This is a genomic window from Tessaracoccus pujii (assembly GCF_055326215.1).
Genome location: NZ_JBUZNP010000004.1, coordinates 110661 through 226003, shown reverse-complemented (window position 1 = coordinate 226003; position 115343 = coordinate 110661). Strand labels below are relative to the sequence as shown.

The 115343-nt window shown below is 69.5% G+C and carries 94 protein-coding genes, 4 tRNA genes, 3 pseudogenes, 1 CRISPR repeat array and 3 riboswitches (2 of these 105 cut by a window edge); of the genes and pseudogenes, 66 read left to right on the top strand and 35 right to left on the bottom strand.

Annotated features, from left to right (window positions below):
- A protein-coding gene (locus tag ACZK5N_RS07415) for a sugar ABC transporter permease (RefSeq protein WP_459017478.1) crosses the window boundary here: on the top strand, positions 1–100 show its end. It extends 788 nt beyond the left edge of the window; 100 of the gene's 888 nt are visible here — the last part of the coding sequence; its start codon lies off the left edge, out of view; the stop codon is at positions 98–100.
- Positions 101–147: 47 nt separating this feature from the next.
- Here ACZK5N_RS07415 and ACZK5N_RS07410 read toward each other — a convergent pair whose 3' ends face one another.
- Positions 148–801: a helix-turn-helix transcriptional regulator gene (locus ACZK5N_RS07410; RefSeq protein WP_459017477.1), complete on the bottom strand. Its 654-nt coding sequence runs from the start codon at positions 799–801 to the stop codon at positions 148–150.
- A 55-nt stretch (positions 802–856) separates the two neighbouring features.
- Here ACZK5N_RS07410 and moaA point away from each other — a divergent pair, with 55 nt between their 5' ends.
- From moaA to ACZK5N_RS07360, 10 genes are all read left to right on the top strand, one after another.
- Entirely contained in the window at positions 857–1876 is a 1020-nt protein-coding gene (gene moaA, locus ACZK5N_RS07405; protein ID WP_459017476.1) for a GTP 3',8-cyclase MoaA, read from the top strand.
- A gap of 86 nt (positions 1877–1962) precedes the next feature.
- Positions 1963–2547, top strand: a complete 585-nt coding sequence (gene mobA / locus ACZK5N_RS07400; protein ID WP_459017475.1) for a molybdenum cofactor guanylyltransferase — start codon at positions 1963–1965, stop codon at positions 2545–2547.
- A 53-nt stretch (positions 2548–2600) separates the two neighbouring features.
- Positions 2601–6314 carry a nitrate reductase subunit alpha gene (locus ACZK5N_RS07395; RefSeq protein WP_463624754.1) on the top strand — a complete coding sequence of 1238 codons (3714 nt, stop codon included), beginning with the start codon at positions 2601–2603 and terminating at the stop codon, positions 6312–6314.
- Entirely contained in the window at positions 6314–7894 is a 1581-nt protein-coding gene (gene narH / locus ACZK5N_RS07390) for a nitrate reductase subunit beta (protein ID WP_463624753.1), read from the top strand. The genes ACZK5N_RS07395 and narH overlap by 1 nt, the downstream gene beginning before the upstream one ends.
- A complete protein-coding gene (gene narJ / locus ACZK5N_RS07385) occupies positions 7891–8505 on the top strand; it encodes a nitrate reductase molybdenum cofactor assembly chaperone (protein WP_459017472.1) in 615 nt (204 codons plus the stop codon). The genes narH and narJ overlap by 4 nt, the downstream gene beginning before the upstream one ends.
- Complete coding sequence (gene narI, locus ACZK5N_RS07380) at positions 8502–9260, top strand: respiratory nitrate reductase subunit gamma (protein ID WP_463624752.1); 759 nt, start codon at positions 8502–8504, stop codon at positions 9258–9260. The genes narJ and narI overlap by 4 nt, the downstream gene beginning before the upstream one ends.
- 39 nt (positions 9261–9299) lie before the next feature.
- Positions 9300–10643: an MFS transporter gene (locus tag ACZK5N_RS07375; RefSeq protein WP_463624751.1), complete on the top strand. Its 1344-nt coding sequence runs from the start codon at positions 9300–9302 to the stop codon at positions 10641–10643.
- Positions 10640–12028, top strand: a complete 1389-nt coding sequence (locus tag ACZK5N_RS07370) for an MFS transporter (RefSeq protein ID WP_463624750.1) — start codon at positions 10640–10642, stop codon at positions 12026–12028. The genes ACZK5N_RS07375 and ACZK5N_RS07370 overlap by 4 nt, the downstream gene beginning before the upstream one ends.
- 22 nt (positions 12029–12050) lie before the next feature.
- Positions 12051–12467, top strand: a complete 417-nt coding sequence (locus tag ACZK5N_RS07365; RefSeq protein ID WP_463624749.1) for a molybdenum cofactor biosynthesis protein MoaE — start codon at positions 12051–12053, stop codon at positions 12465–12467.
- Positions 12436–13689, top strand: coding sequence for a molybdopterin molybdotransferase MoeA (locus tag ACZK5N_RS07360; protein ID WP_459017467.1), 1254 nt, complete (start codon positions 12436–12438; stop codon positions 13687–13689). The genes ACZK5N_RS07365 and ACZK5N_RS07360 overlap by 32 nt, the downstream gene beginning before the upstream one ends.
- A gap of 63 nt (positions 13690–13752) precedes the next feature.
- Here the strand turns inward: ACZK5N_RS07360 and ACZK5N_RS07355 are convergent, their stop codons facing one another.
- Positions 13753–14235 (bottom strand): SRPBCC domain-containing protein, encoded by a 483-nt coding sequence (locus ACZK5N_RS07355; RefSeq protein ID WP_459017466.1) that lies wholly within the window; start codon positions 14233–14235, stop codon positions 13753–13755.
- Between the two features lie 2 nt (positions 14236–14237).
- Complete coding sequence (locus tag ACZK5N_RS07350; protein ID WP_459017465.1) at positions 14238–14582, bottom strand: ArsR/SmtB family transcription factor; 345 nt, start codon at positions 14580–14582, stop codon at positions 14238–14240.
- A 79-nt stretch (positions 14583–14661) separates the two neighbouring features.
- Between ACZK5N_RS07350 and moaC the strand changes: the two genes are divergently transcribed.
- Positions 14662–15138, top strand: coding sequence for a cyclic pyranopterin monophosphate synthase MoaC (gene moaC / locus ACZK5N_RS07345; protein WP_459017464.1), 477 nt, complete (start codon positions 14662–14664; stop codon positions 15136–15138).
- 9 nt (positions 15139–15147) lie between these two features.
- Here the strand turns inward: moaC and ACZK5N_RS07340 are convergent, their stop codons facing one another.
- Positions 15148–15696: a MogA/MoaB family molybdenum cofactor biosynthesis protein gene (locus ACZK5N_RS07340; RefSeq protein WP_463624748.1), complete on the bottom strand. Its 549-nt coding sequence runs from the start codon at positions 15694–15696 to the stop codon at positions 15148–15150.
- A gap of 82 nt (positions 15697–15778) precedes the next feature.
- Here ACZK5N_RS07340 and modA point away from each other — a divergent pair, with 82 nt between their 5' ends.
- From modA to purM, 6 genes and pseudogenes are all read left to right on the top strand, one after another.
- A complete protein-coding gene (modA, locus tag ACZK5N_RS07335) occupies positions 15779–16495 on the top strand; it encodes a molybdate ABC transporter substrate-binding protein (RefSeq protein ID WP_463624747.1) in 717 nt (238 codons plus the stop codon).
- A gap of 29 nt (positions 16496–16524) precedes the next feature.
- Positions 16525–17274, top strand: a complete 750-nt coding sequence (locus ACZK5N_RS07330; protein WP_463624746.1) for an ABC transporter permease — start codon at positions 16525–16527, stop codon at positions 17272–17274.
- Between the two features lie 79 nt (positions 17275–17353).
- Positions 17354–17692: pseudogene (locus ACZK5N_RS07325) on the top strand (ATP-binding cassette domain-containing protein); the annotation flags it as partial.
- 54 nt (positions 17693–17746) lie between these two features.
- Positions 17747–18337, top strand: a complete 591-nt coding sequence (locus ACZK5N_RS07320; RefSeq protein WP_463624803.1) for a TOBE domain-containing protein — start codon at positions 17747–17749, stop codon at positions 18335–18337.
- A 23-nt stretch (positions 18338–18360) separates the two neighbouring features.
- The gene (purF, locus tag ACZK5N_RS07315; RefSeq protein ID WP_463624802.1) at positions 18361–19818 is read left to right on the top strand and encodes an amidophosphoribosyltransferase; all 1458 of its coding nucleotides are present in this window, start codon (positions 18361–18363) and stop codon (positions 19816–19818) included.
- Positions 19815–20858, top strand: a complete 1044-nt coding sequence (gene purM / locus ACZK5N_RS07310) for a phosphoribosylformylglycinamidine cyclo-ligase (RefSeq protein ID WP_463624745.1) — start codon at positions 19815–19817, stop codon at positions 20856–20858. Before purF ends, purM begins: the two co-directional genes overlap by 4 nt.
- 31 nt (positions 20859–20889) lie before the next feature.
- Here the strand turns inward: purM and ACZK5N_RS07305 are convergent, their stop codons facing one another.
- Positions 20890–23319: a glycogen/starch/alpha-glucan phosphorylase gene (locus tag ACZK5N_RS07305; protein ID WP_463624801.1), complete on the bottom strand. Its 2430-nt coding sequence runs from the start codon at positions 23317–23319 to the stop codon at positions 20890–20892.
- Positions 23320–23482: 163 nt separating this feature from the next.
- On the opposite strand from ACZK5N_RS07305, the pseudogene ACZK5N_RS07300 reads away from it, so the two are divergent.
- The 9 genes and pseudogenes from ACZK5N_RS07300 (at position 23483) to ACZK5N_RS07260 (ending at position 32442) form a co-directional block, all read left to right on the top strand.
- Positions 23483–24717, top strand: a pseudogene (locus ACZK5N_RS07300) (IS256 family transposase).
- 357 nt (positions 24718–25074) lie between these two features.
- Positions 25075–25488 carry an RbsD/FucU family protein gene (locus ACZK5N_RS07295; RefSeq protein WP_078920151.1) on the top strand — a complete coding sequence of 138 codons (414 nt, stop codon included), beginning with the start codon at positions 25075–25077 and terminating at the stop codon, positions 25486–25488.
- Positions 25489–25508: 20 nt separating this feature from the next.
- Positions 25509–26756, top strand: coding sequence for a cupin domain-containing protein (locus tag ACZK5N_RS07290; protein ID WP_197971751.1), 1248 nt, complete (start codon positions 25509–25511; stop codon positions 26754–26756).
- Positions 26753–28288 (top strand): sugar ABC transporter ATP-binding protein, encoded by a 1536-nt coding sequence (locus ACZK5N_RS07285; protein WP_197971752.1) that lies wholly within the window; start codon positions 26753–26755, stop codon positions 28286–28288. The genes ACZK5N_RS07290 and ACZK5N_RS07285 overlap by 4 nt, the downstream gene beginning before the upstream one ends.
- A 14-nt stretch (positions 28289–28302) precedes the next feature.
- Positions 28303–29313: an ABC transporter permease gene (locus ACZK5N_RS07280; RefSeq protein WP_463624744.1), complete on the top strand. Its 1011-nt coding sequence runs from the start codon at positions 28303–28305 to the stop codon at positions 29311–29313.
- A gap of 49 nt (positions 29314–29362) precedes the next feature.
- Entirely contained in the window at positions 29363–30361 is a 999-nt protein-coding gene (locus ACZK5N_RS07275; protein WP_078920153.1) for a substrate-binding domain-containing protein, read from the top strand.
- 67 nt (positions 30362–30428) lie between these two features.
- A complete protein-coding gene (locus tag ACZK5N_RS07270) occupies positions 30429–31367 on the top strand; it encodes a sugar phosphate isomerase/epimerase family protein (protein ID WP_078920154.1) in 939 nt (312 codons plus the stop codon).
- Between the two features lie 79 nt (positions 31368–31446).
- Positions 31447–31602, top strand: a pseudogene (locus ACZK5N_RS07265) (LacI family DNA-binding transcriptional regulator); the annotation flags it as partial.
- Positions 31603–31686: 84 nt separating this feature from the next.
- A complete protein-coding gene (locus ACZK5N_RS07260; protein ID WP_463624800.1) occupies positions 31687–32442 on the top strand; it encodes a substrate-binding domain-containing protein in 756 nt (251 codons plus the stop codon).
- Positions 32443–32449: 7 nt separating this feature from the next.
- Here ACZK5N_RS07260 and ACZK5N_RS07255 read toward each other — a convergent pair whose 3' ends face one another.
- On the bottom strand, positions 32450–34663 hold the full coding sequence (locus ACZK5N_RS07255; RefSeq protein ID WP_463624743.1) for an NADP-dependent isocitrate dehydrogenase: 2214 nt from the start codon (positions 34661–34663) through the stop codon (positions 32450–32452).
- A gap of 196 nt (positions 34664–34859) precedes the next feature.
- Here ACZK5N_RS07255 and ACZK5N_RS07250 point away from each other — a divergent pair, with 196 nt between their 5' ends.
- The 8 genes from ACZK5N_RS07250 to ACZK5N_RS07215 all read left to right on the top strand — a co-directional run bounded on the left by ACZK5N_RS07250 (position 34860) and on the right by ACZK5N_RS07215 (position 41716).
- Positions 34860–35072, top strand: a complete 213-nt coding sequence (locus tag ACZK5N_RS07250) for a DUF3073 domain-containing protein (RefSeq protein WP_463624742.1) — start codon at positions 34860–34862, stop codon at positions 35070–35072.
- A gap of 16 nt (positions 35073–35088) precedes the next feature.
- Positions 35089–36036 carry an alpha/beta hydrolase gene (locus ACZK5N_RS07245; RefSeq protein WP_463624741.1) on the top strand — a complete coding sequence of 316 codons (948 nt, stop codon included), beginning with the start codon at positions 35089–35091 and terminating at the stop codon, positions 36034–36036.
- Between the two features lie 74 nt (positions 36037–36110).
- Positions 36111–36596, top strand: a complete 486-nt coding sequence (nrfH, locus tag ACZK5N_RS07240; RefSeq protein WP_463624740.1) for a cytochrome c nitrite reductase small subunit — start codon at positions 36111–36113, stop codon at positions 36594–36596.
- A 5-nt stretch (positions 36597–36601) separates the two neighbouring features.
- Positions 36602–38077, top strand: a complete 1476-nt coding sequence (locus ACZK5N_RS07235; RefSeq protein ID WP_463624739.1) for an ammonia-forming cytochrome c nitrite reductase subunit c552 — start codon at positions 36602–36604, stop codon at positions 38075–38077.
- Positions 38067–38873 carry a tetratricopeptide repeat protein gene (locus tag ACZK5N_RS07230; RefSeq protein WP_463624738.1) on the top strand — a complete coding sequence of 269 codons (807 nt, stop codon included), beginning with the start codon at positions 38067–38069 and terminating at the stop codon, positions 38871–38873. Before ACZK5N_RS07235 ends, ACZK5N_RS07230 begins: the two co-directional genes overlap by 11 nt.
- Positions 38874–38879: 6 nt before the next feature.
- Positions 38880–40274 carry a cytochrome c biogenesis ResB family protein gene (locus tag ACZK5N_RS07225; protein ID WP_463624737.1) on the top strand — a complete coding sequence of 465 codons (1395 nt, stop codon included), beginning with the start codon at positions 38880–38882 and terminating at the stop codon, positions 40272–40274.
- Complete coding sequence (gene ccsB, locus ACZK5N_RS07220) at positions 40267–41169, top strand: c-type cytochrome biogenesis protein CcsB (protein WP_463624736.1); 903 nt, start codon at positions 40267–40269, stop codon at positions 41167–41169. The genes ACZK5N_RS07225 and ccsB overlap by 8 nt, the downstream gene beginning before the upstream one ends.
- 43 nt (positions 41170–41212) lie before the next feature.
- Positions 41213–41716 carry a TlpA family protein disulfide reductase gene (locus ACZK5N_RS07215; protein ID WP_463624735.1) on the top strand — a complete coding sequence of 168 codons (504 nt, stop codon included), beginning with the start codon at positions 41213–41215 and terminating at the stop codon, positions 41714–41716.
- Positions 41717–41750: 34 nt separating this feature from the next.
- On the opposite strand, the gene ACZK5N_RS07210 is transcribed toward ACZK5N_RS07215, so the two are convergent.
- From ACZK5N_RS07210 to ACZK5N_RS07190, 5 genes are all read right to left on the bottom strand, one after another.
- Positions 41751–41824 (bottom strand) — tRNA-Phe (locus ACZK5N_RS07210).
- 28 nt (positions 41825–41852) lie between these two features.
- Positions 41853–41926: transfer RNA gene (locus ACZK5N_RS07205), tRNA-Asp, on the bottom strand.
- A gap of 121 nt (positions 41927–42047) precedes the next feature.
- Positions 42048–42120, bottom strand: a tRNA-Glu gene (locus ACZK5N_RS07200).
- Positions 42121–42209: 89 nt separating this feature from the next.
- Positions 42210–43595: an SH3 domain-containing protein gene (locus tag ACZK5N_RS07195; protein WP_463624734.1), complete on the bottom strand. Its 1386-nt coding sequence runs from the start codon at positions 43593–43595 to the stop codon at positions 42210–42212.
- A gap of 349 nt (positions 43596–43944) precedes the next feature.
- Positions 43945–44592: a hypothetical protein gene (locus tag ACZK5N_RS07190; protein WP_463624733.1), complete on the bottom strand. Its 648-nt coding sequence runs from the start codon at positions 44590–44592 to the stop codon at positions 43945–43947.
- Between the two features lie 41 nt (positions 44593–44633).
- Here ACZK5N_RS07190 and ACZK5N_RS07185 point away from each other — a divergent pair.
- Positions 44634–44706, top strand: a tRNA-Lys gene (locus tag ACZK5N_RS07185).
- 21 nt (positions 44707–44727) lie between these two features.
- Here the strand turns inward: ACZK5N_RS07185 and ACZK5N_RS07180 are convergent.
- Positions 44728–46587: an amylosucrase gene (locus ACZK5N_RS07180; protein WP_463624732.1), complete on the bottom strand. Its 1860-nt coding sequence runs from the start codon at positions 46585–46587 to the stop codon at positions 44728–44730.
- 16 nt (positions 46588–46603) lie between these two features.
- Entirely contained in the window at positions 46604–48088 is a 1485-nt protein-coding gene (locus ACZK5N_RS07175; RefSeq protein ID WP_463624731.1) for a patatin-like phospholipase family protein, read from the bottom strand.
- A gap of 84 nt (positions 48089–48172) precedes the next feature.
- A riboswitch (cobalamin riboswitch) is annotated at positions 48173–48281 on the top strand.
- Between the two features lie 38 nt (positions 48282–48319).
- Between ACZK5N_RS07175 and cobN the strand changes: the two genes are divergently transcribed.
- The 3 genes from cobN to ACZK5N_RS07160 are packed head-to-tail and all read left to right on the top strand — an operon-like array spanning position 48320 to position 53417.
- The gene (cobN, locus tag ACZK5N_RS07170; RefSeq protein ID WP_463624730.1) at positions 48320–51931 is read left to right on the top strand and encodes a cobaltochelatase subunit CobN; all 3612 of its coding nucleotides are present in this window, start codon (positions 48320–48322) and stop codon (positions 51929–51931) included.
- On the top strand, positions 51928–52692 hold the full coding sequence (cobF, locus tag ACZK5N_RS07165; protein WP_463624729.1) for a precorrin-6A synthase (deacetylating): 765 nt from the start codon (positions 51928–51930) through the stop codon (positions 52690–52692). Before cobN ends, cobF begins: the two co-directional genes overlap by 4 nt.
- Positions 52689–53417, top strand: a complete 729-nt coding sequence (locus ACZK5N_RS07160; protein WP_463624728.1) for a cobalt-precorrin-6A reductase — start codon at positions 52689–52691, stop codon at positions 53415–53417. Before cobF ends, ACZK5N_RS07160 begins: the two co-directional genes overlap by 4 nt.
- 18 nt (positions 53418–53435) lie before the next feature.
- Here the strand turns inward: ACZK5N_RS07160 and cobO are convergent, their stop codons facing one another.
- Both cobO and ACZK5N_RS07150 read right to left on the bottom strand, forming a co-directional pair.
- Positions 53436–54050, bottom strand: a complete 615-nt coding sequence (gene cobO, locus ACZK5N_RS07155; protein WP_463624727.1) for a cob(I)yrinic acid a,c-diamide adenosyltransferase — start codon at positions 54048–54050, stop codon at positions 53436–53438.
- Positions 54050–56089, bottom strand: coding sequence for a VWA domain-containing protein (locus tag ACZK5N_RS07150; RefSeq protein ID WP_463624726.1), 2040 nt, complete (start codon positions 56087–56089; stop codon positions 54050–54052). The genes cobO and ACZK5N_RS07150 overlap by 1 nt, the downstream gene beginning before the upstream one ends.
- 26 nt (positions 56090–56115) lie before the next feature.
- Positions 56116–56262: riboswitch (cobalamin riboswitch) on the bottom strand.
- Between the two features lie 48 nt (positions 56263–56310).
- On the opposite strand from ACZK5N_RS07150, the gene cbiE reads away from it, so the two are divergent.
- Positions 56311–57525: a precorrin-6y C5,15-methyltransferase (decarboxylating) subunit CbiE gene (cbiE, locus tag ACZK5N_RS07145; protein ID WP_463624725.1), complete on the top strand. Its 1215-nt coding sequence runs from the start codon at positions 56311–56313 to the stop codon at positions 57523–57525.
- Here the strand turns inward: cbiE and ACZK5N_RS07140 are convergent.
- Genes ACZK5N_RS07140 through ACZK5N_RS07125 form a run of 4 tightly spaced genes read right to left on the bottom strand, consistent with a single transcriptional unit; the run spans position 57497 to position 61288 of the window.
- On the bottom strand, positions 57497–58279 hold the full coding sequence (locus ACZK5N_RS07140) for a cobalt-precorrin-4/precorrin-4 C(11)-methyltransferase (protein ID WP_463624724.1): 783 nt from the start codon (positions 58277–58279) through the stop codon (positions 57497–57499). The two genes, cbiE and ACZK5N_RS07140, sit on opposite strands and share 29 nt — an antisense overlap.
- On the bottom strand, positions 58276–59781 hold the full coding sequence (locus ACZK5N_RS07135; protein ID WP_463624723.1) for a precorrin-2 C(20)-methyltransferase: 1506 nt from the start codon (positions 59779–59781) through the stop codon (positions 58276–58278). Before ACZK5N_RS07135 ends, ACZK5N_RS07140 begins: the two co-directional genes overlap by 4 nt.
- Positions 59778–60443 (bottom strand): precorrin-8X methylmutase, encoded by a 666-nt coding sequence (locus ACZK5N_RS07130; RefSeq protein WP_463624722.1) that lies wholly within the window; start codon positions 60441–60443, stop codon positions 59778–59780. The genes ACZK5N_RS07135 and ACZK5N_RS07130 overlap by 4 nt, the downstream gene beginning before the upstream one ends.
- Entirely contained in the window at positions 60440–61288 is an 849-nt protein-coding gene (locus ACZK5N_RS07125) for a ferredoxin-like domain-containing protein (RefSeq protein ID WP_463624721.1), read from the bottom strand. Before ACZK5N_RS07125 ends, ACZK5N_RS07130 begins: the two co-directional genes overlap by 4 nt.
- 71 nt (positions 61289–61359) lie before the next feature.
- Positions 61360–61524: riboswitch (cobalamin riboswitch) on the bottom strand.
- An 82-nt stretch (positions 61525–61606) separates the two neighbouring features.
- On the opposite strand from ACZK5N_RS07125, the gene ACZK5N_RS07120 reads away from it, so the two are divergent.
- Positions 61607–62986: a 13E12 repeat family protein gene (locus ACZK5N_RS07120; protein ID WP_463624720.1), complete on the top strand. Its 1380-nt coding sequence runs from the start codon at positions 61607–61609 to the stop codon at positions 62984–62986.
- Between the two features lie 78 nt (positions 62987–63064).
- Positions 63065–70291: direct repeats of the CRISPR family, unit length 29 nt; unit sequence CGGATGACCCCCGCTCGCGCGGGGACGAC.
- A gap of 9 nt (positions 70292–70300) precedes the next feature.
- Here ACZK5N_RS07120 and cas2e read toward each other — a convergent pair.
- The 9 genes from cas2e to ACZK5N_RS07075 form a co-directional block, all read right to left on the bottom strand.
- Complete coding sequence (gene cas2e / locus ACZK5N_RS07115) at positions 70301–70576, bottom strand: type I-E CRISPR-associated endoribonuclease Cas2e (RefSeq protein WP_459020422.1); 276 nt, start codon at positions 70574–70576, stop codon at positions 70301–70303.
- A gap of 11 nt (positions 70577–70587) precedes the next feature.
- Positions 70588–71619, bottom strand: coding sequence for a type I-E CRISPR-associated endonuclease Cas1e (gene cas1e / locus ACZK5N_RS07110; RefSeq protein WP_463624719.1), 1032 nt, complete (start codon positions 71617–71619; stop codon positions 70588–70590).
- Complete coding sequence (gene cas6e / locus ACZK5N_RS07105) at positions 71583–72290, bottom strand: type I-E CRISPR-associated protein Cas6/Cse3/CasE (RefSeq protein ID WP_459017426.1); 708 nt, start codon at positions 72288–72290, stop codon at positions 71583–71585. Before cas6e ends, cas1e begins: the two co-directional genes overlap by 37 nt.
- A 10-nt stretch (positions 72291–72300) precedes the next feature.
- Positions 72301–73068, bottom strand: a complete 768-nt coding sequence (cas5e, locus tag ACZK5N_RS07100) for a type I-E CRISPR-associated protein Cas5/CasD (RefSeq protein WP_459017425.1) — start codon at positions 73066–73068, stop codon at positions 72301–72303.
- Positions 73065–74186 carry a type I-E CRISPR-associated protein Cas7/Cse4/CasC gene (cas7e, locus tag ACZK5N_RS07095; protein WP_459017424.1) on the bottom strand — a complete coding sequence of 374 codons (1122 nt, stop codon included), beginning with the start codon at positions 74184–74186 and terminating at the stop codon, positions 73065–73067. The genes cas5e and cas7e overlap by 4 nt, the downstream gene beginning before the upstream one ends.
- A complete protein-coding gene (gene casB, locus ACZK5N_RS07090; RefSeq protein WP_459017423.1) occupies positions 74183–74722 on the bottom strand; it encodes a type I-E CRISPR-associated protein Cse2/CasB in 540 nt (179 codons plus the stop codon). Before casB ends, cas7e begins: the two co-directional genes overlap by 4 nt.
- Positions 74719–76272, bottom strand: coding sequence for a type I-E CRISPR-associated protein Cse1/CasA (gene casA, locus ACZK5N_RS07085; RefSeq protein WP_459017422.1), 1554 nt, complete (start codon positions 76270–76272; stop codon positions 74719–74721). The genes casB and casA overlap by 4 nt, the downstream gene beginning before the upstream one ends.
- A gap of 96 nt (positions 76273–76368) precedes the next feature.
- Entirely contained in the window at positions 76369–79173 is a 2805-nt protein-coding gene (cas3, locus tag ACZK5N_RS07080) for a CRISPR-associated helicase Cas3' (protein WP_459017421.1), read from the bottom strand.
- Positions 79174–79355: 182 nt separating this feature from the next.
- Entirely contained in the window at positions 79356–82406 is a 3051-nt protein-coding gene (locus ACZK5N_RS07075) for a glycine--tRNA ligase (RefSeq protein ID WP_463624799.1), read from the bottom strand.
- Positions 82407–82496: 90 nt separating this feature from the next.
- Between ACZK5N_RS07075 and ACZK5N_RS07070 the strand changes: the two genes are divergently transcribed.
- Together ACZK5N_RS07070 and ACZK5N_RS07065 are read left to right on the top strand one after the other, a co-directional pair.
- Positions 82497–83441, top strand: a complete 945-nt coding sequence (locus ACZK5N_RS07070; RefSeq protein WP_463624718.1) for an NAD(P)-dependent oxidoreductase — start codon at positions 82497–82499, stop codon at positions 83439–83441.
- Between the two features lie 43 nt (positions 83442–83484).
- On the top strand, positions 83485–84387 hold the full coding sequence (locus ACZK5N_RS07065; RefSeq protein WP_459017419.1) for a cation diffusion facilitator family transporter: 903 nt from the start codon (positions 83485–83487) through the stop codon (positions 84385–84387).
- A 22-nt stretch (positions 84388–84409) separates the two neighbouring features.
- On the opposite strand, the gene ACZK5N_RS07060 is transcribed toward ACZK5N_RS07065, so the two are convergent.
- The 4 genes from ACZK5N_RS07060 to ACZK5N_RS07045 all read right to left on the bottom strand — a co-directional run bounded on the left by ACZK5N_RS07060 (position 84410) and on the right by ACZK5N_RS07045 (position 86946).
- Positions 84410–85144: an esterase/lipase family protein gene (locus ACZK5N_RS07060; protein WP_463624717.1), complete on the bottom strand. Its 735-nt coding sequence runs from the start codon at positions 85142–85144 to the stop codon at positions 84410–84412.
- Positions 85141–85914, bottom strand: coding sequence for an alpha/beta fold hydrolase (locus tag ACZK5N_RS07055; RefSeq protein WP_463624716.1), 774 nt, complete (start codon positions 85912–85914; stop codon positions 85141–85143). Before ACZK5N_RS07055 ends, ACZK5N_RS07060 begins: the two co-directional genes overlap by 4 nt.
- 83 nt (positions 85915–85997) lie before the next feature.
- Positions 85998–86618, bottom strand: a complete 621-nt coding sequence (dhaL, locus tag ACZK5N_RS07050) for a dihydroxyacetone kinase subunit DhaL (RefSeq protein ID WP_459017416.1) — start codon at positions 86616–86618, stop codon at positions 85998–86000.
- A gap of 76 nt (positions 86619–86694) precedes the next feature.
- Positions 86695–86946, bottom strand: a complete 252-nt coding sequence (locus ACZK5N_RS07045; protein WP_459017415.1) for a PLD nuclease N-terminal domain-containing protein — start codon at positions 86944–86946, stop codon at positions 86695–86697.
- Between the two features lie 33 nt (positions 86947–86979).
- Here ACZK5N_RS07045 and ACZK5N_RS07040 point away from each other — a divergent pair, with 33 nt between their 5' ends.
- The 4 genes from ACZK5N_RS07040 to menD are packed head-to-tail and all read left to right on the top strand — an operon-like array spanning position 86980 to position 91338.
- On the top strand, positions 86980–87987 hold the full coding sequence (locus tag ACZK5N_RS07040) for an AMP-binding protein (protein ID WP_463624715.1): 1008 nt from the start codon (positions 86980–86982) through the stop codon (positions 87985–87987).
- Positions 87984–88862, top strand: coding sequence for a 1,4-dihydroxy-2-naphthoate polyprenyltransferase (locus tag ACZK5N_RS07035; protein ID WP_459017413.1), 879 nt, complete (start codon positions 87984–87986; stop codon positions 88860–88862). The genes ACZK5N_RS07040 and ACZK5N_RS07035 overlap by 4 nt, the downstream gene beginning before the upstream one ends.
- Positions 88859–89806 carry an o-succinylbenzoate synthase gene (locus ACZK5N_RS07030; protein ID WP_459017412.1) on the top strand — a complete coding sequence of 316 codons (948 nt, stop codon included), beginning with the start codon at positions 88859–88861 and terminating at the stop codon, positions 89804–89806. The genes ACZK5N_RS07035 and ACZK5N_RS07030 overlap by 4 nt, the downstream gene beginning before the upstream one ends.
- The gene (menD, locus tag ACZK5N_RS07025; RefSeq protein WP_459017411.1) at positions 89803–91338 is read left to right on the top strand and encodes a 2-succinyl-5-enolpyruvyl-6-hydroxy-3-cyclohexene-1-carboxylic-acid synthase; all 1536 of its coding nucleotides are present in this window, start codon (positions 89803–89805) and stop codon (positions 91336–91338) included. The genes ACZK5N_RS07030 and menD overlap by 4 nt, the downstream gene beginning before the upstream one ends.
- Here the strand turns inward: menD and ACZK5N_RS07020 are convergent.
- Positions 91324–93048 carry a TM0106 family RecB-like putative nuclease gene (locus ACZK5N_RS07020; RefSeq protein WP_459017410.1) on the bottom strand — a complete coding sequence of 575 codons (1725 nt, stop codon included), beginning with the start codon at positions 93046–93048 and terminating at the stop codon, positions 91324–91326. The two genes, menD and ACZK5N_RS07020, sit on opposite strands and share 15 nt — an antisense overlap.
- A gap of 1 nt (position 93049) precedes the next feature.
- Positions 93050–93745, bottom strand: a complete 696-nt coding sequence (locus ACZK5N_RS07015; protein WP_459017409.1) for a demethylmenaquinone methyltransferase — start codon at positions 93743–93745, stop codon at positions 93050–93052.
- A 54-nt stretch (positions 93746–93799) separates the two neighbouring features.
- On the opposite strand from ACZK5N_RS07015, the gene ACZK5N_RS07010 reads away from it, so the two are divergent.
- Genes ACZK5N_RS07010 through ACZK5N_RS07000 form a run of 3 tightly spaced genes read left to right on the top strand, consistent with a single transcriptional unit; the run spans position 93800 to position 96837 of the window.
- Positions 93800–94555 carry an alpha/beta fold hydrolase gene (locus ACZK5N_RS07010; RefSeq protein WP_459017408.1) on the top strand — a complete coding sequence of 252 codons (756 nt, stop codon included), beginning with the start codon at positions 93800–93802 and terminating at the stop codon, positions 94553–94555.
- A gap of 15 nt (positions 94556–94570) precedes the next feature.
- A complete protein-coding gene (gene ccmA / locus ACZK5N_RS07005) occupies positions 94571–95212 on the top strand; it encodes a heme ABC exporter ATP-binding protein CcmA (protein ID WP_459017407.1) in 642 nt (213 codons plus the stop codon).
- Positions 95209–96837 carry a DUF6297 family protein gene (locus tag ACZK5N_RS07000; protein ID WP_459017406.1) on the top strand — a complete coding sequence of 543 codons (1629 nt, stop codon included), beginning with the start codon at positions 95209–95211 and terminating at the stop codon, positions 96835–96837. Before ccmA ends, ACZK5N_RS07000 begins: the two co-directional genes overlap by 4 nt.
- Here ACZK5N_RS07000 and ACZK5N_RS06995 read toward each other — a convergent pair whose 3' ends face one another.
- The gene (locus ACZK5N_RS06995) at positions 96838–98091 is read right to left on the bottom strand and encodes an isochorismate synthase (protein ID WP_459017405.1); all 1254 of its coding nucleotides are present in this window, start codon (positions 98089–98091) and stop codon (positions 96838–96840) included.
- Between the two features lie 225 nt (positions 98092–98316).
- Between ACZK5N_RS06995 and ACZK5N_RS06990 the strand changes: the two genes are divergently transcribed.
- The 16 genes in view from ACZK5N_RS06990 to ACZK5N_RS06915 are tightly spaced (at most 58 nt apart) and all read left to right on the top strand, a layout consistent with a single transcriptional unit that may run on beyond the window.
- On the top strand, positions 98317–99615 hold the full coding sequence (locus tag ACZK5N_RS06990) for a geranylgeranyl reductase family protein (RefSeq protein WP_459020348.1): 1299 nt from the start codon (positions 98317–98319) through the stop codon (positions 99613–99615).
- Between the two features lie 19 nt (positions 99616–99634).
- Positions 99635–99994, top strand: coding sequence for an NADH-quinone oxidoreductase subunit A (locus tag ACZK5N_RS06985; RefSeq protein WP_459020347.1), 360 nt, complete (start codon positions 99635–99637; stop codon positions 99992–99994).
- A 14-nt stretch (positions 99995–100008) separates the two neighbouring features.
- Positions 100009–100563, top strand: a complete 555-nt coding sequence (locus ACZK5N_RS06980) for a NuoB/complex I 20 kDa subunit family protein (protein WP_459020346.1) — start codon at positions 100009–100011, stop codon at positions 100561–100563.
- Positions 100560–101255: an NADH-quinone oxidoreductase subunit C gene (locus tag ACZK5N_RS06975; RefSeq protein WP_459020345.1), complete on the top strand. Its 696-nt coding sequence runs from the start codon at positions 100560–100562 to the stop codon at positions 101253–101255. Before ACZK5N_RS06980 ends, ACZK5N_RS06975 begins: the two co-directional genes overlap by 4 nt.
- Complete coding sequence (locus tag ACZK5N_RS06970) at positions 101255–102604, top strand: NADH-quinone oxidoreductase subunit D (protein ID WP_459020344.1); 1350 nt, start codon at positions 101255–101257, stop codon at positions 102602–102604. The genes ACZK5N_RS06975 and ACZK5N_RS06970 overlap by 1 nt, the downstream gene beginning before the upstream one ends.
- Positions 102601–103344: an NADH-quinone oxidoreductase subunit NuoE gene (gene nuoE, locus ACZK5N_RS06965; protein ID WP_459020343.1), complete on the top strand. Its 744-nt coding sequence runs from the start codon at positions 102601–102603 to the stop codon at positions 103342–103344. Before ACZK5N_RS06970 ends, nuoE begins: the two co-directional genes overlap by 4 nt.
- Positions 103341–104654 carry an NADH-quinone oxidoreductase subunit NuoF gene (gene nuoF, locus ACZK5N_RS06960; protein ID WP_459020342.1) on the top strand — a complete coding sequence of 438 codons (1314 nt, stop codon included), beginning with the start codon at positions 103341–103343 and terminating at the stop codon, positions 104652–104654. Before nuoE ends, nuoF begins: the two co-directional genes overlap by 4 nt.
- Positions 104651–107059, top strand: coding sequence for an NADH-quinone oxidoreductase subunit G (locus ACZK5N_RS06955; protein WP_459020341.1), 2409 nt, complete (start codon positions 104651–104653; stop codon positions 107057–107059). Before nuoF ends, ACZK5N_RS06955 begins: the two co-directional genes overlap by 4 nt.
- 1 nt (position 107060) lies before the next feature.
- On the top strand, positions 107061–108377 hold the full coding sequence (nuoH, locus tag ACZK5N_RS06950) for an NADH-quinone oxidoreductase subunit NuoH (protein WP_459020340.1): 1317 nt from the start codon (positions 107061–107063) through the stop codon (positions 108375–108377).
- Positions 108377–108934 carry an NADH-quinone oxidoreductase subunit NuoI gene (gene nuoI / locus ACZK5N_RS06945; protein ID WP_459020339.1) on the top strand — a complete coding sequence of 186 codons (558 nt, stop codon included), beginning with the start codon at positions 108377–108379 and terminating at the stop codon, positions 108932–108934. The genes nuoH and nuoI overlap by 1 nt, the downstream gene beginning before the upstream one ends.
- Entirely contained in the window at positions 108931–109752 is an 822-nt protein-coding gene (locus ACZK5N_RS06940; protein WP_459020338.1) for an NADH-quinone oxidoreductase subunit J, read from the top strand. Before nuoI ends, ACZK5N_RS06940 begins: the two co-directional genes overlap by 4 nt.
- Positions 109749–110048 carry an NADH-quinone oxidoreductase subunit NuoK gene (nuoK, locus tag ACZK5N_RS06935; RefSeq protein WP_459020337.1) on the top strand — a complete coding sequence of 100 codons (300 nt, stop codon included), beginning with the start codon at positions 109749–109751 and terminating at the stop codon, positions 110046–110048. The genes ACZK5N_RS06940 and nuoK overlap by 4 nt, the downstream gene beginning before the upstream one ends.
- Positions 110049–110106: 58 nt before the next feature.
- Complete coding sequence (nuoL, locus tag ACZK5N_RS06930; protein WP_459020420.1) at positions 110107–111963, top strand: NADH-quinone oxidoreductase subunit L; 1857 nt, start codon at positions 110107–110109, stop codon at positions 111961–111963.
- A gap of 16 nt (positions 111964–111979) precedes the next feature.
- Positions 111980–113494 carry an NADH-quinone oxidoreductase subunit M gene (locus tag ACZK5N_RS06925; RefSeq protein ID WP_459020336.1) on the top strand — a complete coding sequence of 505 codons (1515 nt, stop codon included), beginning with the start codon at positions 111980–111982 and terminating at the stop codon, positions 113492–113494.
- Positions 113491–115065: an NADH-quinone oxidoreductase subunit NuoN gene (gene nuoN, locus ACZK5N_RS06920; RefSeq protein ID WP_459020335.1), complete on the top strand. Its 1575-nt coding sequence runs from the start codon at positions 113491–113493 to the stop codon at positions 115063–115065. The genes ACZK5N_RS06925 and nuoN overlap by 4 nt, the downstream gene beginning before the upstream one ends.
- 18 nt (positions 115066–115083) lie before the next feature.
- Positions 115084–115343: the beginning of a polyprenyl synthetase family protein gene (locus tag ACZK5N_RS06915; protein ID WP_459020334.1), read on the top strand. 706 nt of this gene lie beyond the right edge of the window; 260 of the gene's 966 nt are visible here — the first part of the coding sequence; it begins with the start codon at positions 115084–115086; its stop codon lies beyond the right edge, outside the window.

The window sequence follows — 115343 nt, the reverse complement described above, 5'->3', positions numbered from 1 at the left end:
GGCGGGCGCGGTGCTGGCGGCCATCCCGATCATCGTGCTGTTCATGTACCTGCAGCGCTACATCGTGGCCGGCCTCACCGCCGGCGGCGTCAAGGGCTGACGAGACCCCAGACCGATCCACGCCGGTCGGCGGGCTCCGAGAGGGGCTCAGCCCTCCGGCGTGGTCCCGTGTGCGGGGGGTCCGTGCAGCGCGAGGTGACACACGCGGGGGCCCACCTCGATCCGATCCGCCACCAGGTCGCTCCCGGTGGCGCCGAGGTAGCCGTCGACGAAGCCCTGATGGATGGCGCAGACGACGGGCAGCTCGCGCAGGCCCACCTCCGCGCGGAACGGGCACCGGGTGAAGGTGAGGTGGCCCCCCGTCGCGGAGGTGCTGAAGCCGCGCTCGGCCAGGTGCAGGACGAGTCCGGCGATGGGATCCTGCGGGACTCCCTCCGGCCCGGTCATCGACCGTCCCCAGCCCCGTCCGGCCTCCTCCGCCAACCGGGAACCGTCCGGCAGCGTGGTGACGAAGTTCTGGATGAGGACCTCCGCCAGCTCCATCAGGTGGGAGTTGGTCACGTTGGGGGAATCGCTGGTGGCGGCGAACAGCAGCGGCGGGCGCCCGGTGTGGCCGAGTGGGGCCGCGGCGCTGACGGCGTAGCCGGCGTCCCGGAGCCCCTCAAGATGGAAGCGCGCCGAGTTGCGGTGCAGCCCGAGCTCGTCGGCCACCTCCGCCACCGCCATGGGGCCCGGCGCGGACTGCAGCAGGGCGAGGACCCGGGTCCGGGTCGGCCCAAGTCCGTGCGGGTCTCTGCTCATCGATCCAGTTTCGCATGCGCGCCGAGGGCTAGCCCTCTCGGGGTAGCATGCGCCCATGCAGGAGGCACGGTTGTCGGACAGCCACGGGAGGATCGCGCGCGATCTGCGCGTGTCCCTCACCGACCGCTGCAACCTGCGCTGCACCTACTGCATGCCGGCCGAGGGGCTTGCGTGGCTGCCGGCCGAGGAGACCCTGACAGACGACGAGGTGATCCGCGTGCTCCGGGTCGCGGTGGAACGGTTGGGCGTGGCTCGCCTCCGATTCACCGGCGGTGAGCCCCTGCTGCGCCCGGGGCTCGAGCGGATCGTCGCCGGCGCCGCGGACCTGCGGGGTCCCAATGGTCGCCCCGAGCTGGCGCTCACGACCAACGGGCTGGGCCTGGACAAGCGGATCGGCGGGTTGGTCGCGGCGGGACTGGACCGGGTCAACATCTCCCTGGACTCCCTCGACGCCGCCCGGTACGCGCGGCTCGCCCGGCGTGACCGTCTGGATGACGTGCTGGCCAGCATCGCTGCCGTCGACGCCGCCGGACTGCGCCCGGTGAAGGTGAACTCGGTCATCATGCGCGGCGAGAACGAGGCAGACATCGTGCCCCTGGCCGAGTTCTGCCTGGCCCGCGGCTATCAGTTGCGCTTCATCGAGCAGATGCCGCTGGGTCCGCAGCACGAGTGGGACCGGTCCCGCATGGTCACCTCGGACGAGATCCTGGCGCAGCTGAGGACCCGCTTCGGGCTGACCCCGCTCGATGAGCCGCGCGGCGCGGCGCCCGCCGAGTTGTGGCGCGTCGCACCCGACGACCGACAGCCGGGCGGGACGATCGGCGTGATCGCCTCGGTCACCAACCCCTTCTGCGGGGCCTGTGACCGGACGCGCCTCACCTCTGACGGGCAGGTGCGCACCTGCCTGTTCTCCCGCACCGAGACCGATCTGCGCGCCATCGTCCGCGGAGGCGGCTCAGATGAGGACCTCGTGGCAGCCTGGACCGGCGCGCACGCCGCCAAGCCCAGGGCGCACGGCATCGACGACGCCGGATTCGTTCAACCCGCCCGCACGATGAGCGCCATCGGCGGATGACGAGAGGAACCTCATGGAGATCCGCTTCTTCGCCGGAGCCGCCGAGGCGGCCGGCGTGGACTCGCGCTTCGCCGGCCACTAGGCCGATGCGCCTCGCCGTGGTCCTCGGCGGCGGCCGGTCCTCGCGCATGGGTACGGACAAGCTCGAGCTCACCGTCGGGGACCGTTCCCTGCTCCAGCGCACCTGCGACGCGGCCCTCGGCTGGGCCGATCGCGTGGTCGTCGCCTCCCCCCGGCGCGCCGGGTTCGGGGACCCGCGGGTGTCGTTCGTGCTGGAGGAACCGCCGTTCGGGGGACCGGTGGCGGGGATCGCGGCGGCCGTGGACGCGTTGCCTGGGGAGGCGGAGGAGGTGATGCTCCTCGCTGGGGACCTGGCGAACCCGGACGCGGTCGTCGCCGCCCTCGCGGCGGCCGTGATGGCTCCCGACGGCGTGGTGCTGGAGGACGCCGAGTCCTGGCCGCAGTACCTCGCCGGCCGGTACCCGGCAGCCGCGCTGCGGCGGGCCGTGGGGGAGGTACCGGCGCTGCGCGACGTGTCTGTCCGGCGGCTCTTGGGAGGGCTGCAGGTGGCGCGGGTGCGGGCGCCCGCCGACGTCACGCGGGATGTCGACACGCCTAGTCAGGCCGTCGTCGCGGGAGTCGATGCGGTGATCTACGACGACACGTCATAGTTTTTTCCCAGAAGTTTGGACGTTTGTCCCCATGGCATGGAAAGCTGACGCCCATGAGCACCGATTCCGCGCGCATTGACGGCCCCGCCTCTGATGCCCTGCTGAAGCTTGGCCGGTTCTTCACCCGCTGGGACGGCACCGACGACGGCCGCGCCGTTTTCCGGCAGGGGGGCCGCGCGGGCGATGTCTTCTACCGCGACCGCTGGAGCCACGACAAGGTGGTCCGCTCAACCCACGGCGTCAACTGCACCGGCTCCTGCTCGTGGAAGGTCTACGTCAAGGACGGGATCATCACGTGGGAGGCGCAGCAGACGGACTACCCCACCACCGGCCCGGACCGGCCGGAGTACGAGCCCCGCGGATGCCCCCGTGGGGCCGCGTTTTCGTGGTACACCTACTCGCCCACCAGGGTGCGCTACCCCTACGGTCGCGGCGTCCTCATCGAGATGTACCGCGAGGCGAAGAAGCGCCTGGGTGACCCGGTGGCCGCGTTCCGCGAGATCTCGACGGACCCGGTCAAGCGTCGCAGGTACCAGCAGGCACGCGGCAAGGGCGGCCTGGTGCGCATCTCGTGGGAGGAGGCTCTCGAGATCTCGGCCGCCAGCTACGTCAACACCATCAAGTTCTACGGCCCGGACCGCTGCGTCTCGTTCTCGCCGATCCCGGCGATGAGCATGGTCTCGCACGCCATCGGCACCCGATTCACGCACCTCATCGGCGGCGCGATGACCAGTTTCTACGACTGGTACGCGGACCTCCCCGTCGCCTCACCGCAGGTGTTCGGCGACCAGACGGATGTGCCGGAGTCCGGCGACTGGTGGGACTCCACGTACCTCATGATGTGGGGCTCCAACGTGCCGGTCACGCGCACGCCCGACGCGCACTGGATGGCGGAGGTGCGCTACCGCGGCACCAAGGTGGTCACCGTCAGCCCGGACTACGCGGACAATGTGAAGTTCGCCGACGAGTGGCTGCCCGCGCAGGCCGGCACGGACGCCGCGCTGGCCATGGCCATGGGCCACGTCATCCTCAAGGAGAACTTCGTCGACAAGAAGGTGGAGTACTTCGACGGTTACGTGAAGCAGTACACCGATCTCGGCATGCTGATCACGCTGGTGGACCACCCGGACGGCCACGGCCTGGTGCCGGGCAAGTTCCTCACCGCCGCGGACCTCCCCCTCCACTCGTCGGTCTCCGACGCCGCCTTCAAGACCGTGGTGTGGGACGACGCGACCAGCGGCCCGGCCGTACCCAACGGTTCCATGGGCTACCGCTACTCGGAGGACGGCGCCGGCCTCTGGAACCTGGACCTCGGCGATATCCGTCCCGCGCTCACCCTGCTTGAGCAGGCGGAGGCGGACAAGGTCGAGATCTCCCTGCCCTGCTTCGAGGACCCGAAGGGGGAGGGCAGCATCATCCACCGGGGCGTCCCCGCCCGGATGGTGGAGGGCAAGCTCGTCACCACCGTCTTCGACCTCATGCTCGCCCAGTACGGCGTGGCCCGCGACGGGCTGCCCGGCGTGTGGCCCTCCGGGTACGACGACGCCACCGTTCCCTACACCCCGGCCTGGCAGGCGGAGATCACCTCCGTGCCGGCCGAGGCGTGCCTGCGCATCGCCCGCGAGTTCGCGGCGAACTCGGAGGAGTCGAAGGGCCGCACGATGATCATCATCGGCGCGGGCATCTGCCACTGGTTCCACGCGGACGTCACGTACCGCGCCATCATCGCCCTGCTCATGATGACCGGCTGCATCGGCAAGAACGGCGGCGGCTGGGCCCACTACGTGGGCCAGGAGAAGTGCCGCCCCATGACGGGCTGGTTCAACATGGCCAACGCCACGGACTGGTCACGGCCACCGCGCACCATGATCGGCACGGCCTACTGGTACATGCACACGGACCAGTGGCGCACCGACGGCTTCTCCGCGGACCGGATCAAGTCTCCGCTGTCGACGGGCAGCCTCGACGGGACCCACTCGGCCGACGCGATCGCGCTGTCGCACCGCCTCGGCTGGATGCCCTTCTACCCGCAGTTCGACGCGAACCCGCTGGACCTGGCCGACGAGGCCATCGCCGCCGTCGGCCGCGGGGAGTACGAGACACCGCAGGCCTACGTGGCCGCCAAGCTCAACTCGGGCGAGCTGAAGAGCTCCGTCGAGGACATCGACGCGCCGCAGAACTGGCCGCGCACCATGATCCTGTGGCGCTCCAACCTGTTCGGCTCCTCCGCCAAGGGCAACGAGTACTTCCTCAAGCACCTGCTGGGCACCCACAACAACGTGATGGCCAACGGTCACGGCGCTGAGCTGCGCCCGGACGTGGTGACCTGGCACGACGAGGCGCCCGAGGGGAAGCTGGACCTGCTGATCACCGCGGACTTCCGCATGACCAGTTCGACGCTGCTCAGCGACATCGTGCTGCCGGCCGCCACCTGGTACGAGAAGTACGACCTCAGCTCCACCGACATGCACCCCTTCGTGCACGCCTTCACCCCCGCCATCGACCCGCCATGGGAGACGAAGAGCGACTTCGACGTCTTCGCCGAACTCGCGATCAAGCTCTCCGAACTGGCGAAGGGTCGCCTGGACACCCGCAAGGATCTGGTGGCCGTCGCGCTGCAGCACGACACTCCGGGGCAGATCGCCCAGCCGGGCGGCCACGTGCCGGACTGGCGGGGGACGGACCTGGAGGGGGTGCCCGGGAAGAACATGCCGGTGCTGGCCGTCGTGGAACGCGACTACACGGCCATCGCGGACAAGTTGCTCACCGTCGGCCCCTTGGCGGAGAAACTGGGCTTCACGGTCAAGAACATCACCTACGACGTGGGCCACCAGGTGACCAAGCTGGGCAAGCTGCACGGCGTGTACCCGTCCGGCCCGGCCGAAGGTCGCCCGGCGATCAACACGGACCAGCGGATGGCCGAGGCCATCCTGATGTTCTCCGGCACCACCAACGGCGAGCTCGCGACGCAGGGTTTCCGGGACCTGGAGCGCAAGACCGGACGCAAGCTCGCCGACCTGTCGGAGGGGTCGGAGGAGAAGCAGATCACCTTCATCCAGACCCAGCAGTCGCCGCAGCCCGTGATCACCTCACCGGAGTGGTCGGGCTCGGAGACCGGCGGGCGCCGCTACGCCGCGTTCACCATCAACACCGAGCGGCTCAAGCCGTGGCACACGCTTTCGGGCCGCATGCACTTCTTCCTCGACCACGACTGGATGGCGGACGCGGGGGAGCAGCTGCCGATCTTCCGGCCACCCCTGGACATGGGGCGGGACTACGGCGAGCCGGAACTCGGGCCCAACGGCGAGAAGGCCATCACGCTGCGCTACCTCACGGTGCACAACAAGTGGTCCATCCACTCGGAGTACCAGGACAACCTGTTCATGCTCAGCCTCGGCAGGGGCGGGCCCCAGGCGTGGCTCAGCGTGGCGGACGCCACGAGCATCGGGGTCAAGGACAACGACTGGATCGAGCTGACCAACGCCAACGGAGTGTTCGTGGCCCGCGCCGTCGTCACCCCGAAGCTGCCGGACGGCATCTGCTACGTCCAGCACGCGCAGGAGCGCACCATCGACGTGCCGAAGTCCGAGGCCACCGGCCGACGGGGCGGCATCCACAACTCGGTGACCCGGATCCTGCTGAAACCCACCCACCTCATCGGCGGCTACGCGCACCAGGCGTACGCCTTCAACTACATCGGCCCCACCGGCGTTCAACGCGACATCGTGTCGACGGTGCGCCGCCGCTCCCAGGAGGTCCAGTACTGATGGCCAAGCAGCGTCGCGTGATGGCCCAGGTGGCCATGGTGATGAACCTCGACAAGTGCATCGGCTGCCACACCTGCTCGGTCACCTGCAAGCAGGCGTGGACCAACCGGGCCGGCACCGAATACGTGTGGTTCAACAACGTCGAGACCCGCCCGGGTCAGGGCTATCCCCGCACGTACGAGGACCAGGAGAAGTGGCAGGGCGGCTGGGTCCGCACCAAGTCGGGGCGGCTGAAGCTGCGCTCCGGCGGCCGGTTCAAGAAGCTGCTCAGCATCTTCGCCTCCCCGGTGCAGCCGGAGATGAGCGACTACTACGAGCCCTGGACCTACGACTACGAGAACCTGGTCCAGGCCCCACTCGGGGACGACTTCCCGGTCGCCCGGCCGAAATCGCTCATCACGGGCGAGAACATGGCGATCAAGGCCTCAGCCAACTGGGACGACGCGCTGGGGGGCATCCACGAGTCCGGCCACGATGACCCGATCGTCAAGAAGCTCCTCGAGGACGCCAACCTGCAGATCAAGTTCGAGTACGAGAAGACGTTCATGTTCTTCGTGCCCCGGATCTGCGAGCACTGCCTCAACCCCTCGTGCATGGCCGCCTGCCCCTCCGGCGCCATCTACAAGCGTTCCGAGGATGGCATCGTCCTAGTGGACCAGGACAAGTGCCGTGGTTGGCGGCAGTGCATCACCGGCTGTCCCTACAAGAAGATCTACTTCAACCACCGCTCCGGCAAGGCCGAGAAGTGCACCATGTGCTACCCGCGCCTTGAGGTGGGGCTGCCGACGGTGTGCTCCGAAACCTGCGTGGGGCGGCTGCGCTACATCGGCATCATCCTCTACGACGCGGACCAGGTCACGAAGGCCGCGCTCGCCGATGAGAAGGACCTCTACCAGGCCCAGCTGGACCTGATGCTGGATCCGCACGACCCTCAGGTGATCGCCGACGCCAGGGCCAACGGCATTCCGTCGGACTGGCTGACCGCCGCGCAGAAGTCGCCGGTGTATGCGCTGATCAAGCACTTCAAGGTGGCGCTGCCGCTGCACCCTGAGTACCGCACCATGCCCATGGTCTGGTACGTGCCTCCGCTCTCCCCGGTGGTGGACCTCCTCAAGGAGCAGGGCCATGACTCGGAGGCCGGCGGCAACCTGTTCGGCGCCATCGACGCGCTCCGCATCCCGGTCGAGTACCTGGCGGAGCTGTTCACCGCCGGGGACGCCGACGTGGTGACCGGCGTCCTGCAGAAGCTCGCCGCGATGCGCTCCTACATGCGCGACGTGACGCTCGGCCGCGAGCGGCAGCCGGAATTGGCGCACGCCGTCGGGATGGACCCCTCGGCCATGGAGCAGATGTACCGGCTGTTGGCCATCGCGAAGTACGACGAGCGCTACGTCATCCCGAAGGCGCACGCCGAGCAGGCGCACAACCTTGAGGAGATGGGCTGCTCCCTGGACTTCGAGGGTGGGCCGGGGGCCGGGGGCGAAGGGGTGTTCGGCACGTCATCGGGCCGCGTCGTGCCGGTGGCGATCGAGAGCTTCGCCGACGCCAAGGCGCGCCAGCGCGACGCGAGCGGGGCATGATGTCGGCGGTGGTGTTCCAGGCCGCCGGGCTGCTGCTCAGCTACCCGGACGAGGCGCTGCTGGCCCGGCTGCCGATGATCGAGGACGCGGTGGCCGAGACCGGTGCCGGTGCGCTGTTCGCGCCCACCGTCGCGCACCTGCGCAGCATGCCGATCATGGAGCTGCAGTCGTGGTACGTGCAGGAGTTCGACCTGTCCCGCCGCCACGCGCTGCACCTCACGTACTGGACCGACGGCGACACCCGTCGCCGCGGCGAGGTGCTGGCCGCCATCAAGCAGACCTACCGCGATTCCGGCCTCGTCGTCGACCTCGCGGGCGAACTACCGGACTACCTGCCGATGGTGCTGGAGTTCGCCGCCGTCGGGCATCCCGAACTCGGGCTCAGCCTGCTCAACACCTACCGCGCCAGCCTGGAATTGCTGCGCATCGGGTTGCAGGAGGACAAGCTGCCGCAGGCCGGCGTCGTCGCGGCCGTCTGCGACGCCCTCGGCGGCCCGTCCCCCAAGACCCGTTCCGAGGTGCGTGACCTGCTGGGCGGCCCGCCCAGCGAGACCGTCGGCCTGGAACCCACGTTCCTGCCCTATCCGCAACTGCAAGGGAGCATGCGATGACCACTCTGCTCTGGGGCGTCCTGCCCTACGTCGTGCTGCTGGTGCTCATCGGCGGGCTGATCTGGCGCTACCGGTTCGACCAGTTCGGCTGGACCACCAGGTCCTCCCAGCTCTACGAGTCGAGGCTGCTCAAGATCGGCTCCCCGATCTTCCACTTCGCGCTGATCGCGGTGCTCATGGGGCACCTCGTCGGGCTCCTCATCCCCAAGGCGTTCACGGACTGGATCGGCATCGACCAGCACACCTACCATGCCGGGGCGCTGTACGGCGGCGGCCTCGCGGGGTTTGCGCTCGTCGTGGGCCTGGTGTTGCTGATCTGGCGCCGGCGCTCCACGACGGCGGTGTTCAAGGCCACCACGTGGAACGACAAGATCATGTATCTCGTGCTGGCCACCGTCATCGGCCTGGGCTTGCTGGCCACACTGACAGGCGACACCACGCCCACGGGTGAGGAGCACAACTACCGCGAGACCGTCTCGGTGTGGTTCCGGTCGCTCTTCGTGCTTCAGCCCGACGTCGAGGCCATGGGCAACGCCACCTGGCAGTTCCAGACGCACGTCGTCATCGGCATGCTCCTGTTCGCCATCATTCCGTTCACGCGGCTGGTGCACGCCTTCTCGGCGCCGTTCCACTACCTCTTCAGGCCCTACATCGTCTACCGCTCCCGCGACGACTCCGCCCGTCGATCCGCGACCGTGAAGGGCCGCGGCTGGGACCCCGTCGGCACCCAGGACAACAAGCGCGCGCGGCGCTGACCACCTCCCTGCAGACCCTTCCCCAGAGAGAGCAACCAAGTGAGCAAACACCTCATCGAGGTGGCGCCGGTCCACGACACCGGCAAGGGCGCCGGCCGGGTCATGGTCATGTCCACCCTCGCATTCACGCTGATGTTCGCGGTGTGGCTGATGTTCGGCATCCTCGGCGTCCCCATCCAGAAGGAACTCGGCCTCACGGACGTCGAGTTGTCCTGGATCTCGGCGCTCGCCGTCCTCAACGGCTCCATGTGGCGGCTCCCGGCCGGAATCCTGGCGGACCGCATCGGTGGCCGGAAGGTCACCCTGTTCCTGCTGTTCGCCACCGCGCTTCCGGCCTTCCTGGTGGCCAAGGCGGACAGCTACGGGCTGTTGCTGGTTCTCGCCTTCCTCGTCGGCTTCGCCGGCAACCTGTTCTCCGTGGGCACCACCTGGAACGCCAGCTGGTACTCGCGCAAGCGGCAGGGCCTCGCGCTCGGCGTGTTCGGCGCCGGCAACGTGGGCGCCTCCGTCACCAAGTTCATCGGGCCGCCCCTCATCGCGGGGACGGCCGGGGCCACCTTCGCGTTCGGTATCGAGGGCGGCTGGCGGCTGGTGCCCGTGATCTACGCGGTGCTGCTGGTCATCGTCGGTGTGGCGGTGTGGATCGTCGTGCCGCACGTGGACCGGGCACCGGGCACCAGCAGGAGCGTCCGGGAGATGCTGGTACCGCTCCGGCACATGCGCGTGTGGCGGTTCAGCCTCTACTACGTGGCCGTCTTCGGGGCCTACGTCGCGCTGTCGGCGTGGCTGCCCAAGTACTACGTCGACAACTTCGACGTGAACCTCACCACGGCGGGCCTGCTCACCGCGACCTTCATCTTCCCCGCCTCCCTGCTGCGCCCCGTCGGCGGGTGGCTGAGCGACCACATGGGCGCGCGCAGGGTCATGTACTGGACCTTCGCCCTGATGCTGGTCACCACCGGCATCCTCATGATGCCCAACGGTCACATCGTCATCGACCACGCCGACGGCACCCAGACCCAGCACCTCGCGTACTCGCTGAACCTGTGGATGTTCGCGGTGCTGGTGTTCCTCCTGGGCTGCGCGATGGGACTGGGGAAGGCGGCCGTCTTCAAGCACATCCCCGAGTACTTCCCGGAGAACGTCGGCTCCGTCGGCGGCCTCGTCGGCACCCTGGGTGGCCTCGGCGGGTTCGTCCTCCCGCCCCTGTTCGCCTACACGAAGGTGTGGTCGGGGTTCCCGACCTCCACCTTCTTCGTCCTGTTCATCCTCACCGTCATCTGCGCGGCCTGGATGCACCTCACCATCGTCAAGATGCTGCACGACAAGTCCCCTGAGCTCGCCGGCACCATCGAACTTCCTCTGGAGGAGGCCACAGTATGAGCACCAAGTTCGAGACCAAGGGTGACTGGCTGCAAGCATGGGATCCGGAAGATCCCGAGAAGTGGGACAGCAGGCTCGCCTGGAACACGCTGACCATCACGACGTTCACGCTGACGTTGGCCTTCGTCGCCTGGTTCCTGCCGAGCGCCATCGTGCCGAAGCTCAACGCGCTCGGGTTCACCTTCACGAAGGAGCAGCTGTACTGGATGGCCGCCATGCCCGGCCTGTCCGGCGGCCTGCTGAGGCTGGTGTGGATGGTGCTCCCACCCAAGATCGGCACCCGCAAGATGGTCACGTTGACCACCCTGCTGCTCATCCTGCCGGTCCTCGGATGGGGCTTCGAGGTCACCAACCCCGACGTGCCGTACTGGCGCCTCATGGGCCTGGCGTTCCTCTCCGGCATCGGTGGCGGCGCCTTCTCCGGCTTCATGCCGTCGACGTCCTACTTCTTCCCCAGGCGCATGCAGGGCACGGCGCTCGGCCTCCAGGCCGGCATCGGGAACTTCGGCGTGTCACTTGTCCAGCTCATGACGCCCTGGCTGATCACCTTCGGCATGTTCGGGTTCCTCGGCTCGCAGCAGATGGCGTTCGCGGGCAAGGACCCCGTCACCGTCTGGTACCAGAACTCGGCGTTGGTCTACATCCCGTTCATCATCGTCGGCGCCATCTGGGCCTACATCGCGCTGCGGTCCGTGCCGATCAAGGCCAACATCAAGCAGCAGTTCGACATCTTCTCCAACCAGGACACCTGGTGGATGACGGTCCTCTACATCATGACCTTCGGCACGTTCTCCGGCCTGGCGGCCCAGTTCGGCCTCCTGATGCTCAACCTGTACGGGGCGGGCAACACCGCCATCGTCGAGGGCGCGGGGGCCACCGCCACCATGCTCGTCGACGGCTACACCCTGCCGGACCCGGTGAAGTTCGTGTTCCTCGGCCCGCTCGTCGGTGCCGGGGCCCGCATCGTGTTCTCGCCGTTGACGGACCGGATGGGCGGCGCCATCTGGACGCTCATCTCCGGCATCGGCATCCTGGGCTCGATCCTCTTCACGATTCCGGCGCTCACCCCGGACACCTCCAGCGCCGCCGCGCTGCAGGGCGGTTTCAACCAGTTCCTGTGGGGCATGCTGCTGATCTTCCTGTTCTCCGGGATCGGCAACGCGTCGACGTTCAAGCAGATGCCGATGATCTTCGAGAAGCGGCAGGCTGGCGGCGTGATCGGCTGGACCGCGGCCATCGCGGCCTTCGGACCGTTCCTGTTCGGCGTCGGACTCACCATCATGAGCCCGACGATGTTCTACGCGATCGGCGCTGTCTGGGCCGTGATGTGCATCGCGATCACCTGGTTCCGCTACGCCCGCCCAGGCGCGCCGAAGCCCAGCTGACCCCTCGGGCTAGGGTGTGTGTGTGAAGCAACTCGCAGGGGTGACGGCCGACGACGTCGACGTCGACGCGCTGACGGGGTTCGTCACCGATGACCGCGCGGGCGCCGTCGTCACGTTCGGCGGCATCGTGCGCAACCACGACCACGGGGTGGCGGTCACGGGCATCGAGTACGTCGGGCATCCGACGGCGCAGGCCGTGATGCGGGAGATCGTGGCCGAGTTCGAGGGGCGCGACGGCGTCCACGCGATCGCCGCGCAGCACCGCGTCGGCACGCTGGGCATCGGGGGAGTTGCCCTGTTCGTGGCGGTCGCGGCCTCGCACCGGGCGCAGGCGTTCGGCTGCGCGTCTGACCTGGTGGAGCGGGTCAAGGAGATGTTGCCGATCTGGAAGAAGCAGTTCCTCGCCGATGGCACCCACGAGTGGTCGCAGTGCCCGTGAGCCGTGGCTGCGAATGCTGAGCGTCGAGGGGTACCTGGAGCGGGTGCTGGCGATGGCCGCGCTCCTGCCATCCGAGGTGACGCCCGTGGGTGAGGGTCGCGGACGGGTCCTGACTGAGGACCTGGTGGCGCGGCTGGCGGTCCCCCCCTTCGACAACTCGGCCATGGACGGGTTCGCGGTGCGCGCCGCCGACGCGACGCCCGGCGCCGCGCTGCGCGTGGTCGGCGACGTCCCTGCCGGCGTCACCTCCACCCCGACGGTGGGGCCCGGGGAGGCGGCCCGGATCATGACTGGCGCACCGATGCCGCCGGGGGCCGACGCCGTCGTCCCGGTGGAGGCGACCGACCAGCCGATGGGCGCCGCGCCGCTGCCCGATCGTGTCGTCGTCCACGAGGTGGCGGTGCCGGGCAGGCACGTGCGACGGGTCGGTGAGGACGTGCGCGCGGGTGACGTCGTCCTGCCCTCCGGCGCCATCTGGGGGCCGGAGGCCGCGTCCGCGGCGGCGTCGATCGGCTTCGGGACCGTGCCGCTGCGGCGGAGGCCGCGGGTCGCGGTGCTGTCGACAGGCTCCGAGCTGGCGCCCGCCGGTGAACCGCTCGGCTTCGGCCAGATCCCGGACTCCAACTCGATCCTGCTCGCCGGCCTCGTGGAGAGGTTCGGCGGCCAGGTGGTGCTGCGGCGATCGGTGCCCGACGACGGAGCCCAATTCGCGCGGGTGCTCGACGAGGCCTCCGGCGCAGCAGACGTGGTGGTCACCTCCGGCGGGGTGTCGGTGGGGGCGTTCGAGGTGGTTCGTCAGGTGGTCGAGGGCGAGATCGAGTTCGTCACGGTGGCGATGCAGCCGGGCAAGCCGCAGGCCTGCGGCGCACTGCGCGCCCGGGACGGGCGGGCCGTGGCGTTCCTGGGTCTGCCCGGCAACCCGGTCAGCGTGTTCGTCTCAGCGTGGGCGTACCTGCGCCCGCTGCTGGCCGCTTTCCAGGGCCTGCCCACCCGGTGGCCGTCCGTCGAGCTCCCCGTCGCCGAGGGGTGGCGCAGCCCGCCGGGCCGTCGGCAGTACACGCCGGTGCGCATCGTCGACGGCGCGGTGCTGCCCTCGCACCGGCTCGGCTCAGGCTCCCACCTGGTGGCCTCGCTCCACCTGGCCGACGGCCTCGCCGTCGTTCCAGAGGTGGAGGAAGCCGTCAGTCCGGGCGACGTCGTGGCGGTCCACGTCACCAAATGACCTGAGGAGTGACGTCGGGTGCCGGGTGCGACACCCGACGTCACTGCCTGCGGCGCTCGACAATCAGGCGGCGGGTTCGTCCATGGATCGGCCGGTCTCCAGCAGGGTCTTGAGCCCCGACAGTGCCCACGGCCATCCACCGCCACCGGAGCTCGGATCCGCGCCGCCGGTCACCTCGGCGAGGAGCTGCGGGTTCTTCGTCACGTCGTGGGTGAGGACGAGCTGTGTCAGGCCGCTCGGATACTCGGTGAGCTCCCATGTGACGCGGGTTGCCTCTGCGCCGGGGTACCAGGCCGGCGCCCAGTCAAGGACCAGGCGTCGCGGCTCCTCGATCTCGACCACCGTGCCGCTCACGGCGACGTCTCCCATGCCCATCTGCTTCATCTCGTCGGTGGCCAGATTGCGGTAGTTGCCGCCGGGGCGGGGGTCGATCTCGACGTCGCCGCCGTAGCCCCACCGCGTGGTGTATTCGGATGTGGTGATGGCGTCCCAGACCTTCTGCGCCGGGGCGTCGATGTAGATGCTGTAGATGACGGTGTTGTTCATGATCAGCCTTTCGGAGTGTCGCTCTCGACGACGTGTCTGAGCTGAAGCAGCACGGACGCGATGCCGGCCCGCTCGGTGTACTTGCCGATCCACCGGTCGTGGATCTGCTGGATCGGGACCGGGTTGAGGTGGTGGAGCTTCTCCCGGCCTTGCCTTCGTGTGGTGACGACGCCGGCCTCCTCCAGGATGCGGAGGTGCTTGGCGACGCCGAACCGGGTCATGTCCGCCCGGGTCCGGACCAGGTCCGTCAGTTCCGCGAGCGGGCGGCCGTCCCGCTCGAAGAGCGCATCCATGAGCAACCGACGGATGGGATCCGCCAGCGCCTTGAACACGAGGTCCTCGTCCATGTCCCGAGCATAGGTGACCGAAGGGTCACATATGAAGGGTCGGCTGGCCGGATGTCCGCCGACCTGCCAGGCTTGCGTCATGGAGTTCACCCATCTGGATGCCCGCGGCGAGGCCCGCATGGTCGACGTCACCGGGAAGCAGCCCACGGTGCGCTCGGCCACCGCCGTCGCCTCCGTCCGATGCTCGGCGGAGGTGGTCGCGGCCCTCCGGGGCGGCACGGTTCCGAAGGGCGACGTCCTGGCGGTCGCGCGGGTCGCGGGGATCGCGGCGACGAAGAAGGTGCCGGACCTCCTGCCGTTGGCGCACGTCATCGGCGTCCACGGGGCCGTTGTGGACCTGCAGATCGTGGATTCAGGGGTGTTCATCGAGGCCACCGTCCGCACGGCGGACCGCACGGGTGTCGAAATGGAGGCGCTGACCGCCGTGACCGTCGCGGCGCTGGCCGTCGTCGACATGGTCAAGGGCGTGGACCGCTCGGCCGAGATCGCCTCGGCGAGGATCACGGCCAAGAGCGGGGGGCGCTCCGGTGACTGGACCCGCCCCGTCGGTTCCTGAGCGGTCGGCTCAACTCCACTCCGACGCGGGGGCGACGGTGGGTCGGGCGGTGCTGGAGGGACGGTTGAGGTCGTGGTCCGCGCCGTCGAGCTGGTCCACGATGTGCACCAGCAGTGGGGCCAGGACCGAGAGCGCGTCGCGGGCGCCGCCGCGGGAGCCGGGGGCGTTGTAGACGAACGCCCGGTTGTCGTCGTGGTCGATGACGCCCGCCAGCCCGCGCGACAGCCACGAGAGGGGCGTGTTGGCCGAGCCCAGGCTGCGGACCGCCTCCGCGACTCCGGGGACTTCGTAGCTGATCAGCGACCGGGTTGCCTCGACCGTGACGTCGCGGGGCCCCACGCCGGTTCCACCGGTGGTGATCACCACACGGGCGCCGTCGGCCACGGCGAGCCGGATCTCGGTGGCGATCACCTCCGCCTCGTCCGGCACGATGACGGGTTCCGCCACGTCGAAGCCGAGCTGGGTCAGTGCGTCGCGGATCAACGGACCCGACCGATCCTCATAGACGTCTGTCGACGCCCGATCCGAGCAGGTGATGACGGCGGCACGATAACTCATGGCTCCAGCGTACGGAACCCCTTGACGGTCAGCCAGAGGCCAGGAAACTGCGCGGTCACGACGCAGGTGTAACGTGCCCCCCATGGCGCAGGTGAAGGGGTCCGTCTGGACCGTGCTCCTCGCGTGCGCTGCGCTGGCGTCGTGCGGTGCGGAGCCGGATGAGGCGCCGGTGGTGTTCGCCGCCTCGTCGTTGAGCACGGTGCTCGCAGACGTCAGCCCGGACGCACGGTTCAGCTTCGACGGCTCGGCCGGTTTGGTGGACCAGCTCAGCTCGGGCGCACCCGCCGATGTCTTCCTGTCCGCAGACGGTCCGACGATGGACCGCGCGGTGGACGCGGGGCTGATCGAGGGGGAGCCGCGACCCTTCGCGTCCAACCGCCTCGTGGTCGTCGTCCCCGCCGGCAACCCGGCCGGCGTGACCGGTTTCGACGCGTCGCTCAGTCGCGGCAAGCTCGTGACGTGCGCCCCGGAGGTGCCGTGCGGGGCATCCGCCGTCGCGCTGGCGGCCGCGGCTGGTCTCGAGTTGGCTCCCGTCTCGGAGGAGACCAGGGTGGCCGACGTCCTCGGAAAGGTGGCGTCCGGGGAGGCCGACGCAGGCCTGGCCTACGCCACTGATGCCGCGTCCAGCGACGGCGTCGAGTCCATCGAGATCCCCGGCGCCGACAAGCACGCCAACACCTACTGGATCGCCGTGCTGAGGGATGCGCCGCATCCCAGGGCGGCGCGGGAGTTCGTCGCCTCGGTGCTCGGACCCTGGCAGGACGAGCTGCGGGCCGCCGGATTCGGCCCCCCAGCGTGAGGTCGACGCTCCTCCCCAGGTGGGCCTGGGTGCCGTTCCTGATGGGGATGACGGTGCTGGTGATCCCGATGCTCGGGCTGCTCGTCCGTGCTCCCTGGGGCCGCATGGCCGAGCTGCTCGCCTCGGACAGGGCCCGCGACGCGCTCCTGCTCAGCCTGGGCACCTGCGCTGCCTCGACGGTTATCTGCCTGATCCTGGGCGTTCCGATGGCGCTGGTGCTGGCCAGGTCGTCGGGCGGCTGGGTGGCCGCGGCCCGCACGGTGGTGACGGTGCCGATGGTGCTGCCGCCCGTCGTCGCCGGCCTCGCCCTCCTCGCGACGCTCGGCAGACGCGGCCTGGTCGGCGCTCCGCTGGCCGTCATCGGGATCGAGATCGGCTTCACCACCGCCGCCGTCGTGGTGGCCCAGACCTTCGTGGCCCTCCCCTTCCTGGTGGTCTCGCTAGAGGGGGCGCTGCGGTCCACGGGCACGCACTACGAGCGCGCCGCCGCGCACCTCGGGGCCTCGCCGTCGCACGTGTTCAGGCGGGTCACCCTGCCACTGGCGGCGCCCGCCGTGCTGACCGGGGCGGCGTTGGCCTTCGCCCGCGCGTTGGGGGAGTTCGGCGCCACGCTCACCTTCGCCGGGTCACTGCAGGGCGTGACCCGGACGCTGCCGCTGGAGATCTACCTGCTGCGTGAGTCCGACACCGACCTGGCCGTCGCGCTCGCCGTCGTGCTGCTGACCGTGGCGGCCCTGATCGTCTTCGTCGCCCTGCGCACCGGGAGTCGGGATGTCTGAGGCGATCCGGATCCAGGCCACCCACGCGTCCCGCGGACTCCACCTCGACGTCGTCATCCCGGAGGGCTCGACGGTGGCGGTGATCGGCCCCAACGGCGCCGGCAAATCCAGCCTCCTGCAGCTGATCTCTGGCGAGCTGGCCCCCGACGCCGGGGTGGTGACAGTGCACGGCCGCGACCTCTCCGGCCCGGGCGGGCACGTCCCGCCGCACCTGAGGCGCTTCGGCTACGTGGAACAACGCTCGCTGCTCTTCCCCCATCTCAGCGTGGTGGACAACGTGGCCTTCGGGCTGCGCGCGCGCGGGATCGGTCGCGCGGTCTCAAGGCGGCGGGCGCTCGACGAGTTGGCCGCCGTGGGGTGCCGGGACCTCGCCGACCGGCGCCCTGCGGAGCTGTCCGGGGGGCAGGCGCAGCGGGTCTCGGTGGCCAGGTCGCTCGCCGCCGACCCCGAGGTGGTCCTCCTCGACGAGCCCATGGCCGCGCTGGACGCCACCGTGGCGCCCGAGCTCCGGCGTCTGCTGCGCGAACGGCTGCAGGGCGTGACCACCCTCCTCGTCACCCACGACTTCCTCGACGTCGTGACGCTGGCGGACCGCATGATCGAGCTGGCCGACGGTGCGGTGGTGGCAGAGGGCGCCGTCGACGATCTCGGGGAGCGACCCTCGTCGGCGTTTCTCGCCGGGTTCGTCGGGGTGAACCTGCTCCACGGGCAGTCGCGGGGCGACTCAGCCGTGTGGCTCGACGCGTCGACGGCGATCGCCGGCCTCTCCCGCGACGACCTACCCGCCGGCCCGACCCGCGCGGTGTTCTCGCCGGCGGCAGTCAGCATCTTCCGGGCGGCGCCCCACGGCAGCCCACGCAATGAGCTGCCCGCAACCGTGGTGGGCATCGAGGATCGCTGGCCCGTGCAGCGGGTCACGCTGGAGGTTGCCGGTCAGCGCATCGCCGCAGACCTCACCCCGGCCGCGGTCCGGGACCTGTCGCTGACCCCGGACCTGACCGTGACGGCAGTGGTCAAGGCGACGCAGGTCTCACTCCACCCGGGAGGCGCCACCGGCCCGTGACCGATGGGCGCGCGTCACCCGTCATGCCCCCAGCGGGTAGAGTCTGGCGCGTGCCAGGCTATGAGGGTCCCAAGGAAGAGTGTGGCGTCTTCGGCGTCTGGGCGCCCGAGGAGGACGTCGCCCAGCTGACTTTCTTCGGGCTGTTCGCTCTGCAGCACCGTGGCCAGGAGTCCGCCGGCATCGCGGTGAGCAACCTCCAGCGGATCATGGTCTACAAGGACATGGGGCTGGTCAGCCAGGTGTTCAACGAGGCCACCCTGAAGTCGCTCCCGGGCCGGCTCGCCATCGGCCACACCCGCTACTCGACGACCGGCGCCAGCGTGTGGCACAACGCCCAGCCCACGTTCCGCGCCACGCATGCCGGGGGACTGGCGCTGGCGCACAACGGCAACCTCACCAACACCCACGAACTCGAGGCGTGGCTGGCGGAGCTGGACCCCACGGAGCGGGTGCCCGAGAAGAAGACCATGGACTCCACCAACGACACGTCGCTGGTGACCGCGCTGATGGCGAGCTTCGGCGAGGAGCCCGTCGAGTCGGTGGCCATGAAGGTGTTGCCCCGCCTGCGGGGGGCCTTCTGTCTCACCTTCATGACGGAGCGCACCCTGTTCGCCGCGCGCGACCCCCAGGGGTTCCGCCCGCTCGTCATCGGGCGCCTGGCCAACGGTTGGGTCGTCGCCTCGGAGACCGCCGCGCTGGACATCGTCGGCGCCAGCTTCGTCCGCGAGGTCGAGCCCGGCGAGTTCCTCGCCATCGACGAGCGCGGCCTGCGCTCCGTGCGGTTCGCCGAGGCCGAACCCAAGGGCTGCATCTTCGAATACGTCTACCTCGCCCGGCCGGACACCACCATCGCCGGGCGCGGCGTGCACACGGTACGGGTCCGGATCGGGCAGAAGCTCGCCGAGGAGCATCCCGTGGAGGCGGACCTCGTCATCCCGGTGCCCGAGTCGGGGACGCCGTCGGCCATCGGCTACGCGCAGGCCTCGGGCATCCCCTACGGCCAGGGCCTGGTGAAGAACGCCTACGTGGGTCGTACCTTCATTCAGCCCAGCCAGACCATCCGCCAGCTCGGCATCCGGCTCAAGCTCAACCCGCTCCGCGAGGTCATCGAGGGCAAGCGGCTGGTCGTCGTCGACGATTCCATCGTCCGCGGCAACACGCAGCGCGCCCTGGTGCGCATGCTGCGCGAGGCCGGCGCCCGCGAGGTGCACGTGCGGATCTCGTCGCCGCCGGTGCAGTGGCCGTGCTTCTACGGCATCGACTTCGCCACCCGCGCCGAGCTCATCGCCCCCGGGCTCACCGTGGAGGAGATCCGCCGCTCGCTCGGCGCCGACTCGCTGGGCTACATCTCGCTCGACGGGCTGACCGCCGCCACCCAGGTGCCGGCCGACCAGCTCTGCCGGGCCTGCTTCGACGGGCAGTATCCCGTCGCCATCCCGCCGGCCCAGGCCGAGCTGCTGAAACTGGAGGAGAGGTCATGAGCGACACGAGCGCCTACGCCGCCGCGGGCGTCGACATCGAGGCCGGCGACCGCGCCGTCGACCTCATGAAGGCCCACGTCGCCGCCACCCGGCGCCCCGAGGTGCTCGGCGGGCTCGGCGGGTTCGCCGGCTTCTTCGACGCGTCGGCGCTCAAGGGCTACCAGCACCCGGTGCTCGCCACCTCCACCGACGGCGTCGGCACCAAGGTGGCCGTGGCGCAGGCCATGGACAAGCACGACACCATCGGCATCGACCTCATCGGCATGCTGGTCGACGACCTCGTGGTCTGCGGCGCCGAGCCGCTGTTCGTCACCGACTACATCGCCTGCGGCAAGGTCGTGCCGGAGCGCATCGCGGACATCGTCAAGGGCATCGCCGACGGCTGCCTCGCGGCCGGCTGCTCGCTCGTCGGCGGCGAAACCGCCGAGCACCCGGGCCTCCTGCAGCCGCACGAGTACGACATCGCCGGCGCGACCACGGGCGTCGTGGAGCGCTCGAAGATCCTCGGCCCCGAGCGGGTCCGCGTCGGTGACGCCGTCGTCGCCATGGCCGCGTCGGGCCTGCACTCCAACGGCTACTCCCTGGTGCGGCACGTCCTGCTGTCGGGCGCCGGCTGGGCGCTGGACCGGCACGTCGACGAGCTCGGCCGCACGCTCGGCGAGGAGCTGCTCGAGCCCACCCGCATCTACGCGCTCGACGTCCTGGACCTCATCGGACAGGTCGAGGTGCACGCCATGAGCCACATCACCGGCGGCGGCCTCGCCAACAACCTCGCCCGGGTCATCCCCGGCGACATGGTCGCGGTGCTGCAGCGCTCCAGCTGGACCCCGCCCGCGATCTTCCAGCTCGTGCAGCGGGTCGGGCGGATCTCGCAGGCCGACATCGACGCCACCCTCAACATGGGCGTCGGCATGGTCGCCATCCTGCCCGCTGACCAGGCCGACGGGGCGCAGTCCGTCCTCGGCGCCCGTGGGGTCCAGAGCTGGGTGCTCGGCGAGATCGTGGAACACGACGGCGGGGGCGCCGCCCAGTTGGTCTGAGCAACACCCCCGCCGCTGGCCCGAGATTGCCTCAGGCGTAGCTGTGGCCGGTCGGCACCGGATGCGCGTGCCAAATCCGGTCCAGGTAGTCCCGCATGGAGCGGTCGGAGGAGAAGAAGCCCGTGCGGGCGACGTTGAGGATGGCCGAACGCGTCCAAGCCTCCTGGTCGGCGTACTTGGCCTCGACGGCCTCCTGCGCGGTCACGTAGCTGTCGAAGTCCGCCAGCGCCATGTAGCGGTCCTCGTCGAGCAGGGCACCGGTCACGCCGGCGAACCGGTCACCGTCACCGTCGGCGAACGCGCCGGAGTTGATGAGGTCGATCGTGGCGCGCAGCCGCTCGTCGGACTCGTAGAAGTCCCGGGCACGGTAGCCCTGCTCCTTCGCCGCCGCGACGGCGGGCTCGTCCATGCCGAAGAGGAAGAAGTTGTCGTCGCCCACCAGCTTGCGGATCTCGACGTTCGCGCCGTCGTCCGTGCCGATGGTCAGCGCGCCGTTGAGGGCGAACTTCATGTTGCCGGTACCGGAAGCTTCCATGCCCGCGAGCGAGATCTGCTCCGACAGGTCGGCGGCCGGGATCAGCCGCTCCGCCAGCGTCACGTTGTAGTTGGCGGGGAACGCCACCTTCAGGCGGCCCTCGAGCCGTGCGTCGGCGTTGACCACCTCCGCGACGGAGTTGATGAGGTGGATGATCTCCTTGGCCATTCGGTAGCCCGGGGCGGCCTTGGCGCCGAAGAGCACGGTCCGCGGGGTGAGCGCCGAGGCCGGAACCTTCCCGGAGACCACCTGCTCGTACAGCGAGACGACGTGGAGCAGCTTGAGGGTCTGGCGCTTGTACTCGTGCAGGCGCTTGACCATGACGTCGAACAGGTGGCCCTCGGGGAGGTCCAGCCCGTCGCGACGCTTGAGGACCGCCCGGAGGACGTCCTGGTTGCGGCTCTTGACCTCGCGGAACCGGCGACGGAACTCGGCGTCGTCGGCGAAGGCCTCCAGCTTGCGCAGCTCGTCGAGGTCGGTGACCCAGTCCTCGCCGATCGCCTCGGTGATGAGCCGCGACAGGCGCGGGTTGGCCAGCTTCATGAACCGGCGCGGGGTGACGCCGTTGGTCACGTTGGTGAACTTCTCGGGCCACAGGGACGAGAAGTCCGGCAGGACCTTGTCGCGCAGCAGCTCGCTGTGGAGCTCGGCCACGCCGTTGACCTTGGAGCCCGCGACGGTGGCCAGGTGCGCCATGCGGACGGCGGGGGAGGGGAGCTCGGTGACGATGGACATGCGGCGGGCGCGGTCCTCGTCGCCGGGGTAGGCCGAGCGGACCTCCGCCATGAACTTCTCGTTGATGGCGAAGATGATCTCCAGGTGCCGCGGCAGCAGCCTGCCCAGCAGGTCGGTGGACCAGACCTCGAGTGCCTCCGGCAGGAGCGTGTGGCAGGTGTAGGCAAAGCAGGCCTGGGTGGTCTCCCACGCCTCGTCGAACTCCAGACCGTACTCGTCGAGCAGGATGCGCATCAGTTCCGGGACGGCGATGACGGGGTGGGTGTCGTTGAGCTGGAAGATCACACGCTCGCCGAGCCGACGGATGTCGAAGTCGTCCTCGAGCTGGTTGTCGATGAAGTCGCCCAGTGAACAGGCGACGAAGAAGTACTGCTGCTGCAGGCGCAGCTCCTTGCCCTGCGGCGTGGAGTCCTCGGGGTAGAGGACCTTGGAGATGTTGCCGGCGAAGGTCTGGGCCCGGACGGCCTCGATGTAGTCGCCGGAGTTGAAGATCTGCAGGTCGAAGTCGCGGACCGCCTGGGAACGCCAGAGGCGCAGGGTGTTGACGCGCCCGTTGCGGTAGCCGGGGACGAGGTAGTTGTAGGGCACGCCCATGAAGCGCCAGCCGGGCACCCAGCGGCGACGCACGGTGCCGTCGGTCTCCGTCACGTCCTCGACGTGCCCGGCGAAGCCGACCTCCACGGCCTCCTCGGGGTGCGGGAACTCCCACGGCGAGCTGAGCTCGAGCCATGTGTCGGGTTCCTCGACCTGGCGGCCGTCGACGAACGTCTGGCGGAAGATGCCGTACTCGTAGCGGATGCCGTACCCGATGCAGGGGACGTCCATGGTGGCCAGGGAATCGATGAAGCAGGCGGCGAGGCGCCCGAGACCGCCGTTGCCGAGGCCGGGCTCCACCTCCTGGGGGAGCAGGCTGCGCAGATCGATGCCGCACTGGCGCAGCGCCTCCGTCGCGATCTCCTCCAGGTCAGCCGCCAGCAGCGCGTTCTCCAGCTGCGGGCCGAGGAGGTATTCGGCCGAGAGGTAGCCCACGGTGCGGCTGGCGCCCTGCTTGTTGCGCTGGTTGGTCTCCAGCCACTCGTCCATGAGGTAGTGGCGCACCGCGCTGCCGAGCGCCTGGTACTGGTCGTGGGGGCTGGCGTCGGCGAGGTTGACGCCCTGCCGGTTGTGCAGTTCGTGCAGGAACTCGGCCAGGAACCCCTCGACGGTGTGCTTGGGGTTGGCGGGGGTGGCCAGAGCGAGTTAAGTCCCTCATAGTGGTGTAGCCCCGGTGGCCGAGTCGGAAGATGATGGCGCGGTCACCGTGGGATCCTTCGAGTTCACCTCTCACAGCTCTCTCGAAAGGGACATCACCACGATGACCGCTCCACACATTGTCGACCCCGCCCACGTGCTGGGCAACCTGCTCACCCAGGCCTCGCCCGACATGATGCGCACCCTCCTGCAGACCCTGATCAACGCCCTCCTATCCGCTGACGCCGACCAGGTCTGCGGAGCCGAATGGGGCCAGCCCTCGGCCGACCGGCTCGCGCAACGCAACGGCTACCGCCACCGACCCCTCGACACCCGCGTCGGCACCGTCGACGTCGCCGTCCCGAAACTGCGAACCGGCTCCTACTTCCCCGAATGGCTCCTGGAGCGCCGCAAACGAGCCGAGACCGCCCTGATCACCGTGGTCGCGGACTGCTACCTCGCCGGGGTGTCCACCCGCCGAATGGACAAGCTCGTCAAAACCCTGGGCATTACGGACTCTCGAAGTCCCAGGTCTCCCGGATGGCCGCCGAGCTCGACCAGCACGTCAACGAGTTCCGACACCGTCCCCTCGCAGACGCCGGCCCGTTCACGTTCGTCGCCGCCGACGCGCTCACCATGAAGGTCTGCGAAGGCGGCCGGGTGATCAACGCCGTCGTGCTGGTGGCCACCGGCGTCAACGGCGACGGCCACCGCGAGGTCCTCGGCCTCCAGGTCGCCACCTCCGAGACCAAGACCGCCTGGAACACGTTCTTCGCCGACCTGGTCGCCCGCGGACTGGCCGGCGTCCGGCTCGTCACCAGCGACGCCCACCCTGGTTTGATCGAAGCGATCGCGGCCAACCTGCCCGGCGCCATCTGGCAACGCTGCCGCACCCACTACTCCGCCAACCTCATGTCAATGACCCCCAAGACGATGTGGCCCGCGGTCAAAGCGATGCTGCACTCGGTCTACGACCAACCCGACGCATCCTCCGTCGAGGCCCAGTTCGACCGGCTCCTGGACTACACGAGCGACAAGCTCCCCGCCGTCGCGGAACACCTCGACGCCGCTCGCGCCGATGTGTTGGCGTTCACCGGCTTCCCGAAGGACGTCTGGACCCAGATCTGGTCCAACAACCCCGCCGAACGCCTCAACAAGGAGATCCGACGGCGCACCGACGCCGTCGGGATCTTCCCCAACCGCGCCGCAATCATCCGCCTCGTCGGAGCCGTCCTGGCCGAGCAAACCGACGAATGGGCCGAAGGCCGCCGCTACCTCGGACTCGACATCCTCACCCGCTGCCGCCTCACACCCGTCCCCACCGAGGAGGTGACCGAGCCCCTAGCCCTCACCGCCTAACGAAGGAACCCCGCTACACCACTAGCCGGGACTTGACCCCAGAGCGAGCGCCTCGCTGGGATCCAGCGGGGAGCTGCTCCAGATCGGCTGCGTGTTCTCGTCGGAAAGCATGGAGCCAGACTAGATCACATTGACCCAATTAATGACACTGCCCCTGCAAGTTTCAGTAAACGGACATCTGTTCAGCCCAGAGTCTGCCAGAGGCGTCGATCGGATGGCGGCCGCCGACCGGTCCGATGGCACCGGTGCCATCGGACGGAGGCCCCCCTGTGAATCCGCCCTCCTCGGTGTCTTGACACATGCGAATGGCACCGGTAACATCACGTCTATCAATCGCGCAACGAAGGGCGAATAGAAGTGTTGATAGGTATCGATCCCGTCCTGACGGGGAGCATGCTCAAGGCTCTGGATGACATGGGGCACTCGGACGGTGTTCTCATCGTCGACGCCAACTTCCCCGCGCACCGAACCAACGTCAGGGTCTTTGAGGCCCCGGGTGTCGACATCGTTCGCATGACGCACGCAGTGGCCTCCGTCCTGTCGCTCGACGAGGACCATCCCCCGGTTCTGATGGAGTCCAATCTCTCGCCCCGTCCGAGCGTGCAGGACGAGATCGTGGCCGCAACCGGTGTTGTGGAGCACGAGATGGTCGACCGTTGGGCCTACTACGACCTCGCACGGGAGGCCTACTGCGTCATCGCCACAGGCGAGTTGAGGCTGTGGGCCAACGTCCTGCTGCGCAAGGGCCTGCCTTTCTCGCAGGCCTCCTGACTCACGAAGGAGCTCCTCAGATGAATGAATCGGCAACCACCTTCAACCTGCCCGTCGACCACGGTCGCGGTGCCATCGACGCTGTCATGGAGGCCGGCAACGGCGTCCTGCGCCTCGCTCCCGCTTGGGTTCCCCGTGCCTTCTGCACGCCCGGCCGACGGCTGAGGCTGCACCCGCACGACTACTACCCCTTCGCCAAGGGGCGGGGCGGGATCGACGAGCGCTGGCTTGGCTCGGCGATCCGGGCGGACAACGGACCGGGCACCGGCCCGTACGAGGGACTCAGTCTGGCCATCAGCCCGGACGGCGTCCTGGTTCCGTTCGACGAGATCGTCGGTTCCCTGAAAGGCGATGTCATCGGCGAGCGCATGTGGTCTGACGAGGGTCACTGGGCGGCCTACTCCAAATTCTTCGACAACCTCCTGCCGCTCCCCTTCCACATGCATCCGAAGGACGAGGACATGGTTCCTCTCGGCAAGCGCGGAAAGCCGGAGGCCTACTACTTCTCGCCGCAGATGAACAACTACCTCGGCGAGCAGTCGATCATGTACATCGGCCTCCACCCCGAGACGACCAAGGATCAGGTAGTCGAGTACCTGTCGCGCCACGAACGCGGCGGCGACAACCGGATCACCGAGTTGTCGATGGGCTACCGCACACGCGTCGGCGAGGGCTGGGACGTGCCGGCTGGAGTGCTTCACGCACCATCGTCGGTCTGCACTTACGAGCCGCAGCGCGCCTCCGACGTGCTGTCGATGTTCGAATCCTGGTCGAACAACATGGAAGTGGGCGCCGACATCCTCTGGAAGGACGTACCTTCCGCCCACCACGGCGACTACGCGTACTTGGTGGACATGCTGGACTGGGAGCTCAACATCGATCCCGACTTCCACGCCCATCGTTCGACTGCGCCTTGGGAGACCGAGTTCTCCAAGGAACACGGTGCGGGACAGTTCGTGGAGCGGTGGATCGTCTACAAGTCCCGGGACTTCTCCGCCAAGGAACTGACGGTGCTGCCCGGTGGCCGCGCCACCATCGACGAGTCGGACGCCTATGGCCTCGTCGCTGTGCAGGGTCACGGCAGCATCGACGGCCAGCCGCTGGCAGCGATCACCATGGTTCGCATCAACGATCTGACACGGGACGAGTACTTCGTGACCGCCACCGCAGCCGCCCGCGGCGTGACCATTGAGAACCACTCCGACTCCGAGCCGCTCGTGCTGCTCAAGCACTACGGCCCGGGCAACGAGGAACTGGGTCTCTCGTGATCCACGACGATGGCGCCCCGCCACTGGAGAAGGGGCTGTCCCTTCGGGGGATCACGAAGCGGTTCCCGGGAGTCAAGGCGCTCGACGGGGTGGACTTCGATGTCCGCTACGGCCGCTCCGTTGCCCTGATCGGGGAGAACGGCGCGGGCAAGTCCACCCTCATGAAGGTCCTCTCGGGGGTGTACATCCCCGACGAGGGTTCGATGACCCTGGACGGCGAGCCCTACCGCCCGTCTGGCCCGCACGACTCCGCACTGGCGGGCGTAGTGCTCATCCACCAGGAGCTGTCGCTTCTTCCCAACCTGACCCTCGCCGAGAACATCTTCCTGGGGCGTGTCCCCAAGCGGCACGGACTCGTCGACCGCCGCACGATGAACCGTGGGGCAGCAGATCTCCTCAAGCGTGTCGGGCTTGGACACCTCGAACCCACCACTCCCACGGCGAGCTGCTCGGTAGCAATCCAGCAGCTGGTGGAGATCGCGAAGGCGCTGTCCCAGGAGCCGCGGATCCTCGTTTTTGACGAGCCCACGGCGTCCCTGGGTCAGGATGAGGTGGAGACGCTGTACGGCATCGTGCGAAGCCTGCGGGACGAAGGTGTCGGAATCGTCTGGATCACTCACCGCCTCGCGGAGATCCCCGCTGTGGGCGACGAGATCGTCACCCTCCGCGACGGTGCCCGCGTGGCCGACTGGGACAGCAGTAACGTCGCGGTGACGGAACTGGTGGCTTCCATGGTGGGACGAGACCTGGACAACATCTACCCGGACCTCCCGCCAGCCACGGATGAGGTCCTCCTCACTGTTGAAGGCCTCTCCCGTACCGGGGAGTTCAAGGACGTCTCCTTCGAACTGCGCCGAGGGGAGATTCTGGGAATCGCCGGCCTCGTCGGCTCTGGCCGAACCGAGCTCGTCGAGACCATCGCTGGTGCCCGGAAGGCGACGTCCGGGCGGATTCTGCTGAGTGGTGAGGAGTTGCGGATCCGCAGTCCCAGGGACGCCGTCGCGCGCTCCATCGTGCTGGTACCGGAGGACCGGAAGAACCAAGGGTTGGCGCAACGACTCACCATCGAAGACAATATCGGGCTGCCCACGCGCGGCTTTCTCAGAGGCGTCGTGAACCGCGCTGAGCTTCGGGATGAGGTACTGCGGGTCAAGGAACGAGTCAACCTGCGTGGCCAGATGTTCCAGCTGGCCCAGACCCTCTCCGGCGGGAACCAGCAGAAGGGCGTCATCGCCAAGTGGCTCAGCCGGAACCCCCAGGTCTTCATCTTCGACGAACCGACGCGCGGCATCGATGTGGGTGCGCGTTCGGCGATCTACCAGATCATGCGTGACCTGGCTGCCGGGGGCGCTGCCGTCATCGCGGTCAGTTCCGAACTCCCGGAGGTGATGGGCATCTCCCACCGCGTCGCCGTCCTATCCAACGGTCGCCTGACCGGCGTGCTCGACCGACAGGAGTTCTCGGAAACCGCCATCATGCACCTCGCCGTCGAGGGCCACCAACAAGCGCTCGTCAGCGCAGGCAGCCACTGAGGAGGACAACTTCCATGACAAATACCATGACCGAGACTCCGGGAGCCGAGAAGGTGGGGACTCGACCCAAAGCCAAGACGCGACGGAGACTGCCCACGTTTGCCGGTCCGCTGGCCGCGCTCATCGTCCTCTGCGTCTTCCTGACGTTACTGTCACCCACGTTCTTGACGCTCAGTAACATCTTCAACATTGGGCAGCAGGTGGCCATTCTTGCCGTCCTCGCCATTGGGGGCACCGCGGTCATCATCCTGGGTGGCATTGACCTGTCGGTCGGTTCCGTCCTGGCCCTGGCCGGCGCCTTCGTTGGCGTTCTCCACGTCACGCACGGCCTGAACGTCTGGATCTCCGTCGGAGTAGCCCTGCTCGTGGGCCTCGTCGCGGGTCTCGCGAACGGCACGCTCATCGTCTACGGCAAGCTCCCGCCCTTCATCGCCACCCTCGCGATGATGTCCGTCGCCCGAGGGTTGGCACTGGTCATCATGGAGGGACGCCCCCTGTCCGGTTACCCGGACGGTTTCCGCGACCTCACGACCTTCTACCTCGGCGGCTGGCTCCCGACCTCCGTGATCATCGCGGTGGTCCTCATGGTTCTGGCAGCGCTGTACTTCCGCTGGGCGCCGGCGGGACGGGGCTTGTTCGCCGTGGGCGCCAACTATGAAGTCGCGCGCCTCTCCGGTCTGCCGGTACGGAAGATGACGCTCGCCGTCTACGCCGTCGCCGGACTGCTCGCCGGCGTCGGCGGCGTCATGATGACCTCGCGGCTCGGGTCGGCGCAGCCCACAGCTGGCACCGGCATCGAGCTCGACGTCATCGCAGCCGTGGTCATCGGTGGGGCCAGCCTGGCCGGCGGTTACGGATCGATCGTCGGAACGGCCATCGGCGTCCTGATCATCGGCGTCCTACGGAACGGCCTCAACCTCCTCAACGTCTCGTCGTTCTGGCAGCAGGTGGTCATCGGTGCGGTCATCGCCCTCGCGGTCCTGATCGAGAACTACCGCCAGCAGCGCGAGGCCAAGTCTTCCTGACGGAATCGAACGATCCGTCAGCGTACAGAACCCACAAGGAAGGAACACCATGCACAACATCAAGAAGTCACTCCTCGCGGCCTTCGCCGCCAGTAGCCTCCTGCTCGCCGCCTGCGGCAGCGGTGACCCCATCACCGAGGAGGCCGAGCCCACGGGCGAGGCAACCGCAGCCGCTGAGTCGGAGGAAACCGCGGCCACTGGGTCCGAAGAGGTGGTGGTCGGTTTCTCGATCTCCACAATGCAGAACCCGTTCTTCGTGTCCATGAAGGACGGCGTCGACGAGGCCGACGCCGAGGAGGGCGTCGAGGTGCTCTTCGCCGATGCCGGTGACGATCCCAACAAGCAGGCGAACGACATCCTCAACTTCATCAGCCAAGGCGTCGACGTCGCAGTCCTCAACCCCACCGACGGCGAGGCCATCGTCAGCTCCGTGGAGGCTCTCAACGACGCCGGCATCCCGGTCATCACCGTCGACCGCCGGGCCGAAGGCGGCGATGTTGAAGCCCACATTGGCACCGACAACGTGACGGCCGGCGAGGTGACCGCAGAGACCTTGTTCGAGGCCATCGGCGGCTCCGGCAAGATCGCCATCCTCGAGGGCGTGCCCGGAGCCTCCTCCGCCATCGACCGTGGTACTGGCTTCGAGAACGTGATGGCCGAGTACCCGGACATCGAGCTGGTCGCGACCCAAACGGCCAACTACCAGCGCTCCGAAGGCCTCACCGTCGCCCAGAACATCCTCCAGGCTAACCCTGACCTGACCGCCTTCCTCCCGATGAACGACGAGATGGCGCTGGGGGCCATTGAGGCCATCAACTCTGCGGGGAAGCAGGGTGAGGTCAAGGTCATCGGCATCGATGGTGGTGCGGACGCCGTCGCTGCGGTCGCCGAGGGCACCCTCGTCGCCACCGTTGCCCAGCAGTCAGCCCTCATGGGCAAGTTGGGCATCGAGCAAGCGGTTGAGCTCGCTCAGGGCGGTTCCATCGAGTCCGAGCAGCCGGTGGACGTGCTCGTCATCGACGAGTCCAACGTCGCCGAATACCAGTGATCTGACAAGACACCAATCCAGCGGGGGAGGGGCGGCAGCGCCCCTCCCCACGGAAGGACGAGAACCCATGCAGAACTACGAGAAGAAGCGTGCCGAGCTGGCGCAGGAGTTCCAGCAAGCGCGCGAGCGGAACCCCGAACGATTTGAGCGTCGCCTGAACCTCTCCTGGTCGAACTGGGGCTTCGGGATCGAGCCCCTGGAGGTCTCGGTCGAGCGACTGGCTCGCTCCGGCCTCGAGTACATCGAACTCCACGGCAACCACTATGGCCCGGACTTGGGATACCAGGTCGACGAGACCCGGGCCCTGCTGGACAGCCACGGCATGAAGGTGTCCGGAGTCTGCGGAATGTTCTCCGAGGACAACGATCTGGCGTCCAACCGGCCGCACCAGCAGCAGGCGGCCCTCGACTACATCCGGCGCGAGGCGGCCTTCACTCGCGACATGGGTGGCTCCTACCTGCTCGTCGTCCCGGGCGCTGTGGGTCGCGCCGTAGAGTATGACGCCTACGAGTTCGACCGTTCGGTCGCAGCCTTGCGGCTGGTGGCTGACGTGTTCACCGAGACGGGGATCAAGGCCGCCATCGAGCCCATCCGCAGGGACGAAGTCACGCTGGTTACGACCGTGACCGGGGCGATCGAGTACATCGAGGCGGTTGACCATCCTGGCGTCCAGCACATCAACGGTGATGTCTTCCACATGCAGGCCGGTGAGCCGAGCATCGCGGAGGCTGTCCTGCAGGCGGGTGATCGCCTCGTCAACCTGCATATGGCCGACTCGAACCGCTTGGCTCTGGGCTCGGGCACCATGGACATCGACGCCATCATCATGGCGCTGTATCTGATTGGCGCCAACACCGAGGGGCGCTACGTCACCCCGGAGCCGCTGGGCCCCGGCGCCAGCCCCTACGTAGCCCGCAATGGGCGCGTGGATGCCGAAATACTTGACCGCATGGTGGCGGACAGTGTCTCCTATTTCCGCAGCCGTGAGGAGTCACTCCTGGCCTGACAGGGCGGGTGTGAGTCAGAAGTGAACACGTGCGGGTCCGGATCACTCCGGGCCCGCACGGTCGTGAAGGAGGAGGCCCATGAGCGAGGTCCGACGTCGAAGCGGGGCGCCCACGATCCATGATGTCGCTCGGCTGACCGGCGTATCAGCGCAGACCGTCTCCCGAGTACTGAACACACCCGACCGCGTGCAACCCGCCACGCGCGAGCGCGTGATGGCCGGGATCCGCCAACTCGACTACCGCCGCAGCCCTATGGCGCGCGGACTTGCTACGAACCGCTCAGGAGCAATCGGAGTGGTTGATTCGGGATCTGGAGTGATGGGCCAGATGCTTCTGCTGTCTGCGGTCGAGGCCGCGGCGCGCGATCACGGTTACTCGCCCCGCGTTATCACGACGTCCGACACGGACGCCGCCTCCCTCCGGCGGGCGCTGGAGACGCTGCACAACGAGCGTGTCGAGGGAATAGTCGTCATGGGGAACACCACTCTCCACGTCAGGGGGGCCATCTGGGCCGCAGGCCGGACCCCGGTGGTGCTCGTGGCGAGCGACGAGCCCCCGGCGGAACGCCTGTCCACGGTCTCCGTGAACCAGGCGGGTGGGGCCAGAGAGTTGCTGTTGCACTTGCGCGCTCACGGGCCCCGAATCGGCCACATCGCCGGACCTCGGGGATGGGTCGACGCTGATGCCAGACGTGAGGAGTGGCGCCGGTTCGCCGGCGATGAGCACGCGCATTTGGTGGCCGAAGGTGATTGGACGGCAGGCTCCGGCTACGCCGCGATGCAGCGCCTCCTGGACCAGGGGGTCGATGCTGTGTTCGCCAGCAACGATTACATGGCGTTGGGGGCCTTGCAGGCCTGCCGTGAGCGCGGCCTGAGCGTCCCGGGGGACGTCGCCGTCACGGGCTTCGACGACATCCCCGGAGCCGACTTCTTCTACCCACCCCTGACGACGGTACGCCAACCGTTCCGCGAGCTGGGCATTCGTGCGGTGGACCTCCTGGCCGAGTTGTTGTCCGGCCAGGAGGCTCGCAGCGAACTGTTGCAGGCGGAGCTGGTGGTGCGGTCCAGCTCCTGATCGGGCATCAGTCCAGCGTGGCGATGATTCCGTTGAACGTGTCCGACGGGCGCATGACCGCGGTGGCCTTGGCGTCGTCGGGGCGGTAGTAGCCGCCGATGTCGGCCGGGGAGCCCTGCACGGCGATCAGCTCGTCGACGATCTGCTGCTCGGAGGCGGCCAGCTTCTCCGCGACCGGGCCGAACACCTTCGCCAGCGCGGCGTCATCGGACTGGGCCGCCAGCTCCTGGGCCCAGTAGAGCGCCAGGTAGAAGTGGGAGCCGCGGTTGTCGATCCCGCCGACGCGGCGCGTCGGGGACTTGTCCTGGTCGAGGAAGCGGGCGTTAGCGCGGTCCAGCGTGTCGGCCAGGACCTTGGCGCGGGCATTGCCCTCGCGGTCGGCGAGGTGCTCGAACGACGCTGCGAGGGCGAGGAACTCGCCCAGGGAGTCCCAGCGGAGGTAGTTCTGCTCCACCAGCTGCTGCACGTGCTTGGGGGCGGATCCACCGGCGCCCGTCTCGAACAGGCCGCCGCCGGCCATCAGCGGCACCACCGACAGCATCTTGGCGGAGGTGCCCAGCTCGAGGATGGGGAACAGGTCCGTCAGATAGTCGCGCAGCACATTGCCCGTCACCGAGATGGTGTTCTCGCCCTTGCGGAGGCGCTCGACGGTGAACTGCGTGGCCTCCACGGGGCTCATGATCTCGATCTGGAGCCCGTCGGTGTCATGGTCTGCGAGGTAGGTGCGCACCTTCTCGATGAGCTGACGGTCGTGCGCCCGCTCCGTGTCCAGCCAGAACACCGCCGGCCATCCGGTGAGGCGGGCGCGGGTGACAGCCAGCTTCACCCAGTCCTGGATGGGGGCGTCCTTGGTCTGGCAGGCCCGCCAGATGTCTCCGGCCGCGACGGTGTGGCTCATCAGCACGGTGCCGGACTGGTCCACCACCTCGACCACGCCGTCGGCCGCGATCTCGAAGGTCTTGTCGTGCGAGCCGTACTCCTCGGCCTTCTGTGCCATCAGGCCGACGTTGGGCACGGTGCCCATGGTGCGCGGATCGAAGGCGCCGTGGGCCTGGCAGTCCTCGATCACGGCCTGGTACACGCCCGCGTAGGACGAGTCCGGGAGGACCGCCAGGGTGTCGGCCTCCCCGCCGTCGGGGCCCCACATGTGACCCGACTGACGGATCATGGCGGGCATCGATGCGTCGACGATGACATCGGAGGGGACGTGCAGGTTGGTGATGCCCTTGTCCGAGTTCACCATGGCCAGCTTCGGTCCGTCGGCAAGGCCCTTCTCGAACGCTGCCCTGATCTCTGCCCCGTTCGGAAGCTCGTCCAGCCCTGCGAGGATGGCGCCGAGCCCGTCATTGGGGGACAGGCCGGCAGCGGCGAGGTCCGCGCCGTAGCGCTCGAACACGTCGGGGAAGAACGCCCGGATGACGTGGCCGAAGATGATGGGGTCCGAGACCTTCATCATGGTGGCCTTGAGGTGGATGGAGAAGAGGATTCCCGAGTCCTTGGCAGCGGCCACCTGGGCGCGCAGGAACTCATCCAGCGCCGCGGCCCGCATGACGGTGGCGTCGATGACCTCGCCGGTGAGCACCGACAGGCCGCTCTTCAGCACGGTCTCCGTGCCGTCGGTGGCGCGGTGCCGGATGGTGAGGGTGTCAGCCGACGGCAGGACCACGGCCTGCTCGTTGTGGCGGAAGTCGTCGGCGTCCATGGTGACGACGGCGGTCTGTGAGTCGGATGACCACGCGCCCATGCGATGCGGGTTCTTCCTGGCGTAGTTCTTCACCGATTCCGGCGCACGGCGGTCCGAGTTCCCCTCGCGCAGCACGGGATTGACCGCCGAGCCCATCACCCGGTCGTACCGGGCGCGGACGTCGCGGTCCGCGTCTGTCTGGGGGTCTTCGGGGTAATCCGGCAGCTGGAAGCCCTGGGACTGCAGCTCGGCTACCGCGGTCTTGAGCTGCGGCACGGAGGCCGACACGTTGGGCAGCTTGATGATGTTGGCGTCCGGCGACTTCGCCAGCTCGCCGAGCTCGGTCAGGGCGTCGTCGACCCGCTGGTCCTCGGGGAGGGTGTCGTTGAACTGGGCGAGGATCCGCCCCGCCAGTGAGATGTCGCGGGTCTCCACATCCACCCCGGCCTGGCCGGCGTAGGCGTTGATGATGGGGAGGAACGAGTAGGTGGCGAGCAGCGGGGCCTCGTCGGTGAGGGTGTAGATGATCTTGCCCATGTTGCGATGAACTCCTCGAGGGTTGGGATGCCTCAGCCTATCGCTGCCCGGATGCGTTCGACGGCGGCGAACGCCGCCGGCCAGCGGCAGGGCGCTCTTTGGAGGAACCCGCCGGATTGGGTAGCCTGTACCCCACGAGTATCTGACAGATTCCGCGGCCAACCCGCGATGGACAAAGCGAGGGGGTCGACCCGATATGGGGCGCGGCCGTGCAAAGGCGAAGCAGACAAGGGTGGCCCGCGATCTGAAGTATCGCTCGGTGTCCACCGATTTCACGTCCCTGGAGCGCGAGCTCAGGGGCGATGCTGTCGTCGACGAGACCAACAACGACATCCCCGAGGCCTACGCAGAGACGACGGGCGAGGACGACGACTACGACGACGATCAGTTCGAGCGCCACTCCTCCTGAGGCTCCGCACCCGTGGGTGCCGGACACCGAACTGCCTGGCTACGATCAGCTGGTCATTCCTCTGCCGGAGGAGCCGACCTATGCACTCGAGCCCGAAGGCAGTCTTGTTGCCACGCTCGTGCGGCGCAATGCACCCACGGGGCGTCGCGCCGTCCTGTATGTGCACGGCTGGAACGACTACTTCTTCCAGGCTCACCTGGCCGACGAGATGGCGGGCCAGGGCTACGACTTCTACGCCGTAGACCTCCGGCGCTACGGCCGGTCGCTCCGCGGCAAGCAGCTGGCCGGCTACATCGTCCACCTGACGGACTACTTCCAGGAGCTTGACCGGGCCCTCGCCATCCTCGTCGACGAGGGGCACGACGACATCGTGCTGATGGGCCACTCGACGGGCGGCCTCACCGCCTCCCTCTGGGCGGACCAGCGGCCAGGCGTGTTCTCCGCCCTGGTCCTCAACGCGCCCTGGCTTGAACTGCAGGCCAACTCGCTGCTGCGCCCAGCCACCCAGCCCATGTTCAGCGCCGCCCGCGCCGTCGTGGCCACCACGGCCCTGCCGCAGATGGACACCGGCTTCTACAGGCGGACCATCTCGAAGGCCGAGGAGGGGGAGTGGGAGTACAACGCCAACCTCAAGGGTGACCCCGCCTTCCTGATCCGGGTGGGGTGGATGGCGGCCATCCTCGAGGGGCACGCGCGCGTCGCCGCCGGCCTCTCCATCGACTGCCCCGTGCTGGTGGCCATCTCCGGGCGGAGCGACTTCCGACGGGTGTGGGCCGAGGAGTTCCGCCTGGCAGACGTCGTGCTGGACGTAGACCGCATCGCGGCACGCGCCCCCCAACTGGGCCACCTCGTCGTCATCGCCCGGATCCCGGACGCGGTCCACGACCTGGTTCTGTCAGGGGCCGACGTTCGGGCCAAGGTGTTCGCGGAATACTCGCGCTTCCTGCGCTGCTACGCCCGCTGACGTCGCGATAGGTTCTCCACACTTCCCATCTACTACCGCGCGTAGCAGTACTATGCGGCGTAGGAGTAGATGCAATGACCGCACGCACCGGAGTCCGGGCCCAGCTGACGAGGCCGCGGCTGCTCATCGCAGCAGCCGTGTTCGTCGTGGGGTCGCTCATCGGGGTGGGCCTGTTCACCTTCGTGTACGCCCGCGGCATCTCCTACCTCGGCAACGACCCCGCTTCCTGCGTCAACTGCCACGTGATGGAGCGCCAGTACGACGCATGGATGGCCGGAAGCCACACCAACGTGGCCACGTGCAACGACTGCCACGCGCCCCACGACAACCTCGTCAACAAGTACTACGTCAAGGCCGACAACGGGTTCTGGCACGGGCTGAAATTCACCACCGGCTGGTACCCCGAAAACATCGAGATCCGTGATTCCAACCGAGCGGTGACGAACGAGGCATGCCTCTACTGCCACTCGGACTTCACGAGTGATATGCGCATGACCGCCGGCAGCGAGCAGGTCAACTGCACCCGCTGCCACGTCGACGTCGGGCACAGGAGCAGGTGAGGCACATGACTACCACCGAAGAACCCCAGGCAACGCCGGAGAAGAGGAAGCGCAACCGCTGGATCGGGATCCTCATCGTGGCGATCGCGATCACCGCCGTCGTGACGGCGGGCATCACCGCGCTGCTGGCGAACGTCATCGAGCGGATGGGGGAGGCGAGCGACTCGTTCACGAAGGTGGTCGAACTGGACGACACGGTCGTGGACCCGGCCATCTGGGGCCAGAACTTCCCGGTCCAGTACCAGTCCTACCTCAGGACGAAGGAGATGGAGGCCACCACGCACGCCGGTTCTGTGGCGGAGGAGCGCACCCCCACCGCCACGGACCCACGCACCGTCGTGTCCACCAGCAGGCTGGAGGAGGATCCCCGGCTCAAGGACATGTGGGCCGGCTACCCGTTCTCGGTGGACTACCGGCACGCCCGCGGGCATGAATTCATGCTCGAGGACCAGCGCTACACCCTGCGGGTCACGGAGTTCAACCAGCCCGGCACCTGCCTCAACTGCCACGCGTCCACCGTCGCACTCATGAACGAGCTGGGTGACGGCGACCGGCAGGCAGGGTTCATGGAGATGAACCAGATGGCCTACACGGACGTCACCCAGCTCGTGGAGCATCCGGTGGCCTGCATCGACTGCCACGACCCCGAGACCATGGAGCTGCGGATCACCCGCCCGGCTTTCGAGACCGGCATCGCCGCGCTCAAGGCCAGCGAGGGTATCGAGGACTACGACGTCAATCGCGACGCCACCCGGCAGGAGATGCGCAGCTTCGTGTGCGGCCAGTGCCACGTGGAGTACTACTTCGAGAAGGAGTCCAAGGAGCTCATCTTCCCCTGGACCAAGGGCCTCGACATCGACCGGATCTGGGAGTACTACCAGGAGGACGGCCACAAGGACTTCGAGCACGCCACGACCGGCGCCAAGGTGGTCAAGGCGCAGCACCCGGAGTTCGACATCTTCTGGTCCAACTCGGTACACGCGGCCAACGGTGTCAGCTGCGCAGACTGCCACATGCCATACGAGGCGGAAGGCGCCCGCAAGGTCACCAGCCACCACATCCAGTCCCCGCTGCTGGCCGTCAACTCCTCCTGCATGACGTGTCACCACGCCAGCGAGGAGGAGATGACAGAGCGCGTCGTCGGGATCCAGGACCAGTTCATCGGCACCCGCGACGTGGCCTTCGACTCGCTCGTGGCGCTCATCAGGGCTCTCGAGACGGCGCAGACGGACGGCACCCCGGCGGAGGCGATCGAGCAGGCACGCGAGTTCCAGAACAAGGCGAGCTTCTACCTGGATTACGTCTACTCCGAGAACTCCTACGGGTTCCATGCACCCGCCTACATCCAGCGGATCCTCGCGGACTCGCTCGACGCGTCGCGCAAGGGTCAGCTGGTCCTCAGCGGAGTCGACGCCACCACACTGGAGCCCTCCGACATCAGCGCGGAGAACGAGCAGAAGTCCGAGGAACGTGGAGCCTGACACCAGCGCGCGGCCCGGGGCCCCCGACACGGTCGAGGGCCCCGCGGACGCGCACACCCAAGCCCTGCTGGACTTCCTCGCCGCGGCCCCGGAACCGCTGCGGGAGTGGGCCGACGCCCGCGCGGCCGAGGCTCGCGCCCAGGCGGCGTCAGCGCAGGCCGCCCCCCCGTCGATCACGCCCATCGGGGTCCACGACCCGGCAGACCTCGCCCTTGCCGAGCTGGGGGAGCACGACGACGAGCCCCGTCGCCGCCCCCTCGTCCACACGCCGGCAGACAAGCCGGCCGCCACGGTCGCGGCTGCCCCCAGGAAGTCCGGGATCCTCGTGCCGCTGCTGGGTGTGCTGCTGGTTGCCGCGGTGGTCTACGGCGTATTCCGGATGGGTCTCCCGGCGGACACCGCAGCCCCCGCCACGACGCAGGCGTCGCAGGCGACGGCAACCGACAGCGCCGCCCGCAGGGCCGAGCTCGAGGCCACGCTGGCCGAGAGCCCTGAGGATGTGGCCGCCAACCTCGAGCTCGGCGTGCTCACCTTCAACGACGGCGACGTGGAGCGGGCGCAACAGCTCTGGACCACTGTCACCGAGGTGGACCCCAGCAACCCGCAGGCCTGGTTCAACCTGGGTTTCGTCCACCTGTCGGAGGATCCTCCCGATGCCGAGGCGGCGCGGGCCGATTGGCAGAAGGTCCTCGACGTGGCTCCCGAGTCGGACCTTGCAGCCACCGTGCGCTCCCACCTGGACGCCTTGGCCGCCTCGGCGGCCTCCCCGTCCCCGTCCCCGTCCAGCGAGGGGTGAGGGGCCGTGCGCGAGCTGTTCAGCTGGATCTACCGGGTCCTTCGATCCAAGCTTCTGGGGGTGCTGGTCATCCTGGCGATGGCCGTGCTCTCGTTGCTTGGCACCCTGATCGTCCAGGCCCCAGCGAGGCTGGACGCCCTCGCCAGGGCAGATTGGCTGGAATCCGTGCGGCCCCGCTACGGCGGATGGACACCGGTCCTCGAGTTCCTCGGCCTGTTCGGGGTATGGACATCCCCGCTGTTCCTCGGGGTGACGATCCTGCTGGCGATGTCGATCATCGCCTGCACCGTCCATCGGCTGCCGCAGCTCTGGGAGCGCGCCACCAGGCCGCGTACCCATGTGACCGACAAGTTCTTCGACCATGCCCAGTACCGGGCCGAGATGATCTTGCCGTTGGGCCCGGAGCAGGCGGTCGCCCACGTCCGATCCGTGCTGGGCGGCCAGCGCTACCGCTTCCTTGCCGACGAACGGCTCGCCGCGCCCGCCGTCGGGGTGTACGCCGACCGGTTCCGATGGGGACCCTTCGGCACGGCCCTCGCCCACGCCGCCATGGTGGTCATCCTGGCGGCCTTCGGGGTCTCCGCGTTCACCGGCTTCGAGCAGAACCTCGACATCGCCGTCGGCGAGAGCGTCGACGTGGGCCACGGCACCGGTCTCACGGTCACCGCCGAGTCGTTCAGGGACTCCTACGACGACGCAGGCCGCCCCACGGACTACGTGAGCCACCTCGTCGTCACGCGCGACGGTGCCGTGCTCGACGCCCGCGATGTCCGGGTCAACTCGCCGCTGGTGGTGGAGGGCACCGCGCTGCACCAGGCGTCCTTCGGGATCGCGGCCCGCATCCGCATCGCCGACGATGCCGGTGCCACCCTGTTCGAGGGATCGGTCCCGTTGAAGTGGCAGAGCAACGACGGGCGCTACGCCATCGGCAAGGTCACCCCGGAGGGCACCGGCACCGAGGTACTGGTCGTCACGCCCGCCTCCGGCGCGGTCGACGCGGCCATCACCGCGGGGAGCGCGGTCTTTGAGCTCTACGACGTGGCCAGCGGCGAGAAGGTCGACGTGCTGCCGGTGGAGCAGGGCGAGACCGCATCCGGGGCGGGGCTCCAGCTCACCTTCGAGCGCGAGCAGCGCTACACCGGCGTCATCGCCCGCCAGGACCCGGGGGCGATGTGGATGTGGGTGGGCTCGGCCCTGCTGGTCGTCGGCATGACGATGACCTTCACGCTGCGCCACCGCCGCCTCTGGGTGCGCGCCGTGCCGGAGGGGGGCCACACCGTGCTGCGGATCGCCTCCGCCGAGAAGTTGGACACCACCTTCGAGCGGCACTTCCGGGCCCTCGTGGAGCAGATCGACGCGACCGCCCCGGCCGCCGCTGAGAAGGAGCCTGTTGATGCTTGAGTTCGCCGAATATCTCGTCACCGCCGCCGCTGTCTTCGTCCTGCTGGGCCTGGTCAGCGGCATCGCGCTGGTCACCTCGCGCCGCAGGCATGCCGTGGCGACGGTCAGCCTGCGCGCGAAGGTGGGCGTCGGTGGTGCCGAGTTGGCTCCCGCCCAGTCCGAGGCCCCCGTGCAGGCCGGAAGGGGGACCAGCCTGGGGTGGTACGCCACGGCGTTCCAGGTGATCGCGCTGTTGCTGCTGACGTCCTACATGGTGATCCGGATGAGCCTCACCGGGCACGGGCCGTTCGCGAACCAGCACGAGTTCGCCGTCGCCTTCACGTGGGGGATCCTGCTGGTCAACCTGTTCTTCGGGCTGCGCTACCGGATCAGGATGCTGTCGCTCGTCGTGCTGCCCGTGGCCGCAGCCATGTTGGTCTACGCCATGAGCCTGGACACGGGTGTCCGGCCGCTCATCCCCGCCCTGCAGAACAACCTCCTGCTCACCCTGCACGTCGGATTCGCCATCATCGCCTACGGCGCCGCCTGCGTGTCCTTCGGCGCGGCCGTGCTCTATCTTCTCCACCCGCACATCACCCGCGTCCACCTGCCGCGCCAGGAGGTCCTCGACGACGTGGGCTACCGCGCCGCGGTCATCACCTTTCCCCTGCTCACCATCATGATCGTGCTCGGCTCGGTGTGGGCGAGCACCGCCTGGGGCCGCTACTGGGGATGGGACCCCAAGGAGACCGCTGCCCTGGTGACCTGGCTGGTCTACGGCGCGTTCCTGCACGCCCGGGTGGTGCGGGACTGGCGTGGCACCAAGGCCTCCTGGCTGCTGGTGATCGGGTTCCTCACCATCCTGTTCGCCTACTTCGGCAACCACTTCTTCGGGGGTCTGCACTCCTATGCGTAGCGGACAGGCCCGCGGACGCCTCCTGGGCATCCTGGGGCTTGCTGTGCTTGTCGTGCTCGTGGTGGGTGCCATCTATCTCGTCAAGGGTGGGGCAGCCAGTGAGGCGGCCTCTACGGGGCAGACGGTGCCGCTCGAAGGGCCGGCCGTGGGTGCCCGGGCGCCGGGATTCACGGCGCTGGACATCGACGGGGTCCCCGTCTCGTTGGACGACTATGCCGGACGGCCCGTGTGGCTGCTTTTCCAGGCCACCTGGTGCTCGATCTGCCGTGCGGAGCTACCGGACGTCGAGGCGGCGTCGGACCGGATCGACGTGGTGGCCATCTACCTCCGCGAGGACCGGGACCTGGTCACGGACTACGCAGAACGCCTTGACCTCACGATCACCAGCGTCCCGGACCCCATCGGGGAGATCTCGCTGCGCTACCTTGCCTCGTCGGTGCCCACGCACTACTTCGTGAAGGCCGACGGCACTCTGGCGGCCGTCCGCAAGGGAGCGATGTCCCCGGGGGAGATCAATGAGGCTCTGGCGCTGCTGGGCGTGGGGTAGGACCGAAAAAACCCCGCCGGAGGGGGGCATTCGGTGGCCAGGGCCGGGATCGAACCGGCGACCTTTCACTTTTCAGGCGAACGCTGCTACCAGCTGAGCTACCTGGCCAGGTGGCCGGGCGTTTCCGCCGACCCAGCGACCCCGACGGGACTCGAACCCGCGACCTCCGCCGTGACAGGGCGGCGCGCTAACCAACTGCGCTACGGGGCCAATTTCTTGACCTGCTGGCCACGCCAGCCCGGTAACTATAGCGTGCCAGATTCCTGGAAGGGAAATCGGGCCAACACCTTGTCGTAACCGGTTCAGACCCCCTCCGGAGAGTGGGCATGAGCATCCCCAACGGGATTCGAACCCGTGCTGCCGCCGTGAAAGGGCGGAGTCCTAGGCCGCTAGACGATGGGGACCAGCACCGGACAGTCTAGGGACTTCGCCGGGGGGCGCGCAAACGGGCCGCGCCGACCCATCCGGGATCCGGATGGGTGGGGGAGAGTGCTCAGCCGTAGGTGTTGATGTGGACGTGGTTGTAGTGGTTGGCGTTGTCGCTGCCTCGATCGGCCATGGCGCGCCACCCTTCGCTGGAGCGTGCCACGGACCAGATCTTCTGGGCGAAGATGATGTAGTTGATGTTGTACTTGGCGGCGTTCGCCCGGTAGTAGTCGGCGATCTCCCAGCCCAGTGCCTGGTTGGCCGAGTAGCTGGGGATCATGACGTCGACGGCGCGGCCGGCGGGGTGGTCCGGCGTCACGTCGCGGCGCCAGCCGTACATGGTGGTGATCGCGGGGTAGCGGTTCCAGATGTCGCGGGTGATGGCCTGGACGTTGGCGTTGGTCAGGTCGAGGCCGCTGGAGTATCCGCGGTTCAGCGTGGTGCTGCTGCCGCCCGACGCGGTCCCGTCGGCCGGTTTCGTCGCCGAGAGGTAGCGCGCGGTCACCCAGCGCACGGCGCCGTTGACGACGGCCTGGGCCCGGCCGTTGGTCACCAGGCCGGTGACCTGGACCTCGCCGCCCTTGGGGATCTCGCCCACATAGGACGTTCCGCTGCTGGCGGTCCAGATGTTCAGCACCGTGGTGGCGTAGCGCAGAGTGGTGGCGGGGACGGCCGGGGCGGTGGGTGCGGGCGTGGTGGCCGTGACGGCCGAGAGGTACTTGGCGTTCACCCACCGCACGGCCCCCTGGTGGATCACCTGGGCCATGCCGTTGGTGACCACGCCCGTGGTGTCCAGGATCGTGCCCCGGGGCACATCGCCCAGATTGACGAACGCGGCGGTGCTGGTGGTGCGGATCATGAGCGCGGTGGTGGCCCGGCCCTTGCCGGTGACCGGAGGCAGTTCGGAGTATGCGGCCGACGCCGTGGCGGACAGGTAGCGGGAGGCTGCCCACAGCACCTTGCCGTTGTAGGACACCTGGGCGTAGGTGCCACTCACCGTGCCCGTGAGCGTGAGGGCCGTACCGCGCTGCACGACGACCGAGATGGAGTCCGACAGCGAAGGGCCGACGCGCAGGTTGAGGTTGCCGGTGGTGAAGACGCTGCCCGTCGCGGAGGTGGTGGTTCCGTTCGTCGTCTGCGACGACGGCGCGGCCGAGGCGGTGCCGCCGGTCAGATAGGCGCTCGCGACGTAGGCGGTCCGCCCCTGGTACGTGACCTTCGTCCACCCGTTGGCCGACCCGTCGCTCGGCAGGCTCTGGCCGCGCAGGAGCACGGCCAGGCGCGTGCTGGAGGTGGTGGGCGAGGTCCTGATGTTGACGTTGGCGGTGGCCGTCACCGACGCGATGTCGGCGTCGGCAGCCGGGCCGAGGGCGATCGTTCCGAGCCCTTGGACCAGGATCGCGATGCCCGCCGCGGCGGCGATGCCACGGAGGCCCTTGAATGCTGTCTTCACGTCTCTCCTCGTGCAGGTGTGCGGTGGAGACCGGACGTCCCGCTTCCCCGGGGCTGCGTAGCCCCCGACACGTCCGGCCGCTGCCTCGGACACTAAGAGCCCTTGTCGGAGGCGGACAATCGCCACTTGAGGGTTGCCTGAGAGAAGGCAAGGCGACACGCCGTGCGCGGGGTGAAAATTACAGCTGTGTCATTCGCGTGCCCTTGCGGCGGCTATATCGCCCTGACTAGGACGTTAATCAACGCAGCTGTGCCGGGGAGGTCAACTGAACGCTCGTTGAGAGAGTCTTGGACGGCTCAGAATCAAGTGAGCTGAAGTCTGACTTGAGGTTCATGGTCGAGGTTGAGGTTCAGCCGAGGTCCAGGGGATCGACCCACGCGCGCCGCGCGGTGCTCGACCATGTGGCGGCGCGGCCGTAGACCTGCTCCGGCAGATAACCGGAGCGGAGGTCGTCCAGGGGAACCTGCGCGACGCCGAGCAGTTCGGCCAGACGCGCCCGGTCCCTGCCACCCGCAACGGCGCCCACCAGAGCCAGGCCCAGCGCTCGGCGGTTGGCGGCCAGCGTGCTCAGCACCTCAGGGTGGAAACCTGCGGCGACCAGGACCAACGGGGCCTCGGCGGAAGCGCGGGAGACCGGGCCCAGAAGTTCCCGCATGGAGCTCACCTCGCCGTCGATCACCAGGATCTGCGGGTCACGCCAGAGCGCGCCGTCGCGGTGGGTCGCGAAGTCGGGATGGGCGTGGCCGAAGCCGAACCCCTCGCCGGCGTGTCCGAGGTGCGCGGGCCCCGCGCCGGCCGAGGGGGCGCGCATGGCGTCCACCTCGTCCTGCGTGATGTAGTGCGGGACGTTGCGGTCCACCTCGTCGAGGCCCCGTCGCGGTGCGGGCTCATCGGCCCCCGTGGCGCGCCGCCGCGCGCCTCTGTCCGCGAGGACCGCCGCGCCCAGCAGGGCGCCCCCGACGAGGAGGGCGACGACGAACCAGGACCACGCGGGCATGGGCCCCAGCCTGCCACGCCCTGGACCGCTACACTGCTGTGGCCCCTATAGCTCAGCAGGTAGAGCAGTGGACTTTTAATCCATGGGTCGCGGGTTCGAGCCCCGCTGGGGGCACCGTCGCAGGCCGCCGCACCGTCAGCGCGTGAACCAGTGCACCGCGTAGGGACGCAGCGTCATGGTCCAGGGCGTCAGGTCCCACTCCACGCCGTCGAGCAGCTCCCGGGCGGTCTCGCCCAGGGTCTCGCTCACGCACGCCATGGGCACCGTGATCTCCGCCGGCGACATGTTGTAGACCTGCACCATGGGGCCGACGGGGTGGTCCCGCCTGATGGCCAGGACCCGGGGGTCTCCGGTTTCGAGGAACTGGCCCTCCCGCGCGGCGTGCAGGTGCGGGGTCACACGCCGGACGCCCAGCACGTGACGCAGCCACGCGTTGACGCGGGCCGCGGGCGAGGAGGGGTTGTCTCCCAGCGCCGCCACGGCGTCCCAGTCCATCACCGGACGGTGGACCCAGCGATTGTCGTCCGCGTGGGCAGGGTCCCGGGCGAAGTCGTGGTCGTTGAGGGTGGCCACCTCGTCACCCATGTAGAGCAGCGGCACGCCGCCCCACCCGCAGATGACCGCGTGCAGCAGGTTGATCCTGGCGACGGCGAGCTCGATCCGGTAGGCGTTGCCAGAGTCGATGGCCTTCTCGAGCCCAGCCAGTGAGGCCAGGGACCCGGAGATCCGCCGGTCCCCTGTGGTCTCGTTGGCCTGGAACACCAGCCCCTTCGCGAACGAGTCCGGGTGTTCGCCGGAGTAGAAATCGCTGAGGAACTTGCGGTGCGCGAAGCCGTTGAGGCCCGCCGTCGCGGCGTCCACATCGTCGATGGCCCAGCCGATGTCGTCGTGGCATCGGATGTAGGTGCCCCACGTGGCCGTGGACGGCTTCGGCGGGAACCCGCCCAGCGCGCGGCGCATCAGGGTGGTGTCGTGCGTGGCGAGCGTCGACCACATCTGTGCCATCAGCGAGTTGTGATAGGCGATGTCGGAGACCTTGCCGTAGTGCTCGCCCTCGCCGAAGTACGCGATGAGATCCTTGGGGCCGACGATGGCTTCTGCCTTGAACGCCACCGCGGGGGCCGCGATGCGCACGGCCGCGCGCATCGCCTGCGAGACGGCGTGCACCGGGGGCTGGTTCTGGCAGTTGGTGCCCATCACCTTCCAGATGAACGCGATGGCGTCCAGCCGGAGCACCTCGACGCCCCGGTTGGCCAGGTCCAGGATGATGTCCAGGTACTCGACGAACACGTCCGGGTTGGCCCAGTTGACGTCCCACTGGTAGTCGTTGAACGTGGTCCACACCCAGCCGGCCAGGTCGTCGTCCCAGGTGAAGTTGCCGGGCGCGAAGTCCGGGAACACCTCCGGGAGCGTCTGCTCATAGCGGTCCGGCATGGTCCGGTCCGGGAAGACCATGAAGTAGTTGCGGTACTTCTCCTCCCCGGCGCGCGCCCGCACCGCCCATTCGTGCTCACGTGCCACGTGGTTGAGCACGAGGTCCACCACCAGCGAGATGCCGTTGCGCCGGAGGTTTCCGGTGAGTTCCTCCAGATCCTCCATGGTGCCGAGATCCGGGCGGACCGTGCGGTAGTCCGCCACCGCGTATCCGCCGTCGTTCGCGCCCTCACGTGGCTGCAGGAGCGGCATGAGGTGCAGGTAGGTCACGCCCAGGTCCTGCAGGTAGTCGAGATGGTCCGTGATGCCGCGGAGAGTGCCGGCGAACCGCTCCGTGTAGGCCACGTAGCCCACCTGGGTGGGCAGCTGGAGCCAGTCAGGACGCAGGAGGCGGGCCTCGTCGAGTTCGCGCAGCTCGTCGCTGCGTGCGTCGAACTTGGCCCGCACGAGGTCGCGGACCCTGTCGGTGACCTCCCACGAACGCTCGCCGTACACGCTCTCCAGGGCTGAGATCAGATCTGCCCCGTAGCGCTCCCACCTGAGGTCGAAGGTTGTCTTCACGGGCTCAGCCTAGTGGTCAGGCCTGGGGCGTGAGGGGCATCCAGGGGGGTTGCATGCTCGGGGGCACGGGGTGCCGCTCCCATGTCGTCCACCACGAGTCGGCGCCGTCCGGCAGTGGTGTGCCGTGGGTGCTGCGCACGGCGTCCCGCAACTCCACCTTGGCGCTGCGCAGGCCAAGGAAATCCCTGCGCGCGGGCTCGGGGTTGCTCAGCAGCTGCTCCTCGAGCCGCAGGATCCTCATCCGCAGGGCCGTGATGCGCCTGTGCAGGGTCTCCGCCGACTCGCCGAGCCCGAGGTGGCGCTCGGCGGCGCGCAGCCAGCCGTAGTCACGGTTGATGGCGATCAGCCCCGGGTGCACCGTCATGGAGTCATGCACGCCGAGCTCGGGGTGGATGACGATGGCGCCGGCCGAGTGGGCGTAGGCCAGCTCGTCGCGGCCGGCCTCGTCGATGAGGATCTCCGTGGCGCGCATCACCACCGAGAACATGTCCGCATCCACCATGCTGGGACGTCTGGGCACTCCGCTGGCCTGCGACGAGATGACGTAGTTGCGGGCGGCGCCCAGCTGGCCGATGGTCAACTCCGCGGGAAGGTTCTCGCGGGCGCCGCCGTCGACATAGGTCTCGTCGCCCAGGGGAACCGGCCGGAACACGGCGGGAATGGCACAGGAGGCCAACACCCCCACGGCCAGGTTGTGCGCGGTGTCGTCGACAGGATCGTTCCGGCGGTCGACGAGGGTGCCGGCCTCCGTCATGAACCGCAGCTCGCCGGATTCCAGTGACACCATCGCGATCCTCAGCGTCACCCCGGACGCGGCGACACGGCCTGGGTCGAACGTGTCCGGGTCCAGGAGATGGGCGAGCATGGGGCCGGGCCGGAACATCGAGCGGGAACGGTCCATGCCCTGCCAGATGGTGCTCAGGCCGGTGCCAATCCGCGGTAGGCGGCCCAGATGCGAGGCGATGCCCGACAGTACGGTCAGGGACCAGTCCGAGCGGACGTCCTCGTCGGGGGTGAGCGCCAACTCGAGCGGATCAGGCGGTGGCGCCGGCTCGGCCGGGCTGGACGGGCTCCCGGGCGAGTAGCGCAGGAAAGGCAGGAGCGCCGCGCGTGGCCGGGGGGTACGGGCCGGCGCCTCCCTGATGGGCGTGACCACCTCGAGCCACCCCGGTGCCTCCGCCTGCAACCGCTCGAACCAAGGTCGCGGGGTGAACATGTCGGCCGGCCCCGTCATGGCCATCCAGATCTCGGTCAACCGGTTCAGGTAGCGCTGCTGTCCGTCCCTGGTGGGGTCCTGGGCCAGCGCGGAGGCCACGATGGCGCCGGCGGAGGCGCCGACGAAGATGCTGGGTGAGAAGGCCTCGTCGTGCCGGTACAGGTAGTCGAGCGCGCCCAACTGGAAGCCCGCGCGTGATCCGCCCCCCGAGAGCGTGCAGGAGACCACCTCCGGGCGGGGACTCTGCCCGAAGAGAGGAAGTCCGAACCAACCCTTGACAGCCATCCCACCAAGCCTACTCAGCACGCGGGTCGATCATCGGCCGCGGTGGGGTGCGGGTTCGCCTGTCCTGCCGCTGAGAATGTCGCTAGGCTCATCGCAGCTTGTGGGCGAGGAACCCGGTGTGACTCCGGGGCGGTTCCGCCACTGTGATGTCGTTGATCGACCAGCCAGACACTGTCCACAGGTGCATCCGACCGATCTACGGGGCGAGAACCCCGAGGAGGAAACCCGCGAATGGCCGATTCACCCGCGCACATCGCGCTGCTGTCCACGTCCGATACGGACCTGTTGTCCGCCCGCGCCAGCGGCTCGAGATACACGTGGGCCAATCCCGGACGGGCGGCCGACGACACGCTGGCCCGCCTCGTCGCCGACGCGGACCTCGTGGTCGTCCGGCTCCTCGGCTCCCCTCAGGACCTCTGGCCGGGAATCACCCACGCACGGGCCTCCGGTACCCCGCTGGTGATCCTCGGCGGTGAGCATCAGCCGAGCCCTGAACTGATGGAGCTGTCGACGGTGCCGATGAGGGTCGCGGCCGAGGCACACCGCTACCTGGCCGAGGGCGGCCCGGCGAATCTGGCCGAACTCCACGCCTTCCTCTCCGACACCATCCTGCTTACCGGCCTCGGATTCGAGCCCCCCAGCGTGATCGCCGCGTGGGGCTACGCCGAACGGCCCGCCGGCGATCCGGCACTTCCGCGCATCGGCATCCTCTATTACCGGGCCCACGAGGCGAGCGGTAACAACGCTTTCGCGCATGCGCTGGCCGACGCCGTCGATGACACCCGTGAAGCGGTCGGCGTCCCGATCTACGCGGGGTCGCTGCGCTCGGCCCCTGACGCCCTCTACGAGGCACTCGGCACCTTGGACGCGCTCGTGGTCACCGTGCTGGCCGCCGGTGGATCCGTCCCCGCCACCGCAGGGGCCGGCGGAGAGGACGAGTCCTGGGACGTCGCCCGGATGACCGCACTGGACATCCCGGTGCTACAGGGTCTGTGTCTCACCGCGGCGCGCGCCGATTGGGAGGCCTCGGCCGAGGGCGCGACGCCGCTCGACTCGGCCAACCAGATCGCGATCCCCGAGTTCGACGGGCGCATCATCACCGCACCGTTCTCGTTCAAGGAGATCGACGAGCAGGGCCTTCCTGCCTACGTCGCTGACCCCGAGCGCACCGCCCGGGTGGCACGGATCGCCGTCAACCACGCCCGGCTCCGCCGCATCCCCAACGCGCGTAAGCGCGTGGCCCTGGTGCTGTCGGCCTATCCGACCAAACACTCCCGCATCGGCAACGCGGTGGGGCTCGACACCCCGGTCTCCGCGATCCGTCTGCTGCGCCTCCTCCGCGCCGAAGGCTACGACCTGGGTCCGGCCGACGACACCGCCGACTTCCCGATCCACCACCTGCTGGACCTGGGCGACGACACCGCGGCCGGGGACGCGCTCATCCACGCCCTTATCGCCGCCGGTGGGCAGGACGAGGAGTGGCTCACATCCGCGCAGCTGACCGAGGCGCACGTCCGCATCTCGTCCGCCCAGTACGACGCCTGGACCGCGCATCTGCCCGCCGACCTGCGCGCCGCCATGGTGGCCTCCTGGGGGGAGTCGCCCGGCACTCTGTTCGTCAACGAGGCCGGGGAACTGGTGCTGGCGACACTCCAGGCGGGCAACGTCATCGTCCTCATCCAGCCACCGCGGGGCTTCGGTGAGAACCCCGTGGCGATCTACCACGACCCGGATCTGCCGCCCAGCCACCACTACCTCGCCGCGTACCGCTGGCTCGAGCACGGCTTCTCGGCCGACGCGGTGGTCCACCTGGGCAAGCACGGCTCGATGGAGTGGCTCCCCGGGAAGAACGCCGCCCTATCGGCCTCCTGCGGACCCGATGCCGCGATCGGTGACCTGCCCCTGATCTACCCGTTCCTCGTCAACGACCCGGGGGAGGGTGCCCAGGCCAAGCGCCGAGCGCACGCGACGATCGTCGACCACCTCATCCCGCCGATGGCCCGGGCGGAGACTTATGGCGACATCGCCCGGCTCGAGCAGCTCCTCGACGAGCACGCCAACATCGCCGCCATGGACCCCGCGAAGCTCCCCGCGATCCGCGGCGAGATCTGGCAGCTGATGCGCTCGGCGGAGATGCACCGCGACCTGGGCCTCGACGAGCAGCCGCATGACGACGACTTCGATGACTTCCTGCTCCACGTCGACGGCTGGCTCTGCGAGATCAAGGACGCCCAGATCCGCGACGGTCTCCACATCCTGGGTGCCGCACCCACGGGTGAGGCCCGCGTCAATCTCGTCCTGGCGATCCTGCGCGCGACGCAGGTCTGGGGAGGCGTGGGCGACGCCGTCCCTGGTCTGCGGGCTGCGTTGGGCCTCACCGAGGGAGCAGACCTGGCGGCCGTCGACCTGGCCGAGTCCCAGGCGCGGGATCTCATCCACCGGGCGGAGGCGGCGGGCTGGGACCCGTCCGCCGTCTCGACGCTCCACGAGGACGCCGAAGTCGGGCGCGTCCTCAGGTTCGCCGCGGAGCAGGTCGTCCCGCGGCTGGCGGCCACGACGGACGAGCTCAGCGCCGTCGTGCATGCGCTCGCTGGTGGCTTCGTCCCCGCCGGCCCCTCAGGCTCGCCGCTGCGCGGGCTCGTGAACGTGCTGCCCACCGGGCGCAATTTCTACACCGTGGATCCGCGGGCGGTGCCGAGCCGCCTGGCGTGGCAGACAGGACAGGCGATGGCCGACTCCCTGCTCCAGCGCCACCTCGATGAGGCCGGCACCTACCCGGCGTCGGTCGGGCTCTCGGTATGGGGCACCAGCGCCATGCGCACTTCCGGCGACGACGTCGCCGAAGTCCTCGCCCTGCTCGGCGTCCGGCCGGAGTGGGACGAGGCGTCGCGGCGGGTGTCGCGGCTGACGGTGGTACCGCTCGAGGAGTTGGGCCGCCCCCGCATCGACGTGACGCTTCGGATCTCAGGTTTCTTTCGCGATGCGTTCCCGCACGTGGTCGCGATGCTCGACGACGCCGTCGGCATGGTCGCCGGCCTTGACGAGCCCGACGAGATGAATTTCGTGCTGGCTCACGCCCGCGCCGATCTCGCGGTGCACGGCGACCACCGCCGCGCGACCACCCGCATCTTCGGCTCGAAGCCCGGCTCCTACGGCGCCGGCATCCTGCAGGTGATCGAGTCCGGTACCTGGCGCAACGACGCGGACCTCGCCGAGGTGTACACGGCCTGGGGTGGCTTCGCCTACGGCCGCGGTCTCGACGGGTCCCCGGCTGCCGAGGACATGCGAACCAACTACCGACGTATCGCGGTGGCGGCGAAGAACATCGACTCCGCCGAGCATGACATCGCGGATTCCGACGACTACTTCCAATACCACGGCGGGATGGTGGCCACCGTTCGGGCGCTGGCCGGGACGGCGCCGAAGGCGTACGTCGGGGACTCCACCTCACCGGATTCCGTACGCACCCGTACTCTCGCCGAGGAGACGGCGCGCGTATTCAGGGCCCGGGTCGTGAATCCTCGATGGATCGCGGCGATGCAGCGTCATGGCTACAAGGGGGCCTTCGAACTCGCCGCGACCATCGACTACCTGTTCGGCTTCGACGCGACGGCGGGCGTGGTGCATGACTGGATGTACGACCGGTTGGCCCACGCGTACGTCCTCGACGACGCCACGCAGGAATTCCTGCGCAGGTCGAACCCCTGGGCCCTGCGTGGGATCATCGAGCGGTTGCATGAGGCCGCGGAGCGCGGGCTGTGGGCGGAGCCCGATGCCGATACCCTCGCGGCCATGCGTGACATCTACCTCGAGGTCGAGGGCGAGTTGGAGGACGACACATGAGGGGACCGGTGAGGGTGCGGATCCTCGGCATCGGCATGGGTGCGCACCACGTGACGCCGGAGGTGTCGCGGGCTCTGGCTGAGTCCGACTACGTGCTCGCAGCCAGGAAGCGCGATGACGACGGACTGTTGGCGGCCCGCCGGGCCATCGCCGCCGCCCACGGCGTCGAGGTGGTCGAGGTGCCCGACCCCGAGCGCGACCGCGACGCTCCTGCGGACTATCCGGCCGCGGTCAGAGCCTGGCACGCGGCCCGGGTCACCGCCTACGAGGAGATCCTGCGTGCCCGGGGTGGCACCGCGGCCTTCCTGGTCTGGGGTGACCCGGGCCTCTACGACTCGACCATCCGCATCGTCGAGGGGATCGCCGCGAGTCTCCCGCTGAACTACGACGTGCTGCCGGGGATCAGCGCTCCGCAGGCGCTGGCGGCCCGGCACCGGATGGTCCTCCACCCCGTCGCAGACCCGGTGCACGTCACGACGGCGCGCCGGCTGCGCCAGGACATCGCGGCCGGCCAGACGAACCTCGTCGTCATGCTGGGTGGGGTGCCCGCCCTCGAGGGCCTCGACGACTGGTCGATCTGGTGGGGGGCGAACCTCGGCGCCGACTCCGAGGAACTGATGGCCGGCCGGGTGGCGGAGGTCAGCCACGACCTGCCTGCCGCGCGGGAGCGTGCCCGGGCTCGCGCCGGCTGGGTCATGGACATCGCACTCCTGCGTGCCCCCGGTGGGTCCCCGCCACCGCTGGAGGGCGGTGCCGGATGAGGCTGCTCATCCTCGGCGGCACCAGCGAGGCGCGCCGGCTGGCCGCGCGGCTGGTCGAGGTACCGGGCGTCGACGTCACCACTTCCCTGGCCGGCCGCGTCGCGGCCCCGCGACTGCCGCCGGGGCGCGTTCGGACGGGAGGTTTCGGTGGTGTGGAGGGCCTCCGTGCCGAGCTGGTGGCCTACGACGTCGTCGTCGACGCCACCCACCCCTTTGCGCTGGGGATGACCGCGAACGCGGTCGAGGCGTGCCGCGCCGACGGTGTGCCACTGCTCAGGCTGGAGCGGCCGGGCTGGCCGCCCGACCCGGCCTGGCGCTGCGTGGACGACCACGAAACGGCGGCCGATGCCGCCGCCCGGGCAGGTGCCCGGCCATTCCTCACGGTCGGACGGCAGGAACTTGCGCGCTACGTGCCGGCGCTGGGCGACCTTCCGGTGCTGGCCCGCGTGGTGGATGCCCCCGACGTCCCGGTGCCCCCGTCCTGGGAGGTCCTGCGGAGTCGCGGCCCGTACCCGCTCGACGACGAGCGGGCGCTCATGCGCCGCCACCGCACCGATGTCCTCGTCACGAAGGACTCAGGGGGCACCTACACCCGGGCGAAGCTGGAAGCGGCCGCGGAACTGGGTGTGAGGGTGGTGATGGTGCGGCGGCCACCGGGCCCCCAGGGCGTGCCCACGGTGGTGGATGTCGACGCGGTGCTGGCCTGGTTGCTGCGGAGGATGTGAGCGGGGCGACCGGCCGGCTCACCACTCGATGCCGCGCTGCCCCTTCTGTCCCGCGTCCATCGGGTGCTTCACCTTGGTCATCTCGGTGACCAGGTCCGCCATCTCGACCAGACGCGCATCGGCGCCGCGCCCTGTGATGATCACGTGCTGCGTCCCGGGGCGGCGGGCCAAGGTGGTGACCACGTCCTCGACGTCGACCCATCCCCACGTCATGGGGTAGGTGAACTCGTCCAGGATGACCATGTCGTGCGCCTGGTCGGCGAGCCTGCGCTTGACCTCCAGCCATCCCTCGCGGGCGGCGGCCCGATGGTCGTCCACGTCACCCTGCTTACGGGTCCACGACCAGCCGGCGCCCATCTTGTGCCATTCCACAGGACCCCCCTCGCCTGTCTCGTCATGGAGCCGCCCGAGGCGTTCCAGAACGGTCTGCTCACCGATGCGCCACTTGGCGGACTTGACGAACTGGAAGACGCCGATGCGCCAGCCCTGGTTCCACCCACGCAGCGCGAGGCCGAAGGCCGCCGTGGACTTGCCCTTGCCCTCGCCGGTGTGGACGATGAGAAGTGGCTGGGTGCGGCGCTGGCGTGTGGTGAGTCCGTCGTCGGGGACGGACAGCGGTTGGCCTTGGGGCATCAGGCGGCTCTTCTCGTGTGGGTGTGGACCGTGGACGTGAGGGCGTCCGCGGTGACCTCGGCCACGGGGACGTGTCGGGCGCCGAGTCGATCGGCGAGGCGCGCGGCGAGGCCGAGCCGCAGCGGGCCGCTCTCGCCGTCGATGACGACGCTCATCACGCCGAGCCCCGCGAGGTGCGCGGCAGCCAACTCGGAGCGGGCCAGCGCGTCGGCGCCCCCGGTGGCGCGCCCGTCGGTGACGACGATGAGGAGAGGGCGCAGTCGCGGGTCGCGACGGCGTTCACGTGTCAGCACCGCTGCCGCCTCGAGGAGTCCCTCGGCCAGCGGCGTGCGGCCGCCGGCGGCGAGATCGTCAAGGCGGGCCGCCGCCACGTCGACGGAGTGCGTCGGCGGCAGGACCAGATCCGCCTGCCGGCCCCGGAAGCTGATGAGCCCCACCTTGTCCCGCCGCCTGTAGGCGTCGAGCAACAGCGAGAGGATCGCCGTCTTGACCTGCCCCATCCGCTTTCGGGCTGCCATGGACCCGGAGGCGTCGACGCAGAAGAGGATGAGATTGGCCTCGCGGCCCTCCCGCACCGCGGTGCGGGCATCCTCCGGCTGCAGCAGCACCCGCCCCTGACGGTCCCGCTCCGGCGCACGCTCGGCGGCGGCCAGCAGGGTTTGGACGAGGTGCAGACCGCCGACGGCGCCCACTGCGCGGCTCGCCCCGATCCGACGGCCGGTCTCGCTGATGGCGCGGCTGCGGCGACCGGCCGCCCCGTGACCGATTCCCTGCACGATGAAGGCCTTCGGCCGGTAGGGGTCCCCGCTGGAAACCCGGCTCTCGGAGGCCGCGTCCGATGCCGGACCTGCGGCCGCCGTATCCGGGCCCTCGCCGTCGAGCGGCGGGCTGCCCTCCGCGGAGCGGTCCGCCGCCGAGTCGGTGCCGGTGGGGTCCTGCGGATCAGGGCTCTCGTCGGTGGGATCCCCCGGCGGGGAGGCGTCGTCGCGGGTCGGATCATTGTCCGGCGGAGGAAGGTCGCGCCCGAGGAGGTCGTCGAGGAGCTGCTCGTCGAGCCCGGGCGCGTCGAACGGGTTGCGCCGCCGCCGGTGCGGCAGGGCCAGGAGAGCAGCCCGGCGGATATCGGCCCGCGTCACTTCCGTGCGGCCCTCCCAGGCGGCATGCGCCACGGCGGTGCGGGCCGTGACGAGGTCGGCGCGCAACCCGTCGACCTCGAAGGCCGAGCAGATCTCGGCGATCTTCAGCAGGGCGGCGTCGGGCAGCCGAACCGAGACGACCCTGGCGCGCGACGCCTCGATCCGGCGGGTGAGCGCCTCCTCGGCTGGCCGGTACCTCTCGGCGAAGCCGATCGGGTCCCCGTCGAAGGCCATCCGCCGCCGTACGACCTCCGCCCGCAACCCGGGGTCCCGGGGGGCCGCAACTTCCACGGTGAGGCCGAAGCGGTCCAGGAGCTGCGGACGCAGTTCGCCCTCCTCGGGGTTCATGGTTCCGATCAGCACGAAGCGCGCCAGGTGCTCCACGGAGACGCTGTCACGCTCCACGCTCACCCGCCCCATCGCGGCCGCGTCCAGCAGCAGGTCGACGAGGTGATCGTGCAGGAGGTTCACCTCGTCGACGTACAGCAGACCCCGGTGGGCGCGGGCGAGCAGGCCGGGCTCGTATTCGACGCGTCCGTGGGACAGCGCCCGCTCCAGGTGCAGCGAGCCGAGCACGCGGTCCTCCGTCGCCCCGACAGGAAGTTCCACGAGACGAACGGGACGGTCCACGGTCTCGGCCCCGGGCCCGAAGGGGCCGTCAGGGGAGGTCGCCGCGGGGTCCGCCGGATCAACCGAGAACCGGTCCGCGGCGTAGACCCTCACGTGCGGGAGGACGGCGGTCAGCGCCCGCACCGTGGTCGATTTGGCGGTCCCCTTCTCGCCGCGGATGAGGACCCCGCCGATTTCGGGGGAGATGGTGGACAGGACCAGCGCCAGGCCCATGTCGTCCATCGCGTCGGTCTCGCAGCCGAGAACGGCAGGGAAAGGAAAGTGCACCGGCATGTGAGGCTCCCGCTCGTGTCGCCATGGTCATGGTCGGGCGCGAGGCCGGTCTTCGGACTTGCCTGGTCCTTCGCTCACGCGAAGGCCGGGCTCACCGCAGCGGGCCTGTGCCGGACTCTCACCGGCTTCCCAGATTCTCCCCGTCGCCTGCGCCACCGTGTCCGATGGTTGAGCCTTCCGGGGCACCTCGTGCCTATGCCCACATGATAACGTCCTTTGTCGTGTCCGACAGAAGCCCCGCGGCGGCTGGCCGCGCCACCGGCCGGGTGATCGTCGTCGGCGTCGCGGCCGACGGTGTTCACGCGGTCAGCGAGGAGCTCGCCGGATCCGGAACCCTCGTCGTCGGCGCGGCGCGGCACCTGGAGCTTCTGCCCCCGGTCCCCGGGCAGGTGCGGCTCCGCCTGCCCTCCCCGCTGCGGGCCGGCCTGGCCGAGATCGTCACCGCTCACCCCGACACCACGGTGGTGGTGCTGGCATCCGGCGACCCGCTGGTCTCGGGGATCGGCTCGGTGCTCATCGACATCCTCGGCCCGGACGGCGTCGAGATCCGCCCAGCTGTCTCATCGGTGGCGCTGGCCCGGGCCGCCATGCGCTGGCCGGCGGAGTCCCATGGCCTTGTCAGCGTGGTGGGGCGTGACGTGTCTCTCGTGCTGCGGGACCTGGCGCCCGGCCGACGCCTGCTGGTGCTGTCCTCAGACGACGTCACCCCGCGGCTGCTCGGGGCGCTCCTCGTCGAGGCCGGATACGGCTCGTCGCGCCTGACGGTACTGGGGAATCTCGGCGGAGACGAGAGTCGGCTCGACCTCGACGCCTTCGCCGCGGCCGAAGGCGCGGAGTTCCCGCGGCTGAACATCGTCGCGATCCAGTGCGTCGGTGAGTTGATCGCCGGGTGGACGGCGGGTGTGCCCGACAGCCTGTTGGCGGGGGTGGGGACCCGCCTCCCGCGCGATGTCCGGGCGTCGGCCCTGGCGCTGTTGGGGCCGGTCCCCGGCGGGCGGCTGTGGGACATCGGCCGAGGCGCGGGCCCCGTGGCGGTCGAGTGGCTCCGCGCGCATCCCACCTGCCTGGCCACGGCGGTCGTGCCCGATGCGGCGGCATCCGGGCCGATCGGCGACCTCGCTGCGCGGCTCGGCGTCCCCAGGCTGCCGGTCGCGGTCGGGACGGCGCCGTCGGCCCTGGCTGGGCTGACCGTGCCGGACGCGGTGCATCTCGGCCCCGGCGCGGCCGCGTCCCGGCTCGCTGCCGCGTGTCTGGGTGCCCTTCGGCCCGGCGGCCGGCTCGTCGCCCATGCCGTCGGGAAGGGGGACGCGGCGCGGCTGGTAGAGCTGCAGCACCGCTTCGGGGGACAGCTCACCAGGATCGGTTGCGAGGTGCGGACGCCCTCTGGGTGGGTGCCTGGCTACGCGGTCACGCGATGGGCGCTGACGATCGCCTGACCACAGGCGGTCTGCGGCGCGCGCGGTCCGGGTCGTACAGGTAGGACTCGCCGCCCGGACTCGGGTCCAGGGCCGGCCCGACCAGGATCACGGCCGCCTGTCGGAGCCCTGCGCCCTCGACGGCATCCGCGATGGTCCCGACCGTCGCGGTGAGAATCTGCTGCTCCTGCTGACTGGCCCGGTAGACGACGACGGCGGGGCAGCCGGCGCCGTACTCGGGCTCGATCTCCGTCATGAGACTCCGCACCCTCGTGATGGCCAGGTGGAGCACGAGGGTGGCGCGGGTGGCGGCGAACGCGGCGAGCGATTCGGTCGCGGGCATCAGTGTCGAGCGGGCCTGGGTGCGGGTGAGGACCACCGACTGCGCCAGCATCGGTACCGTCAGCTCCCGCCCGATCGCGGCGGCCGCCGCGGCGTAGGCGGGAACACCGGGGGTGACGTCCCAGGGGACCCCGACGGCGTCGAGACGGCGCGTCTGCTCCGCGAGCGCGGAATACAGCGACGGATCACCGGAGGTGAGCCTGACCGCGACCCGGCCCGCTCGGTGCGCGGCCACGAGGCGGTCGGTGATCTCATCCAGGTCGAGGTGCTGCGTGTCCACGAGAGCCGCAGCCGCGCCCGCGTGTGACAGCACATCGGGATCCAGATAGGTGCCCGGATAAAGCACGACATCTGCGCCGGCGAGCAGGCGCGTGGCCCGTACGGTCAGCAGGTCCCCCGCCCCGGGACCGGCCCCGACGAAGTGGACGGTCACCGCACGAACCTCGGGGTCCACACGCCGGCGGGCCCCACGCGGGTTCCCGAGGCGCCCACGATGACGAGGCACTTCATATCGATCGACGCCGGATCCAGCTCGCCGAGCGTCGTGACCGTGAGGGATTCCTCCCGACGCCCGACGTCGCGCCCCACCACCACGACGGTGTCGCGGGCCCGGTGCTCGAGCAGAATGCGGCGCGCCTCGGTGATCTGGGTGCTTCGGGCCCGCGAGGCGGGGTTGTAGATGGCCAGGACCAGGTCGGCGTCGGCGATCGCGCGCAGGCGACGCTCCACGACTGTCCAGGGCTTGAGCCGGTCGGACAGGCTGACCACGGCGAAGTCGGCGCCGATCGGTGCGCCGGCGCGGGCGGCCACGGCCTGCACCGCGCTGACGCCGGGGAGGACGCGGATCCGCACGTCGGCGTACAGCGGATCCTCGGCCGCCTCGAACACGGCAGCGGCCATGCCGAAGATGCCGGCATCGCCCCCCGACACCACCGCGACCCGCTCGCCCGCGCGCGCGAGGTCGAGGGCCAGCCGGGCCCGCTCGACCTCGACGGTGTTGCCGGACGCGTGCCGCGTCAGACCCACCCGGTGCGGTACCCGGTCCACGTAGGGTCCGTAGCCGACGACATGGTCCACGTCGCTCAACGCCGTGACCGCCTCGCCCGTCATCCAGTCCTCCGGCCCAGGTCCCAGCCCGACGACGAGGACCTCACCGGTCTGCGAGGTGGTCAGGGCCGGCGCCGTCGGCTCGTCGCCGTCGCGGGACCGGGTGCCGTTGCGTGAGTCGCCGGTCACGACGATGAGCGAGAAGTAGGGCACCTCGTCAGCCTTCACCTCGCTCACGGGCATCCAGCGCTCCTCGCTCATCGACGCGCGCTCGACGTACACGGCCTCCTTGAGCCGGCCCGAGGCCTCCAGCGCGCGGCGGACCGCCGGAAAGGTGCGGCCCAACTTCATGATGATCGCTCCGTCCGTGTCGGCGAGGCGCCGGGCGAGTTCCTGCTCGGGGAGGGTTCCCGGGAGCACGGTCAGTACGTCGGTCTGGCGCACCAGGGGGCTGCGGACCGCCGCGGTCGCGGCGGCGAACGCCGGCACGCCGGGAACGATTTCCGTGTCGAAGTCCACGGCGAGCCGGTCCTGCATGTACATGCAGGACCCGTAGAGCAGCGGATCCCCCTCGGCGAGCAGCACGACATCGCGCCCTGCCTGGAGATGTCCGGCGAGCCGTGCCGCGGAGTCCGCGTAGAAGGCGGCCATGGCGCCCGCGTAACCGCCCGGGTGGTCCGTCTTCCCCGTAGTCAGCGGGTAGGTCAGCTGCTCCTCGACAACATCCGACCGGAAGAGTCCGCTGGCGGTGCGACGGGCGTTCGACTGGCGGCCCACGCCGGCGTGGTAGGCCACCACGTCGGCGCCCTGGATGAGGCGGGCCGCCTTGAGCGTGATGAGGTCGGGGTCGCCGGGGCCGACGCCGACACCGTAGAACCGCCCCCTCATTCCTGCTCCAGTGCCAAGGCGTTGAGCGCCGACGAGGTCATGGCCGACCCGCCCCGTCGTCCCAGGACCGTGAGATAGGGGATGTCGATGCCGTAGCGGTCATGAAGATCGATCAACTCCTGCTTGGACTCCGCTGCGCCGATGAAACCGACGGGGCAGCCGACGATCGCGGCGGGCCGGGGGGCGCCGTCGATGATCATCTCGAGCAGGTGGAACAGCGCGGTCGGGGCGTTGCCGATCGCGACGACAGCACCGTCGAGCAGCGGCTCCCACAGAGACACCGCCGCCGCGGTACGGGTCGTTCCCCAGGCCTCGGCGAGGCCAGCGACGCGGTCGTCGTTGAGGAAGCACAGCACCTCGTTGTCGCGGGGCAGCCGACGGCGGGTGACCCCTGTGGCCACCATGGTGGCGTCGCAGAGGATCGGTGCTCCCGCCTCGAGAGCCCCTCGGGCGGCCGCGACGAGCCGCGGATGGATCACCAGGTCGCCCACGAGATCGACCTGACCGCTGCCGTGGATCATCCGCACGGCCACCTTCTCGGCGTCCGGGGGAACTGCGGCGAGGTCGGCCGCGAGGCGGATGGCGGCGAAGGAGTTGACATAGATGTCCCGGCCTTCGCCGATGTAGTCGTAGTGCCTGGTCGGCCGGGTGGGGTGCATCATGCTGATTCTCCTCGGGGGACGAGCACACCCCGCCAGGGCGTGACGACGACTTCAGGCGCGCCGTCGGCCAGCGCGGCGATCTCGGTGCGTCCGAGCCCGTTCTCCGGCACGGGAACATGCCGGCCCCCCGCTACCTCGCCGTACGGGAGCGGCGCGGCCGGGGTGGGCAGCCGCGGATCCGGCGGGGCCGGGGCGACGAGGGGGACGGCCAGTTCGCTCACGTGCCAGGGTGCCGTGGGCCCGGAACCACGCGACGAGAGGAACCGTAGGGCGAGGGCCGCGAGGTTCTCGGGCGCCGCGGCGATGGGCACCACCTGGCCCCAGTCGCCGCCGATGCGGAGTTGTCCCGTGTCGTCGTCCAAGGCGACGAGAGCGAGGTCGGAGCGATGCTCCACGAGGTCGCCCCGGCCGTCGTCGAGTACGACGAGGAACCGGCCCGGCAGGTCAGCCAGGCGCGGCGTGGCCTGCAGCAGAGAGTCGAAGGCTGCTGAGACTGGACGCAGGTCCACCCGCCCCCCAGCCAGTCCGCTCTGCGGCGAGAGCATCACATTGCGGACAAGTTCATGCGAGCGGCTGGGCAGCAGGCCGGTGTCCTCGAGAGCGGCCAGTGCCTCCGCGTCGAGGCGGCCGTCGACACCGGGGAAGGCACGCACCTGCAGGTTCGCGCGCCCGGTGACGCGCACGCGACCATCACCGAACCGCTCGGCCACCGCAGCGAGGGAGACCAGGGATCGGGTGGCCACGCGGCCCCCAATGAGACGCAGGCGCACCAGGAGGCCGTCGTCGGCAGGCCACGGACGCAGCGCGCCGGGGCACCGGTCACGTCGATCGCGGAGAAGTGTCATGGGAACGAGGCCCTTCGGTCCGTGGCCCTTGCGCGGGGCCGCACTGAGACCTGGCGGCGGTCGCCGCTAGGGCCAGCAGGTCTTCGGACTCGGGATCGTTCGGACCGGTGCGCCTTCCCGGGTATCACCCCAGTGGCTGCCATCTCTGGCGTGCTCCGACCGTCACCCTCACCGCTGCGCGTCAGTCCCGGAATCGCACCGGGTTCCCTGACTCCGGGATGTGGAGTACGACTGGCGATGCTCACCCTACCTCTCGGTGCGGAGAATCTCACCAAGAACTTCGCCACATGTCGCACAGGTGAGCGAAAACTGTCAGTGGTGGTCCGTAGTGTTGTGGTCATGGAGGACACGGCGCGGGAGGTTGCGGAGCAGTTACGCTCCGTCGACGAGCTGCGCCGCTTCGCCGAAGCCCAGACCCTCACCCTCCTCTGTGATCTGGCAGACCACTACGAGGTGGGCTACGACCAGGTGGTGGAGGTGCTTGCTGAACGCAGGATCACCGTCGGAGGTGTCGGGACCCCGGCGGTATCGGAGTTCATCGCGTTGGAGTTGGCCGGGCTGTTGCGTTGCACTCCCACGGCCGCAGCGTCGAAGCTGGCGGATGCCCTGAACCTGAAGCATCGCCACCCCGGCCTGTTCCAGGCGGTGCAGGAGGCGCGGATCGAACCGTCCCGCGCGTGCAGGGCCGCCTCGACGTGTCTGGACCTTCCCGCCGAGGCAGCAGACGCCGTCACCGATCTGTGGGTGGGCAGGCAGGCGAGGTTGGGGTGGACCGCCGCATTCAACCTGTTGAAGAAGATGGTCATCGAGGCGGATCCGGCGGTGGCCGCGGAGCGTGAGCGTCGGCAGCGGGCCAGTCGTGGGGTGCATGTCTGGGGCTTGTTCGACGGGGTGATGAACCTGACCGGTCGTTTGGATGTGATCGACGCCCGCTACCTCGACGCGGCGGTGGATCGGATCGCGGACCTGCTCGCCACCGAGCACCCTGACACGTCGAAGACCATCCTGCGCGCCAAGGCGCTGGGGGTGTTGGCGAACCCGGCCTATGCGCTGGCGCTGCTGCAACAAGCCGCCCAGCCCGCACTCCCCGAGAGTGTGTCGGCGGCGCTGGACGGTGGCGTGCCTGCCGCGCCCGCCGCCGCAGTCCATGGTGGGCAGCGGCACGACCCGCACTGCCTCGGCGCACTGTGCGGCACCATCACCACCCCGCTGGCGAAGCTGCGGCCCAGGCTGGAGTTGGCGGTGCACGTCCACACCGACGCCGTCGGCCAGCTCACCGGAACGGCTCGGATCGACCGCGCCGGGCACATCACCACCGCACTGCTGGCCGAACTGCTGCCCGGGGTGCAGGTCTCGGTGCAGCCGGTGATCGACCTTGCGGAGGTCCCCGCCGAGGACGGCTACACGCCGTCGGTGGGGTTGAAGAAGGCGTTGATGCTGACCATGGATCACGAGATGTTCCCGTACTCGAAGCGGCGGGCTCCCGGTTTGGATCTGGATCACACCCAGCCGTTTGCGCCCGGCTGCCGCGGCCAGACCCGGATCGGGAACCTCGCCCCCCTCAGCCGCAGAGTCCATCGGGCGAAAACCGCCCGCGCCTGGCGAGTCGACCAACCCAGACCCGGCCAGTTCTACTGGTTCAGCCCCCTCGGTTACCGCTACGAAGTCACCCCCAGCGGCACCCGCATGCTCGACTGAAGGTCGAGTTGCGCTTGGACGTCACGACACGACCCTTCGAGACGGCCCCGAAAAGCTGCCGAAGCAGCGGATGCAGCCGGGATGACCCCCGCTCGCGCGGGGACGACCCCGGCTCCGCGGCGCAGGCAGACCCACCCCGCGGATGACCCCCGCTCGCGCGGGGACGACGCGTGTGACCTCACCGATCGCCGAGGCGTAGTCGGATGACCCCCGCTCGCGCGGGGACGACCCCAGCAGTAGCGCCGACATAAAGCCCTGCATCGGATGACCCCCGCTCGCGCGGGGACGACTCACCGTCGAGTACCCCGACCGGGCAACCGCACGGATGACCCCCGCTCGCGCGGGGACGACATGACGCCTCGCTGCAGCGAATCCTGAGACAGCGGATGGCCCCCGCTCGCGCGGGGACGACATGACGCCTCGCTGCAGCGAATCCTGAGACAGCGGATGACCCCCGCTCGCGCGGGGACGACTTCACGCGGTCGAAGGCGCCCTCCATGGTCTCCGGATGACCCCCGCTCGCGCGGGGACGACCGGGCGTCGCCCTTTTCAAAATCCCGGAGCTGCGGATGACCCCCGCTCGCGCGGGGACGACCTGGTGATGTCCTCGCGGATCTGGGCGCCGGTCGGATGACCCCCGCTCGCGCGGGGACGACCACCCACACCGCAGACTGCTACGGGATCTGCGAGGATGACCCCCGCTCGCGCGGGGACGACGCGGGGCGCGTCCACTCGGTCGCGCTGGCCGACGGATGACCCCCGCTCGCGCGGGGACGACACGGCCCCGACGCCATGGGGGCGATGGGAGGGCGGATGACCCCCGCTCGCGCGGGGACGACACGGCCGAGGGCGAGAACCAGGGCCGCCGCCAGGGATGACCCCCGCTCGCGCGGGGACGACCCGCCGATCTCCTCGATGGCGGTCCCGCCGTTCGGATGACCCCCGCTCGCGCGGGGACGACCGAACCCAGCTCATAGCAGTAGGTACCCGCCGCGGATGACCCCCGCTCGCGCGGGGACGACTCCAGGGCGCGGCCGGTGGCATGCTCGATGCTCGGATGACCCCCGCTCGCGCGGGGACGACATGCGCGCCGGGGGTATGGCGCACATCAACGGCGGATGACCCCCGCTCGCGCGGGGACGACGCGTTTCCGTCGACTCGCAGTCGGTCCACCTGGGGATGACCCCCGCTCGCGCGGGGACGACCTCCCGCTCAGGCATCAGTAGTTACTCAAGGGCGGATGACCCCCGCTCGCGCGGGGACGACGTGACCCTGCCGGGCACCGATACGCACCCGGCCGGATGACCCCCGCTCGCGCGGGGACGACTCCGGGGCCTGCGGGAATGGATCACGGAGGACCGGATGACCCCCGCTCGCGCGGGGACGACGAGCACGCCACCGGCCTCGCACTCGACGTCATCGGATGACCCCCGCTCGCGCGGGGACGACTGGTTCGTCGCGGCGACCATGTCCTCGAGCGCCGGATGACCCCCGCTCGCGCGGGGACGACCACGGCCACAACCCGGGCGACATCGACGGCTACGGATGACCCCCGCTCGCGCGGGGACGACGTGTTGGAGGCGGGGACCGGGGGGCGGCAACCCGGATGACCCCCGCTCGCGCGGGGACGACAATACCTGCGGATCGGCCGGCTTGTCGTCGGACGGATGACCCCCGCTCGCGCGGGGACGACCCGGTCGGGACGACGTTGGCGCCGCTGCCCGACGGATGACCCCCGCTCGCGCGGGGACGACTGTGGCTGGGTGACGACGTGACCGTCGACAACCGGATGACCCCCGCTCGCGCGGGGACGACGCGCCACGGTCGCCCCGGAGTGACACCCAGCGCGGATGACCCCCGCTCGCGCGGGGACGACAGGGCCTTGGCCTGCTCCCAGGTGTTGGCTCGCGGATGACCCCCGCTCGCGCGGGGACGACGCCAGCATCAGTGGTACCTCCTTCGAGTCGATCGGATGACCCCCGCTCGCGCGGGGACGACGTAGCGCGTCCATACCGTCGGCACTGCCAGGTCGGATGACCCCCGCTCGCGCGGGGACGACATGCGCGCCGGGGGCATGGCGCACATCAACGGCGGATGACCCCCGCTCGCGCGGGGACGACCAGGGCGAGCCACGATAGACGTAATGCAGGATCGGATGACCCCCGCTCGCGCGGGGACGACGACGCAGAGCTGGCCATTTCGTCGCTCAACTGCGGATGACCCCCGCTCGCGCGGGGACGACTAGATGTACTCCGTCACAACCTTGTCGTCGAGCGGATGACCCCCGCTCGCGCGGGGACGACCTCCAGGCCCGCCTCCAGACGCTCGTTGAGGCCGGATGACCCCCGCTCGCGCGGGGACGACATCCCGTGGATCAGGCCGAGGGAGATGATCTCCGGATGACCCCCGCTCGCGCGGGGACGACACGGGAGGTCTGTGCGAGGGTGCGCCGGGCCACGGATGACCCCCGCTCGCGCGGGGACGACATGACAACAACGAGCGGCCCCAGCCAGTCGGCGGGATGACCCCCGCTCGCGCGGGGACGACAGCAAGCCCCAGCGCCGACCCATCACGGACGCGGATGACCCCCGCTCGCGCGGGGACGACCCGGCGCCGACGAGCAGCAAGTCGGCGGTGATCGGATGACCCCCGCTCGCGCGGGGACGACCCACCCGTGGCGATGGCGCCAACCCCGTACTTCGGATGACCCCCGCTCGCGCGGGGACGACTCACGGGTGGCACCCATCGGCTCGTCGGCGGCCGGATGACCCCCGCTCGCGCGGGGACGACCTTGTTGCGCTCACCGTCGGCCTGTCGCCTGACGGATGACCCCCGCTCGCGCGGGGACGACTGCTTGATGAGCTCAAGGCTCATGATTTGCCCCGGATGACCCCCGCTCGCGCGGGGACGACCGCTCCACGAGCCACACGCGCGTGTTGGTCACCGGATGACCCCCGCTCGCGCGGGGACGACCCAAAGTACGAGGCGGGAAAGCCGGTCGCCGCAGGATGACCCCCGCTCGCGCGGGGACGACCACTGGTCACGCAAGCACCGCCTGCCGACCTACGGATGACCCCCGCTCGCGCGGGGACGACCGGAAGTCGCCCGCCCAGATGGAGACGTAGATCGGATGACCCCCGCTCGCGCGGGGACGACTCGGCATCCACGACCACCAGACGTTCGGACCCCGGATGACCCCCGCTCGCGCGGGGACGACGCGGCAGGCGACGACGACGCGGGGCGCCTTGCAGGATGACCCCCGCTCGCGCGGGGACGACGTGATGAGCAAGCACGACAAGTCCAACGCCACAGGATGACCCCCGCTCGCGCGGGGACGACCCCCTAGTCAGGGCCGATTTGGGGTATGGCACCGGATGACCCCCGCTCGCGCGGGGACGACCGGGTGTTGGTCTGCCAGTAGGTGAACAGTGACTGGATGACCCCCGCTCGCGCGGGGACGACGTCTCGAAAGCGCCGTCGCGGAAGACGCGCTGCGGATGACCCCCGCTCGCGCGGGGACGACTTGTTCGGCAATCGGATGAAGTCCTCGCGAACCGGATGACCCCCGCTCGCGCGGGGACGACGCGTGACCGTCGGCATACTCGGCGGCCATGAGCGGATGACCCCCGCTCGCGCGGGGACGACGCGATGAACGCCAAGGCCGTTCCCAAGGAGATCGGATGACCCCCGCTCGCGCGGGGACGACCACAGCCAGAACATGACGGGGCCGACGACGTTCGGATGACCCCCGCTCGCGCGGGGACGACTTCCGGCGTCGGCTGAAGAGGAGCGGTGGTGGCGGATGACCCCCGCTCGCGCGGGGACGACCAACTCGCCAAGGAGTTGGCCGCATCCAAGCACGGATGACCCCCGCTCGCGCGGGGACGACCGGAGATGGCCAGCTCCGCGTCCTTCGGCGCGCGGATGACCCCCGCTCGCGCGGGGACGACACGGAGTCATGGATGGCCACGTCTCGCGTGACCGGATGACCCCCGCTCGCGCGGGGACGACGGGCGCATCTCCACGCCCGCATGGTCGAGGATCGGATGACCCCCGCTCGCGCGGGGACGACAACAAGTAGCGCCGGTTCGGGATCATCGGGAACGGATGACCCCCGCTCGCGCGGGGACGACTCCGACAGGGGGATCAGCCAGCGCGTGCCGACCGGATGACCCCCGCTCGCGCGGGGAGGACCTGGTTCAAGAAGGTCAGCGGCGCCGATACCACGGATGACCCCCGCTCGCGCGGGGACGACTCATCCACATTCAACGCGACGCGCTGCGGGGAGGGATGACCCCCGCTCGCGCGGGGACGACTCCTGTCCGTGCTGGCAACAGCTGTGATGAAGCGGATGACCCCCGCTCGCGCGGGGACGACCTGGCTTGTCGCCAACTGGGACATGGTGACGGCGGATGACCCCCGCTCGCGCGGGGACGACGGTGTCATCGACATGCAGCACACCGTCATCGCCGGATGACCCCCGCTCGCGCGGGGACGGCTCTTCGTGTGGCCCACGTTTGACGCGAAATTTCGGATGACCCCCGCTCGCGCGGGGACGACCGGGATTCGTGAAGCGCTTCGCCGCTGCTGCTCGGATGACCCCCGCTCGCGCGGGGACGACGCAACTCCGGCCATCGGTGTTGCGGTGGGCATCGGATGACCCCCGCTCGCGCGGGGACGACTGACCGTCAGGCGATCTGCCCTTGCGGCTGAGCGGATGACCCCCGCTCGCGCGGGGACGACTTCTTGCCCGCGTCGTCGGACGAGTCGCCGATCGGATGACCCCCGCTCGCGCGGGGACGACAACACGAAACGGCTAGTGGGGACACGTACCAGCGGATGACCCCCGCTCGCGCGGGGACGACCCGAGCTTCATGGCTCCGCTAAAGTCGGCGCCCGGATGACCCCCGCTCGCGCGGGGACGACCGCGCCAGGACGTCCAGCGACAACGCCGTCGTCGGATGACCCCCGCTCGCGCGGGGACGACCGCTAGGCGGGTGGTTCAGTGAACGTCCGCGACGGATGACCCCCGCTCGCGCGGGGACGACCGGGCCGCCGTCACGCGCGGCATCGGCTGACCCGAATGACCCCCGCTCGCGCGGGGACGACCGTGACTCTGCCGAGCACTGATACGCACCCGGCGGATGACCCCCGCTCGCGCGGGGACGACAGTCCGTCTCCGCCCTCGCCGCTCGGCTCAGGCGGATGACCCCCGCTCGCGCGGGGACGACTTCGCACGGAACTCAGACACACCCGAGGCCACCGGATGACCCCCGCTCGCGCGGGGACGACCTCGATCCAGACAGACCGGCCGGCGACTGCCAGGGATGACCCCCGCTCGCGCGGGGACGACCTGATGCGCCAGACGACCGACGCGCAGGGAACCGGATGACCCCCGCTCGCGCGGGGACGACTCCGTGCACGCAAGGTCACCGCCGACATGCTGCGGATGACCCCCGCTCGCGCGGGGACGACGAGAGCAACAGCCTCCGCTACGCCTGCCAGCTCGGATGACCCCCGCTCGCGCGGGGACGACCTAGTCCGGGCACACATGGCCCCGTTTATAACTGGATGACCCCCGCTCGCGCGGGGACGACTAGGCCGCCGTCACGCGCGGCATCGGCTGACCCGGATGACCCCCGCTCGCGCGGGGACGACCCAGCGGGTGCAGCATACTCACGCCCGACCGTCGGATGACCCCCGCTCGCGCGGGGACGACTAATCCGTCGCCGCAGCGTTGGTGACGAACTCCGGATGACCCCCGCTCGCGCGGGGACGACACAGTCTCGTGCATCACGAGCGCCGTGGACGCCGGATGACCCCCGCTCGCGCGGGGACGACTGGTCCGTGCCTCGTGCTGCTGTTCCGGTTCTCGGATGACCCCCGCTCGCGCGGGGACGACCTGGGCAGCGTCGCGTACACCATCGCAGCAGTCGGATGACCCCCGCTCGCGCGGGGACGACTCAGGCCGGGGTGGTCGACCAGCGGTCGGGCGCGGATGACCCCCGCTCGCGCGGGGACGACATCCCAAACAGGCAGCCAACACCGGACGGCCCAGGATGACCCCCGCTCGCGCGGGGACGACTCAGCTGCGACCGAGGGGGCCCCGGAGGCGGTCGGATGACCCCCGCTCGCGCGGGGACGACCGACGCTCTACATGCCCGACAGGACGCTATGGCGGATGACCCCCGCTCGCGCGGGGACGACTGACGCGGGCGCTGGGCGCGCATGGAACTGGTCGGATGACCCCCGCTCGCGCGGGGACGACTCACAGCCGACGAAGGCGATGCCGCCGGACCCCGGATGACCCCCGCTCGCGCGGGGACGACTCGCGCAAGGGCGCGTTCGGGCCGGTGCCAAGCGGATGACCCCCGCTCGCGCGGGGACGACCGGTCCTGAACGGCCTCCATGACGGCGGTGGCCGGATGACCCCCGCTCGCGCGGGGACGACTGGGCGGCGAGGTCCGCGCCCAGGCCTAGGAGCGGATGACCCCCGCTCGCGCGGGGACGACGCCATGCGGGGACCGGTCGGGCAGATGGCGGACGGATGACCCCCGCTCGCGCGGGGACGACGCGGTGATGATGTCGACATGGCCGATGGTCTCCGGATGACCCCCGCTCGCGCGGGGACGACAGCTGGTAGCAGGCGACGCCGTAGGGGCGTGTCGGATGACCCCCGCTCGCGCGGGGACGACTTGTTGACGTCCAGATTGGCGATGACCTCGGACGGATGACCCCCGCTCGCGCGGGGACGACGATGACGCGAGGTCGTCGGCGTCCGCGCCGGTCGGATGACCCCCGCTCGCGCGGGGACGACAACATGGACGCGGCGAGCGCCGCGGGGCGGGCAGGATGACCCCCGCTCGCGCGGGGACGACCTAAATCCGAAGATCGAGGCGTCGGCGGTCGTCGGATGACCCCCGCTCGCGCGGGGACGACACTGTCGCGTCGGCCAGCGGTAGGACCAGAGCGGGATGACCCCCGCTCGCGCGGGGACGACACTCTGAACGTCGACTATGTGACCGGCGGCCCGGGATGACCCCCGCTCGCGCGGGGACGACTCCCAGCGTGAGCTCGAGGATGCGTACACACGCGGATGACCCCCGCTCGCGCGGGGACGACCGCTGGACAGGATGGTGGCCCAATGGGTGCGCAGGATGACCCCCGCTCGCGCGGGGACGACAGGGCGGCAGCGCGCGCCAGGATGGTGCGCAGCGGATGACCCCCGCTCGCGCGGGGACGACAGTCCGTCTCCGCCCTCGCTGCTCGGCTCGGGCGGATGACCCCCGCTCGCGCGGGGACGACACTCGCTGACTAGGGTATCTTTCTACGTTCGCGAGCGCAGAGCATGAGTCCATCAAAGTCCACAGGGGTCCAGCGGTCGCGCCCAGCGGTGCGAATCTGCCAACCTTGCTCGTTGCCGGCGGGTTCCACCATGACGGCTTGACCGTCGCCGATCCTCTGCTCAAGAACGCGCCAGAGCCCATCTCGGATGCGCGCCGAAGGAGACCCCACGAACACGCCTGCCTGGACCTCCACCATCCATCTCGTCAGGTGCCCCCGCAGACCTTCTGGGGCAGCGACCAGCACGACGACGGTGCTCAAAACGGCACCTCTGGTTCATCGAACTCAGGTCCTCGAATGGCGACGAATCCTTCCCTGGAGAGGATCTCGAACTCCTCATCCCAGTTGCGCCCGCCCTCCACGTTGCCGGCCTCATCCCACAGCAGGCGCTGGTCCTCGGACGCCCCAGCCGGCCTTTCGCCGCCCATAAGAAGCCGGATCACATCAGAGACCACGCGTGCCATGAACTGGCCATTGGCGAACCGGTCCCGCAACTCGTACCGGATCTCACTCTCGTCCACACGACCTGCAGCTGCTAGGTCAAAGGCCAGTGGGATCGTGTACTCCGCCTTGTAGAGGTCGGCGATGTCGAGGACGAAGGACAACGCGTGCCCGGTGTGGACGAACCCGAGTGCAGGACTGGCTCCGACCCCCACAATCGCCGCATGGCTGGCCCCGTACAGGGCAGCGTTGCCGGCTGAGAGCAGTCGGTTGACGTCGTCACCTGCGGCGAAGGCATCACCCGCTTTGTACTCCCGCCGGCGCCATGGGACCCCCGTTCGCTCCGATTGCTGCCGGTAGATCCGCTTCACCCGGGCGCCCTCGCGTCCACGCAGTTGCTGCATGGTCAGGCCGGACACATCCTCGTCGGGGAATCGCATGCCGTACATGGCGCGAGCCACGCCGAGCCGCTCCGGGGTCCGCGACACCAGATAGGCCTGGCGCGTGATCAGCTGTGAGCCGCGGGCAACTCCCATGCCCGAGGCGTACATTCGGACACCGTTCTCTCCTACCCAGGACACCGCCGTACCTGAGTCGGCCAGCAGCCTGATTGCCCCGTGGGTGATTCGAGTGCCGGGCCCTAGGAGAACTGCGGCGATCATCGCCGCAGGCAATCGGACGGTACGAGCCTTGTTGATGAAGACAACGGCGTTCTCGGCCCTGTCGACGTGACAGCGCTCGACATACACCGTGGAGATCCGATCGGAGACTTGGTGCAGGTCATGAGTTTCAGCGAGCCACCACATGGCGATCAGGGCTCCGGGCGTGCCAAGGTCACCAACCCGCAACCATAGGCCTTGCCCTTGCCGATCCCGTCTACCAGACTCGAACGCGTGCGTTCTGAATCCGTCACACGTAAGACCCCTTCGAAGGTCGCGACGTTGAGAGTGACGGGTGGCTCGCCAGGCCGACGCGTGAACCGCAGCTGATCACGGCCCGTCACGCGCAGCCTGGGATTAGTTGAACTGCCCACTGTAAACCCCCATTGAGCCTGTTCATCCGCCGCGCGTGCAAGGAACCAGTTGATCTGATGCTCAGCCGTGCGTTGACCGACCCTGGGTTTGCGGCCGTTCGCGATCCGGCGGCTCTGAGACTCGGTCGGGGCATGCGGCCTGGCCGAGGTGCTGACGGTGTTGAGCGTGGTACGGAAGGCGAACTCGCGACCCGTGGCGATCAGGGCCAGCAGGGGTTGATAGTCGGCCACGATGGGTTCTCCGCCGTCAGCATTGGGCCAGCCGGCGTGTTCTACGAGGTGAGTCCAGTCGGGGCGCGGACCTGAGAGCGCCACCACGTCTGCGTGGTGGTTGTGAACCTCCAGCCGCCAGAGGAGGCGCCCTTCGGCCTCATGCTGGGGCGGGAAGGCCCCGAGCAGGGCTGCATGGAGCCGCTGCGGGTTCTGCAGCAGGCGCTGAGCGCCGCTCCGCAGGGGGTTCAGCCGGATCTTCGAGAGGAAAGTCATCGTCAGCTCCCTACAGCAGCGAGAATGGGTCGTGGCTGGCGCCGGTCGTCGCGACGTCCGTCGGAACCTCAACCCAGGCGTGTGACACGCGGCGACTCATCATCCCGCGCTTGGTGGGCTCGAAGTTCGAAGGGACATCCGTCGCGACATCCTGTCCATCAGCGTCATCCAGCGAGATCGGCAGCCGAATGGTCTCCTCGGTGGCCACACGACGCCTGTGCCATGCGGCTGCCTGCCATGGCACCCTTCTCGCTACCTCGATGAGACCACCGGTCCAGATCTCGCCGCCGTCCTCATCGCGCAGCAGCAAGGGCTGGGTCGGCACGCACGCCCTTCGGCCGAGAGCCAAGGGGAAGACCGGGCGTTGTATGGCGGATTCGAGTCCCCCCAGCAGATGGAGGGGACCCTCCACGACCGCCACGAAGACGGCGTCTTGCAGATAGAAGCGTTGCGTCACATGTGTGAGCTTCTTCGGCGAAGTTGGCATCTGGCGCCCACGGGGGCTCACATTGGCAGACAGCAGAGGCTCACCGTCCAGGGTCGAGACGGTGTGGTAGTCGCGCAGCCTCGACCCCGGCTGATCGACGCGCACCAGGAGGCTAAGGCCGAGGAGGTCTTCGATGCTGTCCTGTCGCCGACGTCCCTCCGCAGCCGCGAGCAACCCGAGCACCCCAGACTTCGTGGGTTGGCTTTGCGTGTCGCGGCGGTTGAACCGACTCGACACACCCCAGGACTGTAGGGGCCCTGCCAGCCGCAGGACGAGACAGTGTCCGGTCATGCCGAGGCTTCCTGGATCGCACCACGGACCCTTGAGAGCAGCGCGTCGAGCGACAGGGCCGAACCGAAGTACGCCTCCAGAGCCGCACCAGACTGCTGAGTGGCCGCGTAGCTTGCCGCGATCTGGGCGGGGCGGTCGCCCCACCGTGCAGCCTCTCCAGCGAGGTGGTCAACCAACCGCTCCTGAGATTCGGCCATGAAGCCCTTGCCCGGGGTCCACACCGGCTTCTCGAACGCCGACACAGCGTTGACGGGCTGATCAGCGCGAACGATCACGGCCAACAACGCGGGTCGCGTGTGGGCGGCGTAGCTCGACTGGTGACCACTCGGCATGGATAGTGCGAACGCGCGGATGAACTCGGCCACACCGTCGACCATCGCTCCGGTGTCCCCTCCCAAGTTCAGCAGCAGCTGATCAGTGGACACGGTGGCGTAGCGGTACATGGTCGCGGAGTTGAACTCGATCGTGCCGATCATGCCGGCTCCGGTCTCTGCGTCCTCCTGCTCGTCGTCCACGGCCGTGTAGTAGTCGAACTGAACCTCGGCGCTGTGCGTGGACAGGGCGTGCGCCACCTGAGCGGCCGCATCGACGTTTATCGCAGGAACATCGGCCACCATTCTTCCAAACAGGGCGACGTCGAGCGAGTGGCCGTTGGAAAGGTAGTGCGCGAGATCTACATCATGCAGTGCCTTCTCGATGGCCGCCTGATTCTGACCGCGCCAGTCATTAGGCAGCGCCATCACCGCATCGACCAGACGGACCAGTTGTTCTCGGGCGAAGAACAGGAGGTAGGCAAGATCGGTCTCCTTTTTCCCCTTGGATTTGATGGGCGCTAGCAGGAACTCTGTGACCGCAGCAGCGTCCGTTTCGTCCAGCCCTCTTTCGATGAAGGCCTTGACCACCATCGGCGCGACTCGTCGGGTACGCACGCCGAGTTCCTCCTTGGGTATGGTCTTCTCGAAGGCCATGCGGGTGGCGCGCTTCCAAGCCTGGGACGAGACGCGGAGCCGGTCGACGCCGCCGTACGTAGCTTGCTTTGGGGTGCCGTTGTCGTCGCGGTTGATGCACGACGGAGGGAGGTCCTGGAGGATGTGGACGTCGACGAAGTAGTTGGTCATGAGTGTTCTCCTGAATCTGTCTTGGGTCTGTTGGAATGGAACTGGAGCCCCCAGCGACGACGAACGCCGGTGAGGCGAAGGGGGTCCTGCCAAGCGGCGAGGTCGCTTGCCAGCCTGGTGTAGTCCAGAGTGGGAACGTGTCCGAGGGTCTTGGCCTCTTGGATCAGCCCACGGAGATGGTGGGCGACCGCGCCGATGGACTGAGCTGCGGCCGCACGCACGAACCGCTGGGTGACTGCCTCTTCGCTGAATCTCCCGCTCAACAGGACAGCTCGGGCGAGATCACCAACACCACGACCTGTCTCATGCACGTGGCGCTTGACCGACTGCTGATGGAGGCCGAACAAGGCAAGCGCCTCATGCTCAGCCCTGAGGTGGTTGGTTACTCTGCCATCACCGGTGAGGTTGCTGTAGAGACCCCACATCTGCGGAACCTCTCCAGCCTCGCGGCCCAGGCCGCGGCGCATCGCCGCCAGGTCCTGACCGGGCGGGGGCCGCCAAGTTCCGTCCATTTGCCGTTCCCAGTAGTAGGTCATGCTTCCTCCTCTTGTGAATGGGGGATGATCTTCTTAAGTGCTCCACGGAAGAATGCCTCCGCCCGCGCCAGAGTGAAGGGGTCCTTCTTCGGTCCCACGCCGGCCACGGCCCGTGGCGGGGCGGCATCGAGGAGTCGGTTCCCAGTAGTCCAGGTGATGGCTCGGGCTGTTCTGCGCCAGTCTGCCAGTGCCTCATCGCCTTTGTCTGGTTCCTCCTGGAGACGCAGCAGGAGCCATCTGGTTGGTTCGTCGAATTCGGACATCATGGAGTCTCCACGGTGATCTCCCTTGTCCCAGGGGATCTTGTCTCCTCCGCACGCGCGTCGGATGTCCGACTGGAGATCGTTCACAAGTCTGCGGAGACTCTCGGCAGTGGCGACAACTCTGATTAGGTCGTCAGCAAGGGACAATCCGTCGAGATCCTCCAAGGCGCGCAGTGGCATGGGGATCCGGTCGAAGATCACGTTCTCGAAAACGGCGGATTGATTCCCATACTCAACGCCGATGCAGAGGACGCCGAGCGGGTAATCATCCGGCAGGAATCGTCCAGCGGTACCGATATTGCGCAACGCACACGGTCCTGACGCATCGCCTCCTCTGGCCGCGTCAGATGCCAGGAGGGCGTCCATGCCGCGCCACGCTGAGCGTCCTGAGATGTGACGGCGGGGGCGGTGGGAGACAGCGCCCTTGGTGTCGATACGCCACGCCGCGTGTGGTTCTAGGTGCGGCGGAACAAAGTCCATCCGGTCGCCCGCCGCCACAAGAACACCGGTGATGCCATCCGTATCACCGATGAGCCGGATCCGTCGTGACTGCCATGTCAGGAGTTCGCGGATTCCCCGTGGCTGATGGACATTCCACTCGGCCGACCACTCGCGCCGCCATGCAGGCAGATCGCCAGCTTGCTCAGCTTTGACAGGGGTCTCCAGCACCAAGGATTCAAACAGGTTGCGCCCTTCCGGCAACACCAGGCCAAGGTGACCAAGTGGCCCTGTGGGGTTACCGGTGGTTTTGCCCCGGCTGGCCCTGGGATCGCCGACTGCAGCCGACTTGATGGCGGCTGTGTCCCACGCCTGGATTGTCACCAGCCCCCTGGCTGCCTCGGCGGGCGACAACGCCTCGACGGTGGACTCCAGGACGGACGTGAAGAGTGGCACGTTGTTGCCGGTTGCGATTTCAGGGATCAGCAGAGTCACCGATTTCCACTCGCCACTGGCGGGCTCGATTTCGGCAACCTGATAGAAAGGGTGCGGGCCGCCAAGTAAGTCGAAGCGGTCATAGTGCTCCTCGAAGTAGGAGTCGAGCACCGAGCGATCGAAGGATCCGGCTTCGAATAGCCTGCGCCACTCCTCGGTTGAAGAGACGGGCCCGAAAGCGTCCACCACGATGGCCACGAGGAGGCGCGCCAAGGCGCCGCCCGCTAGAGGGTTGCCGAAGTCTAGGCCCTTGATGAGGGGTGCATGGGCCAGTGCGTGCTGTAGGGAGACCTGTGCGGGGCCGGAGGCAGTCACGACTGGTACCCAGCTACTTGAGGCGAGATTGAACGTCATCGTTGCTCTTTCTGAATGGTCTATTAGGAGGAAGGTAGTGGGTAGCTCGGACCAGCGTGGGCTTTTCGACGAAATCGTCCTCATGGGGAGGCTCGCCTAGTAAAGTCGGCGAGTCGCCGCTTCGCGGTGGTCATCCGGGCCTGTTAGGGGGCGCAGAGTGGTCCCTGCAACCGCGGGGTAGTGGGGCTCTCCTTCGCGCTGCCGTTCGATAGAGAGCCCCACCTCCAAGTCGTAGCTCACTCGCCCCGCAGGTGTAGTGGCCTGGAAGCTGCCGTCAAGCACCAGGGTCGGCTGGCGGGCCAGCAAATGCGAGCCGTTGAACCCCGACGGCGCCGAAAGGTCTCCCAACCGGATGTCTTGACGGACACGGACAGTGTCGCCGAGCAGGCGCCGAGCCACGTCGGGGTCTGTTGCCCTCGAGCCAGTCGGGCCGAGAGGGGTGCCGTCCAACATGAAGTAGCCGTCCGCGGATCGCCTGACGAGGCAGACCTCAAGGGTCGGTTCACCATCCCGAACCACCGGAGGTTCATCGTCAACGGGCAGTGCATGTAGGTCGGAAATGTCCCGGGTCCTCCAGAGATCTGCCTGGAGGCCGCCGAGAGTGAACGTCGCGGCCCGGGAGCGCCTTCGTGTGGCGTCTGCCATCAGGTCCTTCCACGCCTGCTCGGCGGCCTCGGGCCAGTGACAGCTCTCGCGCCAGGCGTCCGAGTACCCGTAGCTCACCAGATCGGGGATATCGGTCGGCATGGTCCAGGTGCTGGGATGTCGCAGGAGGAGGTCGCAGGTTGCGAGCAGAGCGTGGCTACGGGTGAACCTGCCCTTTGCCTCCGGGCGTTGTCCGTAGACGGCATCGAAGGCCGAGATCCACCGGGGGGGATCCTCGCCCAGGCGTACACCCGTGATGATCGTTCGCGGGCGACGGAGCCGGGGGGGTCGTTCCTCGGCGCTGCGTGCGTGCCTGTGAAGCCGGCCCATGCGTTGCAGAAGGAGGTCAATGGGGGCAATGTCGCTGAACAGGACGTCAGCATCCACATCGAAACTCTGTTCTGCGATCTGCGTGGCCACGATCACTCGCTGAGCCGGTCGGGCTACGTTCGGCCCGAGTGCAGCGACTGCCGCGTGCGTTCGGCGTGCCCTCTCCGCAGTTGTGAGGCGCCCGTGGACCAACTCGACGTCCACGCTGCGGTCCCTCAGGAGCCGATAGACGCCCTGAGCTCGTGCGACGGTGTTGAGAATGACCAGGGCTACGCCGCCGTCCGCGACCTCGTCCGCGACCCGGGTGGCGATCGGCTGAAGGTCGTCAGGGTCCGCAGGGTCCAGGACCTCGACGTCGACTGAGGCGGGGCGGAGTCGTGATGCGCAGGCAACGGTAGTTGTTTCGCGCTCTGGCCCCGCGACCGTGACCCGGGGGTAGTCCCCGCTCTGGGGCAGGGAGTCAGGGTCTCGGCCACAGTACGCGGCAACGAGCCCGTCCCGTGTGGCAGCGGGCAATGTCGCCGACATGAGCAGCACTGGGATGCCGCCGTCGCCGCACCAGCGTAGCAACTCGTGGACGAACTGAGACATGTGCACATCGAAGCTGTGCACCTCGTCGATGATGACGACCTTCCCTGCCAAGCCCGCATGCCGCAGTGAGACGAAGCGGGTCCGGGTGGCCGCCCACAGGATCTGGTCCACCGTACCGACCACACCAGGGGACAGGAGGCTGCGGTGTCGGCCCAGCAGCCACTCGGCGGGAACGCCCGCCCGGTCAGCCCTCGACATCCCCATCCCGAAGGGGTCATCCTCGTCATAGATGTCGGACAGGTCCTCACCGTGCTGGCTGTTCAAGCGGGCGACCCATTCCTGATTCAGCATGGCCTTGCCATGAAGCAGGCTGACCGTGAACTCGCGGTCAACGCTCTCCGCCCATTTGGTGACGCGCGAGTACATCGCATCAGTGGTGCCTTGCGTGGGCATAGCGAACACGAAGCCCTCGAAGCCGAGCGCCGCCGAAAGGTGTTCCGTTGCCCAGAGCGCAGCTTCGGTCTTGCCCTCACCCATCGGCGCTTCGACGATCAACAAGGCCGGTCCATCGAGCGTCTTAATGATCCCGGGAATCAGGTCCTGAAGCGGAGCCGGGACCCGGCCGAAGCGCTCATCGAATGTCGTCTGGCTCAGAGCGCTCGGGTCCCATCCAGAGCGGATGCCCAGGTGGATCCAAGCTCGATCCGCTCTGGCACGCGCCTCCGCCAGTGATACGTCCCTCAGTCCCAACCCAGGAAACTCGTCAGAACTCGCGATCCAGTCCGCCATTGTGACGTATCCGAGAAGGCTCAACTGGGTCTGGGGTGACGGCGCGGGGAGATTCAGGACAGTCAGATCCGATCCCAGTCGGTGCAGCACGAGCACGGCGAGTTCCTCCTGCACAGCGACCCAGCGTGCCCCACCATGGGACTTTCGCGGGCGCCCGACTCTGCCCTTGAGAAGCCCATGATGTCCGCTGACGAGGGAGGAGACCCACGTGTGAATTTCCGTTGTTCCGGAGCGGTAGGTCAGGCCGTCGATGATGGCTGCCCCTGCCAAGGTGTGGTGCCAAAGATGTGCATCGGCGAGGGTTCGCAGCCCCCAGTCCAACCCGGAGTCTCTGACCTGCTGCGCCAGAAGAGGGACCTTGGACTGGAAGGCCGGGGTGGCCTTTCCGATGTCGTGAAGACCACAGGTGGCAACGAACACCTCGCGGCCGCGCCGCTCGCACGCGCTATCGACTGCGTTGCGGACAGCCACTGGAATGAAGTGATCCCAGATCAATTCGGCCGTGGCAGCTGAGTCCATCAAGTGCCCGATCAGAGAATGGGGAATACCGCCTGCATGCGATTTCGCCCATAGAAGATGAAGATCTGCACTGCTGGACCCCGTCATACGAAGCAGTATGGTTCCGGGCACCGACAGTTTTCGCCGGGGGTGCCGAAAGCACGGATACCTGACGGACTCAGGCGCGGGTCAAGATACCGCCGCAGTTAGCGCCTGGCTTCCTGCGGCACGCAGTCATCCCGCAGGGCGCTCTGACGTTCGGCTCCGCGCGAACGCCTGAGTGAAGCGACTCACCCCAGGGCGATATCCAGGGCCCGCCAGTCGACGCCCGCGGGTGCCAGGGCCAGGACCGATGCCAGGAGCCCCTGGCGCGACGCGCGCACGGCCGGATCCTCGGCGTTGACCAGGATGTCGGTGAAGAACCGGTCCGCCGCGGCCACGACGTCACCCGTGGCGTCCAGCAGGGCGGGGATCGTCGCGTCGGCGCTGCTGGCCGGGGCGGCCTCCACCGCTGTGCGCAGTTCCACCTCGGCCGGCTCGGTCAGCAGTGCTTCGTCATAGCCGGCCGCCGTGCTCGCGGGCAGGATCCGCCCGATCCGCACCAGCGTCGACACGAGTTCCCGCAGCCGCGGGTCCTGCCGGGCCTCATCGAGCTCGCGCAGGAGCCTGGCCCCCCGTCCCGGGGCGTCGGCGGCGGGGAGGATCGCGGTGACCAGGTCAGCCGACGTGCCCTCGTCGCGCAGCAGCTGCGCGAAGCGGCCGACGGTGAACTCCAGCGCCGCGTCGACGGCGTCCGCCGCGACCTCCACGCCCTGGTCCGCCAGGCGTGCGACGGCATCCTCAAGGCCGGCCCGCACGGTCAGGGACTCGAGCGGGGTGCCGGCGGACTCGCGCAGGATCCGCACCACGCCCAGGGCGGCGCGGCGCAGGCCGAAGGGGTCCGACGAGCCCGTGGGCTTGGCCCCGAGCGCGAACATGGCGGCGAGCAGGTCGAAGCGGTCGGCCAGGGCCAGCAGCGCGCCGGGGATCGACGCGGGCACCGGATCCGCGGACGTGTGCGGCTGCTCCATCTCGTACAGCGCATCGGCCACGGCCTGCGTCTCGCCCTTGCGGACGGCGTACTCGCGGGCGATGAACCCGGCCAGGGAGCTCATCTCCACCACCATCTGGGTGGCCAGGTCGAACTTGGCCAGCTGCCCGGCGCGGGTGAGCGTGGCGCGGTCCTCGCCGGCCAGTGCGACCCGGTCCGCGAGCTTCCCGGCGACGTCCGCGATGCGGCGGGCGCGGGCCCCCACGGACCCGAGGCGCTCCTCGAAGGTGAGCTTGTCCAGGCCGGGCACGAAGGCGTCCACGCCCTCTGCCTGCAGGTCCGCGTTCCAGAAGAACAACGCGTCCTCGTAGCGGGCGCGGATGACCGACTCGTTACCGGCTCGGACGGTGTCGTCGTCGCAGAGGCCGTTGGCCATGGTGACGAAGTGGGGCGCGAGCCCGCCGTCGCGGTACACCGGCAGGTAGCGCTGGTGCTTGCGCATGACGGTGGTGAGAATCCGCTCCGGCAGCTCGAGGTAGCGCTCGTCGAAGTGGCCCAGCACACCGCGGGGATCCTCGACCAGGTTGGTGATCTCGTCGATCACCGCAGCCTCGCCGTCCACGTCCACCGTGCCGCCGACGCCTGCCGCCAGCGCGACCGCCTGCTCCACCACCGACGCGCGGCGCGCGGACGTGGAGACCGTGATGGAGCCGGAGGCGATCGTGGGGAGGAGGTCCGCGGCGGTCGCCACGTCCACCCAGCCGACGCGGGCGCCGTCGGAGCGCGTGCCCGACTCCTGGCCGGCGACGGCGCGCTGCAGGGAGGTGGCGCGCCCGGCGGTGAGCCCGGAGACGGTGGCGGGCACGACGGTGTCGCCCCAGAGCGCGACGATCCACCGGATCGCGCGGGAGAAGGAGAGGGAGGGGTCGCTCCAGCGCATGTTCTTCTCGGCGCGCAGGCCCGAGACGATGTCGGTGAGGGCCTCGCCGGCCACGTCGAGCACGTGCCGCCCGGTCACCGTCACCGCGACAACCGCGTGGTCCTGTCCGCCGATCTCCGCGCGCACCACCTGGCCCGCCTCGACGCCCTGGCCCCGCATGAAGCCCTGCAGCGCCTTGGACGGGTTGCCGTCGGCGTCGAAGGCAGCGGCCCATTTCGGCCCCTTGCGCAGTTGCTCCGCGTCGGGCTCCTGGGCCGCGACATCCTCCACCACGGCCACTATGCGACGGGGGGTGCCGTCGACGGTGATGGCCCCGTGGGTCAGGCGGGTGGCCGCGAGCTTGGCGGTGAGGGCCTCGCGGACGGCGTCGACGGTCTGGGGCACGACGTGCGGCGGCAACTCCTCCACGCCGATCTCGAAGGCCAGGGTCTGCGGGGCCGTGCCGAGCGCCGCGCGGTCCACGGGCGCCTCGGATGCCACCGGCGCCGGGGCCGCCTCGCGCAGCAGCGGGTAGCCGAGCTCCTCGCGGCGCTCGATCCACAGGACGGCCGTGTCGCGCATCAGTCGGCGCATCGTCGCGAACGCCTTGGCCCGCTCCGTCGTCGAGATGGCGCCGCGGGCGTCGAGCACGTTGAAGGCGTGGCTGGACTTGAGGATGTAGCCGTGGGCGGGGACCGGGAGCCTGGCCTCGACCATGCGGGCGGCCTCGCCGACGTAGGTCTCGTACAGCCGGCGGTTGGCCTCGACGTCCGCGTCGTCCAGGTAGTAGCGGCTCATCTCGTACTCCTGCTGCCCGAACGCCTCACCGTAGGTGACGGGGCGGCCGTCGGAGGCGATGGAGTAGACGATGTCCTTGAAGTGCGTCACGCCCTGCTGGGCCATGAGGATCCGCTCGACGCCGTAGGTGAGCTCCACGGGGACCGGATCCAGGTTCTGGCCACCCACCTGCTGGAAGTAGGTGAACTGCGTGATCTCCATCCCGTCGAGCCACACCTCCCAGCCGAGGCCCCAGGCGCCGATGGCGGGCTGCTGCCAGTTGTCCTCGACGAAGCGCACGTCGTGCTTGGACAGGTCGATGCCGAGCGCCTCCAGCGAGCCCAGGTACAACTCCTGCGGGTTGCCGGGTTCGGGCTTGAGGATGACCTGGAACTGGGTGTGCATCTGCAGCCGGTTGGGGTTCTCGCCGTAGCGGGAATCGTCCGGGCGCACCGACGGCTCCACGTAGGCCACGTCCCACGGCTCCGGCCCGAGGACCCGCAGCACCGTCGCCGGATTCATCGTGCCGGCGCCCACCTCGCTGTTGAACGGCTGCCACGTGAGGCAGCCCTTCGCGGTCCAGTAGTCGGAAAGGCAGCGGAGGGCTTCTTGCATGGTCAGCACCCCTGCAGGTTACCGAGTTCTGCCGCGGGACGCCCACCCGCCTGTGGGATGCTGGGCCGGTCCTATGGAGGTGCTTGCCAGATGAAGGTCCTGATCCCAGACACGTACACCGGAGCGATCCCGTCGATCGACGGCGCGGAGGTGGTGGTGATCCCGGGCGATCGCCCGGTACCGGAGGAGCACCTGGACGCCGAGGTGCTGGTGGTGTGGGGGCAGAGCGGTGATGTGCTCGCGGACGCCGCCCGCCGCATGACGCGGCTCCGCCTCGTCCAGGGCCTGGCGGCCGGCCCGGACACCGTGGTGGCCGCCGGCTTCGCGCCGGACGTGCTGCTGGCCAGCGGGGTGGGACTCCACGACGGGCCTGTGGCCGAGCACGCGCTGGCGCTCACGCTCGCCCTGGTGCGGCTGCTGCCGCTGGCGATGCGGCAGCAGCAGGACCACGTCTGGGACGACGAACTCGGCGGGGCCATGCTGGACCGGGCCCACGACGGCCGCATCATCACCCTCGACGGCGCCAACGTGACGATCTGGGGCTTCGGCTCCATCGCGTCCCGGCTGGCGCCCCTGCTCCGCGCCCTCGGTGCGTGGGTCACCGGCATCGCCCGCTCCACGGGGCCGCGGCACGGCTTCGAGGTGTTCGACGAGGACTCCCTACCGCTGGTCCTGGCCGAGACCGACGTGCTGATCATGGTGCTGCCGAGGCACGGTTCGACCGACGCGGCGTTGAACGCCGAGCGGCTCGCGCAGCTGAAGCCCGCGGCATTGGTGGTCAACGTCGGCCGCGGCACCACCGTCGACGAGGAGGCGCTGCTCGCCGCGGTTCGCTCCGGCAGGGTGGCCGGTGCGGCGCTGGACGTGACGGCCGTCGAGCCGCTGCCCCCGTCGTCGCCCCTGTGGGACGAGCCGAACGTGCTCCTCACGCCGCACGTGGCCAGCGGGCGCCCCCAGGAGGCCGACAGGCTGATCGGCGCCAACGTGCGCGCGCTCGGCGGCGACGGCGACCTCATCAACCTCCTGGCCCGTTGAGCCGACGTTGATCCCGCCCGATGGGACGCGACAGGATGGACGCATGCCCACACCACGCGTCGACCTCACGAAGTTCGCCTGGTTGTCGATCGCGGCCGCGCTCGTCACCATCGCGCTGAAGACCTCCGCCTGGCTCATCACCGGATCCGTCGGCCTGCTCTCCGACGCCGCGGAGTCGGTGGTCAACCTGGTGGCGGCGGTCGTGGCGCTGTTCGCGCTGCGGGTCGCGGCGAAACCGGCGGACAAGAACCACCACTTCGGCCACTCGAAGGCCGAGTACTTCTCCTCCGCCATCGAGGGCGTGATGATCTTCGTGGCGGCGGTGGCCATCGTGGGGTTCGCCGTCGAACGGCTGATCTTCCCCCGGCCGCTGGAGGAGATCGGGGTGGGCCTGCTGATCTCGGTGGTGGCCGCGGCCGTCAACGGCGGCGTGGCGGTGGTCCTGCTCAGGGCCGGGAGTCGCTACAACTCGATCACGCTCAAGGCCGACGGGCATCACCTCATGACAGACGTGGTGACCTCCGCCGGCGTCGTGGTGGGCATCGCCCTGGTGTGGCTCACGGGATGGGACTGGCTGGATCCGGTCGTCGCGCTGCTGGTGGGCCTCAACATCCTGTGGACCGGATGGCGGCTGGTCTCCGAATCGGCCTCAGGGCTCATGGACGAGGCGCTGCCCAAGGAGACCAACGCCCGGCTGCGGGAGATCCTGGAAGAGCACGAGCGCGAGGACATCAGGTTCCACGCCTTCCGGACGCGCATCTCCGGCGCGCGGGCGTTCATGGAGTTCCACATGCTCGTGCCGGGCGCCTGGTCCGTGCAGCAGGGCCACGACGCCATGGAGGACCTGGTGGACCTGATCCAGGGCGAGTTCAGGGAGTTGCGGGTCATCGGCCATCTGGAGCCCATCGAGGACCCCCGCAGCTACGAGGACATCCACATCGACTGAGGCCGGGTGGGACCACGGCCCCTCAGGGAGCCGGGACGTCGTCGGCGAGGCGGTGGATGTGGTCGTGGATGATCCTCCACACCGACTCCTCGCGCATGGGGCGGAAGTGGCCGGGCACGTCGAGGTTCACGTTGGTGGCCCCCGCCAGATGCGAGCCGTCCGGGATCACCTGGTCCCACGCCGGGGCCAGGGACACGATGCGCGCGTTGGCGCTCACGTCATCTGCCAGGCTGCGCAGGATCGGATTCTCCGGCGAGAACAGGCCGAGCGGGGACCTCGCGACCAGCCGGTGCAGCCTCCTGCCCACCGTCGACCCCCCGAACGGCGTGGCGACCGTCACGAGGCCCAGGGCCACGTCGTCGCGCTGGCGCAGGAGCACGGACTTGCCGATCAGCCCGCCCTTCGAGTGCGCCACCAGGACGCACCTCCGGACCCCCCGCTCCTCGAGCACCGCCAGGCAGCGCTGCGCCGACGCGTCGAGATCGCCCAGGTTCCAGCCCAGCGTCTCGACGAACTCGACGCGGTGCCCGTGCCTCCCCAGCCAGCGGGCCAGGGGGGCGAGGTAGCTCCACGGCTCCAGGATGCCGGGCAGGAGCACCACCGGAATGTCGCGGCAACCGTGTCCATCCCCGTCCTGCCGGGGGTGGCGCCAGGGGAGGACGCGCCGCCAGAGCGCGGCGGTCATGTCGCGGCCGGCGATGCCCCAGTCGGTGGCCGCCGCGCGCGCCCGGCCGATCGCTGCCCGGACCCGCCTCACGTCAGCCCCGCGATGTCGAGGCAGCCGTCCACCACCCGCTCCGGGTGCGTGACCATCACCTGGTGCGAGGCGTTCGGCACGACGTCGACGGTGACGCGCTCGCTGCCCGCGGCCGCCCGCAGGACGTCGAGCCATGGGCCCGGTGCCAGCCGGTCGTACTCTCCGGCGATGAGCGCGAGGTCCGCGCGCACCTCGGCGATGCGTTCCTCGATGGGGTAGGCGAGCATCGCGGGGAAGGTGTCGATGAACCACCGCGGACCGCAGCTGAGCCAGGCGCGGATGGACGGCCAGGCCGACGCGGGGGTCTCCCGCGAGGCGGCCTGGAGGAAGCGTCGCACCACCGTCGGAGCGCGCCGCTCGGCGCCGTTGACGACGGGGCCGATCAGCACGCCGGCCGAGGCGATCGTGGGCTGGCGGCGCAAGGCCTCAACCACCACCTGGACGCCCATGGAGTGTCCGACGAGGACGGCGTCGTGGAGGCCCAGTCGCTCGATGGTGTCGATCAGCGCCAGCGCGAAGCTGGGGATGCGCAGCGTCCGGTCCGGCGTGTCGGCCCGCCCGAAGCCGGGAAGGTCCACGGTCACGACGCGGGCATGCGGTGCCAGATGGCGGGCGAGCTCACGGAAATACAGCGAAGACACTCCCAGCCCGTGCACCAACACGAACGCCTTCTCCAGCGGCATGGCGTCGGGGCACGAATCGAGGACCACGACGTTGAGGTCGCGGATCTGGAACTCGCGTTCGGTGAAGCCCGGGTCGTCGGCGGTCACTCTGCGATCGTGCCACACCGCCCGCGCCGGGGGGAGAGGCGGCGCGCGGGGCGCCCCCAGGGCCTTGACGCCGGCGCGACTCGCTAGCGGATGTGCTTGGCCGCCGTGGCGAGGATCAGGGCCATGGAGACCGCTCCCGGGTCGATGACGCCAACGGAGGATTCGGCCTTCAGCGCCGCGCGGCCGCGCCTGGCCACCAGGGGCAGGGTGGCGTCGCGTCCGGCCTCGGCCGCCGTGGCCGCCCTGGCCAGCGCCTCAGCCACGGCGCAGCCCTCTGCGGCCGCCTCCTCCATGGCCCGTGCGGCGGGTTCCAGCGCGTCCACCATGGTCTTGTCGCCCACCTCGGCGCGGCCACGGGCGACCACGCCGTCGAGACCGGAACGCAGCGCGCGGGCCAACCCGGCCGTCGAGACCTCCGAGGGCCAGGACGCGCCCGCCCGCAGGAAGAAGGTGCCGAAGAGCGGACCGGAGGCGCCGCCCACGGTGCTGACCAGCGCCATGCCCACCAGGCGCAACGCTTCGGCGGCGGTGGGGGTCTCGCTGAGGTCGATGGTCAACGCCGCCTCGGTGCCGCGCCGCATGTTGGTGCCGTGGTCGCCGTCACCGAGGGTGCGGTCCAGGCCGTCCAGCTCCTCGCTGCGCAGCGCGAACTCGCGGGCGCACTCGCGGAGCCAGTCGGACACCGCCCCCACTGCTCCAGGCATGATCTGTTCTCCTCTGTCCGACGTGGCCGACCCATTCTAGGCTGTCTAGGGCCGGGTGCCGAACTCGTGGACTGGCTCAGCGGAGGCCGCGGAGAAAGTCCTCGTCGTCGTCCGGGGCGCTGGGCCCGCGGTCGAGGGCCCGTCCGCCCGTCGTCGGGCGGCCCAGGAAGAGCCACGCCAGCGGACCCACCACCGGCAGACCGATGACCAGGAACGCCCACAGCCACCGCGGCATGGCACGCACGCGTTGCCCCCGCGCCTGCGCCACCTCGACGACGCAGTACACGGTGAGCATCACGATCGCGATGATCAGAAGAACCCGGGTCACAGACCTATCCTACTCGCGGGCTAATGTGACGACGTGGGCCACTGGATCGACGACGCGCGCAGCCTCCTCGGCGAGGGGGCCGGCCTGTGGCTCGCCGACGGCGAGGGCTCCGCGCCGCCCGGCACCGCCGTCGTCGGCACCTCGGGATCCACCGGCCCGGCGAAGCGGGTGGTCCTCGGCCGCGCCGCCCTCACCGCCGCAGCGGACGCCGCCCACGAGCGGCTCGGATTCCGCGCCACCTGGCACCTCGCGCTGCCGCCGCGCTACGTCGCGGGGCTCATGGTGCTCGTGCGCGGGCTGCGGGGTCGCGGCGTGCGCCTCGCCGACCCGTCGCTGGCGGGGCTCGAACCGGCGGCGGGACCCAACGCCGTGTCCATCGTGGCCACGCAACTGTTCCGTGCGCTCGGGGACCCCGGTGTCGCGGCGGGGCTGGCCCGGTTCGACGCGGTGCTCGTGGGCGGCTCGGCGCTCGACCCGGACCTGCGCCGACGCGCCGAGGCGGCGGGGATCGCCGTGATCGGGACCTACGGCATGAGCGAGACCTGCGGCGGGGTGGTGTGGGACGGGGTGCCGCTGCCGGGCGTCGACGTCCGGCTGGGGGCCGACGCCCGGGTGTCCATCGCCGGCCCCACCCTGTTCGACGGCTATCTGGGAATGCCCCGTGAGACGGCCGAGGTGCTCGTCGACGGCGCCCTCCTCACCCGCGACAGGGGCCGCTGGGCCGACGGCAGGCTGGTCATCGACGGGCGCATCGACGACGTGGTGATCAGCGGGGGCGTCAACGTCGACCTGGCCGCGGTGCGCGGCGCCGCCCTGGCGCTCGACCCGGACACCGAGGTGCTGGCCGTGCCGGACCCCGAATGGGGGGTGCGCGTGGTGCTGTTCGCGACGAGCGGAGACCTGGCCGGCTGGCGCGACCGCCTCCGGGAGACGCTCCCCGCGGCCTCCCTGCCACGGCAATGCGTGCTGGTCCGGGGGCTGCCCCGGACCGCCGGCGGCAAACCGGACCGCGAAAAGCTCCTACAGTTGCTCGGGTCATGAACGAGAAGCTCACAGTCTGGGTGGCCGGTGCGCGCCCCCGCACCCTGCCCGCCGCCGTCGCCCCCATCCTCGCCGGAGCGGCCAGCGCCGCCGCGCTCGGCCACTACGACTGGGGCATGGCCGCGCTGTGCCTCGGCGTCGCGCTCGCCCTGCAGGTGGGGGTCAACTACGCCAACGACTACTCCGACGGCGTGCGGGGCACCGACGACGACCGCGTCGGCCCCACCCGCCTCGTGGCGTCGGGCCTAGCGTCTCCCCGTGCGGTGAAGACGGCCGCGTTCGCCGCGTTCGGGCTGGCCGGCCTGGCCGGCATCGCCGTCGTGGCCCTCAGCGGGCACTGGTGGCTGCTCGCCGTGGGTGCCCTCAGCATCCTGTCGGCCTGGTACTACACCGGTGGCGCCAGACCGTACGGCTACCTGGGTCTGGGTGAGGTCATGGTGTTCGTGTTCTTCGGCCTCGTCGCCACCGTCGGCACCGCGTACGTCATCGCCGACGCCGCGCCCCCGCACGCGTGGCTGGCCGCGACCTCCGTCGGCTCGCTCGCCAGCGCCATCCTCGTGGCCAACAACCTGCGCGACATCGCCACGGACGCCGTCGTCGGCAAGATGACCCTGCCGGTGCGGCTGGGGGACCGGGGGTCGCGGCTGTTCTTCGCGCTCCTCGCGGCACTCGCCCTCGTCGCGACACTCGGGTTCGCGGCCCTCACCACCTGGTGGGCCCTCGTCGCGCTCGTCGGCGGGCTGCTCCTCGTCGCCCCACTGCGGCGGGTCCTGGGCGGTGCCACGGGCCGCGCCCTCATCCCCGTCATCCAGTCCACCGGCATGGCCGAGATCGGGATCGCGGTCGGCCTGCTGGCGGGTGTGTCGCTGGCATGAGGCTCCACGTCGTCGATGTTCCTTTGACGGTGCCGTTCCGGGGCCTCACCCGGCGCAGCGCCGTGCTGATCCACGGCGCGGCCGGATGGGCCGAATGGAGCCCGTTCCCCGAGTACGGCGACCACGAGGCCGCATCCTGGCTGCGCGCCGCGCTGGAGGCCGCTGGGCACGGCTATCCCGACCCCGTCCGCGGCTGGGTGGAGGTCAACGGGATCGTGCCTGCCCTCCCTCCCGACCAGGCCGCGGCCCGCGCGGTCGCCTCCGGGTGCCGGACCGTCAAGATCAAGGTCGCGGCCGCGGGCGAGCGGCTGGACGACGACGTGGCCAGGGTCGCGGCGGTGCGCTCGGCCCTGCCGGACGCCCGGATCCGGGTGGACGCCAACGGGGCCTGGTCCCTGGCCGAGGCTCGCGACGCCCTCCGGGAGCTGGGCCACTACGCGCTGGAGTTCGCCGAGCAGCCGTGCGCCACCGTCGAGGACCTCGCCGCCCTGCGGGCGATGGACATCGGTGTGCCGATCGCGGCGGACGAGTCCATCCGCAGAGCCGCGGACCCGCTCCGGGTCCGCGACGCCGGCGCCGCGGACATCGCCGTGCTGAAGGTGCAGCCACTGGGGGGCGTGCGGGCCTGCCTGCGGCTGGCGGAGGCGGTCGGGCTGCCCGTCGTGGTCTCCAGCGCGGTGGAGACCTCCGTCGGTCTGCGGGCGGGGGTGGCCCTGGCCGCCGCGCTGCCGGACCTGCCGTACGCCTGCGGGCTGGAGACCGGCCGCCTGCTCGCGCACGACGTGGTGACGCACCCCCTCGTGCCCGTCGACGGGGTGATCGGCGTCGGCGGGATCGACGTGGAGCCCCGCCTGCTCGAGCGCCACGCGGCCGGCCCGGAGCTCACCAGGTTCTGGTTGGATCGGTGGGAGCGGGTCCACCGGCTCGTGGAGGAGGGACGATGAGCAGCATCGAGCTCGGATCGGTGGTCCTCGACGCCCTCATCGGCTCCGGCGTCACCGACGTCGTCCTGGCCCCCGGATCCCGCAGCGCCTCGCTCGCGCTCGCCGCTGACCGGGCGGACCGGGCCGGTGCGCTGCGGCTGCACGTGCGCGTCGACGAGCGGGTCGCGGGGTTCACCGCGCTCGGGCTGGCCAAGGAATCGGGGCGTGCCGTGGCGGTGATCACCACCTCCGGGACCGCCGTGGCCAACCTGGCGCCCGCCGCCATGGAGGCGAAGGCCTCGGGTGTGGCGCTCGTGCTGATCACGGCGGACCGGCCCGCGCACCTGGTCGGGACCGGGGCCAACCAGACCACAGACCAGGTGGGCGCGTTCGGCCCGTCGACGCTCGGGGTCGTGCGCCTGTCATCGGAGTCCGGCGACGAGGATGCGTGGGCGGCCGGCGTGCACCGCGCCGTCGCGCTCGCCGAGGGGAGGCGCACCCGCCAGCCCGGGCCGGTGCAGCTCAACGCCGAGTTCGCGGCACCGCTGGTGGGCACCCTCCCGGCGCTGCGCCCGCGCGGGTTCGCGGTCCCGAGGTCTGCTGGGCACACGGCCGTCGAGCTCGACGCCCGCCGCACGGTGGTGCTGGTGGGCGACGCGCCGCCCACCGTCGGTCTGGAGGCGCGGGCGCTGGCCGAGGTGTCAGGGGCGCCGCTGCTGGCGGAGCCGTCGTCCAACGCCCGCAGCGGGCCCAACGCGGTGGCCCGCTACCGCGAACTGCTCGACGGGGTGGGCCGCGCCATCGCGCGCGTGATCGTGGTGGGACACCCCACCTTGTCGCGCCCGGTGACGGCGCTGCTGTCGCGGCGGGACGTGGAGATCGTCGTGGTCTCGTCCACGGCCGCCTGGATCGACCCGGGGCACCGTGCCTCAGTGATCGCCGACCGCGTGATCCTGCAGGACCAGGACCCGGCCTGGGTGGACCAGTGGCGTGAGGCGGCCGTGGAGGGCGACGCCGCCGCGACGGGCTTCACCCAGCGCGACGTGGCGGATGCCGTGCTGGCGTCCCTGACCGACGCCGACGACCTCGTGCTGGGCTCCAGCTCCATCATCCGCGCCGCGGACCTCGCGCCCATCGCGTCGTCGCCGCCGCGGGTGTTCGCGAACCGCGGGTTGGCGGGGATCGACGGCACCGTGGCCACGGCCACGGGGATCGCCCTGGCGGGCCGTCGTCCGACCACCGTGCTGCTGGGTGACCTCACCCTCCAGCACGACCTCGGCGCCCTCGTCCGGGCCCCGCAGGAGCCGGCCTCCCGGCTCCGGATCGTGGTGGCCGACGACGGCGGCGGGTCGATCTTCCACGGCCTGGAGCAGGGGGCGCCGGCCTACGCGGACAGCTTCGAGCGCGTCTTCGGCACCCCGCAGGGCCTCGACCTGGTGCCCGTCGGACAGGCCCTGGGCTGGAACTCGGTGCGGGTGGGGACCCGCGGAGAGCTCGAGCGTGCGCTCGTCGGTGGCGCCGAGTTGATCGTCGCCACGCTACGACGGGGCTGAGGCCTCCGCCGCGGGGGCGTCCAGGCCCGTCAGCCAGCGGCGGACCGCCAGGGTGGCCCGCACGTCGTCCTCGTTGTACTGCAGCACGCGCTCCCGGGCCGCGGCGCGCGACTCCGGCGTGGTGCCCGTGACCGCCTCGCTGAACCAGGTCTGCGACGCCAGGCCGCCCGGCTCCTCGTCGCGCCAGGCGAATCCGGCGCCGCGAGTGGCGACCACCTTGAGGCCCAGGCCGTCCACGCCGACGAAGTTGTCCCGCACGAAGCCGAACAGGTCCACGAAGTGCGTGCGGATGATCCCGCACAGCTCCTTCAACACCGGGCTGGCGCTGCGTTCGGCGAGCCGGTGCAGGTGGACGGTCTCGTAGTCGCTGTAGTGAAACACGCGCAGCTCGGGGTGCCGCTGGACCAGGCCGAGCAGCCACCGGGCGAACTCCTCCGCCAGCTCGAACTCCTTGGACGCGACGTCCGCCCCGAAGCGGCTGAACTGCACGTAGCGGGGGGCCGGGGAGGCGTCGTCCCCGGCAACCAGGGCGCCCCACAGATACACCGTGCCGTCGTCGGAGGTCTCGATGTCCAGGTCCACCTCGACGGCGGCTCGGGGCACGCCGATGGGGTCCACGCTCACCCGCTCCAGGTCCACCCCGGTGGCCAGCATGCGGGCCCGCTTCGCGGCCTGCCGGAGCCGCTGCTCGGGGCGGTCGCGGTGCCCCGTGAGCGGAAGGTAGCGCGGTAGAAGCTCCTCGACGTCCGCCTCCGCCAATTGCGCCACCGTCGTGATGCCCAGGCTCATCAGGGTCTGCAGCTCGCGCACGTCCAGCGGCGCCTTGGAGATGCGCAGCGACAGGTCGTCGTCGTCGATGCGCGTCCGGCACACCGACCACCACGAGCACCATTCGCACTCCTTGACCCTGATCGGCCGGACCACGGGGGGCGGATCGTCCAGGCCGGTGCGCTCCGCGGCGCGCTCGGCCACGTGGACGCGGAACTGGTGCTCGTGGTCGTAACGCTCGAGCGCCGAGCGGAGCTTGTGGCCGGCGCTGCGAGAATAGGTGCGGATGAAGCGGTGCGTGAGGTCCACCCAGGTGGCCGTGGGTTCGGCGCCCGCCGCGCGATCGTTGCCCACGACCGCCGCCCGCGGCTCCGAGGAGGCGAATCCGCAGGATTCGAGCAGCCGCCAGTGGTGCGCCAGTTCGAGCAGCGCCCCCTCGCGGTAGACGCGGTAGCGCAGGTCCGGGAGAACCTCGCAGGCGCCGATGTGGCCAAGCGGCGACCATTGCAGGGCGGTGGCGCCCACCTGCTTCTCGCGCACCCGGTAGGGCTTGACCTTGAGCGGCCAGTAGCCCGCCGCCCCGGAGGCGGTGTCCGTGCCGCGGACCAACGCGTCCGGGCGCCCGCTCCGGTGCCCGTCGAGGTCCAGCGGCAGCACCCCCCCGAGGATCACTGGCGCGCCGGCACCCATGGCCGCCAGGCAGGCCGCCTCCCGCTCCACCCAGCTGGCGCCCGCCTGATGCATGCCACGGAGGTCCACGGCCCCGGCGTCCGCGGCGAGCCGGTTGAGTACCTCGTCGCGGAAGTCCGAGCCGCCCTGGAACGACTCGCGCAGCGACTCGTCGAGGGGCGCCTCCGGCTGGGCCAGGGTGGGATCGAAGAGATGGAACGTCTTGACCGGGCAGCTGCGCGCGGCGTAGGCGTCCAGCACGAACCCGTTCACGTCAGGCGTTCCAGCCGCGATGCAGCGCGACGATGCCCCCCGCGTGATCCTGCCACTCGACGCCGCTCCACCCGGCCTCCAGCATCAGCTGCGCCAGCCCCCGCTGATCCGGCCACGCCAGGATGGATTCGGCCAGGTAGCCGTAGGCCACCGGATTGCTCGACAGCCTGGCGATGGTGGGCAGGGCAGCCACCAGGTAGTTGGTGTAGACGTGCCGGAAGGCCGGCATGGTGGGGGTGGAGAACTCGGCGATCACGATCCTGCCGCCCGGCCTGGTCACCCGGCGCATCTCCACGAGGGCGTCCAGGGTGCGCTCCACGTTGCGCAGGCCGTAGGAGATGGTCACGGCGTCGAACGTGGCATCGGCGAAGGGGAGGGCCAGGGCGTCGCCCGCCACGAAGTCCAGGTGGGGCTGCTGACGGCGGCCCTGCGTGAGCATGCCGATCGAGATGTCCGAGGGCACCACGTAGGCGCCCGCCTCCGCGAGCACCGCGGAGGAGGTGCCCGTGCCGGCGGCCAGGTCGAGGATCCGTTGACCGGGCCGCGGGGCGATGGCCCTCACGGTGGCCCTGCGCCAGGCGTGCACCTGGCCGAGGCTGAGGACGGAGTTGAAGAGGTCGTAGCGCTTGGCCACGCCGTCGAACATGGCGGCCACCTCGCCGCGTCGCTTCTCCATCGTGGCCCGCTGATTCTGCATTGCTGCAGCCTAGCGGGGCGCCCGGCAGACCGGCGCGGGCGGCATGCTTGACCCATGACGCAACCGCAGGACCCGAGCACGGCCCGCCTCGTGCTGGTGCACGGCTCGATGTCCTCGTCGGCGCAGTGGGCCGACTATCCGGCGCTGCTGCCCGGCCTCGACGTGGTCGCGGTGGACCTGCCGGGCCACGGTCCCCGGAGCGGGGAGACGTTCTCGACGGCGGGCGCGCTCGAGGTCATCGGTGAGGCCGCGGCCGGGGATCGGCCCGTGGTCCTCGTCGGGCACAGCCTCGGCGGCTACCTCTGCGGGCTGTTCGCCTCGACCCCGCGCCCCCGGCTGGCGGGGGTGGTGCTGATCGGCGCGACGGGCAACCCGAGGGGGCCGATGGCCGTGCCGTACCGGGGCTTCGCCTGGCTGACGGGGCGGGTGGATCACCGGCGGCTCGGCCGGGTCCGGCTCGGGCTCGCCAGGCGGCTCGGCGTTCGGGAGGGCCTGCTCCCCGACGCGGCGTCCTACGGCTCGCTGCCCGCCGTATGGCGCGCGGTGGCCGAGGACTGCCCGCCGCGCGTCCTGGCCACGGTGGCGTGTCCCGTGCTGTTTCTCAACGGGCAGTTCGACCAGATGAGGGTCGACGAGCGCCGGTACCGTCGCCTGGTGCCCGGAGCCGGGCTGGCCATCGTTCCCCGGGCGAGCCACTTCGCACCGCTCACGCACCCGGCGGCGGTGGCCTCGATCATCCGGCGGTTCGTCGATCAGGTGGTGGCCGTCCCGGCGAGGCAGGCGCCCGATGTGCCACCGCTTCGTCGATGAGCCACAATTGGCCGCGTGGCTAAGAAAGACGTCGTACTCCAGGTCGACAACCTCAAGAAGGCCTACGGGCCCGTGACCATCATCGAGAACTTCAGCATGAGGGTGCACGCAGGGGAGGCGGTCGCCCTGACGGGACGCAACGGCGCCGGAAAGTCGACGGTGCTGCGCTGCCTCGTGGGAGCCGACCGTCCGGACGAGGGCACCATCACCGTCAACGGCACCAAGGTCACCGAGACCAACCCGGAGATCCGTCGCACCGTGGCCACCGTCATCGACGACCTGGACTTCTTCCCGGACCTCAGCGTCGTCGAGCACCTCGATCTTCTGGCCCGGGCACACGGCCTCCACGACCCCGACGACCTCGTCGACGAGGTGCTCGAGGAGGTGCAGCTGGTCCCGCAGGCGGGGCAGCTGCCCAGCACCCTCTCGTCGGGTCAGCGCCGACGCCTTGCGCTGGCCACCGCGTTCGTCCGCCCCCGCCAGCTGCTCGTGCTCGACGAGCCCGAGCAGCGTCTCGACGTGGAGGGCGTCGCCTGGCTGGGTGAGCGGTTGAAGGCGGAGCTCGCCGGCGGTCTCGCCATCGTGCTCGCCAGCCACGAACCCTCCCTGCTGCAGGCCATCGGGGCCCGCGAGCTCCACCTCGGGGGCGCCCGATGATGGACCACCGGCTGACGGAGGTCGGCGTCGTCGACGAGAAGCAGCTCAAGCTGCTGATGCGCGACTGGCGCCGCGGCCGCGCGGACCGCAACCTGTGGCAGGCCCTGTCCGACGGGTACGTCATGGTGTTCTCCATCGTCCTCATCGGCGCCATGCTGGTGTCGTCCATCCTCCAGGCTCAACGCACCGCGGCCATCTGTGACACCGCGGGCTGCGTGGCCGCCCGCGGACTCCTGCCCTGGGCCTCGGTGGCGGGCATCCTGGCGTTCACGCTCGTGGTGGCCAGGCTGTTCGGCCCGGTCGTCGCGTCGTCGGCCGAGGGATTCTGGCTCATGGACGGACCTACCGACCGGCGCCGCCTGCTGGCCGGCCGCCTCGTCGGCGGCATCGCCGCCGCGGCCGTCCTGGGCGCCGCTGCCGGCGCGCTCATCGCCTCCCTGACCGGCTCCCGGGCCGCGGAGATCGGCATCTGGGCGCTGGCCGGCGGCCTGGGGGCGGCGGGACTCATCGCGTTCGCGGCGGCCGAGCAGGGGCTGGACCGGCACTGGATCGTCACCGGGGTGCAGTGGATCATCGGGGCCACGGCGATCGGCACCATGGTGCTGCTGGTCAGCGGCGCTGCCGGCTGGATGGATCTCGGCGGGCTGACCCTCATCGCGGTGGAGCTGGCCTACATCATCGCCGGCGTGGGGCTGCTGCTGGTCGTAGTGGCCGGGTTCCTGGCCCACCGACGGCTGCGCAACATCCGCCGCCAGCGCCTGACCACCGGCGGTTCGCTGCTCAGCGGCCTGCAGGGCGCCGCGTTCGCGCTGGAGTTCGCGCTGATCCGCGACATCCTCGTCGAGGCGAAGGCCAAGAAGCGCGGCCACGTGCGCCCCACGCGCGGCGCCGGGTCAGGGCTGACCGCGCTGGTCATGCGCGACGTGCAGCGCCTGTGGCGCCAACCCATGCCGCTGATCACCCTGCTCGCCACCATGGTGGTGCCCTACGCGGTACAGGCCCTGGGGCTGGCGATGCTCAACCCGCCCATCTCGGCTCTCGTGCTGCTGGCGGCGCTGGTGCCGTTCATGAACTCCCTCCGGGTCCTCACGCGCACCAAGGGCCTCCAGCGCTGCCTCCCGTTCGACCCGTCCCAGATCAAGCAGGCGGCCATGATCGTGCCGGCGGTGCTGGCGCTCCTGTGGACCGTCGGCGTCTTCCCTGCGTTCCTCGGCGTGGCAGGGGGGGTGGAGTCGGATCCGGTCACGGCGGCCTCCTCAGCTCTGGTGACGGGCGTCGCAGGCCTGCTGGCGGCGGTGCGCTGGGTCTCGGCCAAGCCGGCGGACTACTCCGGCCCCATCGTCTCCACCGGCATCGGCGCCATGCCGCCGGGGCTGCTGTTCTCGCTGCTGCGCGGTGTGGACATCGTGGTGCTCGTGACCCTGCCGATCGTGTTCAACTGGCCGGTGTGGGTCTCGCTGATCATCGCGCTGATCGCCTTCATGCTCCTGCGCTCCGGCCTGGACCGCGACACCCTCATGGACCAGCAGGCGGAACAGAAGCGCCTGCTCGAGGAGGAGAAGACCCGACGCAGCGGCGGACCCGGCAGCCCGAAGCAGAAGATCCAGGTGCCGCGGAAGCGCTGATCAGGCCAGTCCGAGGGCCTGCAGCATCGGGACGAACTTCGCGCCGGTCTCGGCGAGTTCGGCCTCCGGCGCCGAATCCGCGACGATGCCCGCGCCGGCGAACAGCTGGATCTCCTCAGGGGTCCCCGGGCGCACCTGGCCCCCGCGCAGGGCGATGGCCCACTCGCCGTCGCCCTGGGTGTCCACCCACCCGACGGGGCCGGCGTAGCGGCCGCGGTCCAGGGATTCCAGTTCACTGATGATGTCCAGCGCCAGGTGGGTCGGGGTACCGCACACGGCCGCGCTCGGGTGCAGGGCCGCGGCCAGCGTCAGGGCGCTGGCGGACTGGCTGACCACGCCCGTGATGTCGGTGGCCAGGTGCATGACGTTGGGCAGCTTGAGGACCGACGGCGCCTCGGGGACGTTCATCGCCTGGCAGTAGGGCGCCAGCGCGGAGGCGACGGAGTCGACGGCGAACTCATGCTCCGAGATGTCCTTCTGCGAGCGCGCCAGTTCGGTCGCCTTGGCCAGGGGGTCGGTACCTTCGGCGTCGCGCCAGACGGTGCCGGCCAGCACCCGCGAGGTCACCAGGCCGCCGTGCCGGCGCAGCAGCAGCTCCGGGGTGGCGCCCACGATTCCGTCGACGAGGTAGGTCCACGTCATGGGGTATTTCGCCATCAGCTCGGCGAGGAGGTGGCGCAGGTCCAGCGGCGCGTCGGCCCGGACGCGGAGGTCACGCGCCAGGACCACCTTGTGCACCTCGTCGCGCCGGATGAGGTCCACCACTGCCGCGACGATGTCCGTCCACAGCTGCTCGGTCATGGACCCGCCGAGTTGCCGCAGGCCCCTGGGCGGGACGGTCGGCGAGCCGGGCGGGGGGAGCGTGGTGGTGCGGCGCGAGGCCCCCAGCCGGGTCATCCATGACACGCCGCCGCGCCGCCCGACGATGACCTCGGGGACGATGAGGACCGAGCGGTCCTCGGAGCGGTCGGGGTCGAAGGTGAACGCGCCCACGGCCAGCGGCCCCGTGCCGAACTCTCCGGGCATCTCGGAGTCGTGATCGATCTGGCTCGATATCTCGTCCCACCACACGTCGGCGGCCTCGAGGGTGTCGGTCTCGAAGCGCGCCACCTCGCCGAGCGTCACGAAGCCCTCGCCGCGCCGCACGAAGGCGCACCCGGGTGCCGCGTCAGGCAGAAACCGCTCAAGGGGGCCGGGGTCCGCGATGGCGACGGTCGTGGCGCGCATCCTCGCACTGCCGAAGTCCAGAATCACCTTGGCGAGCATAGCCGTGCGATGACCCGCGGGCCACCCGCCCCCAACCCGTGGACCTTCCTGGCGAACCTCGGCGAACCGACTATTACGCAACGTAGTCATAACTTAAATGCCCCCGCAAGGCCTTGTCAGTGGGCCTTGGGTCGTTCTGAACCCGGTTGGTCGAAATCTGCGGGCACCCCCTAGACTGACCGCGAGAGACGCCCGGGAAGACAGGAGAACCGCATGTCGTTCGCCAAGCCTGATGGCGCGGCGTCTGCCGACACACCCACCGAATCGGACGTCATCGTCGTCGGTGCGGGCCCCGGCGGATCCAGCACTGCTGCCTACCTGGCGCGGCACGGCCTCAACGTGACCCTCCTGGAGAAGTCACACTTCCCCCGCGAGAAGGTGTGCGGCGACGGTCTCACCCCCCGCGCCACCCGTGCGCTGACCCGCATCGGGATCGACACCTCCGAGGCCAACGGCTGGCTCCACAACAAGGGTCTTCGCGTCTACGGTGGCCGCACCGAGCCGTTCGAGCTGCCCTGGCCGGACCTCACCGACTTCCCGCCCTACGGACTCGTCCGGCCCCGCGCGGACTTCGACGACATGCTCGCCAGGCACGCCGTCGCCCAGGGCGCCACCCTCGTGGAGGGAGCCAACGTGGACGCCGCGGTCCTCGACGACCGCACGGGCCGGATCACGGGCGTCACCACCAAGGATGGCCGCGCCTTCCGCGCCCCCTACGTGGTCGCGGCGGACGGCAACTCGTCGCGCCTGTCGGTGTCCATGGGCCTGAACAAGCGCGACGACCGCCCCATGGGTGTGGCCGTGCGGACCTACTTCACGTCCCCGCGTACCAACGACGACCACCTCGAGTCCTGGCTCGAGTTGTGGGACGGCAAGCCCCACGTGTCCACGCTCATGCCCGGCTACGGCTGGGTGTTCGGCATGGGTGACGGCACCTGCAACGTCGGCCTGGGCGTGCTCAACACCTCGAAGAGTTTCGGCAAGACGGATTACCGTGCGCTGCTGAAGCGCTGGCTCGAGAACACGCCGGAGGAGTGGGGCTTCCGCGACGAGAACATGGTGGGCCCGGTGCAGGGCGCCGCGCTCCCCATGGCGTTCAACCGCCAGCCCCACTACGGCCGCGGGCTCGTGCTGGTGGGCGACGCCGGAGGCATGGTCAATCCGTTCAACGGCGAGGGCATCGCATACGCGATGGAATCGGCTGAGATGGCCGCCTCGGCCCTGGCCGAGGCGTTCTCGCGTGGCGCCGGCACCAGGTCCGCCGAGCAGGCCATGCAGGCATATCCCGCCCAGCTGAAGGCGAGCCTCGGTGGCTACTATCGCCTCGGCACCATCTTCGTGAAACTCATCGGCGACCCCCGGATCATGCACCTCTGTACGCGCTACGGACTGCCCCGCAAGACGCTGATGCGCTTCGTGATGAAACTGCTGGCCAACCTGACCGACTCGCATGGCGGTGATGCCATGGACCGCATCATCAACGCGCTCTGCAAGGCTGCGCCCTCGGCCTGACCGGAAGGAAAGTTCACTGATGAATCCTTACATCCCGATCGTGGGCATGGTGGTCCTGGCCACCGTCTTCGTGGTGATCTCGATGTCGCTGAGCCTCGTCGTCGGCCCCCGGCGCTACAACCGGGCCAAGTACGACAGCTACGAGTGCGGCATCCAGCCCACCCCGCAGCCTGTGGGCGGAGGCCGCTTCCCGGTCAAGTACTACATCACCGCCATGCTGTTCATCATCTTCGACATCGAGGTGGTCTTCCTCTTCCCGTGGGCCGTGGCCTACCGGCAGTTGGGCACCTTCGCCGTCGTCGAGATGATCGTGTTCATCGTCACCGTGTTCATCGCGTACTTCTATGTCCTGCGCCGCAACGGCCTCGACTGGGACTGAGAGGAAATCCAGGCATGGGTATCGAAGACAAGCTCCCCAGCGGCATCCTCCTGACCACGGTCGAGGGTGTCTTCGGCTGGGTCCGCAAGGCCTCGTTCTGGCCCGCGACGATGGGTCTGGCCTGTTGCGCCATCGAGATGATGGCCTACGGCACGCCCCGCTACGACGCAGGACGCTGGGGCCAGGAGGTGTTCCGCGCCTCGCCGCGCCAGGCGGACCTCATGATCGTCTCCGGCCGCGTCTCGCAGAAGATGGCGCCGGTGGTGCGCCAGGTCTACGACCAGATGCCCAACCCTAAGTGGGTCATCTCGATGGGTGCCTGCGCGTCGTCGGGCGGCATGTTCAACAACTACGCCATCGTCCAGGGCTGTGACCATTTCCTCCCCGTGGACATGTACGTCCCCGGCTGCCCCCCGCGGCCGGACATGCTGATCGACGCGATGTTCAAGCTGCGCGAGAAGGTGCAGAACCGCCCCATCGGGCCGAACGAGGCAGCCGCCGTCGAGGAGGCCGAACGGGCTGCGCTCATCGCGCCGGCCAAGGTGGAGTTGAAGGGACTCATGCGATGAGCGAGACGCAACCCGAGCAGAACCTGCCCGCCCAGGCCGCCGCCCCCGTGGGCCAGCCGGTCTTCGCGCGCCAGGAGGGCATGTGGTCGCGCGGGTCGGGCGACACCTCAGGCTACAGCGGCATCCGCCGCGAGCTCGCGATGCCCGGGCGCTCCGAAGGCCCGTTCGGCGAACCGTTCGACGCCATCCACGGCCGCGCGCTCGAGGTGCTGCCAGGGCTGGGGGAGGGCCGCGTCCTGTTCGACCGCGGGGAGCTGACCATCTATGTGCCGCGCGAGCAGCTGCCCGACGTGGTGCGCCGGTTCCGCGACGACGCCTACCTCCGTTTCGAGGTGTGCGCGTCGGTGTCCGGGGTGCACTACCCGCAGGAGCGGGGCGCCGAGCTGCACGTGGTCTACCACCTGCTCAGCCACACCCACAACCGCCGGGTGCGCCTCGAGGTCACGTGCCCCGAGGAGGATCCCCACATCCCCTCGGTGGTGGCCACCTATCCCATGGCCGATTACCACGAGCGCGAGACCTGGGACATGTTCGGCGTCGTCTTCGACGGCCACCCGTCGCTGACCCGCATCCTCATGCCCGACGACTGGCAGGGTCACCCGCAGCGCAAGGACTACCCGCTCGGCGGCGTGGACGTCGAGTACAAGGGCGCCAAGGTCCCCGCCCCCGATAACCGGAGGAACTACTCCTGATGAGCACGCACGCAGCGACCGAAGACGTCTTCGCGGGGTCGACGGCAGACAAGGCTGACCGCGTCTACCTGGCGCAGGGCGGGGACTGGGCGGACATCGCCGCCGAGCACGCCGAGCGCGGCGACGAGACCATCGTGGTCAACATGGGCCCGCAGCACCCGTCGACGCACGGGGTGCTCCGCCTCATCCTGGAGATGGACGGCGAGACCGTCACCTCGATCCGCCCCGGCATCGGCTTCCTGCACACCGGCATCGAGAAGAACATGGAGTACAAGACGTGGACCCAGGGGGTCACTTATGTGACCCGCATGGACTACGTCGCCCCGCTGTTCAACGAGGCCGTCTACTGCCTGGCCGTCGAGCGCCTGCTGGGGATCACCGATGAGGTTCCGGAGCGGGCCAGCATCATCCGGGTCCTCGTCATGGAACTCAACCGGATCGCCTCACACCTGGTGGCGATGGGAACCGGCGGCATGGAGATCGGAGCCCTGACCGTCATGACGGTCGCGTTCCGCGAGCGCGAGATGATCCTCGACTTCCTCGAGGGGCTCTCCGGGCTGCGCATGAACCACGCCTACATCCGCCCCGGCGGCGTCGCCAACGACCTGCCGGAGGACGGGCTCAGCCACCTCCGCACGGTCATCGACTGGCTGAAGAAGCACCTGCCGGAGTACGCCATCTTCTGCAACGAGAACCCCATCTTCATCGGCCGCCAGTCCGGCGTCGGCGTCATGGACCTCACCTCGGCCATGATGATGGGCATGTCGGGCCCGCCGCTGCGCGCCACCGGCTACGACTGGGACCTGCGTAAGAAGCAGCCCTACTGCGGCTACGAGACCTACGAGTTCGACACCGTCACGTGGGATTCGAACGACGCCTACGGACGCTTCCGGATCCGCCTGCAGGAGTGCTGGGAGTCCTTGAAGATCGTCGAGCAGTGCTACGAGCGCCTGGAGCGCACCCAGGGCCAGCCCGTGATGGTGGCGGACACGAAGATCGCGTGGCCGGCCCAGCTGTCCGTCGGCGAGGACGGCCAGGGCAACTCCAACGAGCACATCAAGCACATCATGGGCGAGTCCATGGAGGCGCTGATCCACCACTTCAAGATCGTGACCGAGGGCTTCAAGGTGCCGGTCGGTCAGGTGTACGAGGCCATCGAGTCGCCCAAGGGCGAACTGGCCTGTCACGTCGTCTCCGACGGCGGCACCCGCCCCTACCGGGTCCACTTCCGGGATCCGGGCTTCAACCACCTGCAGTCGATCCCGGCGATGTGCGAGGGCGGCATGATGTCCGACGTCGTCGTCGCGATCGCCAGCCTCGACCCCGTCCTTGGAGGTGTGGACCGATGAGCGGCCACTTTGCCAGCAACTTCCCCGAGTCCGGTTCGGTGGACTACTCGGATCAGTCGACCAGCATCGACGAGGGCACCATCGAGGAGTTGCGTCAGCTCGCCGCCCGGTACCCGCAGCCACGCTCGGCACTGCTGCCGATGCTGCACCTCGTGCAGTCGGTGGACGGCCGGGTCAGCCCCCGCGGCATCGAGGTGTGCGCGGACGTGCTGGGCATCACCACCGCCCAGGTCTCCGGTGTCGCCACCTTCTACACCATGTACAAGCGGCGCCCCGCCGGCAAGCACCACGTCGGCGTCTGCACCACCGCGCTGTGCGCCGTGATGGGTGGCGACATCCTGCTCGACCGGGCCAAGAAGCGCCTGGGGATCGACGAGAACCAGACCACGCCGGACGGGCAGGTCTCGTTGGAGCGCCTCGAGTGCAACGCGGCATGCGACTTCGCTCCGGTGACGATGGTCAACTGGGAGTTCTTCGACAACATGGATCCCGCGAAGCTCGATGAGCTCCTGGACCAGCTGGTCGCCGACGAGGAGGTGGTGTCCCCGCGCGGGGCCACGCTCACCTCGTGGCGCGAGGCGGAGCGGGTGCTGGCGGGATTCCCGGACGGGCGTGCCGACGAGGGCCCCTCGGCCGGAGCCGCCTCACTGCTCGGGCGCGAGATCGCCCGCGAGAACAACTGGTCCGCGCCGTCGGCCGACACCCGGCCGGCCGCTGAGAAGCCGGAGGCCACCAAGTGACGGATCTGCTGACCCCGGTCCTCTCCGCCCACTGGGGCGAGGACAACTCGTGGAAGCTGTCGCGCTACGAGACCAGCGGCGGCTACCGCGCCCTGCGCACCGCGCTGGCGATGCAGCCCGTGGACGTGGTGAACCTGGTCAAGGAGGCCAATCTCCGCGGCCGTGGCGGGGCCGGCTTCCCCACCGGCATGAAGTGGTCCTTCGTGCCCCAGGACAATCCCAACCCGAAGTACCTCGTGGTCAACGCGGACGAGTCGGAGCCGGGCACCTGCAAGGACATGCCGCTCATGCTCGCCACGCCCCACACCCTCGTCGAGGGCGTGATCATCTCCTCCTACGCCATCAACGCCCACACGGCGTTCATCTACTGTCGCGGCGAGGTGCTGCACGTCATCCGCCGGCTGCAGCAGGCGGTGCGCGAGGCATACGCCGCCGGGTACCTGGGCAGGAACATCCTCGGCACCGGCTACGACCTGGACATCATCGTCCACGCGGGGGCCGGCGCCTACATCTGCGGCGAGGAGACGGCGCTGCTCGACTCGCTCGAGGGCCGCCGCGGGCAACCGCGCCTGCGCCCGCCGTTCCCGGCCGTGGCCGGCCTGTACGCATCCCCCACCGTGATCAACAACGTGGAGTCGATCGCCTCGGTGCCGTCGATCCTCACCAACGGCGCGTCCTGGTTCAAGTCGATGGGGTCGGAGAAGTCGAGCGGGTTCACCCTCTACTCGTTGTCCGGGCACGTCGCCCGCCCCGGACAGTTCGAGGCCCCCATGGGCATCACGATGCGTCAGCTGCTGGACTTGTCCGGCGGAATCCGCGGTGGTGGTGAGCTGAAGTTCTTCACCCCCGGCGGCTCGTCGACGCCCATCCTCACGGCCGAACACCTCGACCTTCCCCTGGACTACGAGGGGATGGCCGGAGCCGGCAGCATGCTGGGCACCAAGGCCCTGCAGGTCTTCGACGAGACCACGTCGATCGTGCGCACCACGCTGCGGTTCGTCGAGTTCTACAAGCACGAGTCCTGCGGCAAGTGCACCCCCTGCCGTGAAGGCTCGTGGTGGCTGGTGCAGCTGCTCATGAAGTTCGAGGCCGGCACCGCCCTGGAGGGCGACGTGGACAAGCTGCTGGACATCTGTGACAACATCGGCGGGCGCTCGTTCTGCGCCCTGGCAGATGGCGCCGTCGCCTGCGTCACCAGCGCGGTGCGGCACTTCCGCTCCGAGTTCGAGCTCGGCTACCACACGCCGGCCTGGGAACTGTTCCCCTACGAGAAGAGCGCGCTGTTCGCCGTGGAAGGAGACCTTCGATGAGCGTCGACACCAAGACCACCACGGGTGAGGAGGTCGCGCCGAAGCCGGATCTGGTGACCCTCACCATCGACGGCACCCAGGTGAGCGTGCCGAAGGGCACCCTCATCATCCGCGCCGCGGAGATGATCGGCACCGCCATCCCGCGCTTCTGCGACCACCCCCTGCTCGACCCCGTCGGCGCCTGTCGCCAGTGCATGGTGGACATCCCCGACGCCGGCAACGGACGCGGATTCCCCAAGCCGCAGGCCTCGTGCACCATGCCGGTGGCCGAGGGCATGAAGGTCAACACGCAGGTCAGCTCCCCGGTCGCCAAGAAGGCGCAGGTGGGGATGCTGGAGCTGCTGCTCATCAACCACCCGCTGGACTGCCCCATCTGCGACAAGGGCGGCGAGTGCCCCCTCCAGAACCAGGCGTTGTCGCACGGGCCGGGGGAGAGCCGGTTCCGTGAGCTGAAGCGCACCTTCCCGAAACCGGTGAGCATCTCGGCGCAGATCCTGCTGGACCGCGAGCGCTGCGTGCTGTGCGCGCGCTGCACCCGGTTCTCGGAGCAGATCTCCGGAGACCCGTTCATCGCGCTCGTCGAGCGCGGCGCGCTCCAGCAGATCGGCACCTACGAGCAGGATCCCTACGACTCCTACTTCTCGGGCAACGTCGTGCAGATCTGCCCGGTCGGCGCCCTCACCTCGGCCGCGTACCGCTTCCAGGCGCGCCCCTTCGACCTCGTGTCGACGACGGTGACCTGTGAGCACTGCGCCTCCGGCTGCCAGCTGCGCGCCGATCAGCGCCACCACCAGGTCAAGCGGCGCCTCGCCAGCGAGAACGAGGCCGTCAACGAGGAGTGGAGCTGCGACAAGGGCCGCTTCGGCTTCATGTACGCACGGGGCGAGGACCGCATCACCCTTCCGCTCGTGCGCCGCGACGGCGTGCTCCAGCCCGCATCCTGGCCCGAGGCCATCGATGCCGTGGTCCTCGGGCTCCGGGCCGCGGGCACCTCCGTCGGCGTCCAGACCGGTGGACGGCTCACCGTCGAGAACGCCTACGGCTACAGCCGGTTCGCCCGCGCAGTCCTGGGCACCAACAGCGTTGACTTCCGCTCCAGGCCCTCGTCGGCCGAGGAGGCCGAGTTCCTCGCGGCCCGCGTGGCCGGGCAGCCCCTGACCCGGTCGGTCACCTACTCGGATCTCGACAGCGCCGGCCACGTGGTCCTGGTGAGCTTCGAGCCGGAGGATGAGTCGCCCATCGTGTTCCTGCGGCTCCGGAAGGCGGTGCGCGGGAACCGCCTGAAGGTCACCACGCTGGCGCCGTTCGCGTCGCGCGGCTCTGAGAAGTTGTCCGCCACCCTGGTCCCGGTCGCCCCCGGTGGGGAGGTCGCTGCGCTCGACGAGCTCACCGATCTCGATGCCGGCACCGTGATCCTCGTGGGCGAGCGGGCGGCCACCGTTCCCGGCCTCCTCAGCGCCGTCGCCGCCAAGGCGGACGCCACCGGCTCCCGCCTCGCCTGGATCCCGCGCCGCGCAGGCGACGTGGGCGCGGTCGAGGCCGGATGCCTGCCGGGCCTGTTGCCCGGCGGTCGTCCCGTCAGCGACCCGACCGCGCGCGTAGACGTGGCCTCGCAGTGGGGCCTCGCCTCGCTGCCGGCAGACGTGGGCCTCTCCGCGGAGGAGCAGTTCGCGGCCGCCGCCGACGGCTCCCTCAAGGCGCTCGTGCTGGCTGGTGTGGATCCGGCGGACCTCGCCGACCCGTCCACGGCGCTCGCCGGCCTGGAGAGGGCCGAGTTCGTGCTCAGCATCGAACAGCGCCTTTCCCAGGTGTCGCAGCGCGCCGACGTGGTGCTGCCGGCCGCCCTCGTCGAGGAGCAGTCGGGCCATTTCCTCAACTGGGAGCACCGTCACGGACGGGTGCGGGTGGTCAACAAGAACGTCCCCTCGCCCATGACCGACCTGCGGATCCTGGCCGCCCTCGCCGATGCGATGGGCCAGGACCTCGGGTTCCGCGCCTCGAAGCAGGCCTACGCCGACCTGATCGAGCTGGGCACGTGGGACGGCCAGCGCACCGCCACCCCGACGGTGAACGCGTCCGTCGCGGCCGCCGACGGCGTGACGCTCGCCGGGTGGCGCGAGCTGCTGGACGCTTCGCAGGGCAATGACCACGAGCTGGCGCTGCGGGCCACGGCCCGGCCCGCCGTCGCCCGTGTGTCCGCAGCCACGGCCGAACGCCTCGGCCTCGGGGACGTGGCCACGGTGGAGTCCGACGGCGGCACCATGGTCCTGCCGGTCGAGGTCACCCCCGGCATGGTCGACGACGTGGTCTGGGTTCCGCTGAACCCCAACACAGCCGACCGGCTTTCCGTGGTGCCCGGCGCCCCCGCCCACGTCTCGGCCGTCTCGATGGATGAAGGAGCCTGACATGAACATCTTCTTCCAGGACCCCTGGTGGCTGATCCTGATCAAGGTGGTGGCGATGTTCGTCATCCTCCTGGTCTGGACCATCTTCAACGTGTGGTACGAGCGGCGCCTGGTCGGCAAGATGCAGCACCGCCTCGGCCCCATCATGAACGGCCCCTTCGGGCTCGGACAGGCCCTCGCCGACGGTGCCAAGCTCCTCGTCAAGGAGGACTTCCGGCCGAAGAACGCGGACAAGTGGGTGTTCAACCTGGCACCCATCCTCACCGGTGTCGCGGCGTTCACCACCTGGACGGTGATCCCGTTCGGCGGTGAGGTGGAGATGTTCGGCGTCACCACCCGGCTGCAGGTCACGGACCTCCCGGTGGCCACGCTCTTCATCCTGGCCGTGGCCTCCATCGGCATCTACGGCATCGTGCTCGCCGGCTGGGCGGGCAACTCCACGTACTCCTTCCTCGGCTCGATCCGGTCCACGGCCCAGATGATCTCCTACGAGATCGCCATGGGCCTGTCGATGGTGGCGGTGTTCCTGCAGGCGGGCGCCATGTCCACCGCGCAGATCGTCGAGGCGCAGCGGCAGACCATTCTCTTCCGCGTGCCGTTCACCGACATGACCTTCGATCCGGGCATCACCGGGTGGTACGCCATCCTGCTTTTCCCGTCGTTCGTCATCTACGGCATCTCGATGGTGGGGGAGACGAACCGTGCGCCGTTCGATCTTCCCGAATGTGAATCGGAACTCGTCTCTGGTTACCTCACCGAGTACTCCGGCTTCCGCTACGCCATGTTCTTCCTCGCCGAGTACATCAACATGGCCACCGTCTCGGCCGTGTGCACCACGCTGTTCCTCGGCGGATACCTGCCCCCGTGGCCGCTCAACCTGATCCCCTTCATGAACAACCCGTGGCTCGGCCCGGTGTTCTTCGTCCTGAAGGTCCAGCTGCTGATCTCGGTGTTCGTGTGGCTCCGCGGCACCCTGCCGCGATTCCGCTACGACCAGTTCATGAACCTCGGCTGGAAGGGCCTCATCCCGATCTCCCTGGTGTGGATCCTGATGATCGCAGTGGCCCCCGGCTACACCATCGGCCTCTCGCTGGCTCTCATCGTGGTCCTGTACCTCATCCTCGGCGGGAAGGACCGTGTCTCGGACCAGCCGGAGCCACGCGTGGTGACCACCGACGAGGTCTTCGACCCCTTCGCCGGCGGCTACCCGACGCCTCCCCGGCCGGGGCAGATCCTGCCGGAGTTCGCCGGCGTGGTGTCGGGCCGTGGAGACGATGAGTCCATGTCGACAGCCGCCACCGAAGGGAAGGAGTCCTGATGGGACTGCTAGATCCGTGGGCCGGTTTCGGCGTCACGTTCAACACGATCTTCCGCAAGACCTTCACGCAGTCCTACCCGCACAAGAAGGGCGCGGAGAAGGTCACCATGCCCCGCTTCCACGGCCGGCACCAGCTCAACCGCTGGCCCGACGGTCTGGAGAAGTGCGTCGGTTGCGAGTTGTGCGCCTGGGCGTGCCCGGCGGACGCGATCTACGTCGAGGGTGCCGACAACACCGACGACGACCGCTACTCACCCGGTGAGCGCTACGGCCGCGTCTACCAGATCAACTACCTGCGCTGCATCTTCTGCGGCCTGTGCATCGAGGCCTGCCCCACGCGCGCCCTGACGATGACCAACGAGTTCAAGATCTCGGACGACACGCGCGCCAAGCTGATCTACGAGAAGCAGGACCTGCTGGCCCCGCTGCTCAGCGGCATGGAGCAGCCCCCGCACCCCCGTCGACTGGGCGACAACGAGCAGACCTACTTCCTCGGGCTGCCGGAGACCGGCACGCCGGACACCCGCACCGCCACAATCTCAGGAGCCGCCACATGATGCCCTTGATTCCGCTGGTGACCGCCAGTGAGGTGGCCTTCTGGGTCTGCGCACCCATCGCGGTGGTGTGCGCGCTGGGGCTGCTGCTGTCGCGGAAGCCGGTCCACTCCGCCATCTGGATGGCCGGCGTCATGGTCAGCCTCGCGGTGTTGTACGCCGCCAACGACGCGCCGTTCCTGTTCGTGATCCAGATCATCGTCTACACGGGCGCAATCCTCATGCTCTTCCTGTTCGTCGTCATGCTGGTCGGCGTGGACTCGACGGACTCCGTGGTGGAGACCATCAAGGGCCACCGCGCCTCGTCGGTGCTCGTCGCGGTGGGGCTCGGCGCGCTCCTCGTGCTGGGCGTCGGGCAGTTCGCCGTCAACGGCGCCCCCGCCGGCCTGACCGCGGCGAACGCGGAGTACGGAGGAAACATCCAGTCGCTGGCCGCACTCCTGTTCTCCAAGTACGTCTTCATCTTCGAGGCCACCGCCGCACTCCTGATCACCGCCGCAGTCGGCGCCATGATCCTGGCCCACGGCGAGCAGCTCAAGCGCAAGGCCTCGCAGGTCGAGTCCCTGCAGGAGCGGGTCCGCGCCTACTCGGAGGAGGGGGTGCACCCGGGTGCGCTGCCCAGCTCCGGCGTGTTCGCCCGGCACAACGCGATCTCCACGCCGGCGCTGCTGCCCGACGGTTCCATCGCTGAGAAGTCGGTGTCGAACACGTTGTCCATGCGCGGCGTCATCGTCGACGTCAACGAACTGCGCTCGCCCACCACCTCGGCTTACGCCGCCATCGCCGGCCGGACCGACGAGACCGAAGGAGACGACGAATGAACCCGGAGGGCTATCTCGTTCTCTCGGCGATCCTCTTCGCGATCGGAATCGCAGGATTCCTGCTTCGCCGCAACGCGATCATCGCCTTCATGAGCATCGAGCTCATGCTCAATGCCACCAACCTGGCCTTCGTCGCCTTCGCCAACTACCACGGCAACCTGGACGGCCTCATCGCGGCGTTCTTCGTCATGGTGGTGGCGGCCGCGGAGGTCGTGGTGGGGCTGGCGATCATCGTCGCCGTCTACCGTGCCCGCCGATCGGCTTCCGTCGACGACGCCAACCTGATGAAGTTCTAAGGGGTTTAGAAGCGTGCAACTCCTCGAATCCGTGTCCGCCCTGTCCGGCTCCGGCGCCATGGCGTGGCTGCTGATCGCGATCCCGCTGGCCAGCGCTGCGTTCCTGCTGCTGGCCGGCCGGCTGGCCGACGGGTGGGGCCATCTCCTGGCCACCCTCGCCCCCATCGCCTCCTTCGTCCTGGGCCTCGTCCTCTTCGTCCAGCTCCTCGGCGCCGCCGAGGACGCGCGGCAGATCGACGTGAGCGTCTACGAGTGGATCTCCACCGGCTCCTGGTCAATCGAGTTCGGCCTCCTGGTGGATCCCCTGTCGATCCTCTTCGTGCTCCTCATCACCGGCGTCGGATCGCTGATCCACGTGTACTCGATCGGGTACATGGCCCACGACGACCGCCGTCGACGGTTCTTCGCCTACCTGAACCTCTTCATCGCGGCCATGCTCACGCTGGTCCTGGCCAACAACTACCTGGTGCTCTTCCTCGGGTGGGAGGGCGTCGGCCTGGCCTCGTTCCTGCTCATCTCCTTCTGGGCGCACAAGCCGTCCGCGGCGGCCGCCGGCAACAAGGCGTTCATCGTCAACCGAGTGGGCGACCTCGGTCTCAGCATGGCGATCTTCACCATGCTGGCCATGTTCGGCAGCGTGAAGTTCGCCGACGTCAACGCGGGCGCGGAGTCGCTCAGCCCCGCGTGGGCCACGCTGATCGGCCTGCTGCTCCTGCTGGGTGCCTGCGGCAAGTCCGCGCAGGTCCCGCTGCAGTCCTGGCTGCTGGACGCCATGGAGGGCCCCACCCCGGTGTCGGCCCTCATCCACGCGGCCACCATGGTCACCGCCGGCGTGTACCTGGTGGTGCGGTCCAACGCCATCTACGAGCAGACCGAGGTCGCCACGACGGCCGTGGCCATCGTCGGCACCGTGACGCTGCTGGTGGGCGCATGGATCGGCTCGTCGAAGGACGACATCAAGAAGGTCCTGGCGGGCTCGACCATGTCGCAGATCGGCTACATGATGCTGGCGGCCGGGCTGGGCCCGGCAGGGGCGTCGTTCGCGATCTTCCACCTGCTCACGCACGGCTTCTTCAAGGCCAACATGTTCCTCGGCGCCGGTTCCGTCATGCACGGGATGAACGACGACGTGAACATGCGCCACTACGGCGCGCTGTCGTCGAGCATGCGGATCACGTTCATCACCTTCGCGATGGGATACCTCGCCATCATCGGCTTCCCGTTCACCGCGGGCTTCTACTCGAAGGACCACATCATCGAGGCGGCGTTCCACGAGAACACCGTCATCGGGGTGCTGGCGCTCATCGGCGCCGGAGTCACGGCCTACTACATGACACGTCTCATGATGATGACCTTCTTCGGTGTGAAGCGGTGGGAGAAGGACGTGCACCCGCACGAGTCCCCCCTGGTCATGACCGTGCCGCTCATGGTGCTGGGCGCCCTGTCGCTCGTCGCGGGACTGTTCCTCAACGGATGGATCCAGGGATGGCTCGCGTCCTCGACGGGCCAGGAGGAGCACACCACCGGGCTGCTCACCTTCACCACCGTCGGCGTGGCCACATTGGCGGTGGTCGCCGTCGGCGTGCTGATCGGCTGGTGGCTGCACCGCCGCGACATTCCCGTCGACGCCCCCGCCACCGCCAACCCGCTCGTGCTCGCCGGTCGCAGTGACCTGTACGGCGACGCGTTCAACGAGTACGCCGTCGTCCGCCCCGCCAAGGGCCTGGCCTCCGGCCTCACCTGGTTCGACCGCGGCGCCGTCGACGGTGTCGCCATGGGCAGCGCGAGCCTCGCGAGCGGCCTGGGGGCCTGGTTGCGCAAGGGCCAGAACGGCTACGTGCGCAGCTACGGCCTCATCCTCGGTGTCGGTGTGCTCGCGCTCGCCGCCGTCGTGATCATCGGTCAGCTGGGCTAAGGAGAATTCGAAGAACATGCCATTGCCACTACTGACCATCCTTGCCCTCGTGCCGCTCGCCGGCGCGCTGGTGCTGTTCGTCGTGAAGGGCCCGGCCGGCAGGCTGATCGGCTACGGCGTCGCCCTCACCACCGCCATCCTCGGCGTCCTCGCGGTCGTGCTGCAGGCCCGGGGCGTGCCGCTGGCCGAAGAGGTCGCCTGGATCCCGCAGATCGGCGCGCACTACGCGCTCGACCTCGACGGGATGGGGGCCGTCCTCGTCCTCATGACCGTCATCCTGGTGCCGGTCGTGCTACTCGCCGAGTGGCGCGTCGGCGAGGCGCCGGATGCCCGCTGGGACACCACCACCTTCTTCGCGTTGGCGCTCCTGCTGCAGTCCTTCGCGCTGTTCGTCTTCATGGCCTCCGACATCCTGGTGTTCTACGTCGCCTTCGAAGCCACCCTCATCCCCACCTATTTCCTCATCGGCGGGTTCGGCGGCCCCAAGCGGTCCGCGGCCGCCATGAAGTTCCTGCTCTACTCCCTGGCCGGAGGCCTGGTGATGCTGGTGGCGGTGGCGGGCGTCTACGCCGTGACCGCGGCGGCCGGCAGCCCCAGCTTCCTGATCGGGGACCTCATCGGCCTCGAGATGAGCACGGAGTTGGGCCGCTGGCTCTTCGCCGGCTTCTTCTTCGCGTTCGCGGTGAAGGCACCGCTCGCCGGGCTGCACACGTGGCTGCCGGATGCTGCGGAGCAGTCCACCCCCGGCACCTCCACCCTTCTGGTGGGCATCCTGGACAAGATCGGCACCTTCGGCATGCTGAAGATCTGTCTCACCGCGTTCCCCGAGGCCACCCAGTGGGCCACCCCGGTGATCCTGATCTGGGCGCTCGTCTCCGTCCTCTACGGGGCCTTCATGGCCTTCGGGGCCACGGATCTGCTGCGCCTGGTGTCCTACACCTCGATCAGCCACTTCGGGTTCATGGTGTTCGGCATCTTCGCCCTCACTTCCCAGTCCATCAGCGGCTCGATCTTCTACATGTTCAACCACGGCCTGTCGACGGCGGCACTGTTCCTCGTCGTCGGGTTCCTGATTCGTCGTCGCGGTTCCGCGCACATCGACGCCTTCGGCGGCGTGCAGAAGGTGGCCCCGGTCCTGGCCGGCGTGCTGCTGATGTCGGGCCTGTCCGCGCTCGCGCTCCCCGGCATGGGCAGCTTCGTCTCGGAGTTCCTCGTGATGGCCGGCGCCTGGCAGCGGTACCCGATCCACACGGCGGTCATCACCCTGGGCATGGTGATGGCGGCGGTGTACGTGCTGCGCATGTACAAGACCACCATGACCGGCCCCGTCACGGAGCAGGTCTCCACCCAGGTCACCCACGACCTCAGCGCCCGTGAGAAGGCCGTCGTGGCCCCGCTCCTCATCCTCCTCATCGTCTTCGGCTTCGTGCCCAGGCCCGTGCTGGTGATGGCTGACGAGACGGCGGCCCAGACGATGGCCGTCGTCGGAGTCGAGGATCCCGCCCCGCAGGTCAAGGAAGGCAACCGATGATCAACGTGTTGGAGATCGCTGCTCCCACTCTGGAGTGGATGCTGCTGTCGCCGCTCCTGGTGATCCTGGCCGTCGCCTGCCTCGGCGTGCTGATCGAGGCGGCCGTGCCGCGGGAGCTGCGCTACGTCGTGCAGTCCTCGCTGGCTGCGCTCGGCGTGGTCGCGGCCCTCGGCCTGACCATCCTCAACTGGATCCAGGCCACCCCGCAGATCGCAGCCATGGGCGTCCTCGCCATCGACGGCCCGTCGTTCTTCTTCTGGAGCCTCCTGCTGGTCTTCGGGCTCGGGGGTGTGGCGCTGTTCGCCGAGCGGGGTCTGGGCAGCGGCCAGTCCGCCTTCGCGTCCTCCGCGGCCACCGTTCCCGGGTCGCCGCTCGAGCGTGAGGCTGATCGCCTCCGCCGTGAGCACACCGAGGTCTTCCCGCTGCTGCTCTTCTCGCTGTTCGGCATGATGATCTTCGCCTCGGCCAACGACCTCCTGACGCTGTTCGTCGCGGTGGAGATCTTCTCGCTGCCGCTGTACCTGCTGACCGGAATGGCGCGTCGTCGCCGCCTGCTCAGCCAGGAAGCCGCCTTGAAGTACTTCCTGCTCGGATCGCTCGCCTCGGCCATCATGCTCTACGGCGTGGCCATGCTCTACGGCTACTCGGGCGCGTTCCAGCTGGTGGCCATCGACGCAGCGATCACGGCGGGCTCGGGGAGCACGCCTCTGCTGCTCACGGGCATGCTGCTGACCTCCGTCGGCCTGCTGTTCAAGATCGGCGCTGTGCCCTTCCACGCCTGGACCCCGGACGTGTACATGGGTGCCCCGTCGCCGGTGACCGGATTCATGGCGGTGGCCACCAAGACGGCCGCGGTCGCGGCCCTGCTGCGGGTCTTCTACGTCGCCCTCGGCGGTCTGCGGTGGGACTGGCAGCTCATGTTCGCGGTGGTGGCGGTGGTGACCATGCTCCTCGGAGCGACGGTGGCCCTTGCCCAGAACGACATCAAGCGGCTGCTCGCGTACTCGTCCATCGCGCACGCCGGATTCATCCTGGTCGGTGTCGTGGGTGCGGTGCAGGCCGGCGACGACGTGAGCATCTCCAGCGTGGGAGCCATCGGTTTCTACCTGCTGACCTACGGTGTGGCCACGCTCGGGGCCTTCGCCATCATCACGATGGTGCGTCGTTCCGGCGGTGAGGCCAACAGCCTCGACGCGTGGAAGGGCCTCGGTCGCCGCAACCCGGTGATCGCAGCGCTCATGACCCTCTTCCTGCTCAGCTTCGCCGGCATCCCGCTGACGTCGGGCTTCGTCGGCAAGCTGGCGGTGTTCGCTTCCGCCTGGGCCGGCGGCTACGGCTGGTTGGTCCTCGTGGCGGTGGTGATGAGCGTGATCGCCGCGTTCTTCTACCTCAAGGTCGTCGTGGCCATGTGGTTCCAGGACGCCAACGAATACGAGATCGGGACCGTGGAGACACCCTCGCTGTGGACCTGGTCTGTGCTTGTCGTCGCCGGAGTGGTTACCCTTGTGCTCGGCCTGATCCCCGGCGGCGTGCTGGCGCTGATCGCGGACGCGGCCCAGTTCATTCGCTGACCCTGACTAGGAGACCCCGTGGCGGACGCGCCGCTCGATGAGCACCTGAATGCCCTTCTCGATTCTTTCGAGGAGCGGCTGGTCGAGTCGGCCGTCGCCGGTTCTCCGTTCGTGACCGAGGTGGCACGGCACATCATCGCCGCCGGTGGCAAGAGGTTCCGCCCGCTGCTGGTGTTTCTCGCCGCGGAGTTCGGAGGGGACGTCGACGAGGCGGACCTCATGCGCGCGGCCATGGTGATGGAACTGACGCACGTCGCCAGCCTGTACCACGACGACGT

What these genes read in the sequence shown, in the direction of transcription:
- ACZK5N_RS07250 (WP_463624742.1), top strand. Translation starts at nt 34,860, where the DNA reads ATGGGGCGCGGCCGTGCAAAGGCGAAGCAGACAAGGGTGGCCCGCGAT.
- ACZK5N_RS07000 (WP_459017406.1), top strand. Translation starts at nt 95,209, where the DNA reads ATGATGGACCACCGGCTGACGGAGGTCGGCGTCGTCGACGAGAAGCAG.
- nuoK (WP_459020337.1), top strand. Translation starts at nt 109,749, where the DNA reads ATGAACCCGGAGGGCTATCTCGTTCTCTCGGCGATCCTCTTCGCGATC.
- nuoH (WP_459020340.1), top strand. Translation starts at nt 107,061, where the DNA reads ATGAACATCTTCTTCCAGGACCCCTGGTGGCTGATCCTGATCAAGGTG.
- cobO (WP_463624727.1), bottom strand. Translation starts at nt 54,050, where the DNA reads ATGCCCCAAGGCCAACCGCTGTCCGTCCCCGACGACGGACTCACCACA.
- ACZK5N_RS07320 (WP_463624803.1), top strand. Translation starts at nt 17,747, where the DNA reads ATGGCCGCGCTGGACGCCACCGTGGCGCCCGAGCTCCGGCGTCTGCTG.
- ACZK5N_RS07255 (WP_463624743.1), bottom strand. Translation starts at nt 34,663, where the DNA reads ATGGGCAAGATCATCTACACCCTCACCGACGAGGCCCCGCTGCTCGCC.
- ACZK5N_RS07065 (WP_459017419.1), top strand. Translation starts at nt 83,485, where the DNA reads ATGCCCACACCACGCGTCGACCTCACGAAGTTCGCCTGGTTGTCGATC.
- ACZK5N_RS07175 (WP_463624731.1), bottom strand. Translation starts at nt 48,088, where the DNA reads ATGGCTGTCAAGGGTTGGTTCGGACTTCCTCTCTTCGGGCAGAGTCCC.
- ACZK5N_RS06925 (WP_459020336.1), top strand. Translation starts at nt 111,980, where the DNA reads ATGCCATTGCCACTACTGACCATCCTTGCCCTCGTGCCGCTCGCCGGC.
- ACZK5N_RS07190 (WP_463624733.1), bottom strand. Translation starts at nt 44,592, where the DNA reads ATGCCCGCGTGGTCCTGGTTCGTCGTCGCCCTCCTCGTCGGGGGCGCC.
- narH (WP_463624753.1), top strand. Translation starts at nt 6,314, where the DNA reads ATGGCCAAGCAGCGTCGCGTGATGGCCCAGGTGGCCATGGTGATGAAC.
- cobN (WP_463624730.1), top strand. Translation starts at nt 48,320, where the DNA reads ATGGCCGATTCACCCGCGCACATCGCGCTGCTGTCCACGTCCGATACG.
- cas6e (WP_459017426.1), bottom strand. Translation starts at nt 72,290, where the DNA reads ATGACTTTCCTCTCGAAGATCCGGCTGAACCCCCTGCGGAGCGGCGCT.
- ACZK5N_RS06955 (WP_459020341.1), top strand. Translation starts at nt 104,651, where the DNA reads ATGAGCGTCGACACCAAGACCACCACGGGTGAGGAGGTCGCGCCGAAG.
- ACZK5N_RS07360 (WP_459017467.1), top strand. Translation starts at nt 12,436, where the DNA reads ATGGCACCCACGAGTGGTCGCAGTGCCCGTGAGCCGTGGCTGCGAATG.
- ACZK5N_RS06985 (WP_459020347.1), top strand. Translation starts at nt 99,635, where the DNA reads ATGAATCCTTACATCCCGATCGTGGGCATGGTGGTCCTGGCCACCGTC.
- purF (WP_463624802.1), top strand. Translation starts at nt 18,361, where the DNA reads ATGCCCCCAGCGGGTAGAGTCTGGCGCGTGCCAGGCTATGAGGGTCCC.
- ACZK5N_RS07075 (WP_463624799.1), bottom strand. Translation starts at nt 82,406, where the DNA reads ATGCAAGAAGCCCTCCGCTGCCTTTCCGACTACTGGACCGCGAAGGGC.
- narI (WP_463624752.1), top strand. Translation starts at nt 8,502, where the DNA reads ATGACCACTCTGCTCTGGGGCGTCCTGCCCTACGTCGTGCTGCTGGTG.
- cobF (WP_463624729.1), top strand. Translation starts at nt 51,928, where the DNA reads ATGAGGGGACCGGTGAGGGTGCGGATCCTCGGCATCGGCATGGGTGCG.
- ACZK5N_RS07135 (WP_463624723.1), bottom strand. Translation starts at nt 59,781, where the DNA reads ATGAGGGGGCGGTTCTACGGTGTCGGCGTCGGCCCCGGCGACCCCGAC.
- casA (WP_459017422.1), bottom strand. Translation starts at nt 76,272, where the DNA reads ATGACGTTCAATCTCGCCTCAAGTAGCTGGGTACCAGTCGTGACTGCC.
- ACZK5N_RS07030 (WP_459017412.1), top strand. Translation starts at nt 88,859, where the DNA reads ATGAGGCTCCACGTCGTCGATGTTCCTTTGACGGTGCCGTTCCGGGGC.
- ACZK5N_RS07275 (WP_078920153.1), top strand. Translation starts at nt 29,363, where the DNA reads ATGCACAACATCAAGAAGTCACTCCTCGCGGCCTTCGCCGCCAGTAGC.
- ACZK5N_RS07340 (WP_463624748.1), bottom strand. Translation starts at nt 15,696, where the DNA reads ATGAGTTATCGTGCCGCCGTCATCACCTGCTCGGATCGGGCGTCGACA.
- ACZK5N_RS07280 (WP_463624744.1), top strand. Translation starts at nt 28,303, where the DNA reads ATGACAAATACCATGACCGAGACTCCGGGAGCCGAGAAGGTGGGGACT.
- ACZK5N_RS07070 (WP_463624718.1), top strand. Translation starts at nt 82,497, where the DNA reads ATGAAGGTCCTGATCCCAGACACGTACACCGGAGCGATCCCGTCGATC.
- ACZK5N_RS07370 (WP_463624750.1), top strand. Translation starts at nt 10,640, where the DNA reads ATGAGCACCAAGTTCGAGACCAAGGGTGACTGGCTGCAAGCATGGGAT.
- ACZK5N_RS07290 (WP_197971751.1), top strand. Translation starts at nt 25,509, where the DNA reads ATGAATGAATCGGCAACCACCTTCAACCTGCCCGTCGACCACGGTCGC.
- nuoL (WP_459020420.1), top strand. Translation starts at nt 110,107, where the DNA reads ATGGCGTGGCTGCTGATCGCGATCCCGCTGGCCAGCGCTGCGTTCCTG.
- casB (WP_459017423.1), bottom strand. Translation starts at nt 74,722, where the DNA reads ATGACCTACTACTGGGAACGGCAAATGGACGGAACTTGGCGGCCCCCG.
- nrfH (WP_463624740.1), top strand. Translation starts at nt 36,111, where the DNA reads ATGACCGCACGCACCGGAGTCCGGGCCCAGCTGACGAGGCCGCGGCTG.
- nuoI (WP_459020339.1), top strand. Translation starts at nt 108,377, where the DNA reads ATGGGACTGCTAGATCCGTGGGCCGGTTTCGGCGTCACGTTCAACACG.
- nuoN (WP_459020335.1), top strand. Translation starts at nt 113,491, where the DNA reads ATGATCAACGTGTTGGAGATCGCTGCTCCCACTCTGGAGTGGATGCTG.
- cas3 (WP_459017421.1), bottom strand. Translation starts at nt 79,173, where the DNA reads ATGACGGGGTCCAGCAGTGCAGATCTTCATCTTCTATGGGCGAAATCG.
- ACZK5N_RS07410 (WP_459017477.1), bottom strand. Translation starts at nt 801, where the DNA reads ATGAGCAGAGACCCGCACGGACTTGGGCCGACCCGGACCCGGGTCCTC.
- ACZK5N_RS07355 (WP_459017466.1), bottom strand. Translation starts at nt 14,235, where the DNA reads ATGAACAACACCGTCATCTACAGCATCTACATCGACGCCCCGGCGCAG.
- ACZK5N_RS07260 (WP_463624800.1), top strand. Translation starts at nt 31,687, where the DNA reads ATGGGCCAGATGCTTCTGCTGTCTGCGGTCGAGGCCGCGGCGCGCGAT.
- purM (WP_463624745.1), top strand. Translation starts at nt 19,815, where the DNA reads ATGAGCGACACGAGCGCCTACGCCGCCGCGGGCGTCGACATCGAGGCC.
- narJ (WP_459017472.1), top strand. Translation starts at nt 7,891, where the DNA reads ATGATGTCGGCGGTGGTGTTCCAGGCCGCCGGGCTGCTGCTCAGCTAC.
- mobA (WP_459017475.1), top strand. Translation starts at nt 1,963, where the DNA reads ATGCGCCTCGCCGTGGTCCTCGGCGGCGGCCGGTCCTCGCGCATGGGT.
- ACZK5N_RS07395 (WP_463624754.1), top strand. Translation starts at nt 2,601, where the DNA reads ATGAGCACCGATTCCGCGCGCATTGACGGCCCCGCCTCTGATGCCCTG.
- moaC (WP_459017464.1), top strand. Translation starts at nt 14,662, where the DNA reads ATGGAGTTCACCCATCTGGATGCCCGCGGCGAGGCCCGCATGGTCGAC.
- ACZK5N_RS07130 (WP_463624722.1), bottom strand. Translation starts at nt 60,443, where the DNA reads ATGATGCACCCCACCCGGCCGACCAGGCACTACGACTACATCGGCGAA.
- ACZK5N_RS06975 (WP_459020345.1), top strand. Translation starts at nt 100,560, where the DNA reads ATGAGCGAGACGCAACCCGAGCAGAACCTGCCCGCCCAGGCCGCCGCC.
- ACZK5N_RS06980 (WP_459020346.1), top strand. Translation starts at nt 100,009, where the DNA reads ATGGGTATCGAAGACAAGCTCCCCAGCGGCATCCTCCTGACCACGGTC.
- menD (WP_459017411.1), top strand. Translation starts at nt 89,803, where the DNA reads ATGAGCAGCATCGAGCTCGGATCGGTGGTCCTCGACGCCCTCATCGGC.
- nuoE (WP_459020343.1), top strand. Translation starts at nt 102,601, where the DNA reads ATGAGCGGCCACTTTGCCAGCAACTTCCCCGAGTCCGGTTCGGTGGAC.
- ccsB (WP_463624736.1), top strand. Translation starts at nt 40,267, where the DNA reads ATGCTTGAGTTCGCCGAATATCTCGTCACCGCCGCCGCTGTCTTCGTC.
- cas7e (WP_459017424.1), bottom strand. Translation starts at nt 74,186, where the DNA reads ATGACCAACTACTTCGTCGACGTCCACATCCTCCAGGACCTCCCTCCG.
- ACZK5N_RS07270 (WP_078920154.1), top strand. Translation starts at nt 30,429, where the DNA reads ATGCAGAACTACGAGAAGAAGCGTGCCGAGCTGGCGCAGGAGTTCCAG.
- ACZK5N_RS07235 (WP_463624739.1), top strand. Translation starts at nt 36,602, where the DNA reads ATGACTACCACCGAAGAACCCCAGGCAACGCCGGAGAAGAGGAAGCGC.
- ACZK5N_RS07350 (WP_459017465.1), bottom strand. Translation starts at nt 14,582, where the DNA reads ATGGACGAGGACCTCGTGTTCAAGGCGCTGGCGGATCCCATCCGTCGG.
- modA (WP_463624747.1), top strand. Translation starts at nt 15,779, where the DNA reads ATGGCGCAGGTGAAGGGGTCCGTCTGGACCGTGCTCCTCGCGTGCGCT.
- ACZK5N_RS07015 (WP_459017409.1), bottom strand. Translation starts at nt 93,745, where the DNA reads ATGCAGAATCAGCGGGCCACGATGGAGAAGCGACGCGGCGAGGTGGCC.
- ACZK5N_RS07150 (WP_463624726.1), bottom strand. Translation starts at nt 56,089, where the DNA reads ATGCCGGTGCACTTTCCTTTCCCTGCCGTTCTCGGCTGCGAGACCGAC.
- ACZK5N_RS07125 (WP_463624721.1), bottom strand. Translation starts at nt 61,288, where the DNA reads ATGACACTTCTCCGCGATCGACGTGACCGGTGCCCCGGCGCGCTGCGT.
- ACZK5N_RS06970 (WP_459020344.1), top strand. Translation starts at nt 101,255, where the DNA reads ATGAGCACGCACGCAGCGACCGAAGACGTCTTCGCGGGGTCGACGGCA.
- ACZK5N_RS07035 (WP_459017413.1), top strand. Translation starts at nt 87,984, where the DNA reads ATGAACGAGAAGCTCACAGTCTGGGTGGCCGGTGCGCGCCCCCGCACC.
- ACZK5N_RS06990 (WP_459020348.1), top strand. Translation starts at nt 98,317, where the DNA reads ATGTCGTTCGCCAAGCCTGATGGCGCGGCGTCTGCCGACACACCCACC.
- ACZK5N_RS07010 (WP_459017408.1), top strand. Translation starts at nt 93,800, where the DNA reads ATGACGCAACCGCAGGACCCGAGCACGGCCCGCCTCGTGCTGGTGCAC.
- ACZK5N_RS07160 (WP_463624728.1), top strand. Translation starts at nt 52,689, where the DNA reads ATGAGGCTGCTCATCCTCGGCGGCACCAGCGAGGCGCGCCGGCTGGCC.
- moaA (WP_459017476.1), top strand. Translation starts at nt 857, where the DNA reads ATGCAGGAGGCACGGTTGTCGGACAGCCACGGGAGGATCGCGCGCGAT.
- ACZK5N_RS06940 (WP_459020338.1), top strand. Translation starts at nt 108,931, where the DNA reads ATGATGCCCTTGATTCCGCTGGTGACCGCCAGTGAGGTGGCCTTCTGG.
- cas5e (WP_459017425.1), bottom strand. Translation starts at nt 73,068, where the DNA reads ATGACCGGACACTGTCTCGTCCTGCGGCTGGCAGGGCCCCTACAGTCC.
- dhaL (WP_459017416.1), bottom strand. Translation starts at nt 86,618, where the DNA reads ATGCCTGGAGCAGTGGGGGCGGTGTCCGACTGGCTCCGCGAGTGCGCC.